This is a genomic window from Micromonospora sp. NPDC049107 (assembly GCF_040648595.1).
Lineage (GTDB): Bacteria > Actinomycetota > Actinomycetes > Mycobacteriales > Micromonosporaceae > Micromonospora.
Map to the genome: position 1 here is coordinate 285,531 of NZ_JBEZEC010000008.1, position 115,343 is coordinate 400,873.

The window sequence follows — 115,343 nt, forward strand, 5'->3', positions numbered from 1 at the left end:
CCGTGTATAACCAGCTCGGGGATGGCGAGCGGGCGTTGGCCTACTTGGGGCAGGCTCTTCCTATTCAACGGGAGGTGGGTGATCGTGCTGGCGAGGCGATCACCTTGAGCAACATCGGTGCCGCGTACGAGAGGCTCGGCGATGCTGAGCGGGCGTTGGCCTACTACGGGCAGGCCCTTCCCATTCGACGGGAGGTGGACGATCGCGTAGGCGAAGCAGTAATCCGATTCAATGTCGCGAGGATCCACCGGGCGGCGGGGCACCTGGACCAGGCGATCCGCGAGCTTGAACTCGTCGTCGAACTCGACCAGCAGCTGGGCCACCCGGATCTGGCATCCGACACCGCCATGCTCGACTTGCTCCGCGAAGAACGCAGAAGAGCGCAGGACGCGACCTGACGCTCCCGCGCCCCACCGCGCATCTGAGCAACGGCCACACCGCTTGGGTTCGCGTCGGCGGCCGGTCCGGTCAATGGGCGTCATCCCTCAAGATCCGCGCAACTTCTCTGTTATTGCTGCTTCCCGCAGGCCGCAAGCAGCAACAACAGAGAAGTTGCTGAGATCTTGGTGCCGGGGTGCTCGCCCGCGGGGCCCGACCTACGTGGCCTGCGGCGGCCGTGCGGTGTGTCCGCGGCCTTGATCGACACGAGATCGCCGATGTCGCGGCATCCCGTCGACAGGGATACCGCGACATCGGCGAAGTCGAGTTGATCAAGCAGCCGAGCCGCCGAGCCGCCGCGCGGCTTACTCGGGGACGCGGCGGTAGGCGCCGTCGCTGGCCGAGGTGGCCATCGAGGCGTACGCGCGCAGCGCCGCCGACACCGGACGCTGGCGATCGGTCGGGGTGTACGGCCGGTCGCGCTTCTCCTCGGCCACCCGTCGTGCCTCCAGCTCGTCCTCCGGCACGTTCAGCTCGATCGACCGGGCCGGGATGTCGATGACGATCTCGTCGCCCTCGCGGACCAGGGCGATCAGGCCGCCGGAGGCGGCCTCGGGGGAGGCGTGCCCGATGGAGAGGCCGGACGTGCCGCCGGAGAAGCGGCCGTCGGTGAGCAGCGCGCAGGACCGGCCCAGCCCGCGACCCTTGAGGAACGAGGTGGGGTAGAGCATCTCCTGCATGCCCGGGCCGCCCTTGGGGCCCTCGTAGCGGATCACCACGACGTCCCCGGCGACGACCTCCTTGGCGAGGATCGCGGTGACGGCGTCGTCCTGCGACTCGTACACCTTCGCCGGGCCGCGGAACGTCAGGCAGTCGTCCGGCACGCCGGCGGTCTTCACGACGCAGCCCTCCGGGGCCAGGTTGCCGTGCAGGATGGCCAGGCCGCCGTCGGCGGAGTACGCGTGCTCGCGGTCGCGGATGCAGCCCTCGGCGGCGTCGGTGTCGAGTGACGACCAGCGGTTGGTGGTGGAGAAGGGCTCCACGGTACGCACCCCGCCCGGCGCGGCGTGGAACAGCTCGACCGCCTCCGGCGTCGGCGAGCCACCGCGCACGTCCCAGTCGGTCAGCCACTGGGCCAGCGAGGGGGAGTGCACGGCGTGCACGTCCCGGTTGAGCTGCCCGCCCCGGTCCAGCTCACCGAGGATCGCCGGGATGCCACCGGCGCGGTGCACGTCCTCCATGTGGTACTTCGGGGAGTTCGGAGCCACCTTCGCCAGGCAGGGCACCCGCCGGGAGATGGCGTCGATGTCGGCGACGCCGAAGTCGAGTTCCGCCTCGCGGGCGGCGGCGAGCAGGTGCAGCACCGTGTTGGTGGAGCCGCCCATGGCCACGTCGAGGGCGACGGCGTTCTCGAAGGCGGCCTTGGACGCGACGGTGCGGGGGAGCACCGACTCGTCGTCGCCGTCGTACCACCGCTTGGCGATGTCGACGACGGTCCGGCCGGCCTCGACGAACAGCGACCGGCGCGCGGCGTGGGTGGCGAGGGTCGAACCGTTGCCGGGGAGCGCGAGCCCGATGGCCTCGGTGAGGCAGTTCATCGAGTTGGCGGTGAACATGCCGGAGCAGGAGCCGCAGGTCGGGCAGGCGGAGCGCTCGATCTCGCCGAGCTGCGCGTCGGTGACCGCCTCGTTCGAGGACGCGACCATCGCGTCGATCAGGTCGATCTTGCTGTGCACGATGCCCTCGATCGCCGCCGTCTTGCCGGCCTCCATCGGGCCGCCGGAGACGAAGACGGTCGGGATGTTGAGGCGCAGCGCGGCCAGCAGCATGCCTGGAGTGATCTTGTCGCAGTTCGAGATGCAGACCAGGGCGTCCGCGCAGTGCGCGTTGACCATGTACTCCACCGCGTCGGCGATCAACTCGCGGCTGGGCAGGGAGTAGAGCATGCCGCCGTGGCCCATCGCGATGCCGTCGTCGACCGCGATCGTGTTGAACTCCCGGCCGACGCCGCCGGCCTCGGCCACCGCGTCGGCGACCAGGCCGCCCATGTCCTTGAGGTGTACGTGACCCGGCACGAACTGGGTGAAACTGTTGGCGATGGCGACGATCGGCTTGCCGAAATCGTCGTCGGTCATCCCGGTGGCCCGCCAGAGGGCCCGGGCGCCGGCCATCGTCCGACCGTGTGTGGACGTCCTCGATCGCAGCTCAGGCATGCGTACCAGCATGACACCGCCGCCGCGCGGGACCCCGCGGTAGAGGGCCCGTGTCCCAACAGATGCACATCCGGTCTCCCGCGACGTGCGCTCATCCGGCACTCTTGTTGTCGTGCATCTCCCCCCGGGCATGGTCGCCGTCGCGGCGCTGAGCGGGCTGGTCGCGGCCGTGGCCACCGCGCTGCTCACCATGGTCGTCGGGCAGCGGACCGGGCCGCGCCGACCGGCGCACGTGCTGCTCGCGGGCGCCGCCGGGGTTACCCTGGTCAGCCTGCTGGCCGGGGTGGTGGCGGTGCTCTCGGCGAGCGACCACTGGGCACACGAGCAGGGCCAGCGGACCGGATGGGCCACCGCCACGGCGATCGGTACGGCGCTGGCCGGGCTGGCCTTCGCGGCCGGTCTGCTCCGGCTGCCGGGCGTCGCGGCCACCGCCGCGGGGACCGCCCGGCTCGCGCTGGACGGCGTCACCGTGGCGGCGGCGCTGTGGTTCGTCGGCTGGGTGCTCTTCTCCGAGCCGACCCGGCTGCTCGGCGCCGCCACTCCGATGGCCTGCCCGGCGATCCTGGTGACGACGGTGAGCGCCGCGCTCGGGGCCGGCCTCGCCGTGATCGTCGTCTTTCGGGCCGCCGCGCCGCGTCGCCGGCTGGCCGTGCTCGCGACCGGCATCACCGCGGTGAGCTGCGGCGGGCTGGGCCTCAGCGCGGGGCTCTGCCAGTCCGGGCCGACCATGGCGCTCGCCGGCGCGGCGCTGCTGTCGGCCGGCCTGCTGGCCGTCGCGCTCGAGGTGCGCCGGGCCGATCAGCCGGGGGAGGTCGCGCTGGACCTCATCGGTCGGGACGGTGAGTACGCCCTCGCCCCGATGCTGGCGATGGCGGCCTCGGCGATGTACCACCTGCTCCAGGACGGCCGCTTCACCGCGCCGGGCATCCTCGCCGGCAGCGTGGAGGGCTTCGCCCTGGTGGCGCGGCAGTACCTCACCCTCAAGGACGTCCGGGACTACGCCGGCCGCCTGGTCGAGCGGGAGGCGCACTTCCGTGAGCTGGCGCACACCGACCCGTTGACGTCGCTGGCCAACCGGCGCGGGCTGCTGCGGGCGCTGCACGACGGCGCGGCGGCGGGCACGCCGTGCGTCCTGCTCGGTCTGGACCTGGACGGCTTCAAGAACGTCAACGACATGCGCGGCCACGACGTGGGTGACGCGGTGCTGGCCGAGGTGGGCCGTCGGCTGCGCGGCAACCTGCGTCCGGGCGACGTGGCGGCCCGGCTCGGCGGCGACGAGTTCGCCGTGCTCATGCCGGCCCGCCCCGCCGAGGCGGACCGGGTGGCCGAGCGGCTGCTCGGGGTGCTGAACCGCCCGTACGACCAGCCGGAGGGCCCGGTCTTCCTATCCGTGAGCATCGGCGTGGCCGGGTGGGCCGCCGAGCCGGACGTGGAGTTGCTGCTGCGCCACGCCGACCTGGCGCTGCGCTACGCCAAGCAACGCGGCAAGAACCGGATCGAGCGCTACGACGCGGCGTACGACCAGTTGTTGCGCCGCCGTACCACCGTGGAGCACGAGTTGCGGGGCGCTATCGACCGCGACGAGCTGCGGCTCGCCTTCCAGCCGGTGGCGTCGCTGCCGTCGGTCCGGCCGGTCGGCGCCGAGGCGTTGCTCCGCTGGCACCACCCCGAGCTGGGCAACGTCCGCCCGGACGAGTTCATCCCCCTCGCCGAGGAGTGCGGGATGATCTCCACACTCGGCGCCTGGGTGCTGCACCAGGCCTGCTACCAGCTCTCCCGCTGGCTGGCCGACGGGCACGACGTGTGGGTCTCGGTGAACGTCTCGCCGCGCGAGCTGCACGCCCCGGAGTACGTGGTCCAGGTCGCCGAGGCCCTGCGCGCCCACCACGTACCGCCGCAGCGGTTGGTGCTGGAGGTCACCGAGCACGCGGTCGCCACCGATCTGGACGAGCTGATCCGGCGGTTGACCGCGCTGCGGCTGACCGGCGTACGGATCGCGCTGGACGACTTCGGCGCCGGGTACTCGTCGCTGGGGCAGCTACGCCGGCTCCCCATCGACATCCTGAAGATCGACCACAGCCTGGTGGCCGAGCACGAGCCGGTCCGCCCGGTGGGCAAGGACGGTCCGGCGTTCGCGCCCATGGTCGACATCGTCATGCGGCTGGGCCACCAGCTGGGCATGGAGGTCATCGCCGAGGGCGTCACCACGCCGACGGAGCTGGCCGCGGTGGTCGCCGCGGGCTGCCGGTTCGGTCAGGGAGCGCTGTTCGGCTGGGGGGTGCCCGCGGAGCACCTGGAGGCGATGCTGGAGGCGGCCACCTCGCCGGGCGCGCGGCCCGGTCCGGTGCCCGTCCAGCGCCGCGCACCCGGCGGGTCCGGGCAGGTCATGCCCCCTGGCGGCGGCGCGGCGTCGGCCGACGCGCCGCCGTCCGTTAACCAACAGGTGGGATCAGTTGACTCATCGCGTGAGATGCGTCAGGCTTAGCCGCATGTCGTCGTACCGGTCGCTGCGAGTACTTATCTGAGCGCACTCTCCTCCGTCGAGAGTGCGCTGGCCCCGTGCATCTGCACGAGGGCCGTTTTTATTGCCGTCGGAACCTGTCGCGACGGGCCCCACGCCCACGTCGCATCGCTGAACAAGCCCCAGCCACTCCAGCCGAAGGCCAGAACCACCATGACGAGACCAACGCCCGAGACCCTCGCCCACACCGCCCGGCGGGCCCGCGCGACCGCCGACCCGGCCGGCGCCGCCGACCCCGCCACCCGCGCCGCGGCCACGCCGGCAGTCCCGGCCGTACGGACATCCGCCCCGGCAGAGGTCTCCGGTGCCGGCTCGCTGGTGCGGTCCCTTGAGGCGCTCGACGTCGACGTCGTCTTCGGCATCCCGGGCGGCGCGATCCTGCCGGCGTACGACCCGCTCTACGACTCCACCGTCCGGCACATCCTGGTCCGCCACGAGCAGGGCGCCGGTCACGCGGCGACCGGGTACGCGCAGGCCACCGGCAAGGTCGGCGTCTGCATCGCCACCTCCGGCCCGGGCGCGACCAACCTGGTGACGCCGATCGCCGACGCGTACATGGACTCGGTCGCGATGGTGGCGATCACCGGGCAGGTGGCTCGCCCGTCGATCGGCACCGACGCCTTCCAGGAGGCGGACATCCAGGGCATCACGCTGCCGATCACCAAGCACAACTTCCTCGTGCAGACCGCCGAGGAGATCCCGCAGGTGCTGGCCGAAGCGTTCCACCTGGCCAGCACCGGCCGGCCCGGCCCGGTGCTGGTCGACATCCCCAAGGACGTGCTCCAGGCGTCGACCACCTTCACCTGGCCGCCCACGCTGGACCTGCCCGGCTACCGGCCCACCCTGCACCCGCACGGCAAGCAGATCCGCGAGGCGGCCCGGTTGCTGGCCGGTGCCCGGCGGCCGGTGCTCTACGTGGGCGGCGGGGTGCTCAAGGCCGGCGCCACCGAGGGGCTGCGTCGGCTCGCCGACCTGACCGGCATCCCGGTCATCACCACGCTGATGGCGCTCGGCGCGTTCCCCGACTCGCACCCGCAGCACCTGGGCATGCCCGGCATGCACGGCACCGTCGCCGCCGTGTACGGCCTCCAGAAGGCCGATCTGATCGTCGCGCTGGGCGCGCGGTTCGACGACCGGGTCACCGGCAAGCTCGACTCGTTCGCGCCGGACGCGGCGGTGGTGCACGCCGACATCGACCCCGCCGAGATCGGCAAGAACCGGCACGCGGACGTCCCGATCGTCGGTGACGCCAAGCACGTCATCGACGAGCTGATCGCGGCGGTCACCGTCGAGCGTGCGGCGGGGCGGGTCACCGACCTGAAGGATTGGTGGACCCAGCTCGACGACCTGCGTAACCGTTATCCGCTGGGCTACGACGAGCCGTCCGACGGCACGCTCTCCCCGCAGTACGTGATCAAGCGGTTGGGAGAGATCGTCGGCCCCGACACGATCTTCGTGGCCGGGGTGGGGCAGCACCAGATGTGGGCGTCCCAGTTCATCTCCTACGAGAAGCCGTACACCTGGTTGAACTCCGGCGGCCTCGGCACCATGGGCTACGCGGTGCCGGCGGCCATGGGCGCGAAGGTCGGCAAGCCGGACGCGGTGGTGTGGGCGATCGACGGTGACGGTTGCTTCCAGATGACCAACCAGGAGTTGGCGACCTGCGCGCTGGAGGGCATCCCGGTCAAGATCGCCGTCATCAACAACGGCAACCTCGGCATGGTCCGGCAGTGGCAGACGCTCTTCTACAACGAGCGCTACTCCAACACCGAGCTGGGCACGCACAAGCACCGGATCCCCGACTTCGTCAAGCTCGCCGAGGCGCTGGGCTGCGTCGGGCTGCGCTGCGAGACCGCCGAGGACGTGGACAAGACCATCGCCGCCGCCATGGAGATCAACGACGTCCCGGTGGTGATCGACTTCGTGGTCGGCAAGGACGCCATGGTCTGGCCGATGGTCGCTGCCGGCACCAGTAACGACGAGATCATGTTCGCCCGCGGCGTCCGCCCGGTCTTCGACGAGGATGACATCTGACCATGAGTGAGCGAAGCGCACGAATCATCAAGGCCGATGCCCCGACCGAGCGAAGCGAGGTCGTGGCATGACCATGCACACTCTGTCCGTGCTCGTGGAGAACAAGCCGGGCGTCCTCGCCCGGGTGTCCGGCCTGTTCTCCCGCCGCGGTTTCAACATCGACAGCCTCGCCGTCGGCGAGACCGAGAACCCGGACGTCTCCCGGATCACCATCGTGGTGAACGCGGACTCGTCCCCGCTGGAGCAGGTCACCAAGCAGCTCAACAAGCTGGTCAACGTACTCAAGATCGTTGAGTTGGATCCGCAGGTCTCGGTCGCCCGGGAGTTGCTGCTGGTGAAGGTCCGCGCCGACCGGGCCGCCCGGTCCCAGGTGCTGGAGACCGTCAACCTGTTCCGGGCCCGGGTCGTGGACGTCGCACCGGACACGCTGACCATCGAGGCCACCGGCACGCCGGACAAGCTCGACGCGCTGCTGCGCGACCTCGAGCCCTTCGGCATCAAGGAAATGGTCCAGTCCGGGCTGGTGGCCATCGGGCGCGGCTCGCGTTCGATCACCGCCGGTCCCGCGCTGCGGGCCGCCTGACCCATCCGCAAAGACCACGACGGGCACTCAGGCCGTCGTACGAAAGGGAAGTTCTCATGAGCGTTGAGGTGTACTACGACGACGATGCCGACCTCGGCCTGATCCAGGCCAAGAAGGTCGCGGTGATCGGCTACGGCAGCCAGGGGCACGCCCACGCGCTGTCGCTGCGTGACTCCGGCGTCGACGTGGTGATCGGTCTGCCGGAGGGCTCGAAGAGCCGTCCCAAGGCCGAGGAGCAGGGCCTTCGGGTGCTCACGCCGGCAGCGGCCTCGGCCGAGGCGGACGTGATCATGGTGCTTGCGCCGGACACCGCCCAGCGCAAGATCTATGCCGAGTCGATCGAGCCGCACCTGGCCCCCGGCAAGGCGATCTTCTTCGGCCACGGTTTCAACATCCGGTACGGCCTGATCAAGCCGCCGGCCGAGGTGGACGTGGCCATGGTCGCCCCCAAGGGCCCCGGCCACCTGGTGCGTCGCCAGTACGTCGACGGCAAGGGTGTGCCCTGTCTGGTCGCCGTCGAGCAGGACGCCACCGGCACCGCGTTCGCCCTCGCCCTCGCGTACGCCAAGGGGATCGGCGGCACCCGGGCCGGCGCGATCAAGACCACCTTCACCGAGGAGACCGAGACCGACCTCTTCGGCGAGCAGGCGGTGCTCTGCGGCGGTGCCTCGGCGCTGGTGCAGACCGGTTTCGAGGTGCTCACCGAGGCGGGTTACGCCCCGGAGGTCGCCTACTTCGAGTGCCTGCACGAGCTGAAGCTGATCGTCGACCTGATGTACGAGGGCGGCATCGCGAAGATGCGGTACAGCATCTCCGACACCGCCGAGTACGGCGACCTCTCCCGGGGCTCGCGCATCATCGACTCCCGCGTCAAGGATGAGATGCGCAAGATCCTGGGCGAGATCCAGTCCGGCGAGTTCGCCCGTGAGTGGGTCGCCGAGGACGAGGCCGGCCGCCCCAACTTCACCAAGTGGCAGGCCGAGGGCGCGGCGCACCCGATCGAGGAGACCGGTAGGAAGCTGCGCGGAATGATGAGCTGGGTCGACCGCCCGATCACCGAAACCGCCTGACGCCACCCCGAAAAACGGATCACCCAGCCCCGGGCCGCGCTCTCCCCAGCGCGCGCCCGGGGCTCGCTCCGAGCCCTCGTCGATCTTGCACTTTCGGATGGCGATTTGTGGGGGTTGGCCCCGTAGGTCGCCGCAGAAAGTGCAAGATCGCGGGGACGGAGGGGTGTAGGGGGGCGGGGTGGGTGGGGTTTCGGGGTGGTGAACGGTTGATGTCGGTCGCTTGTCCGGGCGTGTGAGGGCACTCACCCCGCAGACCGGAACACGCCGGCCAGCGCGGCCCCTACGATCGCGGGTAGGTGCGCTGAGCCGGCACCTGACGGCCACGGCACGGATCAGCACGGGGTGCAGTGCGGCGCCCCGCCACCCGCGCCGATCGCAAACACGACCTCTACGAGGACCGATGAATCCTGTCGTACTGATCGCCGAAGAACTCGCCCCCGCCGCCATCGAGGTGCTCGCCCACGACTTCGACGTCCGTCACGTCGACGGCACCGACCGTCCGGCCCTGCTCTCGGCGCTCTCCGAGGCCGACGCCGTCATCGTGCGCAGCGCGACCCAGATCGACGCCGAGGCGGTCGCCGCCGCACCGCGGCTCAAGGTGGTCGCCCGCGCGGGCGTCGGGCTCGACAACGTCGAGGTGCCGGCGGCCACCGCGCGGGGCGTGATGGTCGTCAACGCACCCACCTCGAACATCGTCTCCGCCGCCGAGCAGGCCGTCGCACTGCTGCTCGCCGTCGCCCGCAACACCGCCAGCGCCAGCGCGGCGCTCAAGGCGGGCGAGTGGAAGCGGTCCAAGTACACGGGCGTCGAGGTGCAGGGCAAGACCGTCGGTGTGGTCGGGCTCGGCCGCATCGGGGTGCTCTTCGCGCAGCGCATCGCCGCGTTCGGCACCCGACTGATCGCGTACGACCCGTACATCCAGCCGGCTCGGGCGGCGCAGCTCGGCGTACGGCTGGTCGGGCTGGAGGAGCTGCTGCGCGAGAGCGACTTCATCTCGATCCACCTGCCGAAGACCCCGGAGACGGTCGGCCTGATCGGCGAGAAGGAGCTGGCGCTCGTCAAGCCCAGCGTCCGCATCGTGAACGCCGCCCGCGGTGGCCTGGTCGACGAGCAGGCGCTCGCCGACGCCATCGCCGAGGGGCGGGTCGCCGGCGCCGGCGTCGACGTGTACTCCAAGGAGCCCTGCACCTCCTCGCCGCTGTTCGCCTTCGACAACGTGGTGGCCACCCCGCACCTGGGCGCCTCGACCCACGAGGCGCAGGACAAGGCCGGTCTGGCGGTTGCCAAGAGCGTGAAGCTGGCGCTGCAGGGCGAGTTCGTGCCGGACGCCGTCAACGTCCAGGCCGGCGGCGTGGTCGCCGAGGACGTCCGCCCGCTGCTGCCGCTGGCCGAGAAGCTGGGCCGGGCCTTCACCGCCGTCGCCGGTGGGGTCGCGGCCAACGTCACCGTCGAGGTTCGCGGTGAGGTCGTCGGCCACGACGTGTCGGTGCTCAAGCTGGCCGCGACGAAGGGCCTGTTCAGCTCGGTGGTCGAGGACCAGGTCACCTACGTCAACGCCCCGCACCTGGCCGCCGAGCGCGGCGTCGAGGTCACTCTGGACAGTCAGGCCGAGACCGCCGACCAGCCTCTCCTGGTCACGGTGCGCGGTGCCCTGCCGGATGGCCGGGCGGTGAGCGTCTCCGGGACGGTCACCCACGCGGGCAGCCGCGACGTCCCGCGGCTGACCGAAGTGGACGGCTTCGACGTGGAGATCGCCGCGGAGGGCATCCTGCTGTTCCTGCGGTACGCGGACCGCCCGGGCGTCGTCGGCACCGTCGGTACGCTGCTCGGCGAGTCGGGCATCAACATCGCCGCGATGCAGGTGGCCCGGCGCGAGGCGGGCGGCGAGACGCTGATGACCCTCACCGTCGACCAGGCGCTCGGCGCCGATCTGCTGACCTCGGCGGCCGACTCGATCGGCGCGACCGCCGCCAGCGCGGCCGACCTGCGCGACGAGTAGTTAGCGGCCGCCACGCGACAGGTGGCGGCGCGGACGACAGCACCACGGGGGGCCCGGCGACAGCGCCGGGCCCCTTCGTCGTACGCCGGGAGGTGTTCCGCCCCGGGAGCGGTCAGTTCGGCAACCGGACCGGGGGCGGGTAGACCGAACCGTCCTGGGCGTCGAAGAGCATCAGCCCGTGCTCGCCGGCCAGCCGCTCGATGTCGAGCAGCACCTGGTCCGGGCAGGTCGGGTGCAGGTTCAGCTCGACGTGATCGTGGGCGGCGTGCAGCGGCGCGACCGCCCACGGGCTGTCCGGGCCGGGGTGACGGTCCGGATAGGACGCGGTGATCGCCCGGTAGAAGCCGACGACGCGCGGGTCCGGGTATCGGTCCACGTGCCGCCCCTGCCGGCAACCCTCGACCGCTGCCCGCACGTCCTCGGGCGTCGCCCCGTCCTCCAGGGCCCACACACTCAGATCGAAACTCACGGCGGACAGCGTGCCATCCGTCGTTCACCATGTCGAAACTGCCTCACCGCCGGCCAATCGCCGAACCCGTGCGGGCGGCGTCCGAAGGCGTCCGCTGTGGAGACTCTTGCGTCGAGTTGCGTCGATTCGCTAGCGTACGACTGCGGTTACTGGCCGCCAGGCCGTGGCGCCGGCCCGTCTTCGGGTGGCGCGGTCGACGTCCGGCCCGACCGGTCCGCACCCCTCGATTGTGCGAGCCACGCGCACTCGTCGCTGATCGGCCCCCACAGCCGTTGCCGAGGCCGTGGGGGCCGATCGCAATTCAGGCGCTCTGCGGGTCACCCCGTCTGACGTGCGACGCGGCTATGATCGGCCGCCGTGACAAGCGCCCAGTTGTTCAATGGCGGTGGCCGCCGGGTCGCCCGGCCGCGGCGACCTGCGCCGCCACGACGAGCCCTGCGGTCGACGCGGCTCCTCGCGGCCCTGGTGGCGGTGCTCGTGCTGGCCGGCTGTTCGCCCGATCCGACCGGCTCGCCCGCTTCGCGCGACCCGTCGTCGGCTCCGGGGACCGCCGAGCCGCGGTCGACGAGTGGGCTCGGCCCGGCCGGGGGCCGGCAACCCGGCACGGGCAGCGCGGACGAGGCCCAACGCCGCCGTTTCGCGGCGGCGGCCACCCTCCTGAAGAGCAAGCCGGGGGTGCTCGGAATCCTGGTACGGGACCGGCGCACCGGCACTTCCTGGCGGGCGGGGACCACCGATCATCCGATCTGGACGGCCTCCACCATCAAACTCGCGATGGTCGTCGGGCTGCTGGAGCGCTCACGGGCGGGCGAGATCAAACTCGACAGCGCCGCCCGTCGACAGATCGCCGACATGCTGAACTTCTCCTCCGACGACGCGGCCACCGCTCTGTGGAACCGCTACGGCCGGGACGGACAGCTCAAACGCTTCCAGCAGCGCTACGGCATGACCGGGCTGACCACCGTCGCCGGCTACGCGCGCTTCTGGGGTCACCTCAAGTGCACGGCTGAGGATCTGCAGCGGTTGATGTCGTACGTGCTGGACGACCTCGACCCGACCGACCGGGCCTACATCGTCGGCGCGATGCGTTCGGTCGGCTCGATCCAGCGTTGGGGTGTCTGGGCGGCCGGCAGCGACAAGCACCCCGGCACCAAGGACGGCTGGTCGATCGAGCCGGACCCGGGCGGGGAGCACTGGGTCACCAACACCGTGGGGTTCGCCGGCGACGACCAGCGCTACGTCGTCGCCGTCATGTACCAACTGCCACCCGGCAAGGGGATCGATGTGGGGGTGCACGCGGTGAGCGACCTGGTCGCCACCGTCTTCGGGGCACGGACCCCGGCGCGGGTGACCGTGCCGGACCCCAGCACGGGACGCTAGGGCCTGTTTCATAAGAACTGGCCGGCCTGCGGCGGGCCCGGACGACGACCGGCGGCGTTGCGGTTTCGTCCGGATACAACACCGGTATCCGGACGAAACCGCGCCTTGCCGGATCGCCGCCCGGACTCCGCCTCGGCTCGACCGCCTTTATGAAACAGGCCCTCGGGCCCTCAGCGCCGGTGGGCGAAGAGCGCCCGGTACTCGGAGCCACCCCGGAACCAGGCCAGGCCGGTGGGGCCGGCGGCGTAGAGCGCGGTGGCGTACGCGTCGGCGACCGTCAGGTCCGGGCCGACGACGGTCGCGGCGATGAGGTGGTTGGCCGGCTCGCCGGTGTGCGGGTCGACGACGTGTCCCCGCCGTCCGGACACCCCGGAGGTGCCGACTGCTCCCGAGGTCATCTCCAGCATCAGTGGCGCGCGGTCCGGCGCCGTCGGGTGGTGTACCGCGACCCGCCACGGTCCGCCGTGCGGCGCGCGGCCCCGGACCACGAGGTCGGCGCCGGCGAGTACGGCGTAGTCGTGCACGCCCGCCGCGCGCAGCCGGGCGGCGGCGCGGTCCACGGCCCAGCCGCCCAGTAGGCCGCCCGGGTCGAAGCCGCCGGGGACCGCCCAGGCGTCGAACCAGCCGTCGGTGGCGGCGCGCATCGCCGTGCAGCGGTCCACCAGGTCGGCCAGCGGGGCGTACGACGCGGGGCTGATCTCGCCCCGGCGCAGCCTGGAGACCAGGCTCTCCGGACGGTTCGGGCCGTAGGTCAGGTCGATCGCGCGCAGTTCGGCGACGCTGTCCCGCAACGCCTCGCCGACGCCCCGGCGGCCGAGCCCTTCGGGGGCGTTGAGCAGCAGGGTGTACTCCGCCGTGGCGGTGCGGACGGTGTGCTGCACGGCGATGCGGCCCTGGGTGGCGGCGGCCGGGTCGAACCGGCGACGGCGGCTGCCGAGGCGGAGGTCGGGCCGGCGGTGCCGGAACGCCGACAGGTCCGGCCAGCGGGTCCGCGGCTGCTCGTCGATGCGCATGGCGCCTGCCCCCTCGCAGTTGACGTCGCGTCGTCACGACCACCGTTCGCGGGCCCCCTGACCCGCTGTCCCTTACCGTAGGCAGCGCAGATGATCGCTACATGAATCCCAGCTGAGAGGGTGCTGTGCATCCTCCTGTCTCAGATGCTGGAAGCTTCGTACCGGGAGTCGGGACGGCGACGTACCGTTGCCGGACAGGGCAGTCGAGCGTGGGGAGAGCGGGCGTGACGCGGATCGCGGTGGTGGCCGGGGACGGCATCGGGCCCGAGGTGGTCGCGCAGGCCCGCAAGGTCCTCGACGCGGTGCTTCCCGGTGTGCAGGCCACCGAGTACGACCTCGGCGCCGCCCGCTGGCACCGTACCGGAGAGGTCCTGCCCGACTCGGTGCTGACCGAGCTGGCCGGGCACGACGCGATCCTGCTCGGCGCGGTGGGTGACCCCACGGTGCCGCCGGGTGTCCTGGAGCGCGGCCTGCTGCTCAAGCTCCGGTTCGCCTTCGACCAGTACGTCAACCTGCGCCCCTCGCGGCTCTGGCCCGGGGTCGCCGGGCCGCTGGGCAACGTGAAGCCGGGCGAGGTCGACCTGGTGGTGGTCCGCGAGGGCACCGAGGGGCTGTACGCCGGCGCGGGCGGGACGTTGCACCGCGACACGCCCGCCGAGGTCGCCACGGAGGAGAGCCTCAACACCCGGCACGGCGTGGAGCGGGTGATCCGTGACGCGTTCGCGCGGGCCGGTCGTCGGGAGCGGCGCAAGGTCACGCTGGTGCACAAGACCAACGTACTGACCCACGCCGGGTCGCTGTGGTCGCGCGCCTTCGCGGCGGTCGCGGCCGAACACCCGGACGTGGCGACGGAGTACCAGCACGTCGACGCGGCCGCGATGTTCCTGGTGACCCAGCCGCAGCGCTACGACGTGGTGGTCACCGACAACCTCTTCGGCGACATCCTCACCGACATCGCCGCCGCCGTCACCGGCGGAATCGGGCTGGCCGCCAGTGGCTGCATCAACCCTGAGGGCGCGTACCCCTCGATGTTCGAGCCGGTGCACGGCTCGGCGCCGGACATCGCCGGGCAGGGCGTCGCGGACCCGGTGGCCGCGGTGCTCTCCGTGGCGCTGCTGCTGGAGCAGCTCGGGCACACCGAGGCGGCGGCCCGGGTCGACGCGGCGGTCGCCGCCGAGTTGGCCGGCCGTACCCCGGGCGCGACGCTGCGCACCGCCGAGGTCGGCGACCGGCTCGCCGCCCACGCCGTAGCCTGACCGCCCCGGGCCGCATCGCGGCCGGGGCGGTCTTCGCCTGTCCGGGCAGTCCACCCGGTCCCGAGCGGCGCTACCTTCTGAACGGTCGTTCGGGGTAAGTTTCTGGCACAGCCATGTCGGTGTGCGATCCCGCATGCCGTTGTCCCGCAGGGAGGTCAGCGCGATGAGCGGTGGTGACAAGCTCGACTTCGAGATCCGTCCGAATCCCACGCCGGTATCCGCCGCCGACCGGGCTGCCCTGCTGGCCAACCCCGGATTCGGCCGCGTCTTCACCGACCACATGATCACGATCCGCTACGCGGAGGGCAAGGGCTGGTACGACGCCCGGGTGGAGGCGCGGGCGCCGATCCCGATGGACCCGGCCAGCGCGGTGCTGCACTACGCGCAGGAGATCTTCGAAGGGCTGAAGGCCTACCGGACGGCCGACGGTGGCGTGACGATGTTCCGGCCGGACGCCAACGCCGCCCGCTTCGTCGACTCGGCCAAGCGGATGGCGATGCCGGCGTTGCCGCCCGAGGTGTTCGTCGACTCACTGCACAAGCTCATCGAGATCGACCGGGAGTGGATCCCGACCGGCGAGGACGGCAGTCTCTACCTGCGGCCGTTCATGTTCGCCAGCGAGGTCTTCCTCGGCGTCCGTCCGGCCAACGAATACCTGTACATGGTGATCGCCTCGCCGGCCGGCGCGTACTTCACCGGTGGCGTCAAGCCGGTCACGATCTGGGTCTCCCCGGATTACACCCGGGCGGCGCCCGGCGGCACCGGCGCGGCCAAGTGTGGCGGCAACTACGCCACGTCGCTGGCGGCCCAGGCGGAGGCCATCGAGGCCGGCTGCGACCAGGTGGTCTTCCTCGACGCCGTGGAGCGCCGCTTCGTCGACGAGTTGGGCGGCATGAACGTCTTCTTCGTCTACGACGACGACACGGTGGTCACCCCGCCGCTGACCGGCACGATCCTGCCGGGCATCACCCGCGACGCGATCATCACGCTGGCCGGCAAGGCGGGGCACCAGGTGCAGGAGCGGCCGGTCTCGTTCGCCGACTGGCAGGCCGACGCGGCCAGCGGCCGGCTGCGCGAGGTCTTCGCCTGCGGCACCGCCGCGGTGATCACCCCGATCGGCGGGGTGCGCTTCCCCGACGGCGAGTTCCTGATCGGTGGCGGCGAGCCCGGCCGGGTCACCATGTCGCTGCGTCAGCAGTTGGTCGACATCCAGCGCGGCAAGGCCGCCGACCCGCACGGTTGGGTGCACCAGGTCTTCTGACGTCCGTCGGCCGACCGACCCGTCGAACGGGCCGGTCGGCCGCGGCGCTGGGACACGCGCCCTAACCCTCGTCGAGCAGGTGGTCGCGTAGGGCGGCGAGCTGCTTGTCGGTCACCCCGGCATGCCGCAGGTACGCCTCGATCGAGCCGTGCCCCTCACGCAGCTCGTCAAGGAACATCTGCATGGCCTCGGCGGGCGACGCCAGGAACGGCGCCGGCACCTCCGCGGCGTCCGGCATGGTGGCGGCCAGCCAGGCGCTGAACCGGGCCGACGCCTCGGTGCTCAGCGCGTAGTCGGCGGTGATGTCCGCGTCGTCGACGCCCAGCACGGCGAGGGTCAGGGCGCACACGATGCCGGTGCGGTCCTTGCCGGCCACACAGTGCACGACGACCGGGGCGTTCGCCGAGTCGGCGATCAGCCCGATCGCCTCGCCCAGGCCCGCGGTGCCGGTCTGGGCCAGGTCGGCGTAGCGGTCGGCGAGGTAGCGCGCCAGGTCGGTGCCCTTCTCGTGCGGCGTCAGCGCCCAGTCCTCGTGCTCCGGGTGGATGTGCCGGTACGTCAGCCCCTGGTAGGCCGGCACCCGACCGTCGCGCTCCACCTCGGTGGGGCGGCGCAGGTCGACGACGGTGCGGATGCCGATGGCGGCGAACGCGTCGCGGTCCTGCTCGTGGAGCCGGTGCAGGGAGTCGGAGCGGTAGAGGCGACCACGGCGCACGGTACGGCCGTCGTGGCCGAGGTAGCCGCCGACGTCGCGGAAGTTGAAGGTCGCGGGCAGCGTGATGTGACGTTCGTCGTCGATGGCGTCCACGTGCACACGGTAACGGCCGGCGGGCTCATGTCCCACCGGCCGTCGGGTCGGATCGGTCAGCGCGCGGTGCCCGGGGGAAGCGCGCCGTACGTCTCGTCGTAGTAACCGCCGAGCTGATCCCGGTACGCCGGGTCGCTGTGGCTGGCCTCGTCGTACTCGGGGGCGGCCTTGATCTGGTCGCGGGTGCGGTCGACGGAGACGGTGCGCTGGTCGTGGTCGACCAGGTTGACCGTGCCGGCGGGCAGCATCACCTTCTTGCCGAAGACCCACGGCCCGGTGTCCACGACCAGGTAGCTGCCGCCGACCTCGTGGCTGGCGCTGTCGATCTTGCCGACACCGCCGTCGCTGGCCTCGACCTTGTAGCCGACCAGGTCGGCGTCGGCCACGCCGGCGGTGTCGCGGTAGCGCCACGGGTCGAACGTGCCGGCCGGCGCCCCGCCGGCCACGGCGCCCTGGTCGCCGCCGCGCAGCGGGTCCGGCCCGGCGTGGGCGGCGTGTGGGTCGATCCTGTCCATGCCGTTCGCTCCTGACTGTCGCCGACGTCCCGGGCTGTCGTGCCCGCCCCTGAGGAGCTACCCGGCTGCGGGGGCCCGGAAACGGCGACCGGACCGGAGCGCCGGCCGGTCCGGGCCGCACGAGGGGCCTCAGGCCAGGGCGGCCTCGGCGTCCAGCGTGACCGCCGCCGCGTGGACGACGGCGGAGATCCGCAACGCCTCGTGCACCTGCTCCCGGGGGACGCCACGACGGCGCAGCGCCTTCTCCTGCGTCTGGAGGCAGATCTCGCAGCCGATGATCGCGGAGACGCCGAGGCACCACAGCTTGAAGTCGCTCTTGTCCACGCCGGGTCGGGCGACGAGCTGCATGCGGAGGCGGGCCGGCATCGAGGCGTACTCCTCGTCGCCGATGAGATGCGTGGCGCGGTAGTAGATGTTGGTCATCGCCATGACGGCCGCCGCGCCCTTGGCCGCCTCGACGCCGTCCGGCCCGAGGTGGTCGAGCGCCTCGGCGGCGATCTCGCGCAGTACCAGCGGGTTGCGCGCGGCCACCGCGCAGGCCAGCGCCGTGCCCCACGTCCGCGCCGGGGTCAGCGTCGCCGCGCCGATCGTCGAGTCGAGGTTGTGGGCGATGTCCGTGGCGTACGCGGGCAGGGCCGCCCGGATCGTGTCCAGTCCCACGGGTCAGTCCTCGGCGGGTGGGGTGTCGGTGTCGAGCGACACGGTGCGCACGGGGCCTCCTTGTGGGCGGGATGTCCCACCATATGGATTGTCTCTCCCAAAAGCGGGAGCGGGTGGCAGAGTGGCGATCGTGACCTGCACCGCCCTGATTATTGCGACCTAGCGCGCCGGCTCTCCCCTCCGCCGAGCGCGCAGACCTCCCGCATCCCGCGGGGGGTCTTTTTGTTGCTCCGAGAAAGGATCCTGATGACGTTCCAGGTCTTCGACACGACGTTGCGAGACGGCGCCCAGCGCGAGGGGCTCACCTACTCGGTGGTCGACAAGCTGGCGGTGGCCCGGCTGCTCGACGAGTTCGGCGTCGGGTTCATCGAGGGCGGTTGGCCGGGCGCGGTGCCCAAGGACACCGAGTTCTTCCGCCGCGCCCGCACCGAGCTGACCCTGCGTCACGCCGTGCTGGTGGCGTTCGGCGCCACCCGCAAGGTCGGTGTCGCGGTCGCCGACGACCCTCAGGTGCGCGGCCTGCTGGACGCGCAGACCCCGGCGGTCGCCCTGGTCGCCAAGGCCGACATCCGCCATGTCGAGCGCGCGTTGCGCACCACCGGCGCGGAGAACCTGGCGATGATCCACGACACCGTCACCCACCTGGTCGCCGAGGGACGCCGGGTCTTCGTCGACGGCGAGCACTTCTTCGACGGCTACCGCCACGACCCCGCGTACGGCGCCGCCGTGGCGCAGACCGCGCTCGCCGCGGGCGCCGAGCGGATGGTCCTCTGCGACACCAACGGCGGGATGCTGCCGTCCCAGGTGACCGCCGCGATCCACGACCTGACCGGCCGGCTCGGGGTCGACGCCGCGCTGTTCGGCATGCACGCCCAGAACGACACGGCCTGCGCGGTCGCCAACACGATCGCCGCCGTCGAGGCGGGGGTCCGGCACGTGCAGGGCACCGCCAACGGGTACGGCGAACGCCCCGGCAACGCCGACATCTTCGCCGTCGTCGCCAATCTCCAGCTCAAGCTGGGTATGCCCGTCCTACCGGAGGGATGCCTGGCCCAGATGGTGCGGGTCTCGCACGCCATCGCCGAGATCGCCAACATCGCCCCCGACACCCACCAGGCGTACGCCGGGGCCGCCGCCTTCGCCCACAAGGCGGGGCTGCACGCGAGCGCGATCAAGGTCGACCCGTTGCTCTACAACCACGTGGACCCGTCGGTGGTGGGCAACGACATGCGGATCCTGATAACCGAGATGGCCGGCCGGGCCAGTGTCGAGCTCAAGAGCCGCGAACTCGGCCTGGACCTGGCCGGCCGTCCGGAGGCGCTGACCCGGGTCACCAAGCGGGTCAAGGAGTTGGAGGCGGGCGGGTGGTCCTTCGAGGCCGCCGACGCCTCGTTCGAGCTGCTCGTCCGCTCCGAACTGCCCGAGGGCGGCCCGGCGCGGCCGTTCACCCTGGAGTCGTACCGGGTGCTGGTCGAGCACCGCGAGGACGGCGCGGTCGTCTCCGAGGCGACCGTGAAGATCCGGGTACGCGGCGAGCGGGTCATCGCCACGGCGGAGGGCAACGGCCCGGTCAACGCGCTGGACGAGGCGCTGCGGGTCGGGCTGGCGCGGCACTACCCGCAGTTGCGTGACTTCGAGCTGGCCGACTACAAGGTGCGCATCCTGGAGGGCAGCCACGGCACGGGCGCGGTGACGCGGGTGTTGCTGGAGACCGCCAACGGCACCGGCCGGGACTGGACGACGGTGGGCGTACACCCCAACGTCGTCGAGGCGAGCTGGCACGCCCTGGTAGACGCCCTCACCTACGGCCTGGCTCCCGCCCCGGTCTGACCGCAGACCACCGCGGCGCACATCGCCGTCGGTCCGGCGCGTCGGCGGTGCCGTACCTCGCCGGACGGGAAGCGGGGAGTCGGTTGAGGGTGATGCCGGTGAGTCATCTAGATGACTCACCGGCATCACCCGCACCGGGGTGCGTGCCCCCGCACCGGTGGGTTACCGGGTTGGGAGGGTGACGGTGGCCAGGACGGGGCGGTGGTCGCTGCCTGGCAGGGCCAGGACCTTCACTGTGTCGACGGCTATCCGGCGGTCGACCAGCACGTGGTCGATGGTGACCGGGGGGATGAGGTCGCCGTCGTACGGGCCCCACGTGCCGGTCAGCCCCTTGCCGGTCGCGTCGGCGGCGTCGACGTAACCGGTGCGCAGCAGCGCTCGCAGCGGCCCGTGGTCCAGGGTGGAGTTGAAGTCCCCGGCGAGGATCCGCAGCTCACCGTCGGGCGTGGCGGGTGGTTGGGCGGTCAGGTCGGTACGCCACGCGTCGACCTGGTCCAGCGCGGACGGCGCCGACGGGTGGGCCGACTCGACGCGGACCGGTGGCGCCCCGGGGACGGCCACGGTGCCGTACGCCTGGGTGAACCCCCAGCCGCCCTGGCCCCGGTTGTTACGGATGCCGACGTCGCTGATCGGCCAGCGCGAGTAGAGCCCCGAGCCGGGCGTCCCGACGTGCGCGTTGAGCTGCCGGTGGGGGAGCAGTCGGTCGAGCCCGAGCCGGTCCAGCGCGGCCTGCGCGTCGGGTGTGAACTCCTGCACGGTGAGCACGTCGACCCGGTGCCGCCGGACCAGCTCCACGAGCGCCGACGCGTCGGCGGCCCCGGCGAGCAGGTTCGCGGTGAGCAGCCGGATCGTCGGGCCGGTAGCCGTCGGCTGCGGCGCGGCCAGGGCCCGGGGCGCGACCACGCCGAGTAGCGCCACGGCGGCCAGGGCCGCGACCGCCGCCGGCCACCAGCGCCGCAGGGCGACGCTGAGCCCGAGCGCCAGAACGCTCACTCCGGCGACGTACGGGGTGAAGGCGAGCGCCTGCACCAGCGGTCCCCGGTCCAGCCCGGCCAGACGTACGGCGGCCCAGGTGGCCGTAGGCCCGACGACCACCCAGCAGAGGGCGGTGCGGATCAGATTTCGGCGGCGGGTCGGCGCGGGCGGGTCGTCGGTGACGATCATGGCGCTCAGCCTAACCGGGGTCGCGGCCGAGCAATTTCGTGAATGGTTCTCCGTTCACCTTTCACAATTATCTGACGGCTGGATGACAGGTCGATAATGCGAGATCAACTATTGACCTGCGGCTTTTGGCGGTGCTACGTTCCATCTGGTTGAAACGACGCAACTCTGAGTAGTAATCCCAGCTCAGGGCGGGTGAATCTCACCGAGTAATCAACCGTCCAATTCATTGTTGGCAGTCATCCGTCCCGCCCCGCGGGTCGGCCGAATTCGCACGGTCACACAAGGGGGACCTGTCATGAGTACATCCTTCCGACGTAAGGCGGCAGCGATCGGGTTCGCGGTCGCGGCACTCACCCTGGCGGGTGGGGGCATCGCCGTCGCCCAGCCGTCGGCGAAGGCGCCGCAGGCGGCCGTCCAGCCGGCGGCGAAGCGGATAGGCGACCAGCCGCCGGTCACGGCCGAGTCGGCACGGTCGGCCAAGACCGCGCTGAAGGCCAACGGCGCCAGCACCCTGGCCACGGCCACCTACTACACCGTCGTCAACGCCAACGGCACCAAGGTCCGCGGCACCGGCACCCTCATCAAGTACGGCCCAGGCCAGTATGAGGTGCAGTTCGGCGTGAACGTCTCGACCGGTGCCTACCTGGCGACCATCTCGAGCGCCAACTCCTGCTGCGTCCCACCCGCCGGCGAGGTCTCGGTCGCCCCGCGCCTGAGCACCCCGAACGCGGTCTTCGTCCAGACGTACAACTCGTCCGGCGTGCCGGCCGACCTGGGCTTCACGCTGCTCACGCACACCTTCTGAGCGAGGTGACACGGCCCGGCCCCCGCGCACCCGCGCGGGGGCCGGATCGCGTGTCGGGCCCTCGGCCGGCGTGCCCTCCTGGTCGCCCCCCCGTGGGTGATTCGACCCCGCGCGGCCGGCTCGCGTGGCTCGTCACTCTTTCGCGCGGCCCGTGCCCGTTGCGGGTGCTCCCGGCCGGTCCGGCCCGCACAATCCCACGTTTGCCGGGGGTCCCGGCCGGGAAGCAAGCACCGTGACGGACATCTCGGACACCCTGGCCAGCATGCCCACCTCGGTCGATCCCGAGCCGACCGGCGCCGACCTGGAACAGACCCTCTTCGAGGTCAAACGCGTGATCGTCGGGCAGGATCGGCTCGTCGAGCGTCTGCTCACCGCACTGCTCGCCAACGGGCACTGCCTCCTGGAGGGCGTGCCCGGCGTCGCCAAGACCCTCGCCGCGCAGACCCTCGCCACCGTGGTCGGCGGCACCTTCTCCCGCATCCAGTTCACCCCGGACCTGGTCCCCTCCGACATCGTCGGCACGCGGATCTACCGGGCCTCGAAGGAGACCTTCGACATCGAGCTGGGTCCGATCATGGCCAACCTGGTGCTGGCCGACGAGATCAACCGGGCGCCCGCCAAGGTCCAGTCGGCGTTGCTGGAGGCGATGGCCGAACGGCAGGTCTCCATCGGCGGGCGCAGTTGGCCCGTACCGGTGCCGTTCCTGGTGCTGGCCACCCAGAACCCGATCGAGTCCGAGGGGGTCTACCAGCTCCCCGAGGCGCAGCGCGACCGGTTCCTCATGAAGGTGGTCGTCGACTACCCCGGCGACGCCGACGAACTGGCGATCCTCTACCGGATGAGCAGCGACCGGCCCACCGCGCGCCAGGTGCTCGACCCGCAACGGCTGCGACACCTCCAGGGGCTCGCCGAGCGGATCTTCGTCCACCACGCCCTGGCCGAGTACGTGGTCCGGCTGATCCTCGCCACCCGAGACCCGGGCCGGTTCGGCCTGGCGGAGATCGCGCCGCTGCTCGCGTACGGCGCCAGCCCCCGAGCCACGCTGGGCCTGGTCGCCGCCGCCCGAGCGCAGGCGCTGCTGCGCGGGCGGGAGTACGTGTTGCCCGAGGACGTCCGGGAGTTGGCGGTGGACGTCCTGTCCCACCGACTGGTGCTCTCCTTCGACGCCGTGGCCGACGGGGTCTCGGCGGAGAGTATCGTCCGGCGACTCGTGGAGGCGGTGCCCCCGCCCCGGGTCGCCACCGGGCACCCCCAGCAGACGCCCGACCTGGCGGCGGCATGAGACGCGCCGCCCGTGAGTCGGTGCGCACGGCACCCGATCCCGGCCTGGCCGAGCTGACCCCCGACCAGCGTCTGCGCCGACTCGAACTGACCGTCACCCGGCGACTCGACGGTCTGCTGCACGGTCAGTACCGTGGCCTGCTGCCCGGGCCGGGTAGCGAACCCGCCGGCAGCAGGGAGTACCGGCCGGGGGAGGACGAGGTCCGCCGGATGGACTGGGCGGTGACGGCCAGGACCGCGGTGCCGCACGTCCGCCAGGTCGACGCCGACCGGGAACTGACCACCTGGCTGCTCGTCGACTCCAGCGCCAGCATGGAGTTCGGCACCGCCGAGCTGGACAAACGGGAGCTGGCGGTGACCGCGGTGGCGGCTGTCGGCTTCCTGACCGCAGGCGTCGGCAACCGGTTGGGCGCCCAGGTGTTGAGCGCCGACGGGATGCGACGCTTCCCGGCCCGCTGCGGGCGTACCCATCTGCTCGGTCTGCTGCGGGCGTTGCTCGCGGCCCCGCGTGCCAGCGCGCCCACCCATGGGCCGGGGCAACGGTCGACCGCGCCGGCTCCGGAGCTGGCCGACGGGCTCGACGCGTTGCAACGGGTGGCCAACCAGCGTGGACTCGTGGTGGTGGTCTCCGACTTCCTCGACGGCCTTCCGGACGACCCCGCCGACCCGCCGCCCTGGGAGCGGACCCTGCGCCGGCTGTCCGCGCGCCACCAGGTGCTGGCGATCGAGGTGACCGACCCCCGTGAGCTGGAACTGCCCGACGTCGGCCTGATCACGCTCGTCGACCCGGAGACCGGCCGTCGCCGCGAAGTGTGCACATCGGACCGTCGCCTGCGGGAGCGCTACGCCGCGGCAGCCGCCGCCCAGCGGGATCAGGTCCGAGCGGCGTTGCGCCGCAGTGGTGCGACACACCTGGGGCTGCGTACCGACCGCGACGTCAGCGCGGACATCGTCCGCCACGTGCACGCCCAGCGACGGATGGCCGCCGCGCCGGCCGGGGCCGCCCGGGGAGGTGCCGCGTGAGCTGGGAGTCCCCGCTGCGGCTCTGGCTGCTGGTGGGCGTGCTCGCGCTTGTCGTCGCGTACCTGGTGGTGCAGCGCGGACGCGCCCGCTACGCCGTCCGCTTCACCAACCTGCGGCTGCTGGACCGGGTGGCGCCCGAACGGCCGGCCTGGCGTCGGCACGTACCCGCCGGGCTGTTCCTGGCCATGCTGGCGTTGCTGGTGGTCGGCTTCGCCCGGCCCACCGCCGAGGTCCGGGTACCCCGCGAGCGGGCCACCGTGATGGTGGCCGTCGACGTGTCCACCTCGATGCTCGCCACCGACGTCGAGCCGGACCGGCTGGCGGCGGCCAAGCAGGCGGCCCGACGGTTCGTCGAGGGCCTACCCGACGAGTTCAACGTGGGGCTCGTCGCGTTCGCCGGCAGCGCCGCCGTCCTGGTACCACCGGGCACCGACCGGGACGCCCTCGACGAGGGCATCGGCCGGCTGGCCGAGGGGGTGACCGGGGTCCAGGGCACCGCGATCGGCGAGGCCATCAACACCTCGCTCGGAGCGGTCAAGAGCCTGGACAGCGAGGCCGCGAAGGAACCACCGCCGGCCCGGATCATCCTGCTGTCCGACGGGGCCAACACCTCGGGAATGGACCCGATGGAGGCGGCGGCGGAGGCCGTCGCGGCGAAGGTGCCGGTGCACGCGATCTCCTTCGGCACCCCGTCGGGGTTCGTGGACCGGGGCGGACGGCCGATCCAGGTGCCGGTCGACGGGCAGACGCTCAGGGCCGTCGCCGACGAGACCGGCGGGATGTTCCACGAGGCCAGCACCGTCGACGAACTGCGCGCCGTCTACGACGACATCGGCAGCTCGGTCGGCTACCGCAGCGAACGCCAGGACGTCTCGGCGCGGTTCATCGGCCTCGGACTGGTGTTCGCGATGGGGGCCGCCGCCGGATCGATGCGCTGGTTCTCCCGACTGCCCTGACCCGTAGCGCCGACGTCGACCGTGAGGAGTACGCATGGCAGTGCAGACCGGACTGGGCGAACCGCGCGGTCCCTGGTTCATCTCGCCGGACCTCGACCCGGACGGGCGAGGGTGGTGGGACGCTCCCGGCTCGGGCCGTGACCCCGGGGGGCGGCGATCCGGTCGGTTGCTCGCCGCGCTGGCGATCGTGGCGGTCTCGGCCGTGTCGGGCGCGCTCGCCGGGGGCGTGGTGGCCAGCCGGGACGGTGCCGGCGGGCCGGCCGCCGCGTCCGCCGCGCCGGTGCCGGCGGAGCTGGTCACCGCCGCCGAGCGGACGGTGCCCGGTGTGGTGTCGGTGCTCGCCGGCGGCGCGAACGGCGCGTCCGCGACGGGCTCGGGATTCGCCATCGACGACCAGCAGCACCTGGTCACCAACGACCACATCCTGGCCAAGGGCGGCGGCGGACCGGTGACGGTGGAGCTGCCCGACGGCCGCCGGTACGAAGCCGAGGTGGTCGGCCGGGAGGCCGGCAGCGACCTGGCGGTGCTGAAGGTGCCACCGTCGGCCGGACTCGCCCCGCTGCCGCTGGCGAAGCCGGGCGCGACCCGGGTCGGTGAGCCGGTGCTGGCGGTGGGCTCACCGCTGGGCCTGTCCGGGACGGTCACCGCCGGCATCGTCAGCGCGCTGGACCGTCAGGTGCGGTTGGGCAACAACCGGCACCGCGCGGTGCAGACCGACGCGTCCATCAACCCGGGCAACTCCGGCGGGCCGCTGGTCAACGCCCGGGGCGAGGTGGTCGGAGTGAACACCGCCATCGCCACCATCGACGGCAACGGCTCGATCGGAATCGGCTTCGCCATCCCCATCGAGCAGGTCCAGCAGACCGCCGACACGATCATCGGCAAGGGTGGCTGACCTGCCCGAACGGCCCTGCCGGCCGCCTCCAGTGTCGGATATCCGGCCCGAGGCCATCGGAGGATGGAAATATGACGCTCGGTCTGGATACTGGCTCAGGTGGAGCGTCCTCTTCTTACGGTCCTCCTGCTGGTGGGCCTGGTCATCGGATGGGCGGTGGGGTCGGCGTACGCCCGAGCACGGCGCGGGTGGACCGACTACCAGGCCGCGAAGAAAGCGGTGCCCGGCGCTCGCCGTGGCGCGTGGTCGCTGGTCCGCGGGATCGCCGTGAAGGCCGCGGTCGTGGGGTTGCTGCTGTTCGGCGCGGTGGCGTACGCCGCGGTCGGTTCGGACGACGAGACCGCCGGCCCGGCGCCCACCTCGTCCACGACGCAGGGTGAGCCTGCACACCGGTGACCCGGTGCGACTCCCGGCGGGTTAGCCTCGGGGCGTGGACGACGGACTGCGGGTGACCGACCGGTGGGTCGTCCCCGCCGGGGAGCTGCGGGAGCGCTTCTCCCGTTCGTCGGGCCCCGGTGGGCAGGGCGTGAACACCGCCGATTCCCGGGTCGAGCTGAGCTACGACCTGGCGAACTCGCCGGCCGTGCCCGAGTCGCTGCGGGCGCGGGCGTTGGCGCGCCTCGCCAACCGCCTCGTCGACGGCGTGCTGACGATCGCGGCCAGCGAGCACCGGGCGCAGCTCGCCAACCGGGAGGCGGCCCGCGAGCGAATGGCCGCGCTGCTGCGCGAGGCGGCCGCCCCGCCCCCGCCGCCGCGCCGGGCGACCAGGCCGTCGCGGGGCGCGAAGGAGCGCCGGTTGGCCGAGAAGAAGCGCCAGTCGCAGCGCAAGCGCGACCGCCGCGTGGACGGCGAGTAGCGGATCCCGACGTCATCTCGATGGGCCTCGTGCCGCCCTGGGTGACAGAATCTGGAATCTGTCAGTCGATCGGTGTACTGTCATTTGGGTACCCCACGTGAGAGGAAGACCGATGGACACCCGCACCCTCGGCAGCAACGGCCCCACCGTCTCCGCCCTCGGGCTCGGCCTGATGGGCATGTCCGACCTCTACGGCCCCGCCGACGAGGCGGAGAGCATCGCCACCATCCACGCCGCCCTGGACGCCGGCGTCACCCTGCTCGACACCGGCGACTTCTACGGCATGGGCCACAACGAGATGCTGCTGCGCGACGCCCTGCGCGGCCGCAACCGCGACAACGCCGTGATCAGCGTCAAGTTCGGCGCCCTGCGCGACGTCGACGGCAACTGGATCGGCCACGACCTCCGACCCGTCGCGATCAAGAACTTCCTGGCGTACACGCTGCGCCGACTCGGCACCGACCACGTCGACATCTACCGTCCGGCGCGGCTCCCGTCGGACGTGCCGGTCGAGGACGTGATGGGCACCCTGGCCGACCTGTTACGGCCGGCCACATCCGGCACATCGGCCTGTCCGAGGTGAGCGCCGAAACGCTGCGACGGGCACACGCCGTGCACCCCGTCGCCGACCTTCAGATCGAATATTCGTTGATCTCCCGTGACCCCGAGGCCGCGATCCTGCCCACGGCCCGCGAGCTGGGCATCGGCATCACCGCGTACGGGGTGTTGTCCCGGGGCCTGATCAGCGGTCACTGGACGCCGCAGCGCCAGACGACCGCCCGCGACTTCCGCACCGACCTGCCCCGGTTCACCGGCGCGAACCTGGACCGCAACCTCGCCCTGGTGGACGCCCTGCGTGCCGTCGCCGAGGCGCGGGGCGTCACCGTGGCGCAGATCGCCATCGCCTGGGTGCTGTCCCGGGGCGAGACCATCGTGCCCCTGATCGGCGCGCGTCGCCGGGAGCGGCTGACCGAGGCGCTCGGCGCGGCCACGGTCACCCTGACCGAGATGGACCTGGCCGCGATCGAGGCCGCCGTGCCCTCCGACGCGGTGGCCGGCAGCCGTTACGGCGACGCGCAGATGGCGATGCTGGACAGCGAGCGGGCATGACCGCTCCGTCGTGGCGCGACAGCCGGGCCGGGGGTCGCGCCACGACCGGCGACGTCGTCAGGGAGGCTGGGACGATGAGCGACGCCACCGCCCTGACGGCCGACCGCATCCTCGACACCGCCGAGGAGGTGCTGCGCCGGTACGGCCCGGCGAAGGCCACCGTGCTCGACGTGGCCCGCGCGCTGGGCGTCAGCCACGGCAGCGTCTACCGGCACTTCGCCAGCAAGGCCGCGCTGCGCGAGGCGGTCGCCGAACGCTGGCTGGCCCGGGTGTCGACCCCCCTGATCGACGTCGCCAGCGCAACCGATCCGGCCTCTGAACGGCTGCGCCGGTGGCTGGCCGAACTGAGCGGCACCAAGCGGCGGATGGCCCGCGAGGACCCGGAGCTGTTCGACAACTTCCACCAGCTCGCCACGCTCTCCGAGGGAGCGGTCGCCAATCACCTGGAGGTCCTCGCCGGTCAGCTCAGTCTGATCGTCGCCGACGGGGTGGCTGCCGGCGAGTTCACCGTGCCCGACGCGGCGGTCGCCGGCCGTGCGCTGCTCCAGGCCACCGCACGCTTCCACCACCCGTCGCACCGGACGGAGTGGGACGAGCCGGGCCTCGACGACGACCTGAACGCGGTGGTCGCGCTGCTCCTCAACGGACTGCGGGCCCGCCCGCGCTGACAAGGCGGCTAGGGGACCGCCGCGAGCAGCCGGTCGCGGAGCACCGCCGCGCGGTCGGCGAACCCGCGCTGCGCCGTCGCGTACTCGGCCCGACCTTCCGGCGTCTCCACCCGCACCGGCGGATGACCGAGCGCCGCCAGGTCGTACGGGCTGGCCCGCATATCCAGCGTGCGGATCTCGCGGGCCAACTCGAAACAGTCCGCCACCAGCTCGGACGGGACGAGCGGCGACAGCTTGTACGCCCACTTGTAGAGGTCCATGTTGGCGTGCAGGCAGCCCGGCTGCTCGTTCGCGTGCTGCGTCTCGCGCGTCGGGTTGAGCAGGTTCAACGGCCGGGCGGGCGGGGTGAAGAACCGGTACGCGTCGAAGTGGCTGCACCGCACGCCGCGCTCCTCGACGACCTCGGCGGTCCGCTCCGGGGCCAGCCGCAGCGGCCAGGCGTTGTGACGCAGCTCCTCGCGGGTCTGTCGGTACACCATCGCCCACTCGTGCATCCCGAAGCAGCCGAAGTGCGGCGTCCGGCCCGCCGTGGCGGCCAGCAGCGAACGGATCCACGCGATCGAATCGCCGCGTCTGAGGCGTACCCCCTCGGTGTCGAGGGTGACCCCGGCGGACGTGGCACGGTAGTCCCGGCCGAACTCGGCCGGGTCGGCGTCGCGTAGCTCGACGCCCGCGCCGGGATGCCAGCGGCGGAGCTGGGCCGGCCGGTGCGAGTAGTAGGTGAAGAGGAAGTCCTCCACCGGATGCCGCTCGCCACGATGACGCCGCGCCAGGTGCGGCGTCAGCCAGGCGTCCGCCCGCTCCTCGTGGGCCCGGCGACGGGCCTGCCAGGTCGCCACGTCGAGCACGGCGGGGGCGAGGGCGGCGGTCACGGAACCCAGGGTACGACCGCCGCCCGCGCGCCGGTCAGGGCATCTGCACCCGGACGCCCGCCGAGAACACCCCGCTGCGCAGCTCCAGCTGCCGGGGCGGGTCCCGCCCGTCGACGGTGAAGACCAGCGGAAGCACCACCCGACTGCCGGCGGCCACCGGGTTGGCGAAGACGTCCCGCCCCAGGTTGGCCGCCCGGGTGGCCGACTCGTCCGTGCTCACCCAGCGGTTGCCGGGCAGGTAGGCGCGTTGCAACTGGCCGTGCCAGGGCTGCTGGGACCCGGTGAGGTTGCGCACACCCACGGTGGCCTGACAGCTCCGCGCGCCCGGCGGTGGCGCGCTGGCCCCCGGGGCGGTGGCCGCGCTACCCGCCGCGCCGCATGTCATCCGGTAGACGGTGAACTCGAACGCGGACTCCCGCAGCGGCACGCCCATCGGGCCGGAGACCCCGCTACCCCGCCACGCGCCACTGGTCGGCTGCTTCTGGGTGTCGATCGACGAGACCTGCCGGGTCGCCGTCCAACCGGCCGTGCCGATCACCCCGGCCAGGACCACCGCCGCGGCGCCGACCAGCAGCCAGACCGGCGGCGTACGCCGGCGTCGGCTCGGGCTGGGCGTCGCCGGGCGGGGGTAGATCGTTCCACGTCCACCGTCCGCCAGGGCGGCCGCGGTTATCCGTCGTCCGCGGCGGCCCCGCCGTCGACGCCACACCCACGCCACGGCGGCGCTGATCAGCAGCAGGATCCCCAACCCGGCCAGCAGCACCGGGTACCGCCGCCACGGCGGCGCCTCGGTGGCCTCCGCCGCCGGGGCTGCGGCGGCCGCCTGCCAGGTGGCGGTGGCGCAGTCGTACGGCCGGCTGCCGTCACTGGTGAACGCGCAGGCCGGCGCGGTCAGCGGCTGACCCGGCGCGGTCGCGGTCAGGGCCGTGCCCAGCGTCGTGCTGCTGTGGGCCGGCAACCGCAACCGCCACGTCACCTCGGCCGTCGACCCGCCGGAACGGCTGGACCGGCCGCCCGCGCTGATCGCGGTCGCCGACGACCCGGACGGCAGCTCCTGACGCACCGTGGTGTCGACCGGCGAGTTGCCCACGTTGCGGACGTGGATCCGGTAACGCGGCGCCGGACTGCTCTCGGGCGCTACCGCCACCGTGACCGGAGGCGGGGGCGCCGGCACGACGGCCCGCGTGGGCGTCGCCACCGCCGGTGGCGCCGAGGGCGGCGTGGGCTCCGCGCTGGTCGCCCGCGCGGCCACCGGCACCGGCGGCCCGATCGCCGTCGGACCGGTCGTGGGCGTCGGCGCGGCCGGTCGTGGCGTGCCTGCCGCCGGTCGTGGCGCGGCCGGTTGTGGTGTGCCGGCCGCCGGTCGTGGCGCGGCCGGTTGTGGTGTGCCGGCCGCCGGTCGTGGCAGGGCTGGCGGTGGCGTGACGGCCGCCGGTCGTGGCGCGGCCGCCGCCTCCGGGGCCGCCGCGGGCAGGGCCGGCACGGCGGCGAGGATGCCGAGGCAGTGTACGAACACCGCGAGGGCTCTGTGGTGTCGTGTCGATGCAGGCATACGAACGAACCTCCGGAGCCGACGCTAGGGCCGCCCGGCCTCCGTGCGGGTACGAAGTGCGGAATCCCGCCTCGGCCGTCCCGACCTGCGCTAAAGTGCCGCGCCACTGACGGGTTGCGCACACCCGCCGGGCGTTGTGGCCGGTGGACGCGTCGGCGGGGCTAGATTGGCCGGGTGCGTATCGCTCGTTTCGCTCATGCCAAGGGAATGTCGTTCGGAGCCGTCGAGGGCGAGCCGGAGGCCGGGCCGCAGGGCCTGACCATCGCCGAGATCGAGGGTCACCCGTTCGGCCAACTCTCCTTCAGTGGGGCCCGCTGGGCCCTCTCCGACGTCCGGCTGCTCTCGCCGATCCTGCCCAGCAAGGTGGTCTGCGTGGGCCGCAACTACGCCGACCACGCCGCCGAACTCGGCAACGACGTGCCCAAGGAACCGTTGCTCTTCCTCAAGCCGTCCACCTCGGTGATCGGGCCGCGCGACGCGATCCGGCTGCCGATCTTCTCCAAGCAGGTCGAGCACGAGGCGGAGTTGGCCGTCGTGATCGGCGCTCCGGGAGCCCGCCGGGCCGACCGTGCTGCCGCCGAACGCGCCATCTTCGGCTACACCTGCGCCAACGACGTGACCGCCCGGGACCTTCAGCGCTCCGACGGGCAGTGGACCCGGGCCAAGGGCTTCGACTCGTTCTGCCCGATCGGGCCGTGGATCACCACCGGGCTGGACGTCTCCGACCTGGAGATCCGGTGTGAGGTCGGTCGCAACCCCGACGAGATGGAGGTACGCCAGCTCGGCCGGACGAAGGACATGGTCTTCGACGTGCCCGGCCTGGTGTCGTACATCTCGCACGTGATGACGCTGCTGCCCGGCGACGTGGTGCTCACCGGCACCCCGGCGGGGGTTAGTCCGCTCGTCGAGGGGGATACGGTCTCCGTGCGGATCGAGGGCATCGGCGAGCTCAGCAACCCGGTGGTCCCCGTCGCCTGATCGGTCTGATGCCCCTGTTTCCGCAGCTCAAGGGTGTTTCGGGGGGATCGGATTTGGCCTGCCGGCACCGGGAGGGTAATGTTCACTCCCGGCGCCGCAAGGGGCCGATGGGGTATGGGGTAATTGGCAGCCCGACTGATTCTGGTTCAGTTAGTCTAGGTTCGAGTCCTGGTACCCCAGCGCAGCTGGGATTCGCGAGAATCCCGGACGCTGGATTCTGACGGAGATCGACTCCGTCCCTACGGGGGCGGAGAGTGGTCTCCGGTGGAGTGCAGCTCCTCCGCCCGACGAGGGTGGGGGAGCGAAAGTTGTTCTGGCCCCGTCGTCTAGCGGCCCAGGACGCCGCCCTCTCAAGGCGGTAGCGCCGGTTCGAATCCGGTCGGGGCTACATCGTGCACAGCCCGTCTCACTGCGGTGAGGCGGGCTGTTTCGTGTCCGCCGCCTGCCCGCCGGTCGCGGCCTGCCGGTCGCGGCCTGCCGGTCGCGGCCTGCCGGTCGCGGCCTGCGGGTCGCGGCCTGCGGGTCGTGGCCTGCGGGTCGTGGCCTGCGGGTCGTGGCCTGGCTTGATCGACTCGGCTTGCATGAAATCGTGGTGTCCTGAGCCGGCTGACAGCCCGACTTCACGAAACCCGAGTCGATCTGGGCCGCCGGACGTGCGGCCGTTGCCCGTACCCGGTTCTCGTCCTCGAGGGCGGTGCCGCTAGACTACAAGCCGTACCGCCCGCGAGGGCGGTGAACAGGAAAGTTCTGGCCCCGTCGTCTAGCGGCCCAGGACGCCGCCCTCTCAAGGCGGTAGCGCCGGTTCGAATCCGGTCGGGGCTACAACCAAAGGCTCATCTCGCTCCGCGAGGTGAGCCTTCTCCATGTCCCCCCGCCCCACCCGCATCCACCCCACCCACCCCACCCGGCCCACCCGGTCCGTCCCGTTGATCAAGAGGTTTGCGTCATCGGGATCGGCGTGTCGTGACGCAAACCTCTTGATCACCCGGGAGTGGGCGGGCGGGTCGGCGGGCGGGGTTGGCTGGACTCGGTCTGGGGGTCTCACACCCGCCCCCGGCTGCGCTCCGGCCCGGCTCCGTCCCGTCCCGTCCCGGCTCCGTCCCGTCCCGTCCCGGCTCCGGCCCGGCCCGGCCCGGCCCGGCCCGGCCCGTTGATCATGAAGTTATTGCCACGCGCGGCGGCGTGTCGGGACAACAACTTCATGATGAACGGGCGACGGGCGACGGGCGACGGGCGACGGGCGACGGGGGCGCGGGCGCGGGCGCGGGTGCGGGGGTTGGGTTAGAGGCCGGAGAGGCGTTGGCCGGCTCGCACCACGGCCATGGCGTGGCGTTCGCCGGGGCGGCGGCCGAGGCGTTCGATCGGGCCGGAGATGCTGATCGAGGCGATCACGCGGCCGGTGCGGTCGCGGATCGGTGCGGAGACGCTCGCCACACCGGCCTCCCGCTCGGCGACGCTCTGTGCCCAGCCGCGGCGGCGTACCTCGGCCAGGGTGCGGCCGGTGAACTTGCTGCGTGGCAGCAGCGGCATCACCGCCTCCGGCGGCTCCCAGGCGAGCAGGATCTGCGCCGCCGAACCGGCCGTCATGGGCAGCACCGAGCCCACCGGGACGGTGTCCCGCAGGCCGCTGGCGCGCTCCGCGGCGGCCACGCAGATGCGCTCATCGGCGCGGCGCAGGTAGAGCTGGGCGCTCTCACCGGTGGCGTCGCGCAGCGCGGCGAGCAGGGGCTCGGCGGCGGTCAGCAGGACGTCCGGTGCGGCGTTGGCCAGCTCGCCGAGCCGAGGCCCGGGGCGCCAACGGCCCTGGGTGTCCCGGACCAGCATCCGGTGGATCTCCAGGGCCTGCGCCAGCCGGTGTGCGGTGGCTCGGGGCAGCTTGGTGCGTTCAACGAGTTCGGCAAGGCTGGCGCCGTCGACACAGGCGGCCAGGATGACCACCGCCTTGTCGAGAACGCCGACACCGCTCATACTGTGTCCCACAAGCCGAAACTTACCTCCCAGAATTTAGGATGTCCAGATGGTGGGAGTCACTCCTGAGCCGAGGACCCTGGCCGAGAAGGTCTGGGACGCGCACGTCGTACGGTCCGCCGCTGGTGAGCCGGACCTGCTCTTCATCGACCTGCACCTGCTGCACGAGGTGACCAGCCCGCAGGCGTTCGACGGGCTCCGGCTCGCCGGGCGTCGGGTGCGTCGTACCGACCTGACCCTCGCGACCGAGGACCACAACACCCCGACCGGGTACGCCGATCCGGCGTTCCGCCTCCGCCGTGGTGACCTGCTCACCATCGCGGACCCGACGTCGCGTACGCAGATCGAGACGCTGCGCCGCAACTGCGCCGAGTTCGGGGTGCGCCTGCACCCGCTCGGCGACGACAACCAGGGCATCGTGCACGTCATCGGCCCGCAGCTCGGGCTCACCCAGCCGGGTCTGACGATCGTCTGCGGCGACTCGCACACCGCCACCCACGGCGCGTTCGGGGCGCTCGCCTTCGGCATCGGCACCAGCGAGGTGGAGCACGTGCTGGCCACCCAGACGCTGCCGCAGAGCCGGCCGAAGACGATGGCCGTGAACGTCACCGGCCAGCTCGCGCCGGGCGTCACCGCCAAGGACCTGGTGCTCGCGCTGATCACCCAGGTCGGCACCGGCGGTGGCCGTGGGCACATCGTGGAGTACCGCGGCGAGGCGATCCGCAACCTCTCCATGGAGGGGCGGATGACCATCGCCAACATGTCCATCGAGTGGGGCGCCAAGGCCGGCATGATCGCGCCGGACGAGACGACCTTCGCGTACCTCAAGGGTCGGCCGAACGCGCCCCAGGGCGCCGACTGGGACGCGGCGCTCGCCTGGTGGCGGACGCTGCCCACCGACGAGGGCGCGCGCTTCGACGCCGAGGTGACGCTGGACGCCAGCCGGATCACGCCGTTCGTCACCTGGGGCACCAACCCCGGCCAGGGCGCACCGTTGAGCGCGCCGGTGCCCGACCCGGAGGAGTTCACCACCGACGCGGAGCGCGCCGCCGCACGCCGGGCCCTGGAGTACATGGATCTGCGCCCCGGCACCCCGCTGCGGGAACTGCCCATCGACGTGGTCTTCGTGGGCTCCTGCACCAACGGCCGCCTGGAGGACCTGCGGGCCGCCGCCGACGTGCTGCGCGGGCACCGGGTCGCCGACGGGGTACGGATGCTCGTGGTGCCCGGCTCCGCCTCCGTACGCGAGGCTGCCGAGGCCGAGGGGCTGGACAAGGTCTTCGCCGACGCGGGCGCCGAATGGCGGTTCGCCGGCTGTTCCATGTGCCTGGGCATGAACCCGGACACGCTCAAGCCGGGCGAGCGCTCCGCCTCCACCTCCAACCGCAACTTCGAGGGCCGGCAGGGCCGGGGCGGACGTACCCATCTGGTGTCCCCGCCGGTCGCCGCCGCCACCGCCGTGGTCGGCCGGCTGGCCGCCCCCGCCGACCTGTAGAAGGGACCGACGAGATGGACAAGTTCACCACCCACACCGGTACGGCCGTGCCACTGCGGCGGTCCAACGTGGACACGGATCAGATCATCCCGGCCGTGTACCTCAAGAGGGTGACCCGTACCGGCTTCGCCGACGGGCTGTTCAACGCCTGGCGGGAAGACCCGGCATTCGTGCTCAACGATGAAACCTATTCTGGGGCGTCGATCCTCGTCGCCGGACCGGAGTTCGGCACCGGATCCTCGCGTGAGCACGCGGTCTGGGCGCTGCGGGACTGGGGCTTCCGGGCGGTCGTGTCGCCGCGCTTCGGTGACATCTTCCGCGGCAACGCACTCAAGGAGGGCTTGCTGCCGGTCGAGTTGGAATTGAAAGCCGTCGAGGAGTTGTGGGATCTCGTCGAGGCCGATCCGACCACGCCGGTGACCGTCGACCTGACCGCCCGACAGCTCCGGGCCGGGGACGCGACCTGGTCGTTCCCGCTGGACGACTTCAGCCGCTGGCGGCTGATCGAGGGCCTGGACGACATTGGACTCACCCTCCGACACGCCGCCGACATCGACTCCTACGAGGCCGGCCGACCGCCGTTCCTGCCCTCCGTGGCATAGCCGTAGGCGCACCCCACATCGGATTTCGCCCTCACCGGTCCAACCGGTGGGGGCGAATCCGTTACGACACAAGGGCTTTTTTCCGCCGAATGTTTGTGTCCAGGCACTACAGGGCATACGGTGCGCGCAGAATGGCTCGCGTCGAGTCAGTTGCACAATCGGGAGGAAGTCGTGAACAAGGCCGAGCTCATCGAGGCGCTCGCCGTTCGCCTGGGGGACCGGAAAACGGCGACGGCCGCGCTCGACGCGGTCCTCACTGAGGTCCAGGCGGCGGTCACCAAGGGCGAGAAGGTGGCGATCACCGGATTCGGAGCATTCGAAAAGCGTGTCCGTGGCGCACGAACAGCGCGCAACCCGCGTACCGGCGAGGCGGTGAAGGTCAAGAAGACGTCCGTCCCGACCTTCCGTCCCGGCGCCGGGTTCAAGGAGATGGTGGCCAGCGGCAAGGTGCCGAAGGCCACGGTGGCGGCGAAGAAGACGGCGACCACCACGGCGAAGGCGGCCGGCGCCAAGGCGACGGGCACCAAGGCCACCGCCACCAAGGCCACCGCCACGAAGGCCACCGCCACGAAGGCCGCCAGCAAGAAGACGGCCCCGGCCAAGGCGAGCAAGACCACCACGGCCACGAAGGCGGCCAGCAAGAAGACCGCCCCGGCCAAGGCGAGCAAGACCACCGCGACCAAGACGGTCGCCAGCAAGAAGACCGCCCCGGCGAAGAAGAGCGCCGCGGCGACCAAGTCCGCCACGGCGAAGAAGACCACTGCGGCGGCGAGCAAGAGCACGGCGGCCAAGAAGGCTCCGGCCAAGAAGGCTCCGGCCAAGAAGGCGGCCAGCAAGCGCTGACCGACCGAGCTGCGAGGGGCGTCCACCGCGTGGTGGACGCCCCTCGTGCGTGTCGGAACCGTTGACCCGACCCGGCGGTACGCGCAGAATCGCCGTGCCGGCTCCCCCCTTTCGAGCCGGTCCGTCGACGGGAAGTGGGGCGCCGGTGCGCTACCGCCAGCTCACCACCTCATCGCTCGCGCTGGGCGTCATCCTGCTCATCGACGTGCTGCGCGTCTGGTTACCCGGCATCATCACCATCTTCGGGCAGGCCGCTTCCACTCCGGCCGAGCTGATGGGCGCGTTCGCGCTCGGCTGGTTCGTCCTGGCGTTGGCCGCGCCGGCACTGGTCCGTCGGCTCGGTACCCGCCCGGTGACCGTCGCCGCGGCCGTCGTGCTGGCCGTGGCCCGGCTCGCGCTCACCGCGACCCCTGGTGGCCGCCCGCAGCTCTGGTTGGCCACCGTGGGCCTGATGGCCGGGCTGGTGTGGCTGGTCGGCGTCGCCGCCGGCACCGACCGCCCGGTGCCGGGGCTGGCGCTCGGGCTGGCGGTCAACGCCGTTGGTCACGCGCTGCTGGACACCTACGACCTCGTCTGGCGCGGCGGCTGGGCGGCCTGGCTGCTCAGCGTCGTCGCGGTGGCGCTGTTCCTGCTCGACGCCGCCCTGCCCGCCGCGCCGCCCGGCCCCGGCGGGGCCCGAGCGTGGCTGCTGTTCGGGCCGACGCTGCTGCTGTCCGGCATGGTGGCCCTCGCGCCGGCCCTGGCACAGGCCGGGATGTCGTACCTGCAAGCGGATGGGGCCGTCGCCCGTTCGCCGCTGTTCGGCCTGGCGCCGGTGCCGGTCGCGGTCGCCGGTTTCCTGCTGGCCGCGCTGGCCGGCTCGACCCGGCCGTGGACCCGCCCGCTGGGTCCGGTGGCCCTGCTGGCGGGCGCGGTGCTGTTCGCTCTCGACCGTGGCGATCTGCTGGTCGCGGCCATGCTGCTCAGCGCCGTCGGCCTCGGCGCCTGCCTGGCCCTCACCGACAGCGCGGGCCGGATCGACAGCGCGGGCCGGATCGACAGCGCGGGCCGGATCGACAGCGCGGGCCGGACCGACAGCGCGGGCCGGAACGACAACGCGGGCCGGGCCGACAGCGCGGGCCGGGCCGACAACGCCGGCCCCGACCGGGTACGGGCGGACGAGGCGGGCGATGGACCGCGGGCGGCGGCCCGCCGGGGGTACGCGCTGGCCGCCGGCATGCTCGTCTTCGTGGTCGGTTCGATCGGCTACTACTCCGCCTACGACCTCGGCTACCCCAACGCCGCCGTGCCGGTGGTGGTGGCCGCGGTGGTCGCCGTGGTGGCGGTGACGGCCCGTCCCCTCCGCCGCCGGCTCCCCGGACCGTTGTCGCCCCTGCCGACCACGGCCGTGGTGACCGTGCTGGCCCTGCTCGCGCCGCTGGTCAACGAGGAGCTTCCGGTTGCCAGCAACCGGGAGGGCCCGCCGGAGCGGTTGCGGGTGGTGGCGTACAACATCCGGATGGGCTTCGGCCTGGACGGCCGGTTCGACCTGGCCGGACTGGCCACCGCGATCAACCGGCAGCGACCGGACGTCGTGCTGCTCAGCGAGGTGGACCGGGGCTGGCTGCTCAACGGCGGCCACGACACGCTGGACCTGCTGTCCGATCGGCTCGGCATGCCGTACGTCTTCGGGCCGGCCGCCGACCCGGTGTGGGGTGACGCGGTGCTCAGCCGCTGGCCGGTCACCGCGCCGGAGTCCCTGCCGTTGTCGGCCGTCGGGGCGCCGACCGGCGCGCAGGCGCTCGCCGTGACCCTCGACCTCGGCGACGAGGTGCGTACCGCCGTGGTGAGCACCCACCTCCAGCCGCCGCCCGGCCGGGGACCGGTGGTCCAGGCCCGTGCGGTCGCCGACTTCGCCATCCGGTACGCGGCGGGCCGCCCGCTCGTCGTGGCCGGCGACCTGAACACCGAGCCGGGTGACGAGGCGTTCGGCCAGTTCACGGGGGCGGGTCTGGTGGACGCGTTGGCGGCCGCCCGGCCGCTGGCGACCAGCCCCGCCGACGACCCCCGGCAGCAGATCGACCATGTCTTCGTCTCACCCGGTTTGACGGCGGCGGACCCGGTCGCGCCGCGTGGCGAGGCCAGCGACCACCTGCCGGTGGCGGTGACCGTCACGCTGCCGCCGCGCTGAGCCGGTGCGCCGGGCCGACGATGCCGTCCTGACCCGGTGCGCCGTGCCGGCGAGGCCGCGCTGACCCGGTGCGTCGGGCCGACGATGCCGCGGTGTCCGGTGCGTCGACGAATCGGTACGGATCAGCGCCCAGGCGTCAGAGGCGATCGGTGGCGAGCAGTCGATCGCCGACGAAGGCGAGCAGCCAACCGCCGCCCTTCGGGGTGGTGAAGTCCTCCTCGGCGCGGCCGGTCAGCCGCTCCAACGCGCCGGGTAGCACCTTGCCCTGGCTGCACACCGTCACCTGCCCGCCGGCGCAGGCCAACTCCAGCACCCGCGCGGCGGTCGCCAGCACCCGCTCGTCCTGCTGCTGGCCGGGATGCGGCTCGTCCAGGTCGCCGCAGACCTCGATGGGCAGGTCGAGCAGCGCGGCGGCCGGGTCCAGGGTCTGCACGCAGCGGCGTGCCGACGCCGACAGCAGCCGGGCCGGCCGGACCACGGCGATCAGCGGCGCCAGCGCGTACGCCTGGGCCCACCCCTCGTCGTCGAGCGGCCGGGCGGTGTCCGGGCCGGTCCACGTGGCCCGCTTGCCCGCGTGCCCGTGCCGGACCAGCGCGATCGTCGCGGTCACCGACGGCAGCTCCGCGAACGCGGCCAGCACTTCGGCGTCGTGCGGGTAGCTGACCAGCCGGATCGCGTCGTCGACGGTCAACCACCGGATGTCGTCGACCTCGGTGCCCGGCTGGAAACCCCCCTCGGCGACGGCGAGCATCGACCAGTAGTCGACCAGTTTGGCCTGTCCTTCGCTGCGGTAGCGCACCGACGGCAGCCGCACCTGCGGTACGCCCCGCACGTCGGCCTCCTCGGCCACCTCGCGGACCGCCGCGACGAGCGGGTGTTCGCCCGGTTCCAGCTTGCCCTTGGGCAGCGTCCAGTCCCCGTAGCGCGGGCGGTGCACCACGCAGACCCGTACGCCGTCGTCGGTCGGTCGCCAGCAGACCCCGCCGGCGGCCCGGATGCCCGTCACGGCAGCCATCTGGTCCGCCGTCGCCGGGTCGCCCGGTGCCACGCGTCGGGGAACCGGGCCCGCATCCGACGGACCGTGTCGCGTTCCCGCTCGGCCAGCCGCCCGGCGGTGACCGCGATCTCGTGGTCGCCGGGACGCTGGGCGGCGAGGGCGAGCCAGGTCTCGGCGGCCACCGCGGCGTCCTGGTGCTCACCGAGCACGTCCTGGACGCGAGCCAGCGCGCGGGCCAGCCGCCGTGCGTCCCGGCCGACCGCCGGGAGGACGGCGGTGACCGCGTACCGGGCCTGTTTGCCCTGCTTGCGGACGGCGTGCCAGCGGTCGTCGGGCGCGAGCGGGTCGAGCCCGTCGACGCCGTCCGGGCCGGTGAGCTGCCGCCATGGTCGGGCCACCAGCTTCGGTAGCGTCCGGGCCGCCGGGGTGGCCGCCCGCCGGGTGAGCCGGGGCGCGCGGGCGGCCAGCACGAGGGCGTCCAACAGGGCCAGGTAGCGCGGGGAGCGCAGCGCCTCGTCGATGGCGGCGAGCGCCTGCCGCTGCCGTTGCGCGAGCGCGTCGTCGAGCCGGTCGACCGCGTCCGCGTCGAGTGGGCTGAGCGGGTCGGCGGTCGAGGTGCGCCGCAGCCGCTCGCGCAGCACCTCGGCGTCGCGCGCCCCGCCGAGCACCCCGGCCAGCCAGCGCAGTTCGTCGCGCAGTGGACGGGCCCAGCTCCGACGTACGAGTGGACGGAAGGTCCGCAGGTCGCTGCGCAGCCGTCGGCAGGCCACCCGCATCTGGTGGACGGCGCTGTCGCCGTCGCCGGTGGAGTGGTGCAGCCGGACGAGGGGATCGTGCGCCAGCAGCCGGCGTACCTCCTTGCGGACCGCCTCGGTGACCACCTCCCCGGCGCTCGGGTCGTCGGCCAGCTCGCCGGGTGCGACCAGGTCCGGTTCGGCCTGTGCCACGGCCCCCAGCGCCCGTACGTGCTTCGGGGTGAACGAGCCGGCTCGCGCCCCGGCGTCGCGCAGCACCGCCCCGATGCGGCCCAGCAGCTTGCGGTCGCCGGCCTTGCGCTCGACCTCCACCTCGCGGAACTCACCCGTGGTGGCGCCGGCGTCGTCGAGGACGCGCACCCGGTCGTCCACCACCTCGGCGAGCACCGTGCCGTCCTCGGCGCGCACCTCGTGGGCGTGCCGGACGGTACGCACCACCGTGACCGGTGCCAGGGGCGTACCCCGGTGCAGGGCGGTGACCAGCTCGACCAGCTCCGGCGGCGGCTGCCCGGCCGGCCCGGGACGGGAGATCTCGTGCCGGACGCCGGGCGTGCCGGTGGGCAGCTTCACCGTCCACGGCGGCTCGTCCCCGTCACGGTGGCGAAGGGACGCCCCGGCGCGGGCCAGCCGCAGGTCGACCGTGTCGAGGTAGCGGGCGACGAGCGTCACCGGCGGCAGCGCCCGGACCCGGCCGCCGACCGGTGCGATGGCGGACAGGTCGGGTATCACGAAGGTGTCGTCCACCTCGTACTTCTGCTCCTCCTCGACCATCAGCTCAGCCTAGGCGGTGATCGCTCAGCCGGCCGTGCCACCGACGCGGCGCAGCAACAGTTCCTGGAGATGGACGCGGGACGTCTCGTCGCCGCCGGCGCGCCGGGTCCAGGTGCCGTCGCCGGCCAGCTCGAACGCGTCGACGTCCGGGCTCATCGCGGCGGTCAGCACGTGGTCCAACTCGGCTCGGGCGATCGGGTCGCTCACCTGCACCAGCGCCTCCACCCGCCGGTCCAGGTTGCGGTGCATCAGGTCCGCCGAGCCCATCCAGAACTCGGCCTCGCCGTTGTTGCCGAAGCGGAAGATGCGGGAGTGCTCCAGGAACCGGCCCAGGATCGAGCGGACCCGGATGTTCTCCGACAGCCCCGGCACCCCCGGACGCAGCGTGCACATACCCCGGATGAGCAGGTCGACGTGGACGCCGGCCTGGGAGGCCCGGTACAGCGCGTCGGTCACGCCCTCGTCGACCAGTGAGTTGACCTTGAACTGGACCAGGCCGGGCATGCCGAGGCGGACGTGCGCGATCTCCCGCTCGATCCGTTCGATCAGTCCGCTGCGGATGCCCTGGGGGGCGACCAGCAGCCGCCGGTACGCGGTCTGCCGGCTGTAGCCGGTCAGCACGTTGAACAGGTCGGTGAGGTCCGCTCCGATCTCCGGATCGGCGGTGAGCATGCCGAAGTCCTCGTACAGCCGCGCGGTCTTCGGGTGGTAGTTGCCGGTGCCGATGTGGCAGTACCGGCGGATCTGGTTGCCCTCCTGCCGGACCACCAACGCGGTCTTGCAGTGCGTCTTGAGCCCCACCAGCCCGTACACCACGTGACAGCCGGCGCGTTCCAGGGTCCGGGCCCAGCCGATGTTGGCCACCTCGTCGAAGCGGGCCTTCACCTCGACCAGCACCACCACCTGCTTGCCGGCGGCGGCCGCGTCCACGAGCGCGTCCACGATCGGCGAGTCACCGCTGGTCCGGTAGAGCGTCTGCTTGATGGCGAGCACGTTCGGGTCGGCGGCGGCCTGCTCGATGAATCGCTGCACGCTCGTCGCGAACGAGTGGTAGGGGTGGTGCACCAGGATGTCCCCGTCGCGCAGGGTGGAGAAGACGCTGCGCGGCACCTCGCCCTCGGTGAGCCGGGGGTGCGTGGCCGGTACGAACGGCGGGTCCTTCAGGTCCGGGCGATCGGCCTCGCCGTACACCTGCCAGAGCGCGGACAGGTCCAGCAGGCCGGGCACCCGAAGTACGTCCTGGTCGTCCATGTCCAACTCGCGGACGAGCAGTTCCAGCATGTGGTCGGAGATGGACGCGGCGACCTCCAGCCGCACCGGCGGACCAAACCGGCGGCGGGCCAACTCCCGTTCCAGCGCCTGGAGCAGGTCCTCGTCGCGGTCCTCGTCGACCTCCACCTCGGCGTTACGGGTCACCCGGAACAGGTGACACTCGACCACCTGCATGCCGCTGAAGAGCTGACCCAGGTGCACCGAAATGAGGTCCTCGACCGGCAGCATCCGTACGCCCGGCTGGTCCCGGTCGACGCGTACGAACCGCGGGACGTTGTTGGGCACCTTCACCCGCGCGAACAGCTCGGAGCCGCCGTCCGGGTCGCGGACGGCCACCGCCAGGTTCAGCGACCGTCCCGAGATGTACGGGAACGGGTGCGCCGGGTCCACCGCGAGCGGGGTCAGCACCGGAAAGATGTGCTCCCGGAAGTAGGTGCGCAGCCGCTCCCGTTCGCCGTCGCCCAGATCGCCCCAGCGCAGGATGCGGATGCCCTCGTCGGCCAGCTTGGGCAGCACGTCGTCGACGAAGCAGGCCGCGTGCCGGGCGCCCAGCTCGGCGGTCCGTTCGGCGATCAGTTCGAGCTGCGTGCGCAGCGGGAGGCGGTCGCCGCCGCGTACCGGCAGGCCAGCGGAGAGCCGCCGCTTCAGACCGGCGATCCGCACCATGTAGAACTCGTCCAGGTTGCTCGCGAAGATCGCCAGGAACTTGGCCCGCTCCAGCAGGGGAGTGCGCTGGTCCTCGGCGAGGGCGAGCACCCGCGCGTTGAAGTCGAGCCAGGACAGCTCGCGGTTGAGGAAGCGGTCCTCCGGCAGCGGGGGAGGGGTCGGTGCCTGCTCGTCGTCCCCGGCGGATGGCGACCCCGGCTGGACCCCACCGGCCGCCGGGCCGTCCGTCTCGGTGGTCGTGACGGCGGGGTCGAGGACCTCGTCCAGCCCGGAGGAGGCGCCCCCCGGGTCGTCGGCGAGCGTGTCGGCGCGGGCGGCGCCGGCCCGTTCGGCCCGGGACGGGCGGAAACGGCCGTCGGTGCCGCGGATGCGGGCGCCGTTGCGGGGGTCGGTGGCGGGCGGGGTGACCGGGTGCTCGCGAGGGGTGCTCACCCGCTCATAATCACCCGATTCGAGTTAACGCAAAATGAACTTGGCCCTGCCAGCTCAGTTCATCGTCGGCAATGTCACCCGGACGACCTCGCCGTCGGGATCGGTGTCGATGCGGACCCGCTGGCCGAGCCGGAGCAGCCGCAGGCCGGAGGCGTCGAACGCCCGGGCGGGAAAGCGCAGCTCGGTGCCGTCGTCGAGCAGCAGGACGCCGCTGCGCGTCGCCGCGTCGTAGCTGGCCACCGTGCCCTGCATGCTGGCACCGTACACCGGCGGGGTCACCCCGGTGCTGCGCGGCCGGCACCCTCAGCTCGTGGCGCGCGCCGGGCGGACCGTGGCGAGCAGCGCGGCCGTGCGCGGTCCCAGACCCAGGCGGGCGGCCTCGGCCAGGTCGTCCGCGGTGTCCACGTCACGTCGCAGACTCGGCCAGTCGCCGGTCAGCGGCAGCGCTCCGCTCGCCTCGTGCGCCGCCGCCGAGTCGATCCCGAACCGCGGATCGAGGTCGACGCCCGGCGGGGCGGTGAGCAGCACGGTCCCCGTACCGGGCGCGTCCGCGACGAACCGGCGTACCCCCTCGGCCCCGCGCAGCGCCGCGAGCAACGCGGCGGCCAGGTCCTGCGGGCGCAGCGCCGGCAGGTCGGCGGTGAGTCCGGTCACCCACCGCGCCTCGGTCTGTGCCGCGCCGTGCCGGAACGCCGCGTTCAGGCCGGCGTCCGGCAGGTCGGCGAGGGTGCGCGCGCCGAGGGCCCGCGCCGCCCGCGCCACCCGGTGGTCGTCGGTCACCACCAGGGCCTCGGCGACCGCCGGGCAGGCCAGCACCGCGCGCAGGGTGTCGGCCGCCAGCGCCAGCGCCAGCTCCTCATGGGGTACGCCGGGCAGCGCGCCCCGCAGCCGGCTCTTGGCTTCGGTCAGACGCTTCACCGGCACCACGACGGCCCACCTCGGCTGACTCACGTCCGCAATCCTGCCAGCCGGACGACGGGACCCTCGCTGGCCGTACCGGGGGCGAGCAGGCATGATTTCCGCTGCGGGTGTCGCGGGTGGGGCGCGCGCGTGTGGTCGGGGCGCGACGAGGAGGCACAGTGGCACGGCGGAGGCTGGGGTTCTGGCAACGGTTCGCCGTGGGGCTGGTCAAGCCGGTGATGACCGTCTGGACCCGGCGGACCTGGCGCGGCCAGGAACACCTCGCCGGTGACGGCGGTGTGATCATCGTGCCGAACCACATCTCGCACGCCGACCCGCTGGTCTCCGCGCACTTCGTCTACGACTCCGGCCGGTGGCCGCAGTTCCTGGGCAAGGCCAGCGTGTTCCGGGTGCCGGTGGTCGGCTGGATCCTGCACCGCTGCCGGCAGATCCCGGTCGAGCGGGGCAGCGTCGAGGCGGTCCGCTCGCTGGACGCGCTGGTCGCCGCGCTCGACGAGGGCGGTGCGGTCGTGATCTACCCGGAGGGCACCACCACCCGGCAGCCGGAGCTGTGGCCGATGAAGGCCAAGACCGGTGCCGCCCGGCTGGCGCTGGCCACCGGCGCGCCCGTGGTGCCGGTGGTGATGTGGGGGCCGGAGCGGATCTTCGACCCGCGTACCAGCCGGCTCAACCCGCGCCCCCGGATCCCGGTGACCGTGGTCGCCGGCGCCCCGGTCGACCTCAGCCGCTGGGCGGACGCGCCGCCGACCCGGGAAACCCTCGAAGAGATGACGGACGCCATCATGCTGCGGCTGCGGGACATGCTCGCCGAGATCCGGGGCGGGACCCCGCCACCCCTGTGGGAACGGCCGGTCCGACGGTCCGTCGAGCGGCCTGAGGGCGAAGCGGCATGAGCGGCCACGTCGCGGTGCTCGGTGCCGGCTCCTGGGGCACCGCCTTCGCCAAGATCCTGGCCGACGCGGGCCGGGACGTGACGGTGTGGGCCCGCCGGGCCCCCGTCGCCGAGAGCATCCGTACCGAGCGTCGCAACCCCGAGTACCTGCCGGACCTGCTGCTGCCGGCCCGGGTCACCGCCACCACCGACGCCGCCGAGGCGATCACCGGCGCCGAGGTGGTGGTGCTCTCCGTGCCGTCGCAGACCCTGCGCGGCAACCTCGCCGAGTGGGCCCGGCACCTGCACCCGGACTCGACGCTCGTGTCGCTGATGAAGGGCATCGAACTCGGCACCACCAGGCGGATGAGTGAGGTCATCGTGGAGACCGCCGGGGTGGCCGCGGACCGGGTGGTGGTCGTCTCCGGCCCGAACCTGGCCCCGGAGATCGCCGCCGAGCAGCCGGCCGCGACGGTGGTGGCCGGCACGAACGCCGACCGGGCCACGCTCGTGCAGTCGTCGATCCGGACGCCGTACCTGCGCCCGTACACCAACGACGACGTGATCGGCTGCGAGCTGGGCGGCGCGGTCAAGAACGTGATCGCGCTGTCCTACGGCATCGCCACGGCGATGGGCTTCGGCGACAACACCCGGGCCATGCTGATGACCCGGGGGCTGGCCGAGACGGCCCGCCTGGGCGTGGCGCTCGGCGCGGACCCGATCACCTTCGCCGGCCTGGCGGGCATGGGCGACCTCGTCGCCTCCTGCTCGTCGCCGCTGGCCCGGAACCGCACCTTCGGCGAGCACCTGGGTCGGGGCGAGACCCTGGAACAGGCCCAGGCGGCCACGCGACAGACCGCCGAGGGCGTCAAGAGCTGCCTCGCGATCCGCGACCTGGCGCGGGCGCACGGCGTCGAGATGCCGATCACCGAGCACGTCGAACGGATCTGCCATGAGGGGATGGACCCGCGCCTCGCCGTCCAGGCGCTGATGAGCCGCACCGCCAAGCCCGAGTCGTACGAGTGAGGACCTGATGAGCGAGTGGGGAGACGGTACCCGCTGTGTCCGCGCCGGCCTGCCGGAGCCGGCACCGGGTGACCCGTTCCTGCCGGGGCCGGTGTTCGCCGCGCCGTACCACCTCGACCCGCGGCAGGGGCCGGACGCGTCGCCGAACGGCTACGGCCGCCCGGACAACCCGACCCGGCGGCTGCTGGAAGCCGCGGTGGGCGAGTTGGAGGGCGGGGACTGCCGCGTCTTCGCCAGCGGTCAGGCCGCCATCACCGGTGCGCTGTTCACCCTGCTGCGCCCGGGGGACACGGTGGTGCTGCCCTCCGACGGGTACTTCCCGGTGCGGGCGTTCGCCACCGCCGTGCTGGAGACGATCGGCGTACGGGTGCTCTTTGTGCCGACCGTCGGCCCGTACCCGTCGTTCGAGGGCGTCCGGCTGGTGTTGGTGGAGACCCCCGCCAACCCGGGCCTGGACGTGGTCGACGTGGCCGCCCTGGCGGAGCGGGCGCACGCCGCCGGCGCCCTGCTCGCGGTCGACAACACCACGGCCACCCCGCTCGGGCAGCGTCCACTGGACCTCGGCGCCGACCTGGTGGTGGCCTCCGGCACGAAGGCGCTCACCGGCCACTCCGACCTGCTGCTCGGCTACCTGGCCAGCCGGTCCGCCGAGGTGGTGGAGGCGGTGACGCTCTGGCGTACCAGCACCGGTTCGGTGCCGGGCGCGTTCGACGCCTGGCTGGCCCACCGGTCGCTGGCGACCCTCGACCTGCGGCTGGCCCGGCAGAGCGCGAACGCCGCCGCCGTCGCCGACCTGCTGGCGGCCCGTCCGGACGTGACCGGGCTGCGCTGGCCGGGGCTGCCGGCCGACCCCGCCTATGCGGTGGCCTCGACGCAGATGCGCCGGATGCCCGGGGTGCTGTCGTTCGACCTGGGCGACGCCGATCGGGTAGCCCGCTTCGTCGAGGCCGCCCGGCTGGTGGCGGCTGCCACCTCCTTCGGCGGATTGCACACCACGGCGGACCGGCGGGCCCAGTGGGGCGACGACACGGACCCCGGTTTCGTCCGGCTCTCCTGCGGCGCCGAGGACACGGCCGATCTGGTGGCCGACATCGCCGCCGCGCTGGACGCCAGCGCGGGGGCCTGAGTGAAGTCACCGCCGATCGACCGGTCGGCCCTGGTGGGTCGGCTGCGCGCCGCCGGCTGTGTGTACGCCGAGGACGAGGCCGAGCTGCTGCTCGCCGCCACCGACGATCCGGTGGCACTGGCCGAGCTGACCGACCGCCGGGTGGCCGGTGAGCCGCTGGAGTACGTGCTCGGCTGGGCGGAGTTCTGCGGCCTCCGGATCGGCGTCGACCCGGGCGTCTTCGTGCCGCGCGGCCGGACGGCCCTGCTGGTCGAGGTGGCGGTCGAGCTGACCGGTCCCGCCCCGGCCGTGGTCGACCTCTGCTGCGGCTCCGGGGCTGCCGCCGTCGCGCTGGCGCACCGGCTCGCGCCGCGCTGGCTGGCCGCCGCCGACATCGACCCGGTGGCGGTGGCCTGCGCCCGGCGCAACCTCGCCGGGCTGGCCGCCGAGGTGTACGAGGGTGACCTGTTCGCCCCGCTGCCCCAGCGCTGGCGGGGGCGACTCGATCTGGTGGTCGCCAACGCGCCGTACGTGCCGACCGACGCGGTGGCCCTGATGCCGCCGGAGGCGCGGCTGCACGAGGCCCCGGTGGCGCTCGACGGCGGGCCGGACGGGCTGGCCGTGCTGCGCCGGGTGGGCGTCGAGGCGGCTACCTGGCTGGCCCCGGGCGGTCACCTGGTGGTCGAGGCCGGCGAGACGCAGGTGGACGCGCTGTGCGCGGCCCTCCAGGCAGCCGGCCTGACCCCCGCCGTCCACCACGACGAAGACCGCGACGCGACAGCCATAACAGCCCGCCGCCCCCGCTGACCCCGCTCTCCCGCGCGCCTGCTCGCCGCGATCTTGCACTTTCGGTGGTCTAGATGTGGCTATACGTGCCCTTTGTCGCCACAGAAAGTGCAAGATCGCGGGGATCCGGGGTCGGGAGGGGGAGTGACGTGGCGGGGGAGCGGGGTTGGCACTAGCCTCGGCTCACACTCATGAGGGCGGGAGGCGGTTGCGGTGGGCAGCGCAGGGGTGCCGGTGGTCGTCGGCCTGGACAACGGCGGCACCAGCAACAACGCCACCGTGCTGACGGTGGACGGCCGCTTCCTGGTCGACGGCCTGCTGGAGATCCCCAGCGAGGTGCAGGCCGGCCCGGAGGCGGCGATCGAGGCGCTGGCGCGGGCGCTGGACGGGGCGCTGGCGCAGACCGCTGTTCCGCGCGAGCTGGTCCGGGCGGTCGGGCTCGACACCCCCGGACCCGCGAGCGCGACCGGCGTCATCTCGTCGCGCGGCTCGACCAACTTCTCGCAGCCGGCCTGGCGTGGCTTCGACGTCCGAGGCGCGTTGGAGCGTCGGCTGGGCCTGCCGGTGATCTACCACAACGACGGCAACGCGGCCGCGCTCTACGCCCACCACGTGTACTTCGGTGACGAGGCGATGACCCGGTCGTCGGTCTCGGCGATCGTCGGCACGGGCCTCGGCGGCGGGGTGGTCGAGAGCGGCCGGGTGATCGCCGGCGCAGCCGGCATGGCCGGCGAGTTGGGTCACGTGCACATCCCGCTGGGCGGCCTGCTCGGCGCGGAGCAGTCGGAGCCGACCTGCGCCTGCGGCTTCACCGGCGATGTCGAGAGCATCGCGTCGCTGACCGGCATCGAGCGCAACCTGCTGCCGTACTGGCTGGCCCGGTATCCCGACCACCCCCTCGCGGCCGAGCCGGTGGCACGGGCGGCGAAGCTCGTGCGGGGCTACGGCGAGCGGGGTGACGCGCTGGCCCGGGACCTCTTCACCCAGCAGGCGATGGCGCTGGGCCGCCTGTTCACCCTGGCGGCCAACTTCACCGACCCGCACGCGTACTTCGTCGGTGGCGGTGTGGTGGAGGCCGCGCCGGCATTCCGGGACTGGTTCCTGGCGACGGTCCGCGAGCACACCGTGCTCCGCGCGGAGCAGGCCGCCGTCGCCACCTTCGCGCTCGTGCCGGACCGCGACATGGCCGGCGCCCGTGGCGTGGCGATCGCCGCCCTGGAGGCCGTACGTGCCGCGCCGGAGCCCCGCCCGCTGGTCGCCTGACCCCCACCTGGCCGCGCCCCGCGTTCCGGGCTGTGTCCAGCCCGGTCGGCGGGGCGCGGGTCCTACTGAGTGGTCAGCGGCGCGGTGGGGCCTGGGCGAAGGTGGCCCAGGCCGCCGGGGGGAACAGCAGGGCCGGGCCGGCCGGGTCCTTGGAGTCGCGGACGGCCACCAGTCGGGGGATCGCGGCCACCTCCACGCAGGCTCCCTCGTCGCCGCTACGGCTGCTCTTGCGCCACGCCGCCGTGGCCAACGCCGCTGAGATCGTCGGTGTCATCGGTCTCCTACCGTCCCTTCAGGACTGACAGGAGCATCGCCCGGCTGTCCGCCGGACTGAGCGCCACGCTGCGCAGATGCTCCATGATCTTGGTGCAGGTACGCGTCTCGCCCGCCCGGTCGAGGATCATCTGACCGGCGACGGTCTCCACCGACGCGATGATCGGGTCCTCCGGATCGGCGAACTCCAGGATGTGCAGCGAGCCACGGGTGCCCCGGTGGTAGCCGGCGGAGAGGGGAATCACCTGGACGGTGATGTTCGGCAGCTCGGCCATCTTGACGAGGTGCCGCAGCTGGCCCTCCATCACCGACTCGTCGCCGACGGGGCGCAGCAGCGCGCCCTCGTCGATGATCGCGTCGAGGATGGGTGGGGTGTCGGCGGTGAGCCGCTGCTGGCGGTCGAGCCGGATCTTGACCCGTTGCTCGACCAGCTCGTCGCCCAGGGTGTGCGGGCCGCCGCGCATCACTCCGCGGATGTAGTCGGCGGTCTGCAGCAGGCCGGGCACCACCGACGGCTCGAAGTTGGAGATCGCGGTGGCCTCCGCCTCCAGGGCGATGAAGTCGATGGTGCGCGGGTCGAGCAGGTACGAGTACGACACCCACCAGCCCGGTTTGCGGGCGTCCTTGGCGAGTTGCACCGCGGCGGCCACCTCCTCGGACGTCACCCCGTACGAGGTGAGCAGGGCGCGCACGGTGGCCGGGCTGATCAGCGTCTGGGCGTTCTCGTAGCGCGAGAGGGTGCTGCGGGTGCTGTTGATCTCGTCTGCGGCGGACTCCAGCGTCAGCCCGGCGGCTTCCCGGAACTGGCGTAGGGCGATGCCGAGTCGGCGGGCACGGGCGGTCTTGGGGGCCATGCATCGATGGTCGCACACATTTATGGGAACGGGTACATGAGAGATGGCCGATGAGAGTTGCATTCATGGCTGTAGACGTGTCAATCTGTTATCGCGTCCTCACCGCCGGTTGTCGTGGCGACGGTGGTGGTGAGCGACCGGAGGGGATAGGGCGCGCGGCGATCGGGTTTCTCCCCCGTACCCGATCGCCGCGTGCCGCCCGTGCCCGACCGCCGGAAGGGGACGACGTGCGTACCGGTCCGAAGTCTCCGCCCCCGCGCCCCGGGGTTCGGGGATGACCCGCTTCCTGGTCGTGCTCACCGACGTGCGTCCCGTCGAGGGCATCGACCGCAACGAGCGGGTCGCCCCCGAGCGTCGCCGCCAGGTCGTGGGCGCGAGCAGCAGGGAGGCCGCCGACCGGATCGCCGGCGCCTTCATGGCGCTGGGCATGGTCCGGGCCGGCCGGCAGCGGGTCAAGGTGATCGCGGTCGGTCGCCGGCACTCCCGGGACTGATCGACCCCACCATTCCGTCACACACCGTATATGCTCTGTTGACCGAATGCCGTGTCGCGTCGTGGCTCGCCGGGTATCGCCGCGCCTGATCGCCACGCACAGTAAGGTCAACCGGGTGAGCGCCACCGGCGAGCACGACCAGCCGCAGCCGCGTACGAAGAGGTGACCGGAGTGACCACCCCAGGCAAGACCCGCGTGGCGATCGTCTTCGGCGGCCGCAGCCCGGAGCACGGCATCTCCTGCGTCAGCGCCGGCAGCGTGTTCGGCGCCCTCGACCCCGACGAGTACGAGGTGGTGCCGGTCGGCATCACCCGCGCCGGCCAGTGGGTGCTGACCAGTGGCGATCCCGCCCAACTCGCCATCGACGCCCGCCAGCTCCCGGAGATCACCGCCGAGTCGGGCGCGGACATCGTGCTACGGGCCGACCCCACCGGCAACGGGCTGATGGTGCTCGACCCGACCGAAGGGCCCCGGGCGCTGGCCGACGTGGACGTGGTCTTCCCCGTGCTGCACGGCACGTACGGCGAGGACGGCACCATCCAGGGCATGCTCGAGATGGCCGGCATCCCCTACGTGGGGGCGAACGTCTTCGCCTCCGCCGCCGCGATGGACAAGGAGTTCACCAAGAAGCTCTGCGCCATCGAGGGCATCCCGGTCGGCGCGTACGCGGTGCTGCGCAACGGGATGACGCTGAGCGAGCAGGACAAGAAGCGGCTCGGCCTGCCGGTCTTCGTGAAGCCGTCGCGCGCCGGCTCCTCGTTCGGCATCACACGGGTGACCGACTGGGCGCAGCTCGACGAGGCGGTCGCCACCGCCCGGCAGTTCGACCCCAAGGTCATTATCGAGGCCGCGATCGTCGGCCGCGAGATCGAGTGCGGTGTGCTGGAGGGCGAGGCCGGTGGCACCCCCGAGGCGTCCGTGTTGGCCGAGGTGCGTGTCGTCGCCGACCACGACTTCTACGACTTCGAGGCCAAGTACCTCGACGACTCCTGCGAGTACGACATCCCGGCCGGCCTGCCCGACAAGGTGACCCGCCAGGTGCAGGAGTACGCGGTCCGCGCGTTCACCGCGCTGGACTGCGCCGGCCTGGCTCGGGCCGACTTCTTCGTCACCCCGGACCTGGACGTCTACCTCAACGAGATCAACACGATGCCCGGGTTCACCCCGACGTCGATGTTCCCCCGGATGTGGGCGGCCTCCGGCCTGGAGTACCCCAAGCTGGTCAGCCGGCTGATCCGTACCGCCCAGCGGCGCGGCGTCGGCCTGCACTGAGCCGAGGACGTCCTCGACGCGTGGCCCGTCGTACGGGCCATGCGTCGGCGCGTCAGCCCTGGCAGCCGGCGGGGACGGCGCCGCCCGAGGGCACCGACGCCACGATGGCGCTGGAGATCGGGGCGGCCCACTGCAGCGGCTGCGGGTAGGAGCGCGGGATCCGGACCGTCACCGGCGTCTCCCGGTCGACGGTGGTGAGCACCGTCATGTCGGTCCCCTCGACGGGGTGCCAGCAGACCCGGTTGACCACCCAGACCTCGTCGGTGGCCGGAATGGTCGGCTCGGCGCCGCCGCAGGCCACGGTGAGCGCGGGGTCGCCGTAGGCGGCGTTCTGCTCGGGGCCCGCCGTGACCGGACGCTGGGTCAGGTCGCGGATGGTCTGCGGGAGCTGGGAGAGCAGCGCCCGGCAGACCGTGGCCGGGCGCTCGGCCAGCGCCGGCGCGGCCATCTCGACCGGCGCGCTGGACTGTGCCCGGGTGGTGCTCGCCGACGGGCTCGGCGCGGCGGTCGGCGTCTCCGGGGCGAGTTTGGCAAAGGCCAGCACGGCCACCAGCAGCGTGACCGGTAGTGCGATCACCGTGGCGAGCAGGGCCGCTCCCCGGACGGTCCGGTCCCGGCCGGCCGGCGCGTCGACGGCCGGATCGGCGTCCGCGTGGGTACCTTCAGCCGGCTCGGGCGCGGTGTCCGCCGGCTCCCGCTCGCCGTCGTCCCGAACCGCCGAGGGGGTCGTCATCTCGTCCACTTACAGCCGCACCACCGAACACGTGAGGGTGCGGGTGATGCCGGGCACCATCTGCACCTTGCTGACGATGAGTTTGCCGAGCTCGTCGACGGTGTTCGCCTCGGTGAGGACGACCACGTCGTACGGCCCGGTGACGGCGTCGACGCGTACCACGCCGGCGATGTCCGCGATGAGACCCGCCACGTCCCGTGCGCGGCCGACCTCGGTCTGGATGAGGATGTACGCCTGTACCACGACTCGACCTCCGTCCGTCGCCGCCCGAAGGCGGCCCGAAGGGTGAAACTACCTTACGGACCAGGTCTGATCCCTATCGGTGGTCAAGGAGCAGCGGTGAGCGAGCGCGGCGGTGCCGGGCAGAACGGGTCGAACGCCGGCAGTGCCGCCAGCGTGGCCGGGATCGGCGAGTTCGGGCTGATCGGGCGGGTCACCGCCCGCCTGGCGATGGGCCCGACGACGGTGCTCGGTCCGGGTGACGACGCGGCGGTGGTGGCCGCGCCGGACGGCCGGGTGGTCGCCTGCACGGACGTGCTCGTCGAGGGGCGGCACTTCCGGCGGGACTGGGGGTCGGCGCGCGACGTCGGTCACCGGGCCGCCGCCGCCAACCTGGCCGACGTCGCGGCGATGGGCGCCGTCCCGACCGCACTGCTGGTCGCCCTCTGCATGCCCGCCGACCTCGAGGCGAGCTGGGCGGAGGAGCTGGCCGACGGGTTGGCCGCGGAGGCCGCCACGGTCGGCGCGAGCGTGGTGGGCGGGGACATGTCGTCGAGCCCCACCCTGACCATCGCGGTGACCGCGCTGGGCGACCTCGGTGGCCGGGCGCCGGTGGTGCGCTCCGGCGCCCGTCCCGGCGACGTGCTGGCCCTGGCGGGCCGCATCGGGTACGCGGCGGCCGGGCTGACCGTGCTCAGCCGCGGCTTCCGCACTCCCCGGCTGCTGGTCGAGGCGTACCGGCGACCGAACGTCCCCTACCCGGCCGGGCCGCAGGCCGCCCAGCTCGGCGCGACCTCGATGATCGACGTCTCGGACGGGCTCCTCGCCGACCTGGGGCACGTGGCGCGGGCCAGCGGTGTGGCGATCGACGTGCGCCGCGACGCCTTCGAGGTGCCCCGGCAGATGGCGGATGCCGCGCAGGCGCTCGGTGTCGACGCGTACACCTGGATCCTGGCGGGTGGCGAGGACCACGCGCTGGCCGCGACCTTCCCTGCGACGGTGGCGTTGCCGCCGCAGTGGCGGCCCATCGGCACGGTGACGGACGGTGTCGGGGTGACGGTCGACGGCGGTGCCTACGACGGGCCCCGGGGCTGGGACCACTTCCGCTGAGGCCACGCGGCGGCCGTACCCTGGATACCGTGAGTGAGATCGAGATTCGGCTGGTGCGGTTCGACGCGCCGGTGGCGCAACAATTGATCAAGGCCGCGTTGGCTGACCTGGCCACCCGGTACGGGGGCACCGGCGACGACACCCCGGTGGCGGCGAGCGAGTTCGAGCCGCCGGACGGCGCGTTCCTCGTCGCCTACCTGGCCGGTGAGCCGGTCGGCTGCGGCGGCTGGCGCAGCCACGGCACGGACACCGCCGAGCTGAAGCGGATGTACACCGCCCCGACCGCGCGTGGACGCGGCGTGGCGCGGACGGTCCTCGCGGCCGTCGAGCGCTCGGCCCGGGAGCACGGCCGCAAGCGGATGGTCCTGGAGTGCGGGGACAAGCAGCCCGAGGCGATCGCCATGTACGCGTCCGCCGGTTATGACCGGATTCCCAACTTCGGGTTCTACCAGGACGCGGAGGGCTGCGTCTCCTTCGGCCGCACGCTCTGAGCGGCCGGCGTCAAGCCGGGTGCGGACACGACAGAGCCGGCGGGCCGCAGGGCCCGCCGGCTGAGCCGAACGAGAAGAGTCGGTGCTGCCGCGTCAGGCGCGGGTGACCTTGCCGGCCTTGATGCACGAGGTGCAGACCTGCAGCTTCTTGGTGTTGCCACCACCGGCCGGGGTGCGCACCGACTGGATGTTCGGGTTCCAGCGGCGGTTGGTCTTCTTCTTGGACCAGGGCACGTTGTGGCCGAAGCCCGGTCCCTTGCCACAGACGTCGCACACGCTAGCCACGGGATACTCCTGGGATTGAAACGTTCATGAGGTCGCCGGCAGGTGCTGCCCGGGCAACCGCGTCAGCCTACCCGATGCCCCGCCGAGGTGACCAACCGCCCTGACCCGCGGAGCAGCCGCCCCACCGCTCAGTGGCTGGTGGCCGGCCCGCCGGGTGACGGGGGTGGTTCCGGCGGCAACTGTACCTGGCGGGCGGATCCCGCTCGTGCGGGCCGGGAGGGTGGGGGCCCGTCGGGCGTCGGCGCAACCGGACACGCCGGACGAGTCCGACGTGTGTCGGCGCGCGCCAGTAGGCTTCTGCCCGTGCTGGACACCCTCGACGCCGCCACGGTCCGCCGTTGGTGCGCGAGCGGGGTGGTCGCGCTCAAGCGCCACCAGGGCGAGATCGACCAGCTCAACGTCTACCCGGTGCCCGACGGCGACACCGGCACCAATCTGGTGCTCACCCTCACCTCGGCGCAGCAGGCGCTCTCGATGGACCTGGACACCCTCCCCGACAGCGGCCCGACCGCCCACGGGCACGCGCTGCGGCTGATGGCGCAGGGCGCGCTGCTGGGCGCGCGGGGCAACTCGGGCGTCATCCTCTCGCAGATCCTGCGCGGGTTCGCCGACGCGGTCGTCGGCGTGCCGGCGGTGCGTGGGCGGGCCCTGGCCGCCGCGCTGCGGGCGGCGACCACCGCCGCGTACACCGCGGTCGGCCGTCCCGTCGAAGGCACCCTGCTCACCGTCGTCGCCGCCGCGGCCACCGGGGCCGAGCAGGCGGGCAGCGACGACCTGGCGGTGGCGGCCCGTGCCGCGGCGCGGGCGGCGGCCGAGGCCCTGGCCCGTACCCCCGAGCAACTGCCGGCCCTGGCCCGCGCGGGCGTCGTCGACGCCGGCGGGCGCGGGCTCTGTGTCCTGCTCGACGCCCTGGTCGAGGTCCTCACCGGGGAGAGCGCCACCCCGCCCGCGCCGCCGCCGCGCACCGCCCGTCCGGCGGCCACCGTCGCGCGCGAGACCGGTTCCGAGGAGTACGCCTACGAGGTGCAGTACCTGCTCGACGCACCCGCCGACGCGGTGGCCGCGCTGCGCCGCACCCTGGACGCGCTGGGCGACTCGCTGGTCGTCGTTGGTGACGGCCGCGAGCCGGACGGCACCTGGACCGTCCACGTCCACGTCAACGACGTCGGCGCGGCGGTCGAGGCGGGGATCGCCGCCGGCCGCCCGTACCGGATCTCGGTGACCCGCTTCGCCGATCAGCCGGAGCCGTCCGGCGGTCCGACCGAGGACGGCCGGGCCGCCGTGGTGGTGGCCACCGGCGTCGGGATCGCCGAGCTGTTCGCCGCCGAGGGCGCGACGGTGGTGCGCGGCAACCCGTCCATCGGTGACCTGCTGGCCGCGGTGCGCGGCACCGGGGCGACCCGGGTGGTCGTCCTGCCGAACGATCCGAACACGGGGGCGGTCGCCAGCGCGGCGGCCCGCGAGGCGCACCGGCACGGCGTCAAGGTGAGCGTGGTGCCGACCCGTTCACCGGTGCAGGCGCTCGCGGCCCTCGCGGTCCGCGACGGCACCCGCCGGTTCGAGGACGACGTGATCGCGATGGCCGAGGCGGCCGGCGCGTGCCGCTACGCCGAGGTCTGCCACGCCAGCCGCGAGGCGCTCACGGTCGCCGGCCCCTGCCGCCCCGGTGACGTGCTGGCGCTGGTCGAGGGCGAGGTGCACCTGATCGGCACCGACCTCACCGACACCTGCGCCGCCGTCGTCGACCGGATGCTCGGCGGTGGCGGGGAGCTGGTCACCCTGCTCGCCGGGGTGGACGCCCCCGCCGGGCTCACCGATGCCGTCCGCGCGCACGTCGCGCGACGCTGGCCGTTCGTCGAGGTGCAGGCGTACCCGGGCGGTCAGCCGTTCTATCCGCTCCTGGTGGGGGTCGAATGAGTGAGCCGGCCACGGTGGACACGCCGCTGAAGAAGCTCGTCGGCGACAAGACGGCGAAGGCGCTGGCCTCCCAGCTCGACCTGCACACGGCGGGCGACCTCATCTACCACTTCCCGCGCCGCTACGACGAGCGGGGCGAGCACACCGACATCCGGTCGCTGGACGTCGGCGAGCAGGTCACCGTGCTGGCCCAGGTGCAACGCACCGCCGTACGGCCGATGCGGCAACGTCGGGGCAACCTGCTCGAGGTGACCGTCGGCGACGGCTCCGGCGGTGTTCTGACGCTGACGTTCTTCGGCAACCAGGCGTGGCGCGAACGGGAGCTGCGGCCCGGCCGGTGGGGGCTGTTCGCCGGCAAGGTCACCGAGTTCCGGGGCAAACGGCAGCTCAACGGCCCGGAGTACGTCCTGCTCGGCGAGGGCGGCGAGGGTGAGGCGGCGGTCAACGACGAGATCGAGGAGTTCGCGGGCGCGCTGATCCCCGTGTACCCGGCCGCCGCTGCCGTACCGACCTGGGTCATCGCCCGCTGTGTACGGGTCGTCCTGGACACGTTCACCCCGCCGGACGACCCGCTGCCGGCCGCCGTCCGGGCCAGCCGCAACCTCGTCGACCTGGGCGCGGCGCTGCGCGAGATCCACCGACCGTCCACGAAGGAGGCCCTGCACCGGGCGCGACGGCGGCTCAAGTGGGACGAGGCGTTCGCCGTCCAGTTGACGCTGGTGCAGCGCAAGCACCGGGCCGCCGACTGGCCGGCCCGGCCCCGGCCGCCGCGCGTCGATGGGCTGCTGGACGCGTTCGACGCCCGGCTGCCGTACGAGCTGACCGCCGGCCAGCGCGAGGTGGGCGCGGAGATCGCCGAGGACCTGACCGCCGCGCACCCGATGCACCGCCTCCTGCAGGGCGAGGTGGGCTCGGGCAAGACGGTGGTGGCCCTGCGGGCCATGCTCCAGGTGGTCGACGCGGGCGGGCAGGCCGCGCTGCTGGCCCCCACCGAGGTCCTGGCCGCGCAGCACTACCGCGGCATGCTCGACCTGCTCGGGCCGCTGGGCCGGGCCGGTGAGCTGGACTCCGCCGACCACGCCACCCGGGTCGAGCTGGTCACCGGCTCGCTGGGCGCGGCGGCCCGTCGCCGGGCGCTCGGTGAGGTGGCCAGCGGCGCCGCCGGCATCGTGCTGGGCACCCACGCGCTGCTCTACGAGGGCGTCGACTTCGCCGACCTGGGTCTCGTGGTGGTCGACGAACAGCACCGCTTCGGCGTGGAGCAGCGCGACGCGCTGCGCGCCAAGGCCGACCAGCCGCCGCACACGCTGGTGATGACGGCGACGCCGATCCCGCGAACGGTGGCGATGACCGTCTACGGCGACCTGGAGGTGTCCACCCTCTCCCAGCTGCCCCGGGGCCGGTCGCCGATCGCCTCGCACGTGGTCCCGGCCGCCGAGAAGCCGGCCTTCCTCGACCGGGCCTGGCGTCGGCTGCGCGAGGAGGTGGCCGCCGGCCACCAGGCGTACGTGGTGTGCCCGCGCATCGGGGACGGCCCGGTGTCCGACGAGGAGCCGCCGCCCGAGGACGACAACGGCCGCCGGCCTCCGCTGGCGGTGACCGAGGTGGCGCCGCTGCTGGCCGAGGGGCCGCTGCACGGGCTGCGGATCGGGGTCCTGCACGGCCGGTTGCCGGCCGACGAGAAGGACGCGGTGATGCGCTCCTTCGCGGCCGGCGACCTGGACGTGCTGGTGGCGACCACGGTGATCGAGGTCGGCGTGGACGTGCCGAACGCCACCGTGATGATCGTGCTGGACGCCGACCGCTTCGGCGTCTCGCAACTGCACCAGCTCCGGGGCCGCGTCGGCCGGGGCGCGGCCGCCGGGCTCTGCCTGCTGGTCAGCGAGGCGGCCGAGGGCTCGTCGGCGCGGGAGCGGCTGGACGCGGTGGCCTCCACCAGCGACGGTTTCAAGCTCGCCGAACTGGACCTCGAACAGCGTCGCGAGGGCGACGTGCTCGGGGCCACCCAGTCCGGGCACCGCTCGCACCTGCGGCTGCTGTCCCTGCGACGCGACGCCGACCTGATCCGCGACGCCCGCGCCGAGGCCATCACCCTGATCGGGGACGACCCGGAGCTGACAGGCAATCCGGCGCTGGCCGCGTCGGTGGCCGCGCTGGTGGACGAGGACCGCGCGGAGTACCTGGAGAAGGGCTGACGTCACTGCGGCGGCTCGTCGCGCAGGGGGGCTGAGCGCGGCCAGGCGAGAAACCGCGAGTGCAACAGCCCAGACGGCGTAAGCGGCAGGTCGGCACACGCCTGTACCAGGTACGCGGACAGATACAGCAGCAGCGATATCCGCGCGCCCCTGAACTCCTCGATGAGCTGCCGTTTCCTGGTTCTGCACGGCCACGGTGCTCCGCACGCCGTGCAGGTCCACTGCGGCCGTACCGGCTGATGCGCAGACAACAGTCCCACCACCCTCCTGGATAGTTTGGAGAGGGGAAGAGGCCCTCCGGGGGAGTCGAGGACCCCTTCCCCCTGGCGCTCGCCAGCCCGGCGAATCTGCCGCAAGCGGACCGGCGAGGCCCTGCCGCTGAACTTAAGAGCCGGCCCACGGCACCCCAACGTCCCGATAGACACCATGCCGGACACTTCCACGCCCCTGATGCGTCCCGACGTGTCCACTACCGTGGGGCGGTATGAGTCACCGCCTCCGCGCGGCCATGCTCCGCGCCCACCTCGACTCGGCCGCTCTTGCCACGGCTGTCGGTGTCGATGTCAAGACCGTCACCCGGTGGCTCGCCGGCCGCGTCCCGCACCAGCGCACCCGGCTCGCCGTCGCCGACGCCCTCGGCGAGACCGAAGCAGACCTCTGGCCCCAGACCCGTCCCGACCAGGCGCCCGGCGCGGAGGCCACCGCCGAGGTCGTCGCCGCCTACGCCCACCGCGCCGACATCCCGCACCATGTCTGGGCCGCGCTGCTCACCGGCGCGACCACTCGGATCGACCTGCTCGGCTACGCCTACCCGTTTCTGCTTGAGTTGCTGCCCAACACGATGCAGCTCATCTCCGACAAGGCTGCGGACGGCGCTCAGGTCCGGCTCGCGTTCGCCGATCCCGACTGCCCGCACGTCGCCGAACGCGACGCCCTCGAACAGATCGGGGGCACACTACCTGGCCGGATCCGCAACGCCCTCAACTTCTGCGCACCCCTCCACGACGTGCCCGGTGTGGAGATCGGCCTGCACGCCGTGCATCTGTACAACTCGGTGTTCCGGTTCGACCACCAGATGATCGTCACCCCGCACCTGTACCGCGCACGCGGTTACCAACACCCCGCCCTGCACCTGCGCGAACTCTCGCCGCACGGCATCTTCGCCGCCCACGCCGACCAGTTCGAGCAGGTATGGCAGACCACCACCGCCTACCCGAGGGAAGCCCGGTGACCGGCCGGCGCGACTATTACCACGACCCGCAAGCACCGGTCGCCAACAGTCTCGTCCCCGCCGCCGCCGCCGTCGTCACCGACCAGTACGGCCGCGTGCTGCTCCAGCGGCGTAGCGACTCCGGCAACTGGTCCCTACCCGGCGGCGCAATGAACATCGGCGAAACCCTGCAACAGTGCGTCGTCCGCGAGGTACGGGAGGAGACCGGCCTGGACGTCGAGGTCACCGGTCTGCTGGGCATCTACAGCGACCCTGCGCACGTCATCGCCTACCCCGACGGCGAAGTCCGCCAGGAATTCACGGTCACCTACCGCGCCCACGTCATCGGCGGCACGATCAGCATCAGCGACGAGTCGACGGACGTCCGCTTCATCGACCCTGCCGAATTCCCTCACATCCCCATCCATGACACCGTTCGACTCCGCCTCAAGCATCACCTCGAAGGCCGTGACACTCCCTATCTCGGATAGCGTCGATTCCTTGGCGCGCTGACGACCCTCTCCTGCTTGCGGAGGGCGGGACCGCTGACTGCACCGCAGATGCTGTCAACGCACAACGACCGAGGGCGCGTCGACCAGGTGGTCGACGCGCCCTCGGGCTTCAGCTCAGGTCAGGTCAGGCGGTGAAGGTCACCCGACGCCGACGGGCGATGACGAAGAGCACCGCGCCCGCGATCAGCAGGGCGACCGCGCCGGCGGCGATGCCGCCCGCCGCCGCACCGGTGACCGGGAGACCCGGCTCGTCGTCGCCGCCACCGCCGCCGCTACCGCCGCAGTTGCCCTCCGGCGTGTAGACAGCTTCCAGCTCCAGGTCCAGGTCCGGCAGGGCGACGAGCGCCGACTCGGCCTTGCCGGCCTTGAAGGTCACCGTCTCCGAAGCGCCGGCCGCGACCGTACGGGTCTCGGTCTTGTCGCCGTAGGTGAAGGTGGTCTTCACCGGCATGCCGCCCTCGGGGTTGGTGACGGTGAGGGCGAACTCCTTGCAGTCGGCCTTGGTGGTGACGGCCGGCAGCGGGCAGTCCTCGGGGCGCGCCCACGAGTAGGTGCCGTTCTCGATAACCTTGCCGTCGACCAGGACCTCGATCTTGCCGGCGTCGGCGGCGGGCACCACGATGCTGGTGTCGGCCTTGCCGGGCGCGACGGAGACCTTCTTGGTGAAGCCGTTCTCGCCCTTGACCTCGAACTCGACGGCGTACTTGCTGATCTTGCCGTCGTTGCTCAGCGACACGGCGACCGAACCGTCGCAGTTGGACGCGAAGGTCGAGGCCGGGGTGACGCAGCTCTTGCTACCGCCGTTGTACCAGCCCTGCGGGCCCTTGGAGCGGTTGCCCGGGGTGCCCGGCGAGCCGAGCTTCTTGTTGTCGTAGCGCTTGCCGCCGTCGACGATCTCGTCGATGACCTGGTCCTTGTCGCCCCAGATGAGGTCGACCTGGGTGTGGCAGTCCGGGATCTCGACGTTCAGCGTGATCTCGGTCTGGGTGGCGCTGACGAAGTCGCTGTCCGGCGTGCCGTACACGTACTGCGGGGTGGCGAACTGCGGCCGCGGCGCGAAGTACGACACCAGCGTGAAGTACTGCTTGCCCTCGCCGCAGAGCGGCAGGTCACCGTCGAGCTTGACGGTGGCGGTGCCCTTCGGGCCGTCGAAGGTGTGGCTGTACTTGGCCTTGTCGAGCTCGACGCACTTCGGGGCCGGAGCGCAGGACTGGTCGGCGGGGATGGTGATGCTGCCGTCGTTGGTGGCTTCCTGGCCGTTCTTCTTCCACTTGCCGAACACCACGAGCTTGGCGCTGGCGGTGTTGCCCGGCACCCGCTGGACGGCCTGCACGGAGCCGGCCTTCTTGATGACGTAGCCCTGCAGCGGCACCGCCTTGGCGCCCTCGACGGGCACGGTCACCGGCGTCGCCGGCTCCGCGGTCACCCGCTGGAGCGTCACGGCCTTGTCGCGCTCGCTGTTCTCCACGTTCCACGTGATCACGCGCTCGCCGGTCTGCTGGTCGCAGTCGACGGTGGCCTTGATCGTGGTGTGGTGCGCGCTGGCTGGGGCGGCCACCGCGACGACCCCGGTGAGGCCGACGATGGCGGCTCCCAGGATGGCCAGCGGTCGCCGGAGCGACAGCTTGGGACGGATCACGGGTACTCCTGGAGTGCTGAAGCGTCAGGGGTGTGGCACGGGAGAGACGGTGGACGGTCACCGCACGTCCGATTCGGAGAGGCGCCCTCCCGAGCCGTGGGCCGGCGGGTTGTCGCCGGCACCCGGCAGACCCTAGCGATATCGCCTCGCGTGAGACAGTGCTCAGGATTTGCTAAGACTGATGTTATGAACTTGAGATCATTGATATACGAGAAGTGATCACATGGTCCGCTTGGTGGTACCGACCGTGTCGGCCGTCGGGTCCGGCTGATCGCGTAGCGTCCTGGTCATGAGCAGGAGGAGACGGTGACCCGGATCGTGGCCGGGACGCTCGGGGGCCGGCGGATCGCCGCACCGCCCGGCGCCGGCACCCGGCCCACGTCCGACCGGGTTCGGGAGGCGCTGTTCAGCGCCGTCGAGTCCGAGGTCGACCTCGACGGCGCGCGCTTCGCCGACCTGTACGCCGGCTCCGGCGCGGTCGGGCTGGAGGCCCTGTCCCGGGGCGCCGGGCACGTCCTGCTGGTGGAGTCCGACCCGCGCGCCGCCCGGGTGATCCGGGAGAACGTGGCGACCCTGCGGGCCGGCTCGGCCGTACGCCTGGTGGCCGGCAAGGTGGCGACGGTGCTGGCCGCCGGTCCGGACGGCGGCGGGTACGACGTGGTGTTCGCCGACCCGCCCTACGCCGTGCCGGACGCGGAGATCACCGCGCTGTTGACGACGCTTGTCGACGGCGGCTGGCTGACGCCCGACGCCCTGGTGGTGGTGGAGCGGTCGCGCCGGACCAGGGACTTCGAGTGGGTGCAGGGGATCACCCCGCAGCGCAGTCGCCGGTACGGCGAGACCACCCTTTGGTACGGTCGCCGATCATGAGACGTGCGGTCTGTCCCGGCTCGTTCGACCCGGTCACCAACGGACACCTCGACATCATCGGCCGCGCCAGTCGGCTGTTCGATGAGGTGATCGTCGGCGTACTGGTGAACCAGTCCAAGAGCGGCCTGTTCACCGTCGACGAGCGGATCGACATGCTCCGCGAGGTGACCGCGTCGTACGAGAACGTGCGGGTCGAGTCGTTCCGCGGACTGCTCGTCGACTTCTGCCGGGCGCAGCAGGCGAGCGTCCTGATCAAGGGGCTGCGGGCGGTCAGCGACTTCGACTACGAGCTGCAGATGGCGCAGATGAACATCGGGCTGGCCGGCGTCGAGACGCTCTTCATGCCGACCAACCCGCTCTACTCGTTCCTCTCCTCCAGCCTCGTCAAGGACGTGGCCAAGTGGGGCGGCGACATCTCCGCGCACGTCCCTGACCCGGTCCGCGAGGCCCTCCAGTCCCGCCTGGGCCCCCCACCCCGGACCTGACCCCAGTACCTGACCCTCGCGCCGATCTTGCACTTACTGTTCCCGGATCGCCCCGTTTCGGGACGCTTTGCCGCGACCGAAAGTGCAAGATCGCCGCAGCAGGGGCGGGGAGTGACCATGTCGCGACGCGCCGGGTTGGGGTGGTGGGGGCTCGGGTGGGGCGGGCAGGCCATGATGGGCGCAGCGGGAAACCGGCCGTAGCCCGCATCATGGAGGTCGGCCGACGAACGACAGGGGTGAGGTACCGGTGGACCCGCTCGATCGCATCGACGAACTGATCGCCATGGTGGAGCAGGCGCGCTCCGTCCCGATGTCGCGGAACAACTGCATGGTCGACCGGGGCGAGATGATCGCCGCTCTGGACGAGATGCGCGCTGACCTCCCCGCCGACCTGCGTCGCGCCGCCGCGCTCCTGGAGGAACGCGACAAGATCATGGACGCGGGCAAGCGCGAGGCGGACCGGATCATCAGCGAGGGTGAGGCAGAACACGCCCGCCTCGTGTCGGTGAACGAGATCACCGTGTCGGCCGAGCACGAGGGCGCCCGGATCATCGCCGAGGCCCGTGCCGAGGCGCAGCGCCTGCGTGAGGAGGTCGACGACTACGTCGACACGGCGCTGGCCAACTTCGAGCAGTTCCTCACCCGGGCCCTCGCCTCGATAGAGCGTGGCCGCGACAAGATGCACGCGCTGCGGGAGATCGGCACCTTCGGTGGGGATGAGGCGGAACGCCCGCTACCCTTCTGAGCGGCACCTCACCAGCCGACATTCGCGCCTCAGGCGTCGCCCCCGGTTCGACGGCCGGGCGGTCGCCCAGGTAACCTTTTTTGTCGGCCTCTCACCGGCCGGAGTCTTACTATGCCCAAGCACTCGCCATCGACACTCGACCCCAGGTCGCCGCTGGTCCTCGACACGAGAGACCTGCCGCGCCGCCCTGGTGCGTTGCGTGAGGTCCAGCGGGTCGTGCCGGCACCGGTGGACCTCGGTGTGGAGTTGATCGCCGTACCGGAGGGCGCGGACCTCGACCTCGATCTGAGGTTGCAGTCGGTGTCCGAGGGTGTGCTCGTCTCGGGGACCATCACCGGTCCCGTCCGGGGCGAGTGCGGGCGCTGCCTACGCGAGATCAACGAATCGATGGCCGTGACGATCCAGGAGCTGTACGCGTACGAGAACAGCACCACGGACGCCACGACCGACGAGGACGAGGTGGGCCGGATGCAGGGCGATCTGATCGACCTGGAGCCGGCGCTGCGGGACGCGTTGGTGCTCACGCTGCCGACCAACCCGCTCTGCCGGGAGGACTGCCCAGGACTGTGCCCCGACTGTGGGGCGCACTGGGACGATCTGCCGGCCGACCACAGTCACCAGCAGATCGACCCGCGTTGGGCGGGCCTGTCGCAAATGACCGTTACAGAGGAGTAAGAACCGTGGCCGTCCCGAAGCGCAAGATGTCGCGCAGCAACACCCGGTCCCGCCGGGCGAACTGGAAGGCGACCGTGGTCGCGACCGTCGCGTGCCCGCAGTGCAAGTCCCCGAAGCTGCCGCACGCCGCCTGCTCCGTCTGCGGCACCTACAACGGCCGCCAGGTTCTCGAGGTCTGACCTGGACGCCGAGTGACGCCCCCGACCCCAGGTCGGGCGGCGCGCGCATCCTGGCATTCGCCCGGTGCCCCGGCTCCCTCCGACGCCCGGCCTACTCCGGCCGGCGTCCCGGTGGAGCCGGGCACCGCGCGGATCGCCGTTGACCTCCTCGGCGGGGACGACGCTCCCGCCGTCGTGGTTGACGGCGCTCTGCGGGCCATGCGCGCCGACCCTGACCTGCACCTGCTGCTCGTCGGTCCGACCGAGGTCGCCGACGGGCTGATCGCTGCCCTCGCCCCGGCCGAACGGGCCCGGATCACGGTCCGGCCGGTCCGCGCCGCCGTCGGTATGGCCGACCATCCCAGCGCCGCCCGCTCGGAGAGCACCGTCCGGGCCGCCGTCACGGCCGTCCGCGACGGCACCGCCGACGCCCTCGTCTCCGCCGGCGCCACCGGCGCCACGGTCACGGCTGCCGTGCTCGGCCTCGGGCGCTGGTCGGAGATCCGCCAACCCGCCCTGGTCGCCACCCTGCCCGCGGTCGCCGGGCCGGTGGTCCTGCTCGACGTGGGCGGCTCACTGGAGCCCCGCCCCGCCACCCTCGCCCGGCACGCCGTGCTCGGCGCCGCGTACGCCGCGGTGGCCCACTCGATCGCCGCGCCGCGGGTCGGCCTGCTCTCGGTGGGCACCGAGGCCGGCAAGGGCGACCGGGTACGCCGGGCCACCGACCCCCTGCTCGCCGTCGAACCGCTGCCCGGCGGGGCGCGCTACGTCGGGCTCGTCGAGGGGTACGACGTGGCCGTCGGCGCGCGCGCCGATGTGGTGGTCACCGACGGCTTCACCGGTAACGTGCTGCTCAAGGCGATCGAGGGCGCGTACGCCATGGCCGGCGGCCCACCCGCCGAGGGTGGCGCTCCCCGCGCGGCGGCCCTGCTGGGCGTCGCGGGGACCGTCGTCGTCTGTCACGGCTCCGCCCGGGCCGCTGACGTCGCCTCCGGCATCGCCCTCGCCGCTCACCTGTGGCGGCGGCGTGCCACCGATCTGGTCTCCGCGTTGCTCGACGGCGACGCCGCGACGGACCGCACCGACCGCCCCACCGACACCGAGGTACGCACATCATGAGCAACGACAAGCGGCGGCGGGCGTCCGTCGGTCACCTGGAAGCCGCGTTCGGCGTCAGCCTGGAGCCGGACCTGCTGCAACGCGCGCTGACCCACCGCTCGTACGCGTACGAGAACGGCGGCCTGCCGACGAACGAGCGACTGGAGTTCCTCGGCGACTCGGTGCTCGGCGTCGTGATCACCACCGCCCTGTTCCACAACCATCCGGACCTGCCCGAGGGGCAGTTGGCGAAGCTCCGGGCGAGCGTGGTCAACATGCGGGCGCTCGCCGACGTGGCCCGTGGCCTCGGCCCGGACGGTCTCGGCGCGTACCTGCTGCTGGGCAAGGGCGAGGAGACCACCGGTGGCCGGGACAAGGCGAGCATCCTCGCCGACACCCTGGAGGCGCTGCTCGGCGCGATCTACCTGCAGTACGGGTTGGACACCGCCGGGATCGTGATCCACCGCCTCTTCGACCCGCTGATGGCCGAGTCGGCCGGCCGGGGCGCCGCCCTGGACTGGAAGACCAGCCTGCAGGAGTTGACCGCCGCGCTCGGCCTGGGCGTGCCCGAGTACCGGATCGAGGGCACCGGACCGGATCACCTCAAGACGTTCACGGCCTGGGTCGTGGTGGCCGGCAACCGGTACGGCGGCGCGGAGGGGCGCAGCAAGAAGGAGGCCGAGCAGCGCGCCGCCGAGGCGGCCTGGCGGATGCTCTCGAACGAGCACGAGCAGGCCGACCAGGACAACGCGGCCGACCGGGACGCCTCGGCCCAGCACGAGCAGGCCGACCACGGCACGGCCGACCAGGGCGACGCGGCCGGGCCGTTGGAGCGCGCCGATCAGGCGACCCTGGCCGAGGAGGCCGACCACCTGGCGCAGGTCATGCCGGCCGACGTGGCGCAGGAACAGGGGTCCGGTCGTGCCTGAGCTGCCCGAGGTGGAGACCGTCCGGCAGGGGCTGGCCCAGTGGGTCACCGGCCGACGGATCGCCTCGGTCGAGGTCCGGCACCCGCGTGCCGTCCGGCGGCACGTACCCGGCGGCGCGCACTTCGCCGACGTGCTCGCCGGCCGGACGATCCTGGACGTCCGGCGGCGCGGCAAGTACCTGTGGCTCCCGCTGGACAGCGGTGACGCGGTGGTGGGGCACCTCGGCATGTCGGGCCAGTTGCTGCTCCAGCCGCCCGGCACCCCCGACGAGACCCACCTGCGGGTCCGGTTCCGGTTCGCCGACGACGGACCCGAGCTGCGCTTCGTCGACCAGCGCACGTTCGGCGGGCTCGCGGTGAGCGAGGGCGGCGCCGACCTGCCGGCCGAGATCGCGCACATCGCGCGTGACCCGATGGACCCGGAGTTCTCCGACGCGGCGTTCGTGGCCGCGCTGCGACGCCGGCGGACCGAGGTGAAGCGGGCCCTGCTCGACCAGACGCTGATCTCCGGGGTGGGCAACATCTACGCCGACGAGGCGCTCTGGCGTGCGCGGTTGCACGGCGCCCGACCGACCGACGCGCTCACCGGTCCGGCCGCCCAGCGCCTGCTCGGCCACGTCCGTGACGTGCTCGCCGAGGCCATCAAGGAGGGCGGCACCAGCTTCGACGCCCTCTACGTCAACGTCAACGGCGAGAGCGGCTACTTCGACCGCGCGCTGAACGCGTACGGCCGCGAGGGCGAGCCGTGCCGGCGCTGCGGCACGCCGATCCGGCGGGAGTCGTTCATGAACCGCTCCTCGTACAGCTGCCCGCGTTGCCAGCCCCGGCCTCGGGGTGCCCTTCGGGGATGACCCGGAGCCGGCTCCGGGTCGGTGCCGGCGGGTCGCGGCCGGACGCTCCGGGTAGTTCCCCGGCGTACGTCCGAATCGCGGGTTGATGCCCGCCCGGCGGACCCGCCGCCCCCGGTCGGACGATTCCGGGGCGGGCCGGGGCCGTTCCCCGATGTGACCGCCTCGTCACCCCCCTAACGTCAGCACGGTCGGCAGGGGGTCGACGTGACAGGGGGGCACTGATGGGCAGCAGACCGGTGACGGTGCGGATGGCGCGGTGGAGCGCCGAGCATCCGTGGCGGGCGATCGCGATGTGGATCGTGTTCGTGGCGGTGTGCTTCGTTGGGGGCAACGCCGCCGGCCTCAGCGAGGCCACCAGCGGTGACCAGGCGATCGGCGAGGCCGGGCGGGCGAGCCTCATCATCGACGGCGGGGCCTTCGACGACCCGGCCGTGGAGAACGTCCTCATCACCTCCCGGGGCGGCGCCCTGGACCCGGCCGTGGCGAAGGCGGCCGCCGACGATGCCGCCGCCCGGCTGCGTACGGTCACCGGGGTTGCCGAGATCGGCGCACCCGTCACCGCGCGGGACGGGTCGGCGCTGCTGCTGCCGATCACGATGTCCGGTGACCCGGAGACGGCGTCCGACCGGGTGCAGCCGTTGCGGGACGCCACCGCCGGGGTGCAGAGCGCGCACCCCCAGGTACGCGTCGAACAGGTCGGCGGGCCGTCGATCGGTCAGGCGCTCGACGACACCCTCGGCAAGGACTTCGAGCGGGCCGAACTGCTGAGCCTGCCGGTGACCCTGGCCATTCTGATCATCGCGTTCGGCGCGTTGATCGCGGCCAGCGTGCCGGTGCTGCTGGCGCTCTCGTCGGTCGCCGCGGCGATGGGTCTGTCCACGCTGGCCTCGCACCTGGTGCCGGCCACCGACACCACGTCACCGGTGATCCTGCTGATCGGCATGGCGGTGGGGGTCGACTACTCGCTGTTCTACATTCGCCGGGAGCGGGAGGAACGCGCCAAGGGCCGCTCCGGCCTGGACGCCGTGGAGATCGCCGCGGAGACCTCCGGGCATGCCGTGGTGGTCTCCGGGGTTGCGGTGATCATCGCGATGGCCGGGCTGTTCCTCGCCGGCGACGTCGTCTTCTCGTCGCTGGCCGTGGGTTCGATCCTGGTGGTGGCCGTCGCGGTGACCGGTTCGCTGACCGTGCTGCCCGCCCTGCTGGCCCGGCTGGGCCGCTGGGTCGACCGTCCCCGGGTGCCGCTGCTGTGGCGCCTCACCGCGCCGCGCACGGGACGGCACGGCGAGGCGCGTACGCCCCGGCTCTGGCCGACGGTGCTGCGTCCCGCGCTGCGGGCGCCGGTGGCGACGCTCGTCATCTCGGTCGGTCTGCTGCTCGCGTTGGCCGCGCCGGCGCTCGGCATGAAGCTGAAGTTCCCCGGCATGGAGGACCTGCCGCGCACCACACCGGCCATGCAGGCGTACGACCGGCTCACCGCAGCCTTCCCGAGCACCGGCACCAATCACGTGGTGGCCGTGCGCGCGCCGGCCGACCAGGCCGACCGGGTGGGCGCGGCCCTCACCGACCTGGCCGCCCGCGCCTCCGCCGATCCGCTGTTCGCCCCCACGGAGGCGGACGGCCCGAAGATCAAGGTGTCGGCCGACCGGCGGGTGTCGGTGCTGGACGTCGCCACCCCGTACGCCAGCCGCGACGACCGGTCGGTGCAGTCGCTGGAGAAGCTGCGCGCCGACCTGGTCCCGGCCGAGCTGCGGGGCATCCCCGGCATCGAGTACGCGGTGGGCGGCAGCGTGGCCGACAGCGAGGACTACGCGGCGCACGTCCGCGACAAGCTGCCGCTGGTGATGGGCTTCGTGCTGGCGCTCACGTTCCTCGTTATGACGCTCACCTTCCGCTCGGTCGTGGTGGCGGCCAGCTCGATCGTGCTGAACCTGCTCTCGGCCGGCGCCGCGTACGGGCTGCTGGTGCTGGTCTTCCAGGGTGACTGGGCCGAGGGACTGCTCGGCTTCACGTCGATGGGGGCGATCGTCTCCTGGCTGCCGCTGTTCCTGTTCGTGGTGCTGTTCGGCCTCTCGATGGACTACCACGTGTTCGTGGTGAGCCGGATCCGCGAGGGGGTACGGGCCGGGATGTCCAACCGGGACGCGGTCTCGTACGGCATCACGTCGTCGGCCGGGGTGGTGACCAGCGCGGCGATCGTGATGGTCGGGGTGTTCTCGATCTTCGCCACGTTGAGCACGATCGACATGAAGCAGCTCGGCATCGGTCTGGCGGCGGCGATCCTGCTGGATGCCACGATCATCCGGGGTGTGGTGCTGCCGGCTCTGATGACCATGCTCGGTGACGCGAACTGGTGGGCGCCGCGGTTCCTGCGCCGGCGTTCGGAGCCTGCGCCCACCGACCCGCCGACCTCCGCCCCGGAGCTGGTGCCCGTCTCCTGAGCAGCAGATCGTTCCCCGTGCCGGGCCGCGACTCGCGGCCCGGCACGTGCCTTACCGGCGTGCACGGGGGCGCCGGGCGGTCACGGCAGCGGGCAGGGCTCCCGCCAGGCGTCCAACTCCCGGTCCTTGCGGATCGACGCGAAGCCGTAGCCGACCGTGGTGACGCAGAAGTCGTCGGTCGTGCCGACGTACTCGACGTGGAAGACCGGTTTGCCGGCGTCCGCGAACGGCAGCAGCTTGGCGCACTGGTCGAGCCGGACGCACTCCTCGTTGACCACGAAGTCGAAGTCGGGTGCCAGGGCCGCGAGCTGCGGCACGTCGTTGACCAGCCCGGGGGAGAGGTCCAGCGAGCGGGCCAGGCGGGCCAGCCGGCGGTTGAACAGCAGTTGATCGTCGAACGCCAGGGGGAAACCACTGCGGTGCGCGTACCCGTCGGCGTCGGCCAGCGCCACCGCGCCGAAGCCCTTGCCCCGGCACAGCCGGAACCGGTCGGTCAGCACCGGCTCCAGCGCGTCCCAGGCCCGTACGTCCAGCCACCGACTGCCGGACTGTCGACCGGGAGCGCCGAGCGCGACGGCGGGCAGTCGGCTGGCGTCCGGGTCGGTCGGGCGCACCGTGCCGACCGCCACCTGGCAGATCAGCCGTCGGTCCCGGGCGCGCAGCTCGGCCGTCTGCGCCGCCGTGGTCGCCACCGGGTCGAGCAGGAAGACGTCCGCGTCCACCGTCTCGTCGAGCGGGCCGTCGAGTTGCCACTGCCACTGCCAGTGACGGGACTGGGCGGCCGGCCAGGGGGTGGGCGCGCCGGGCGGGGTCAGCTCGCGCCGGCAGCCGTACGCCGGCAGCACCAGGACGAGCGCGACGGCGGCCGACGCGATCCGGCGTAGCGGGCGTGCGGCGCGACGTCGCCGCGGCCGGATCCGCATCGGCAGCTCCCGGGTCCCGGGCGGCCCGTCGCCGCCCCCACCGGCACGCCGCCGTGTACCCCGGCGTACCCAACCGGGTCAACGAGCGCGGGGGCGCGGACGACGCGCGGTCAGCGCGGCGCCGCGAAGACCTGCGTCCAGTACGGCCCGTCGCTGCTGGCGATGCCGACGCCGATCTCGGTGAACGCGCAGTTCAGGATGTTGGCGCGGTGCCCGGAGCTGTTCATCCAGGCATCCATCACGGCGGCCGGCGTCTTCTGGTTCCACGCCACGTTCTCGCCGTAGGTGCGCCAGGCGTAGCCGACGCGGTCCAGCCGGACGCCCGTGTCGCTGCCGTCGCTGCCGGTGTGCGTCATCTTGCTGTGGTCGGCCTGGTCCTGGCTGTGCCGCTGCGCGGCGGTCATCAACTTGTCGTCGATGCTGAGCGCCTTGCAGCCGGCCTTGGCCCGCTCGGCGTTGACCAGGTCCACCACCTCGCGGGCCTGGTCGCTGACGGTGCCGCTGGCGGTGCTCGGGGCGGTGCTGCGATCGACGCTGCGGCGGGACGTGGCGGTGGTCCGCGACGAGGCGGGGGTGGGCTTGACGACCTTGCTCGGCGACGGGCTCGGCCGTGCCGGGCTGGGCGAACTGGTCGCCGACGGTGGGGCCGGGGTGTCGCTGGTCGCCTGCTCGGTGGGGACCGCGGGCGCGGCGGCGACGGTGTCGTCGACGGCGGTCGGCTCGTCGGCCGTGCCGTTGCCGCCGGGCATCGCGAGCGCGCCGACGCCGATGCTCACCACGAGGGTGGCCGTCGCGGCCGCGCCGCCGATCATGAGCGGGCGACGCCAGTTCCGCGGCGAGCGGTGCCGTCCGGTGCCGGTCCGTCCGTCGCCGGCGGCCGCCGTGTTCCGGCCTCCGGTGGGGTACGCGTCGGTCCCGGCGCGCCACCCGTCCGTGACCTCAGTCGCCCGGGTGTCCCCGGTCGGTTCGTCGCCTCGCGGGTGTCCCGGCCAGATCGTGGTCGGCGCGTCCACGGGGGCGGCTTCCCAGCGGGGGGAGGGCTCGGCGGCGTGCCACTCGTCAGCGGGCTGGTCGGGGTCGTCCCCGAACAGGTACGCCGAGCGGGGCTCCGGGCGGTCTGTCAGCCAGTCCGGCTCGTCGGTCGGCCGCTCGGCGCGCCGGGCGGCGCCGTTCGGGTCCATCGGGTCGGTCCAGCCGTACACGCCTCTGCCTCCACGGGGTCGGTTGTGGGCCCGGGTGACGCTACGACTCGCCCGCGACCTGCGGCAACGTGGCTAAGGAAGAGTTAAGAGGAAGTCGGACGCCAAGGCGGTGACTTCCGGGAATACGGGCGTACAGTAAAGGCGTCCGGACAGAGCGTGTCCGTGCCTTGCGGCAGCCCCCCCGACAAGTGGACAGGTCGACGTGGAGATGATCTACGGCCTGCGAGAACTTGACGAAGGAGGGGTTTGCGGCTCAATATATAGGTGTCGCCAGTCGCGCCCGGTCATGCCCAGATACACCTGGAATGACAGCCGCGTACTTAATGGGCGCGCGCTTGGCCGGCCTTTCCGGCAGCGCATATCAAGGAGTCAGCATGGCGAAGGCCCTCTACGGCCACGTAGGTGCAGCGCCCGACCGGCGTCTGCTCGACGAGGTCACCCGACTGCGTGCCAGGGTTCAGGCACTGGAGTTCGAGATCACGCGTCTGCGTGCCGACAATGATCGGCTCGCGGCGGCTGCGGCGGAAGCGGACGACCTGCTCCGTCTCGCCGAGCCGGCGCTGACCTGATCTTCGGGGTTGGAAAACTGAATCGCAGCACCACCGCAAAAATGCGCGCCGACACTCGTGTGCCGGCGCGCAACGCTGTCCGGCCCCTTTCACGGCCGACGATTTATGATCTTGTAACTGGCTCGCTCTCAAGCGCTCCCGCAGTTTCGACAGAACGCCGGCAGGCACCTTTCGATCATGAGCGGTGTTTGTCTTTCCGTCACCGCCGCGACGAGAGCAGGGCCACCTCCCGCCTGACGGGGAGCGCGGGTCGTCGCCCCGGCCGGGGCGGGTCGCGTGCCGGGCGGGTGCCGTCACCGGGTTAGTCTGCGGGTTCACCCAGGTCCCCGCAGCCGGCGACGGTACGGCGGCCACCGGACGAGGATCGAGAAGGTGTATCTCAAGAGCCTGACGGTGAAGGGCTTCAAGTCCTTCGCCTCCGCCACGACGTTGAAGCTGGAGCCCGGGATCACCTGCGTGGTGGGCCCGAACGGCTCCGGCAAGTCGAACGTCGTCGACGCCATCGCCTGGGTGCTCGGCGAACAGGGCGCCAAGGCGCTGCGCGGCGGCAAGATGGAGGACGTCATCTTCGCCGGCACCGCCGGCCGTGCCCCGCTGGGCCGCGCCGAGGTCACCCTCACCATCGACAACACCGACGGCGCGCTGCCGATCGAGTACACCGAGGTCTCCATCACCCGCCGGATGTTCCGCTCGGGCGAGAGCGAGTACGAGATCAACGGCAACACCTGCCGACTTCTCGACATCCAGGAGCTGCTGTCCGACTCCGGCATCGGCCGGGAGATGCACATCATCGTCGGGCAGGGCCGCCTGGACGGCATGCTGCACGCCAAGCCGGAAGACCGCCGCTCGTTCATCGAGGAGGCGGCTGGCGTCCTCAAGCACCGCAAGCGCAAGGAAAAGGCGCTGCGCAAGCTCGACGCGATGCAAACCAACCTGAACCGGCTCACCGACCTCACCGCCGAGCTGCGCCGTCAGCTCAAGCCGCTCGGCCGGCAGGCCGAGGTCGCCCGCCGGGCGGCCGCCATCCAGGCCAACCTGCGCGACGCCCGGCTGCGGCTGCTCGCCGACGACCTGGCCACCCTGCGGACCACGCTCGACCGGGAGATCGCCGACGAGACCGCGCTGCGGGAGCGTCGCGAGCAGATCGAGGGCGAACACGCCGAGGTGCAGGGCCGGCTCGGCGAGTTGGAGGCCGCCCTCGCCGAGGACGCGCCGCTGCTCGCGGCGGCGCAGGACACCTGGTACAAGCTGTCCGCGCTGCAGGAGCGGTTCCGCTCGATCGAACAGCTCGCCCGGGAGCGGCTGCGGCACCTCAGCGCCAGCGGCGACGACGAACGGCCCGGCCGCGACCCCGACCAGTTGGAGGCCGAGGCCGAGCGCGTCCGCGAGCAGGAGGAGGAGCTGCGCGCGGCGCTCACCGACGACCAGATCCGGCTGGCCGAGGCGGTCGAGCACCGCCAGGAGCTGGAACGGCAGCTCGCCGCCGCCGAGCGCGAGCTGGTCGCCGCCGCCAAGGCCATCGCCGACCGACGCGAGGGCCTGGCCCGCCTCACCGGCCAGGTCAACTCGGCCCGCGCCCGGACCACCAGCGCCGGTGAGGAGATCGAACGCCTCGCCGTCGCGCACGCCGACGCGCTGGGTCGCGCCGAACAGGCGCAGGCCGACCTGGACGAGGTCGCCGCCCAGTCCACCGAGGCGGACCGGGACAACGCGGACCTGGACGCCCGGCACGCCGAGGCGCTCGCCGTCCAGGAGCGCGCCCAGGCGGCCGTCCGGTCGCTGGCCGACGCCGAGCGGGCCGCGGAGAAGGACGCCGCCACCTGGAAGGCCCGCGAGGAGGCCCTGGCGCTGGGCCTGCGGCGCAAGGACGGCGCCGGGGCGCTGCTGGCCCGCGCCGGGGACGTACCCGGCCTGCTCGGCAGCCTGGCCGGGCTGCTCACCGTCGCGCCCGGACACGAGGCCGCGTTGGCCGCCGCGCTCGGCGGTCTCGCCGACGCGGTCGCCGTCAGCGGGGTGGACGAGGCCGTCGAGGCGATGCGGCTGCTCAAGATCTCCGACGCCGGGCGGGCCGGTCTGCTGGTCGGCAGCCCCGCCGGGCCCGGCATGACCGGATCGGCCGACGCGCTGCGCCCGAAGCTCCCCGACGGCGCCCGCTGGGCTCCCGACCTGGTGGAGTGCGCGCCCGACATCCGGCCGGCGGTGCACCGGGCGCTGCGGGACGTGGCGCTCGTCGACGATCTCGCGGCGGCGGCCGAGCTGGTCGCCGGCAACCCCGAGCTGCGGGCCGTCACGCCGGACGGTGACGTGGTCGGGGCGTACGCGGCGGCCGGCGGGTCGGCCAAGGCGCCCAGCTACATCGAGGTGCAGGCGGCCGTCGAGGAGGCCCGCGCCAACCGGCTCACCGCCGAGCGGACCGGCGCGGAGCTGCGCGACCAGCTCGTCGAGGCGCGCGCCGAGGTGACGACCGCGAAGGAGGCCGTGCAGCACGCCGCCGCCGAGAAGCGGGAGGCGGAGAGCCACCGCAACGCCGCCGCCCGCCGGCTCGCCGAGCTGGGCGCGGCCGCCCGTTCCGCCAAGGCGGAGACCGACCGGCTCGGGGAGTCCCACGCGCGCGCCGAGGCCGCCCGGCAGCGGGATCTCGCCACGCTCGACGAGCTCCAGGAGCGGCTGCGGCTGGCCGAGGAGACCCCGGTCGATGCCGAGCCCTCCACCGAGGAGCGGGACCAGCTCGCCGCCATGGTGCCGCAGGCCCGGCAGAACGAGATGGAGGTCCGGCTCGCGGTGCGTACCGCCGAGGAGCGCGTCTCCTCGATCGCCGGCCGGGCCGACTCGCTCGCCCGGCAGGCCACCGCGGAACGTGCCGCGCGCGAACGCGCCGCCGCCCGGCGGGCCGCGCGCGCCCGGGGCGCGGGCATCGCCCGGGCCGTGGCGGGCGGAGCGCGCGCGGCGCTCACCCGGCTCACCACGTCGATCGCGACGGCCGAGCAGCACCGCGACGCCGTCGCGCGCGAACGCGCCGCCCGCGAGGCGGAGCTTCAGGAGGTACGCGGAGCGGCCAAGCGCCTCGGTGCCGAGCTGGAGCGGCTGACCAGCCAGGTGCACCGCGACGAGGTGGCCCGCGCGGAGCAGCGGCTGCGGATCGAGCAACTGGAGGCGAAGGCCGCCGAGGACTTCGGGCTGGACGTGGAGACCCTCGTCGCCGAGTACGGCCCGAGCCAGCTCGTCCCACCGACCCAGGTCGACGTGGCCGCCGCCGAACGCGACGGTCTGCCGGTGCCCGAGCCGGTGCGCTACGAGCGGCCGGTGCAGGAGAAACGGGCCGCCAAGGCGGAACGCGAACTCGCCCTGCTCGGCAAGGTCAACCCCCTCGCGTTGGAGGAGTTCGCGGCGCTGGAGGAGCGCTTCAAGTTCCTCTCCGAGCAGTTGGAGGACCTCAAGGCCACCCGACGGGACCTGCTCACCGTCGTCAAGGACGTGGACGAGCGGATCCTGGAGGTCTTCGCCAGCGCCTTCGAGGACACCGCGCGCGAGTTCCAGCAGGTGTTCACGGTGCTCTTCCCCGGCGGCGAGGGCCGGCTCATCCTCACCGACCCCGAGGACCTGCTCACCACCGGCGTCGAGGTCGAGGCCCGCCCGCCGGGCAAGAAGATCAAGCGCCTGTCGCTGCTCTCCGGTGGCGAGCGGTCGCTGACCGCCGTGGCCATGCTCGTGGCGATCTTCCGCGCCCGGCCCAGCCCGTTCTACATCATGGACGAGGTGGAGGCGGCCCTGGACGACGTGAACCTGGGCCGGCTCATCACGCTGCTGGCACAGTTGCGGGAGAAGAGTCAGCTGATCGTCATCACGCACCAGAAGCGGACGATGGAGATCGCCGACGCGCTCTATGGGGTGACCATGCGCAGCGGGGTCACCCAGGTGATCAGTCAACGGCTCAACCGAACCGACGAGGACGACCAGCGGCCCGGCCGCGGCGAGGAGAACGGGTAGTGGCTCGGGAACGCGCGAAGGCGCTCCTGCTGGACTTCGACGGCGTACTGCGCCGGTGGGACCCGGCGGTGGCCGCCGACGTCGAGCGGGAGTACGGCCTCTCCGAAGGGGTGCTCACCGAGATCGCCATGCAGTGGGGGAGGCTCCAGCCGGTGCTCACCGGCCAGGTCAGCCACGCCGACTGGGTGAGCAGCGTGGCCGACGCGCTCGCCGAGCCGGCCGGCGGGCCGGACCGGGCCCGCGCGGCCGTCGAGCAGTGGCAGCGCTACCGGGGTGAGGTTGACGAAAAGGTGCTCGACTTCGTCCGGGAGGTGCGCGCCGCCGGCATTCCCGTCGGCCTGGGCACCAACGCCACCGACCTGCTCGACGCCGACCTCGCCGTGCTCGGCCTGGTCGGCGAGTTCGACGTGGTGGTCAACTCGTCCACCCTCGGCGTGCACAAGCCCGCTCCGGAGTACTTCCAGGCCGCCTGCCAGGCGCTGGCCACCCCACCGGCCCGGGTGCTCTTCGTCGACGACGAGGACTGGGCGGTACGGGGCGCCCGCGCCGCCGGGCTGTCGGCGCACCGCTGGGGCGGCCACGCCGACCTGCGCTACCTGCGGGCCGCGCTGGCGGCGTGAGGAACGATCAGCGCAGACCGGGGACCTGGGTGACCGTGAACGGCCAGGCTGGACTGGGCGCGTTGAGCTGACTGTTCCCAGTGCAGACGGCCGACGGTGGTCGGTGACTGCGACCGGCCCCCTCCAGCGGTCAGCCCGGGTACGTGTCCGGGCACGCCGGCAGGAACGGCTGTAGCTCCCGGCCCCGCATTGATTCGACTTGACCCGGTGACGCGGTGAACCTTCGTGATGGGCGCACCGTAGGGGAGTTGGACCCGGCCACCCGTACGAGAGGAGCAGAAACATGCCCCGACGCCCCAGAGCTTATGATCCGATGGCCTACGACGAGGTCATCGCCGACCCTGGCGTCGCCGATGCCCGCCTCGTGATGGCCTGGGCACACGCGTCCGGCAGATTGAATCCCAAAACCAGGAAATACACTGACCTGAACCAGAAAGTGTTGGACGACTTTGCCGATTCTCACGGGCTCCCCTCCGGCTACTACACACTGAAGCGGAAGGGTTCCGAACACCTCCTGCAGGACCATCCTGAGCGTGCCCCTGGCGGCGTCAACCCGGGAGCTGTGGCAGCTCAGCGAATTCGACCGCCCGCCGGATGGGGGCGTGTTTTCACAGCGGCGGCGTATCAGGAGGTCATTGATTTACCTGGGCTCGCCGATCCCCTGCTAGTAGCGGCCTGGGCGCATGAAACGGGTCGTCTGTCCCGCTTGGACATAGCCAGGGTGACTCCGGGGGTGGTGAACGATTTTGCCACCGCACACGGGCTACCTGCAGGCTCGTACACCCTCATCTACAGCGGCGAAGGCTCGGTCTACTCGCCGAAGTCTTACCGGCTGCAATCGAACCCGGATCTTTTTCCCGGCGGCGCGGACCCAAATTCTGCGGCACCCATCAGGATTCGCCCACCCGACGGCTGGGGGCGGAATTATGAAAGGCTGGCTTACGATGAGGTCATCGACAACCCAGAAGTCGCCGATGTCAAACTCCTCGTAAGATGGGCGCGGGCGACCGGCCGACTCCCCGCTTCGGGAACAATCGACAAAGTCGGCCGGGACATGTTGGTGGACTTCGCCGCCGACCACGGGCTCCCCCCGGCCTCATACACCCTCACCTACGACGGTCGCGGCAGCGCCGTATCGACGAAGTCATATCGGCTGCGGGCACACCGCGAGAATTTCCCCAACGGTGCCGATCGAGCGTGGGCAGCGGCGAAGAGGATGCAGTTTTCCCTCGCGGGGGAAAAACCCTATGCGCCGGCCGCCTACCTGGACGTCATATTCAGCCCCGGCATCGTCGACGGCCGGCTCGCCTTGGCCTGGGCGCGGGAGACCGGCCGACTCGCTGACCCGAAATCTGGACTGGCGAACTTGAGACAGGGGGTGTTGAACGACTTCGCCACTGCCCACGGATTGCCCAACGGGTATTACACTCTCGCCAAAGTGGGTCGTGAATATTTCGTGGAGTCACACCCGGACCGCGCGCCCTATGGTGCCGACATGACCCAGGCGGCAGCTCAAAAAATTCCCCTGCCCGCCGGCTGGGTGAGAACCTTTACGCCCGCCGCCTACCAGGAAGTCATCGACAATCCATGCATCGTCGATGACCGACTCCTGCAAGCCTGGGCTCGCGACACCGGCCGGCTCGCCCACGCCACCAGTTCAAACATGACCGTGGCTGTGTTGAACGATTTCACCGATGCCCATGGACTCCCCAGAGGTTCGTACACCCTGCCCAGAGAGGGCGGGAACTGCTTCCTACAGTCACACCCCGACCGCTTCCCCTATGGTGCCAACCCGGAACAGGCGGCGGCGGCCAGGATCAGTCTGCCGGCGGGCTGGCGACCGGGCGTTCCCGCCGAGGCCCGCCAGCACGACCAGGTTCTCGACCCGCTTGGCAACCGGCTGCCCGCACCAGGAGCACCCGCCCTTGCCTATTCGGCGCCCTCCGGGCAGTACGCCGCCGACCCTGCGCCGCAGGGCGACTATGCGCAAAATCCGTACGAGTTTGCGTCCTCGGCGCAATTCCAGTATGCCGGTCCAGGACCGGCAGGACCGGATCTGAGGTACCCGAGCGTAAATCCCTATGCGGTCGAGGCCCAGCCGCCGCTTGCGCTCCAACGATCCCATCCCTCCCACGACGTCAGTAGGTACACATCTGACTACGGGACGAGCGCGTCCTACGGCTTCAACCAGCCCACCACCGATGCCTCCCGATACACCGGATACTCCGACAGCGGAGGTCCCAACCCTTCCTCCGCCGGCCCGAGCCTTTCCAATTACCACGACTACGCCCGAGTCGTCAGCGCGCCGAACTATCAGTACGGCAGCAGCAGCGTCAACCAGGAAGCCATCAGCTACACGACACAACAGATGGACTCCATGAGCATCACGACCAACAGTTGGCAGCATGACGTGGCAGGCGTCCAGTCATCAGCGCGCCCGGCGAACCAACAGGCCGACTACAGCTTCGACGAAGTGCAGCCACCGACTCCCGAACAGGGGCGCAGAAAACACCGCCGACGCCGTTAGCTGTCGAAGACCGTCGCAGGCGCACCCTGGCGCGGTCAGACGCGCGGCGGCGAGGTCGGGGCTACCCGGCCCCGACCTGGGCTGTCCCGCCGCCCGGACTCCGCCTCGGCTCGACCGCCCTTATGAAACAGGCCCTGGAAGCGGGTGGCTGGGCCCGCCTGGTGCCGACCTACCCGACCCCGCCGGTTCGTCGGTGCTGCCTACGCCGCTGGGCGCGCACACGCTGGCGGCCGGGCGGATGGGGTCACTCGCCGGTGACGCCGTCGATGCGTTCCCGGATCAGGTCGGCGTGGCCGTTGTGCCGGGCGTACTCCTCGATCATGTGCACGTACACCCAGCGCAGGTTGAAGGTGCGCTTCTTGCTGCCGACCTCGATGAACGTCTCGTCGAGGGAGTGCCCGGCGGCGGCCGCGCGGGCCAGTGCCACCTCCCGGTGGAAGGTGGCGAAGTCCGCCTCGGCGTCGGCGGCGCTCACGTCGTGGTCGGCGTCCGGGTTCTCGGGCGTGAAGTACGGGTAGTCGACCCGCTCGCCGGCGAAGCACTCCCGGAACCACCACGCCTCCACCTCGGCGAGGTGCCGGACGAGGCCGAGCAGGGTCAGCCCGGACGGCTCGACGCTCGGCGTGCGCAACTGCTCCTCGGTGAGGCCCGCGCACTTGAGCAGCAGTGTCTGCCGGTGGTAGTCGAGCCAGCCGTCGAGCATCGTGCGCTCGTCGCCGACGTACGGTTCGGGGGTCCGGGTGAGCTCCGGTGCGGTCCACGTCATGGCGCGCATCCTGCCCGGGACGTGGGACAACACGCGACGGGTTATTCAGGGCACCACGACGACGGGCCAGTGCCCCTTGCGAACCAGCCGGGTGGCGACCGAGCCGACCAGCCGGTGCCCGGCCTGTTCGGACGCGCCCACCACGACCATGTCGGCCCGGAACTCGTCGGCCGCCGCACACAGCTCGGCGTACGCGTCGCCGCGTCGGCACAGCAGCGTCACCGGAATGCCCAGCTGCTCGGCCCCGCGTCGGCACTCCCGGCGCAGCTCGTCGGCCAGCTCGTCGTGGGTGCGCTGGACCGCGCCGGCGTCCATCCCGGGCACCAGGGAGGTGAGGCCGCTCGCCGAGCTGACGAAGACCACCACGAGCGCGGCGCCCTGGCGGCGGGCCAGCCCTGCGGCGTAGGAGCCGGCCCGCCCGGAGGTGCGGGTGCCGTCGACGCCCACCATGATCACCCTCGGGCCGTCGGTGCCGCGCTCGAAGGGAAGCGAGCTGACCCGGGGGCCGTACTCCTCGCGGTCCGGTGCTCCCACGCCCATGGCTCTACCTCACCTCTGCTCACCGGCGGGCACCGCGCCAGCGCCTACGACAGGATTCGATTCCCGCTCGCCCCCGCCGGAAACCGGGCTGCCGTTGTGCTGCCGCAGCGGCACTTCCTTGATGAAGAGCACGGCGATCAACGCGATCAGCGCGAACGGGGCGGCGGCCAGGAAGATGTCACCGGCGCCGTGGCCGTACGCGGCCTCCACCACCACCCGCAGCGGGCCGGGCAGGGCGTGCACGTCGGGCAGGGTGCCGCCGCTGCCGGAGCTGGACGCGGGGATGCCGAGCTGGGACAGTCCGTCGGCGGTGTAGTCCTTGACCTTGTGGGCGAGGACCGCGCCGAGGGCGGAGACGCCGATCGCGCCGCCCAGGCTGCGGAAGAACGCCACCACCGAGCTGGCCGCGCCGAGCTCGTGCGTGCCGACGGTGTTCTGCACGGCGAGGACGAGGTTCTGCATGGTGAGGCCCAGGCCGACGCCGACCAGCAGCATGTAGACGCTGAGCAGGGCGTAGCTGGTGTCCGCGCGCAGCGTGCCCATGAGCGCGAAGCCGACGGTGAGCAGCGCCGAACCGGCTACCAGGAACCGCTTCCAGCGGCCGGTCTTCGTGATGATCCGTCCGCCCACGGTCGAGGCGACCAGCAGGCCGAGGATCATCGGCAGGGTCATCAGGCCGGCCATCGTCGGGGACTCGCCCCGGCTGATCTGGAAGTACTGGCCCAGGAAGATCGACGCGCCGAACAGGCCCACGCCCACCGCGACGCTGGCGACGACGGCGAGGGTGATCGTCCGGTTGCGGAACAGCCGCGGCGGGATCATCGGCTCGGCGGCGCGGGTCTCCACCCGGATGGCGAGCGCGCCGAGGAGCAGGGCGCCGAGCACCATGGCGACGGTCTGCCAGGACGCCCAGGCGAACTGGTCGCCGGCCAGGGAGACCCAGATCAGCAGCACCGAGACCGCCGCCGTGATCAGGGTGGCGCCCCACCAGTCGATCTGTGCCCGGCGCTTGACCACCGGCAGGTGCAGGGTCTTCTGGAGCACGACGAGCGCGGCGATGGCGAACGGCACGCCGACGTAGAAGCACCAGCGCCAGCCGAGCCACGAGGTGTCGACGATCACGCCGCCGATCAGCGGGCCGCCGATGGTGCCGACGGCCATCACGGCGCCCAGGTAGCCGCTGTAGCGGCCCCGCTCGCGCGGCGCGATGATCGTCGCCAGGATCACCTGGGCCAGCGCGGTGAGGCCACCGGCGCCGACGCCCTGGAGCACCCGGCAGGCGATCAGCTCGCTGGTGCCCTGCGCCAGGCCGGCCAGCACCGAGCCCAGGACGTAGATGCCCAGGGCGAGCTGGACCAGTGTCTTCTTACTGGTCAAATCGGCTAGTTTGCCCCAAATTGGGGTGGTCGCGGTGGTTGCGAGCAGCGCCGAGGTGACCACCCAGGTGTAGGCGGACTGACCGCCGTGCAGCTCCGTGATGATCCGCGGCAGCGCGTTCGAGACGACCGTGGAGGAGAGGATCGCGACGAACATGCCCAGCAGCAGCCCGGAGAGGGCCTCCAGGATCTGCCGGTGGGTCATGTCGACGGCGGGCGCTCGGGACGCTGTCGCCTGGGTCATCGTGTGGTGCCTCCAGCCTTGACGCTTTGGTTGCCTCAAGCAACAACTGGGGAGAAGGTGACAACATTCCCCACGTCGCGGGTCATCTCCAGGAATCGTTGAACCGGCCGAGGAGCCGAGCGAACTCCTCCACGTCCCGGGCCGGCCAGTCGTCCAGCGCCCGCAGGAACTCGCCCAAACGGGCGGACCGGGCCACGTCGAACCGTCGCTGGCCCTCCTCGGTGAGGCTGATCTGCGCCGCCCGCCGGTCACTCGGGTCGGGCTCGCGGTGCACCAGGCCGAGTGCCTCCAACCCGTTGATCTGCCGGCTGAGCGTTCCCTTGCCCACGCCGAGCCGCGCCGCCAGCTCGGTCAGCCGGATCGACCCGCTGCGCCGCAGCCAGAGCAGCAGCCCGTAGGTGTTCGGTTCGAGGGTCGGGTGCACCTCGCGGGCGATCTCCCAGGAGACCGCCCGCCCGCGACGCAGCAGCGCGGTCAGCTCGTGCTCGACGGCCCGGATCGGTTCCGGCTGATGCTCGCTCACGGCCTAGAGAGTACGGCGAGGCCCGGTCACCCGTCGCCGGAGAGGCGGCGGCTCATCACCGGGCGTAGGTGCCCGTCGCTGGTCGTACCCTCGATGATCACCTCAGCCTGCCGGCCCCGGTGGGTCAGAGTGGCGACCGCGTTGCCGAAGTAGGGCCCGGCCAGCTTGCGCCAGCGCACCCCCGGCCGCCGGACACCCGCCGAGCGGGCCAGCGCCCGGGTGGCCCCCGCCGGGCCCGACGACCAGCCCATCTTCATCAGCGGTCGGATGCCGGCCGGCACCTGGTTGTGGATCGGCGAGCAGGTGAGCTGGTGCACCGGCGTGACCACCGCGGGGTCGGCGAACCGGGCCCGGGCCACGTACGAGTGGTGCACGTCCCCGGAGAGCACGCTGATCGACGCCGGTGGGGCGTACGCCGGGCCGGCGCCGACCCGTGCGCCGGACTCCCTCGGCGTGCCGGTGCCGATCCGGGCGAACGTCTCACCGAGCGCCTCGAAGGACCGCCGGAACGCGGCCCAGTGCTCCAGATCGAGAGCCCGGCGCAGCTTCTCGGCCGTGCGGGCCACCCAAGGCCGGCGCGAGTCGGCCAGCTTCTCGTTCCACGCCTCGATGTGGTGGATGCCCTGGGGCAGCAGCCAGGGCAGCGAGGCGCCCACCACGAGGTGGTCGTAGACGCCGTGGGCCTGGTCCAGGAACCACGACCACTCACCCGGCGGCAGCATCGCCCGGCTGCCCGGCTCAAGCACCCGGCTGCACCTGTTGTCGAGCATGACCAGCCGGGTACGCCCCAGGTCGAGCGCGTAGCTCCACTGGTACTGCACGGCCCGCCAGCGCTCGGTGTCGTGCGCCAGGTCGGCCTCCTGGTCGACCCGGTGCCCGAACTCGCGCAGCACGCCGGTGGCGTCCTCGGCGGCGACGACCTTGGCGTAGACCGGGTCGGCGGCGATCTCGTCCGGCGCGAGGTTGCCCAGGTGCTGGTAGACCCAGTACGAGGCCAGCCCGCTGCCGATCCGTTCGGCCCACCACGGCTGCTCGCGCATCTCGGCACGCCACGACGCCGAGGTGTTCCAGTCGTCGATGATCTCGTGATCGTCGAAGATCATCACGCTGGGCACGGTGGAGAGCAGCCAGCGGATCTCCGGATCACGCCACGACTCCAGGTAGAGCTTCGTGTACTCGTCGAAGCTCACCACCTGGTCGGCCGGAGCGCCCTTCGGCCGCCGACGGCGTCGGCGCAGCAGCCGACGCACGGTCGGTGAGGTGACATCGGCGTACACCTGGTCACCGAGGAGCACCAGCAGGTCCGGCAGCGGGTTCGACTCCGGGTCCGCCATCGACCGCCGGGCGTACGCGTCCAGGGCGTCCGGCGGGAGCTTGCGGGTGGTGGCGTGCTGGGTGGTCTCGCGACACGAACCGAAGATCAGGTTGACCGGCTGGTCCAGGTCGTCGACCGCCCGGGTACGGATGACGCTGGGCGGGAAGCCGCTGCTCTCCACGGGCCACACCAACTCGTCGTCGACCAGCACCTCGTACGTGGTGGTGCTGTCCGGGGTGAGGCCCTCCACCACGACGAGGGCGTAGTGGTGGTCGTACGCCGAGAAGGTGGGCGCGGTGCCGGTGGCGCCGTCGGCGGTGCGGACGGTGACCACGGCGGGCGCGGCGGTCTCCACCCAGATCGTCGCCCGAGTGTCGACCACTCGCCGCAGAAGTGGGCCGATCAGGAGGTGTGCGGCGGGCATGACGCGAGCCTACCGCCGGTTTCCGGACACCGGCCGGGTGCGGTGGCTGGGACGGCGTCGCCGGCATCTGACAGGATTCCGGCATGGCCGAATATCTCGTCCTCGCTCTGGTCCTGCTCGGTGTGCTGATCGTCGGCACAGTCGGGCTGGTCGTGCCCCGTCTGCGGCGGCGGCCCGAGCCTCCGCTGCCGCGCACCGAGGTCGACACCCGGGCCGAAGAGGATCTCGCCGGTCCGCCGGTCGAGGCACCAGAGTCCGATCTGTCCACCGGTGTCCTGGTCGAGCCGCCGCCGGTGCTCGAACCGCAGGTCGAGGTCCCCGAGCCGACCGCCGGGCGGCTGGTCCGGCTCCGCTCCCGCCTGTCGCGCTCGCAGAACGTGTTCGGCAAGGGCCTGCTCGGCCTGCTCGCCCGCGACCACCTCGACGAGGACGTCTGGGAGGAGATGGAGGACAGCCTGATCACCGCCGACGTCGGCGTCGACGCGACCCGCGACATCGTCGACCGGCTGCGCGAGCAGACCCGCGTGCTGGGCACCCGCTCGGCCGGTGAGCTGCGCGCGCTGCTCGCCGCCGAGCTGGTCAACGCCCTCGACCCGAGCATGGACCGTTCGCTGCGCACCGCCCCCAAGGACGGCGTGCCGGCGGTCGTGCTGGTCGTCGGCGTCAACGGCGCCGGCAAGACCACCACGTGCGGCAAGGTCGCCCGGGTGCTGGTCGCCGACGGCCGTACCGTGCTGCTCGGCGCCGCCGACACCTTCCGGGCCGCCGCCGCCGACCAGTTGCAGACCTGGGGCGAACGGGTCGGCGCGGAGACCGTGCGGGGCCCCGAGGCGGCCGACCCGGCCAGCGTGGCCTTCGACGCCGTCAAGCGGGGCATCGACACCGGCGTGGACACGGTGCTCATCGACACCGCCGGTCGCCTGCAGAACAAGGTCGGCCTGATGGACGAGCTGGGCAAGGTCAAACGCGTCGTGGAGAAGCAGGGACCGATCGACGAGACGCTGCTCATCCTCGACGCCACGACCGGCCAGAACGGTCTGGAGCAGGCCCGGGTCTTCACCGAGGTGGTCAACGTGACCGGCGTGGTGCTGACCAAGCTCGACGGCACCGCCAAGGGCGGCATCGTGATCGCCGTACAGCGCAAGCTCGGCATCCCGGTCAAGCTCGTCGGTCTCGGCGAGGGCAAGGACGACCTCGCGCCGTTCGACCCGGCGCAGTTCGTCGACGCGCTGCTGGGCACCGAGCCCGCTGGACGGGACGCGTAGTCTCGGGTGACCAGTGACGATCGCGCGTACGCGGGCTGGCGTGATCCCGGCCATTCCTCGCAGCGCCTCGGGAGACCGTACGTGACTTCGCAGGAGATCCCGCTGCACGGCGGGAACGTGAGCACCGTGGTCCGGGTCGGCGACACGGTCCGTCGCAACGCCGGGCCGTGGACCCCGTCTGTGCACGCCCTGCTCCGGCACCTGGAGTACGTCGGCTTCACCGGCGCTCCGCGGGCGCTCGGGATGGACGAGCGCAACCGTGAGGTGCTGTCGTACCTGGAGGGGGAGTGCGGGGAGTACCCGCTCGCCCCGCACTGGGTGACCGACGAGGCGCTGGTCACCGTCGCCACCATGCTGCGGATGTTCCACGACGCGCAGTACGGCTTCGCCCCGCCGACGGGGGCCGTCTGGCGCTCGTTCGGCCCTCCGCCGCCGGACACCGAGGTGATCTGCCACCACGACGCCGCCCCGCACAACGTGATCTGGCGTCCGGACGGCACCCTCGGGCTGATCGACTTCGACCTCGCCTCGCCCGGCGCGCGGATCTACGACGTGGCGTACGCGGCGTGGACGTGGGTGCCGATCTTCGCCGACCGGGACTCGATCACCCTGGGCTGGAAGCACCCGGACCGCCCGCGCCGGCTGCGTCTGTTCGCCGACGCGTACGGGTTGATCCCGCGGGACCGGCACCGACTGATCCGCACCATCCGCAAGCGGATCGTGGATCACGTCGAGGGCATCCGCCGGATGGCCGCCGCCGGTGAGCCGGCGTTCGTCCGGATCGTGCACAAGGGGCACCTGCGGCGTCCGATGCGCGACCTGCGGCTGCTCGACTACGAGCGGCACGCTCTGGAGAACGCCCTCCGCTGAGCGCGGACCGGTCGATGCTCGGCCGGGCCCGTCAAGCGGACCGGTCGATGGGCCTGGCCGGTCAGCCATCGACGTGCGCCGTCCGAACGATCCACCATTGTCCATGCCGCCGACTGTGCGGACTCCGTGACACGTACGAAACAAGCCGTCACGAATTGGAAACCCGCACGGGACCCTGGGTGAAACAGCCGGCAACAAAGCTTCCGCGCAACCGGCCTACGGGCGACGCTGCCCCGGAAAGCCGCGAAGGAGGACTTCACCTTTAGGAGGCCAGCGTGCCTGAAGCACCGACGATCGACGGCGCCAATACTACGTGGCTGCTGGTTTCGACCGCGCTCGTGCTGCTCATGACCCCGGGACTGGCGCTGTTCTACGGCGGCCTCAACCGGGCCAAGGGCGTACTCAACATGATGATGATGAGCTTCTCCGCCATCGGGCTCATCTCTATTCTGTGGTGGTTTTACGGCTTCAGCGTCGCCTTCGGGACCGACGTGAACGGCTTCTGGGGCGACCCGGGCGCGTACCTCGGCACCAAGACCTTCCTCGCCGAGACCGACCTGTGGGGCGCGACGACGGAGAACCCCAGCGGCATCGGCATTCCGCTCTACGTGTTCATGGCCTTCCAGATGGTCTTCGCCGTGATCACCGTCGCGCTGATCAGCGGTGCCATCGCCGACCGGGCCAAGTTCGCCGGCTGGCTGCTGTTCGCGTTCGGCTGGGCCACCCTGGTCTACTTCCCGGTCGCCCACTGGGTGTGGGGCGGCGGCATCATCGGCGGTGACATCCACGCGCTGGACTTCGCCGGCGGTACCGCGGTGCACATCAACGCCGGTGCGGCGGCCCTGGCCGTGGCACTGGTGCTCGGCAAGCGTCTCGGCTGGCCCCGCGAGGGCATGAAGCCGCACAACATCCCGCTCGTCGCGCTCGGCGCCGGTCTGCTGTGGTTCGGCTGGTTCGGCTTCAACGCCGGCTCGGAGCTGACCGTCGACGGGGTCGCCGGTCTCGCCTTCATCAACACCCAGCTCGCCACCGCCGCCGCGGTGCTCGGCTGGATCGCGGTCGAGTGGGTCAAGGACCGCAAGCCGACCATGGTCGGTGCCTCGTCCGGCGCGGTCGCCGGCCTGGTCGCCATCACCCCGGCCTGTGGCTTCATCGCCCCGTGGGCGTCCGTCCTGCTCGGCATCGTCGCCGGCATCGTGTGCGCGCTCGCCGTCAGCCTGAAGTACAAGCTGGGCTACGACGACTCCCTCGACGTGGTCGGCGTGCACTTCGTCGGTGGCTGGATCGGCTCGCTCTGGCTCGGCCTGTTCGCCACCAACTCGGTCAACGCCGCGATCAGCGACGTGGTCGGCGCCTCCGACGGCCTGTTCTACGGTGGCGGCGTGACCCAGCTCGGTCGGCAGGCCCTGGCCGGCCTGATCGTCACCGCCTGGTCGTTCGGCATCGCCTGGGTGCTCGCCTTCGTCATCGAGAAGACGATCGGCTTCCGCGTCAAGAACGAGGCCGAGGTCGAGGGCATCGACATCGCCGAGCACGCCGAGAGCAGCTACGACCTGTCCCCGTCCGGCGGCGGCACGGGTGGCGCGTTCGCGATGGCCGGCATCGGCACCCCCGGTGGCGCGCCGAGCACCGCCGCTCCCGAGACCGACTCCACCGAGCCGGTCAGCGCCAAGGTCGCCGGTTAACGTTCCTTAGATGGAGGGGTTGGACATGAAGCTGGTGACCGCGGTCATCAAGCCGTACCAGCTGGACGCGGTGAAGGAGGCTCTGCACGCCCTGGGCGTGGCCGGGCTGACCGTCAGCGAGGTCCAGGGGTACGGACGGCAGAAGGGGCACACCGAGGTCTACCGGGGTGCCGAGTACACGGTCGAGTTCCTGCCCAAGATCCGGGTCGAGGTGCTCACCGACGAGATCGACGTGGAAAAGATCGTGGACGCCATTGTCGGCGCCGCCCGTACGGGCAAGATCGGCGACGGCAAGGTCTGGGTCACCGGTGTCGAAGAGGTCGTCCGGGTACGTACCGGCGAACGCGGCCTCGACGCCCTCTGATCCGGACCACGACTGACATGACCTCGTTGATCAAGAAGAACGCGTCAGGAAACGCCGAGAACGGTGACGCGAACCTCTTGATCAACGAGGTCGTCGGCGTACCCGGGGGGATCGGGGAGGCCGCCCGAGTGGGGCGGGCGGCCGCGTACGACGAGTTCCTGCGTGGGCTGCTGCCCGTGCGCGACGGTGTCGCGCTGATGGCCGTCGGGGGCCTGGGGCGGCGGCAGTGCGCCCCCTACGGCGACCTCGACCTGGTGCTGCTGCACGCCGGAGTGCCCGGCACGGACGAGTTGGCCGCCTCGGTCTGGTATCCGATCTGGGACGCCGGACTGCGCCTCGACCACTCCGTGCGGACCGTCTCCGAGGCCCTGTCGGTGGCCCAGGACGACGTCAAGGTCGCCCTCGGGCTGCTCGACGCCCGCCTGGTGGCCGGCGACCAGGCCCTGGCCGACGCCCTGACCCGCACCGCCGCCGACCACTGGCGACGGACCGCCGTGCGGCAGCTCCCGGGGCTGCGTGAGATCACCGTCGCCCGCTGGCAGGCGCACGGCGAGCTGGCCTTCCTCCTCGAAGGCGACCTCAAGGAGGCCGCCGGCGGGCTGCGCGACGTGGGGTTGCTGCGCGCGATCTCCGCCGCCGGGATCACCGACGCGCTACGTCCCGCCGTCCGCGCCGCCCACCTGCGGCTGCTGGACACCCGTGACGCCCTGCACCAGCAGGTCGGCCGCCGGGTCGACCGACTGGTCGCCCAGGAACGCGACGGCGTCGCCGCGCTGCTCGGTCTGGAAGACGGCGACGCCCTCCTGCGGCGGGTGGCCGGGGACGCCCGCACGGTCAGCCACGCCCTCGACGACGCCTTCCGCGCCGCCGACCGGCTGCGCTCGGGCCGCTCCCGGGGTGGGAACGGCAGCCCGGTACGTCGGCCCGTGGCCCGGGACGTGGTCGAGCACGACGGCGAGCTGGTGCTGGCCCGGACGGCGATCGGCGCGCGCCCCGACCCGAGCCTGTCCCTGCGGGTGGCCGCCGCGGCGGCCACCACCCGACTGCCGATCGCGCGGGCCACCTGCGAGTGGCTGGCCGCGTACTGCCCTCCGCTGCCCGCGCCCTGGCCGGCCGAGGCCCGGGCCGCGCTCACCACGCTGCTGGGCGCCGGTCCCGGCCTGGTGCCGGCCTGGGAAACCTGCGACAGGTACGGGCTGGTGGACGGCTGGCTGCCCGAGTGGACCCGGCTGCGCAGCCTGCCCCAGCACAACCCGGTGCACCGATACACCCTCGACCGGCACCTCGTGCAGGCCGCCCACGAGGCCAGCCGGCACGCCCGCGAGGTGGACCGTCCCGACCTGCTGCTGCTCGGCGCCCTGCTGCACGACATCGGCAAGGGCCTGCCCGGCGACCACAGCACCGTCGGGGTGCCGCTCGCCGAGACGGTGGCGACCCGCGTCGGGCTGCCCGCCCCGGAGGTGGCGCTGATCGGCACGCTCGTCCGGCTGCACCTGCTCCTGCCGGACGTGGCCACCCGGCGGGACCTCGCCGATCCGGTGACCATCGCGTCGGTCGCCGAGGCGGTGGGCGACACCGGCACGCTCGACCTGCTGCACGCCCTCGTCCGCGCCGACGCCGCCGCCACCGGCCCGGCCGCCTGGTCGGACTGGAAGGGCCGACTCGTCGCCGAACTGGTCGCCCGCGTCCGTACCGCCCTGGACACCGGTGTGCTGCCCGAGCCCCCGGCCCCGGACCCGGCGCTGCTGGCCGGGCCGCTGCCGGTCGTCCACCTCACCGGAGACCGGGTGGCGGTGGCCGCCGCCGACCGGCGGGGACTGCTCGCCACGGTGGCCGGCTGCCTCGCCCTGCACCGACTGGAGGTGCTCTCCGCCGACGCCTCGGTGGTCGACGGCCGAGCGCTCGTCGAGTGCCGGGTGCAACCCCGCTACGGCCTACCGGCCGACCCGGTCCCGCTCCGTGCCGACCTGCGCCGCGCGGTCGCCGGCGACGTGTCCGTCACCCAACGGCTGCGGGGTCGTGCGCTCGCCGCCCGGGGCAGCGGCGCCGCACCCCGGGTCGTCTGGCACCGCGAGGCGGCCACCGACGCCGTCCTGCTCGAACTTCGCGCGGCCGACGCCGCCGGGCTGCTCTACCGGGTGGCCGGCGCGCTCGACGAGGCGGGTGCCCTGGTCCGGGCCGCACGGATCTCGACCCTCGGCGCGGACGTCGTCGACGCCTTCTACCTCGTGGGCGGCTGGCCGGACGACGCCACCCGGGCCCGCCTGGAGGCCGCGGTCCTGGCCGCCGTCTGACCAGCGATGCGCGCCGTGCGACGGCCCGCGCTGGCCGTGTTGGGCCCGCGCTGGCCGTGTTGGGCCCGCGCTGGCCGTGTTGGGCCCGCGCTGGCCGTGTTGGGCCCGCGCTGGCCGTCGTGGGTCGGCGCTCGTCGTGGGCCCTGCGAAGCCTTGGGATGCCCGCGGCCCGCATGCGCCACTTCGCGGCTGATGACTCAGTGGCATCAAGATGCCACCGAGTCATCACGCTTGTTGCAGCGCCCGCTCCCCACACTCCGGCCGCCATACGCCGCGCCCGCTCAGACGCTGCCGGCCCCTCGGGCGCCTGCGGCGTCGCCGCGCTACCGCCACCGGCGGCATCCGTGCGTCGTCGGCTGTCGGCATCTGTGCGTCGCCGGCTCGCGGGCCCACTCGGCGGCTGGGGCCGGGATTACCTGGGCGAGGTGAGGTCGTGGCTACGTTCGGGGACGTAGCGGCGGTGCCGCTCGTGGACGCACGTCAGGAGACGTCTGCGCGGGCAGAATGACGGCCATGCGAGGGAACGGGTGGCGTGGGCGGGACGCGGTGTCGGACGCCGTGCTTGCCCTCGTGCTGTTCGGGTTCGGACAACTCGCCACCGGGCTGGCCGGGGACAACCAGCCGGGCTCGATGCCGGTTGACGCCCTCTGCCGGGCACTGATCGCACTCGCCGCGCTCGCCCTGCTGCTCCGACGGCGTGCTCCCGTGGCGACTCTCGTCGTGGTTACGCTTGCCACCTCGACGTACCTGGTGCTCGGCTACCCGTACGGGCCGATTCTGCTCGCGTTCCTGCTCGCGGTGTACACCGTGGCGGTGCGACTGCCGGTGCGTCCGGCGGCGCTCGCCGGCAGCGGCGCGTTCGTGGTGCTGCTGGCGCATGTCTTCGCCTCGCGCGGCCCCGCGCCGGGCTGGACCGGAGTGCTGCCCGCGTCGGCCTGGGTGGTCGTACCGTTCGCGGTGGGTGTGGTGGTGCGGGTCAGCCGGGAGGCGGCCGCCCGTACCCGAGCCGAGGAGGCCCGTGAGCGTGCCGAGCAGGGTCGGCGGCAGGCCGACGAGGAGCGGCTGCGCATCGCCCAGGAGGTGCACGACGTGGTGGGGCACGGGTTGGCCGCGATCAGCATGCAGGCGGACATCGCCCTGCACCTGCTGCCGAAACGGCCGGAGCAGGCGGAGATCGCGCTGACCGCCATCAGCCGCACCAGCCGGGAGGCGCTGGACGAGCTGCGGGTCACGTTGGGCGCGGTGCGGCGGGGCGCGGAGCGTGAGCCCGTGCCCGGTCTGGCGCGGCTCCCCGCACTGCGCGACCGCCTGGCGGGCGCCGGTCTCGCCGTCGACCTGCGCCTGGCCGGTGACCCACGGGAGTTGCCGGCGGCGGTCGACCTGGCCGCGTACCGGGTGGTGCAGGAGGCGTTGACGAACGTGCTGCGGCACGCCGAGGTGGCGCGTGCCGAGGTGACCGTGACCTACCGGGCCGACGAGGTGACGGTCGAGGTCACCGATCGGGGCGTCGGCGTCCCGGGCCGGCTCGACGCGGCCGGCGACCTCGAACCGGCCGACGGCCGGTCCGGCGGGCACGGGCTGGCCGGCATGCGGGAGCGGGTGACGGCGTTGGGCGGGCGGCTGAGCGTCGGACCGCGCTCGGCCGGCGGGTTCCGCGTGTGGGCCCGGCTGCCGGTGGAGCCGTCCCCGTGATCCGGGTACTGATCGCCGACGACCAGGACCTGGTCCGCCTCGGGCTGCGGGCGCTGGTGGAGAGCGAGGACGACCTGGCGCTCGCCGGTGAGGCCGCCGACGGGTTGCGGGCGGTCGAGCTGGCCCGGCGGGAGCGGCCGGACGTCGTCCTGATGGACATCCGGATGCCGGGCATCGACGGGATCGAGGCGACCCGGCGGATCGTCGCCGATCCCGACCTGACCGGTACGCGGGTGGTGGTGCTCACGACCTTCGAGCTGGACGAGTACGTCTTCGACGCGCTGCGCCACGGCGCGAGTGGGTTCCTCACCAAGGACACCCGGCCGCCGGAGCTGCTGCGGGCGATCCGGCTGGTCGCCGAGGGGGAGGCGCTGCTGTCGCCGTCGGTGACCCGCCGGGTGGTGCGGGAGTTCGCCACCCGGCCGTCGCGGGCACCCCGTCCGCACCCCCGACTGGACACGCTCACCGACCGGGAACGCCAGGTGGTGGGCCTGGTCGGTGAGGGGCTGAACAACGAGGAGATAGCCGCCCGGTTGGTGGTCAGCCCGGCGACCGCCCGGACACACGTCAGCCGGGCGATGGGCAAGCTGGCAGCCCGGGACCGGGCCCAGCTCGTCGTCTTCGCGTACCAATCGGGCTTGGTTCCGGGGTGAGGCCGGGCCGCCAGCGGCCGTGCGGCCGGGCGGCTACCCTAGCGGTGGCCGGACTCCGCAGTGCCGGCCGCGTTGTGCCCGCCGGAACACTGACAAACGGGATGTTCGCGTGTTTGACACCTTGAGTGACCGCCTGTCCGGGATCTTCACCAAGCTCCGCGGCAAGGGACGGCTCACCGACGCCGACATCGACGCCACCGCGCGTGAGATCCGCCTCGCGCTGCTGGAGGCGGACGTCGCGCTGCCGGTGGTCAAGGGCTTCATCGCGGCCGTCAAGGAGCGCGCCCGCAGCGCCGAGGTCTCCCAGGCGCTCAACCCGGCCCAGCAGATCATCAAGATCGTCAACGAAGAGCTGATCAACGTGCTCGGCGGCGAGGGGCGACGACTCCAGTTCGCCAAGCAGCCGCCGACCGTGATCATGTTGGCCGGCCTCCAGGGCTCGGGTAAGACCACCCTCGCCGGCAAGCTGGCCCGCTGGCTCAAGGGTCAGGGCCACCAGCCGCTGCTGGTCGCCGCCGACCTCCAGCGCCCCAACGCCGTCGGGCAGCTCCAGGTGCTCGGTGGTCGCGCCGGGGTCGAGGTGTACGCGCCGGAGCCCGGCAACGGCACCGGCGACCCGGTGCAGGTGGCCCGCGCGTCGATCGAGCACGCCAAGCGCGCCGCCCGGGACATCGTCATCGTCGACACCGCCGGCCGGCTCGGTATCGACGCCGAGATGATGCAGCAGGCCGCCGACATCCGCGACGCCGTCTCCCCGGACGAGGTCATCTTCGTCATCGATGCGATGGTCGGTCAGGACGCCGTCCGCACCGCCGAGGCGTTCCGCGACGGCGTCGGCATCACCGGCGTGGTGCTCTCCAAGCTCGACGGTGACGCCCGTGGTGGTGCCGCGCTGTCGGTTCGCGAGGTCACCGGGCAGCCGATCCTGTTCGCGTCCACCGGTGAGAAGCTGGAGGACTTCGACGTCTTCCACCCCGACCGGATGGCCAGCCGGATCCTCGGCATGGGCGACGTCCTCACTCTGATCGAGCAGGCCGAGCAGGCCTTCGACTCCGATCAGAAGGAGAAGATGACCGCCAAGCTGATGGGCGGCGAGCAGTTCACGCTTGACGACTTCCTCGACCAGCTCATCGCGGTACGGCGGATGGGTCCGATCGCCAACGTGCTGGCCATGATGCCGGGCATGGGTCAGATGAAGGACCAGCTCGCCGAGTTGGACGACAGCCACTTCGACCGGGTCACCGCGATCATCCGGTCGATGACCCCGGGCGAGCGCAACAACCCGAAGATCATCAACGGCTCCCGCCGGGCGCGTATCGCCAACGGTTCCGGAGTCACCGTCATGGACGTCAACCAGCTGCTCAACCGCTTCGCCGACGCGCAGAAGATGATGAAGCAGATGGGCGGCATGATGGGCCTGCCCGGTGCTGGCCGCCGCAAGGCGACCAAGTCGCCGAAGAACAAGCGCAAGGGCACCAAGGGCGGCGGTCGTCCGCGTACCGGCGCCGGGATGCCGGCCGGCTTCCCGGGTGGCATGCCGCAGCTCCCGCCGGGGATGGACCCGAACGACCTGGCGGCTGGCCAGGGCCTCCCGCCCGGCTTCAAGCTCCCGAAGATCGACTTCAACAAGCTCGGCAAGGGCGGCGACAAGGGTCCGCGCTGACGCGGACCTGCCCGCGCTGACCTCCCGGAAGAACGACCTGCTCGCCCCCGACGGGGAGTGATCGGGTAGGACTGTGCGCATGGCCCTTCATGTGCGCGGCGTGCTGCTCCCCGACGACGAGGTCCGGGACCTCTGGCTGGTCGGCGAACGGGTGACCTTCACCCCGGTCCCCGACGCGGAGACCGTCGTCGACGGCGGGTTCGTGCTGCCGGGGCTGGTCGACGCGCACTGCCACCTCGGCATCGCCCGAGGTGGGGCCCCGATCACCTCGCTCGACCAGGCCCGCGAACTGGCCCACATCGACCGGGACGCCGGGGTGCTGGCGATCCGGGACGCCGGCTCGCCGTACCCGTACCCCGAGTTGGACGACGAACCCGACCTGCCGCGACTGGCCCGCGCGGGCCGGCATGTCGCCCCGCCGAAGCGCTACCTGCGGGACATCGGCGTCGAGGTCGACGCCGCCGATGTGGCCGCGACGGTGGCCGCCCAGGCCAAGGCCGGCAACGGCTGGGTCAAGCTGGTCGGCGACTGGATCGACCGTGGCGTGGGCGACCTCGCGCCGGCCTGGGACGCCGACACCCTGACCGCCGCCGTGCGGGCCGCGCACGACGCCGGGGTACGCGCCGCCGTGCACACCTTCTCCGAGGCCGCCGTCGAGATCATGGTGCGCGCCGGGGTGGACTCGGTCGAGCACGGCACCGGCCTGAGCCTCGACCTGATCGACGAGATGGCCCGCCGGGGCACCGCGCTCGTCCCCACAATGATCAACATCGCGACCTTCGGCGGGATCGCCGAACAGGCGCAAGCCAAGTTCCCCGGGTACGCCGAACACATGCTCGCGCTGCGCGACCGCTTCCCCGAGGTGGTGCGGGCCGCCCACGAGGCGGGTGTGCCGATCTACGTGGGCACCGACGCCGGCGGCGGCATCGACCACGGGCTGGCCGCCGAAGAAATGCTGCTGCTGCACGAGCGGGCCGGCATGCCCGCCGAGGACGTACTCGCCGCCGCCTCCTGGGGCGCCCGGGAATGGCTCGGCTTTCCCGGGCTGGTCGAGGGCGGTCTCGCCGACCTGACGGTCTACCCCGAGGATCCCCGCCGCGACCTGCGGGTCGTCCGTGCCCCGTCCCGCACGATCCTGCGCGGCCGAGTGGTGCGCTGACCCGTCTGCGCTGGGCCGCGCTGGGCCGCGCTGGGCCGCGCTGGGCCGCGCTGGGCCGCGCTGGGCCGCGCTGGGCCGCGCTGGGCCGCGCTGGGCCGCGCTGGGCCGCGCAAGGCCGTGCTGGGCCGTGCTGGGCCGCGCAAGATCCTCACAGCATCAGGGATATTGCTGCTTCCGGCGTGGCTGAGGCAGCAACATCGGTGATGTTGTGAGGATCTTGGCGTGGGCTCACCACGAGTCGGACGATCGTCGGCGGCGAAGGCCAGCGCGGTCGGATCCGCGCCCGGCAGGCGGTCGCCGGCCCAGCCGAGCAGCGCTTGCAAGGGGCGCCATGCCGCCACGCGGAGGGCGTGACGCCTCCCGGGCGCGGTGACGCCTCGCCCGGCGCATAGGATGTGCGGTCATGGCACGCGTGCTCACTCCCCGTGCGGAGGACTTTCCCCGCTGGTACCAGGACCTGATCGCCAAGGCGAAGCTGGCCGACAACGGCCCGGTCCGGGGGACCATGGTCATCCGACCGGCCGGCTACGCCATCTGGGAGCGGATGCAGGCCGAGATGGATGACCGGATCAAGGCGGCGGGCGCGGAGAACGCGTACTTCCCGCTGTTCATCCCGGAGAGCTACCTCAAGCGCGAGGCCGAGCACGTCGAGGGCTTCTCGCCGGAGCTGGCGGTTGTCACCCACGGTGGTGGCAAGCAGCTCGCCGAGCCGGTGGTGGTGCGTCCCACCAGCGAGACGGTGATCGGCGAGTTCATGGCCAAGTGGATCGACTCGTACCGGGACCTGCCGCTGCTGCTCAACCAGTGGGCGAACGTGGTCCGGTGGGAGCTGCGTCCGCGGATCTTCCTGCGGACCAGCGAGTTCCTCTGGCAGGAGGGGCACACCGCGCACGCGACCCGCGAGGACGCCCGCGCCTACGCGCGGCGGATCCTGCACGAGGCGTACGAGGACCTGATGGTCAACGTGCTGGGCATCCCGGTGGTGGTGGGCCTGAAGACGGCCCGTGAGCGGTTCGCCGGGGCGACCGCCACGTACACCTGCGAAGGCATGATGGGCGACGGCAAGGCGCTCCAGCTGGGCACCAGCCACGAGTTGGGGCAGAACTTCGCCAAGGCGTTCGACATCAGCTACTCGGCCAAGGAAGGCGGCCGGGAGCACGCCTGGACGACCTCCTGGGGCACGTCGACCCGGATGCTCGGCGGCCTGATCATGGCGCACGGCGACGACAACGGCCTGCGCGTGCCGCCGCGGCTGGCGCCCATCCAGGCGTACATCATGGTTGTCAAGGACGGCGAGGGCGTCGCGGAGGCGGCGGCCAAGCTGCGCGACGGCCTGCGCGACGCCGGTGTCCGGGTCGCGCTCGACGACCGGACCGACACCGCGTTCGGCCGCCGGGCCGTCGACGCCGAGCTGCGCGGTTATCCGGTACGCGTCGAGGTCGGTCCTCGCGATCTGGCCGTCGGTAACGCGACGGTGGTTCGTCGTACCGACGGATCGAAGTCTCCGACGCCGGTGGCCGACGTGGTCGGCGCGGTGCTGGCGGCGCTGGAGGCCGACCAGCAGGTGCTGCACGACCAGGCGCTGGCCCACCGCACGTCGCGCACGGTGGAGGTGTCGACCCTGGCCGAGGCGATCGAGGCGGCCGCCACCGGGTGGGCCATGGTGCCGTGGTCGGCGGTCGGCGTGGCCGGCGAGGCCGAGGCGAACGGCCAGGGCGTGACGGTGCGCTGCCTGCTGCGGGCCGACGGCTTGGTGCCGGACTCGGAGGACGAGCCCGACCTGGTGGCCATCCTCGCCCGCGCCTACTGAGACGTTAGGAAGGGCCCCTTCCTACCGTCTGCGGTAGAGGAAGGGCCCCCTGCTTACAGTCCGGAGGTGTTGCCGTGCGGTTTGCACCGGGTCGGCTGATCATGCACCGCAACGTGCGGCACGGCCGGATCGGCTGGGTGCGCCCGGGGCGGGTGGTCAGCGACGACGAGCGGGGCCTGCTGGTGTGGATCGCCCGGGACTCGCCGGTGGCCCACGAGGTCACCGAGGCGGGGCTGAACATGCGGGCGATGCCGTTCGCCCAGTGGGTCTCGTCGTCGTACCGGTTGGCGCACGGCCACTGGAACGGTCCGCCGCTGTTGAAGTTCCTGCCCACGGGCGCGGCGCATTCGGTGTGGTGGTTCCGGGACGCGCAGGGTCGGTTCGCCCACTGGTACGTCAACCTGGAGGAGCCCGGCGTCCGCTGGGACGACGGCTCGGTGGCCGGCGTCGACGTGGTGGACCAGGACCTCGACGTGGTGGTGCGTCCGGACCTGAGCTGGCAGTGGAAGGACGAGGACGAGTTCGTCGAGCGGCTCGCCTTCGGCGACGACTACTGGGTGACCGACGAGAAGGCGGTCCGGGCCGAGGGGGAGCGGGTGATCGCGCTCGCCGAGGCCGGCGCGTTCCCGTTCGACGGCACCTGGGGTGACTTCACCCCGCCCGCAGATTGGGACGTGCCGGACAAACTGCCCCTAGGGTGGGATCGGCCGCCGGTGCGCTGAGAGGTGTTCCGGATCACCGGTGACGTGGTGTCCGGGTCCGATGCGAACGATCGGCGTCGGATCTGGCAGAATGGGTCGCTGGTATCCGGCGCGCGTCCGGCGCCCTCTAACCCGGGCACGTCGCCAGTCCACCGAGTAGTCTCCGGCCCAACCCCACTGTGCCGGTCGGCGCTCACCCATGCACACCGCCCGTAGTGGGCCGGTGAGATCGCAACAGGAGCGAAACAACTGTGGCCGTAAAGATCCGGCTCCTGCGGATGGGCAAGATCCGCAACCCGCAGTACCGCATCGTCATCGCCGACTCGCGCACCAAGCGTGACGGCCGGGCGATCGAGTTCGTCGGGGTGTACCAGCCGAAGGAGGACCCTTCGGTCATCGAGGTCAAGTCGGAGCGGGTCCAGTACTGGCTGTCCGTCGGCGCCCAGCCGAGCGAGGCGGTGCAGCGGCTGCTGGAGCTGACCGGTGACTGGCAGAAGTTCAAGGGCCTGCCGGCCCCGCCGCCGCTGAAGGTCGCCCCCGAGCGGGCCGACCGCAAGGCGGCGTACGAGGCCGAGGCGAAGGCCGCTGCCGGGCTGGCCCCGGAGACCCCGGCCAAGCCGGCCAAGAAGGCCGCCAAGGCCGCCGAGGCGCCGGCCGCTGAGGCCCCGGCGACCGAGGCTCCGGCCGAGACCCCCGCCGCCGACGCCGGTGAGCAGGCCTGACATGCCGCTGCGTCCCGCCTTGGAGCACCTGGTCAAGGGCATCGTCGACCACCCGGACGACGTCCGGGTCCGGATGGTCGATTCCCGTCGGGGCAAGCGGCTGGAAGTCCGCGTGCACCCCGAGGACCTCGGCACGGTGATTGGGCGGTCCGGTCGGACCGCCAAGGCGCTGCGTCAGGTGATCGGCTCCATCGGTGGGCGCGGAGTACGCGTCGACATCGTCGACTCGTACTGATGCAGCTCGTCGTCGGAAGGATCGGCAAGCCGCACGGTGTCCGCGGTGAGGTCACCGTGGAAGTGCGGACGGACGAGCCCGAAGCGCGGTTCGCCCCCGGTACAGTGCTGCGCACTGAGCCGGGGGCGGTTCCGCCGCCCGCGCCGGCGGACGGGCCGGGCGTGGTGTTCCGGGTTCCGGCCGAGCTGACCATCGAGGAGTCCCGGTTCCACCAGGGCCGGATGCTCGTCGCGTTCGACGGGATCCTGGACCGCAACACCGCCGAGGCGCTGCGCGGCACCCTGCTCGTGGTGGACAGCGCCGACGTCGAGCCTCCGGAGGACCCGGAGGAGTTCCACGACCACCAGTTGGTCGGTCTGGCGGTGGTCACCCCGTCCGGCGAACGTCTGGGCGAGGTCGCCCGGATCGACCACGCGCCCTCGTCCGACCTGCTGGTGCTGCGGCGGCCCGAGGGGCGTACCGCGCTGATCCCGTTCGTCCGGGCGATCGTCCCGGAGGTCGACCTGGCCGGTGGACGCGTGATCGTCGACCCGCCGGCCGGACTGCTCGATCTTTAGGACCACCGCGCATGCGCGTCGACGTCGTGTCGATCTTCCCGGAGTACTTCGCCCCGCTGGACCTGTCGTTGATCGGCCGTGCCCGGGCCAACGGCGTACTCCAGCTCGCCGTGCACGACCTGCGGACCTGGACCCACGACGTGCACCGCACGGTCGACGACACCCCGTACGGCGGCGGCCCGGGGATGGTGATGAAGCCGGAGCCGTGGGGTGCGGCGCTCGACGCGCTCGCCCCGGCCGGGGCCGCGCCGCCCCGGCTGCTGGTGCCGTCGCCGGCCGGCGTGCCGTTCACCCAGGCCCTGGCCCACGAGCTGGCCGCCGAGCCGCACCTGCTCTTCGCCTGCGGACGGTACGAGGGGATCGACCAGCGGGTCCTGACGCACGCCGCCACCCGCATGCCGGTCACCGAGGTGTCGCTCGGTGACTACGTGCTCTTCGGCGGCGAGGTCGCCGTGCTGGTCGTCCTGGAGGCGGTCACCCGACTGCTGCCCGGGGTGCTGGGCAACGCCGGCTCGCTGGACGAGGAGTCGCACGCGCACGGGCTGCTCGAGGCGCCGATCTACACGAAGCCGCCGAGCTGGCGCGGCCACGACGTGCCGGACGTGCTCCGCTCCGGCGACCACGGCAAGATCGCCCGTTGGCGGCGCGAGGAAGGGCTGCTGCGCACGGCGGCCCGACGTCCGGACCTGCTGGCCGCGCTGCCCCCCGAGCGGCTCGACAAACGGGACATCGCGGCGCTGGAACAGGCCGGATTTCAACCACCGCCGGGGGATGTGGCAAAGTAGAGGGGTTGCCGCATCCGTCCGCGCCCGCGGGCGGCTGCGAGGATCCCCGACCGGGGTTGGCCCGCCGACCACCACCCGGGAATCAGAATCACCCATCCGCGCATCGAGTGACGGTGCGCCGTGAGCCTTACGAGGACGCAGCGATGAACATCCTGGACGCCCTTGACGCCCAGTCGAAGCGGACCGACCTCCCCGACTTCCGTGCCGGTGACACCGTCAAGGTGCACGCGCGGGTCGTCGAGGGCAACCGGTCCCGTGTCCAGATCTTCCAGGGCGTCGTGATCCGCCGCCAGGGTGACGGTCTGCGCGAGACCTTCTCGGTCCGCAAGGTCAGCTTCGGTGTCGGTGTCGAGCGGACCTACCCGCTCAACGGCCCGGGCATCGACCGCATCGAGGTCGTGACCCGCGGTGACGTGCGTCGCGCCAAGCTCTACTACCTGCGCGAGCTGCGCGGCAAGAAGGCCAAGATCAAGGAGAAGCGGGAGAAGCAGCCCAGCTGACTTCCCGCTCGCCACGCCGCCTGAGCTGCGCGTATGCCGTACCGACCGGACCGCACTACCCTGGTCGTACGGGCGCAGCCAGGCGGTGGCCCCGCCCACGAGGCGGGCAGCCGTCCACAACCGCCCGTGGAGCCTCGACGAGGCTCCCGGGCGGTGGTGTTTCTGCGGACCGGGGAGTGGCGTGGTGCAGACGCTTGACGAGGACGGCACTGTCGATCCGTGGCGGCGGCGGGTTCGCCGCACCCGGCGTCAGATGCCCCTCTGGCAGGAACTTCCACTGCTGCTGGTGGTGGCCTTCTGCCTCGCGGTGTTGATCCGCACGTTCCTGCTCCAGGCGTTCTTCATCCCGTCCGGCTCGATGGAGGACACTCTCCTGATCGGCGACCGGGTGCTGGTCAACAAGGTCGTCTATGACGTCCGTGACCCGGTGCGCGGCGAGGTGGTGGTGTTCCGGGGCACCGACCGGTGGGCGCCGCAGGTCGACCAGCAGCCCGAGCCCGGGTTCGCCGGCAAGCTCGCCCGGACCGTCGGGGACCTGGTCGGGGTGAGCCGCCCCGGCGAGAAGGACTTCATCAAGCGGGTGATCGGCGTGCCCGGCGACCGCGTCAAGTGCTGCGACTCGCAGGGCCGGGTCACCGTGAACGGGACCCCGCTCGACGAGTCGTACGTGCTGCGCGACTCGCCACTGGACCTGCCGCCCAACCCGCAGGAGTGCCGCTCGCGGCGCTTCGACGAGGTGGTCGTACCCCCGGGTCAGATCTTCGTCATGGGCGACCACCGTGAGGTTTCCCAGGACGCGCGCTGTCAGGGGCCGGTGCCCATCGACAACGTCGTCGGCCGGGCGTTCATGGTGGTCTGGCCCTCGTCGCGCTGGGCGGCGCTGTCGGTGCCGGCGACGTTCGACGACGTGGCCGCGCCGGCCACGGCCTCGTCCGGTGTGCCGCCGACCCGCCCGTCCCCGCAGGGCGGTGTGCTGCTGATACTCCCGCTGACGGTCGCGCTGAGGGGTTCCCGCGCGTTCCGGACGGTGACGTCCGGTCCGGCAACGTAGGCTCCTTGGCGTGATTGACGAGCAGACCGACAAGCCGCGTAGCTCCTTCTGGAAGGAGCTGCCGATCCTGCTGGGTGTGGCGATCCTGGTCGCGGTGCTGGTCCGCGCCTTCGTGCTGCAGACCTTCTTCATCCCGTCCCCGTCCATGGAGAACACTCTCAAGATCGATGACCGGGTGTTGGTCAACAAGCTGGTCTACGACTTCCGGTCACCGCACCGCGGCGAGGTGATCGTGTTCAAGGCCCCCACCGAGTGGAGTGGCAACCCCGACGGCGAGGACTTCATCAAGCGGGTGATCGGCGTCGGCGGCGACCACGTGGTCTGCTGCGACCCGCAGGAGCGCCTGATGATCAACGGCAAGTCGCTCGACGAGCCGTACATCTTCTCCATCGACGGGGTCCAGGACAAGGCGGCCGACCAGGAGTTCGACATCACCGTGCCGAAGGGTCGGCTGTGGGTGATGGGCGACCACCGGTCCGCCTCGGGTGACTCGCTGGAGCACTGGCAGCAGTCCAACCAGAACATCACCGAGGCCACGATCCCCGAGAGCGAGGTCGTCGGGCGGGCGTTCACCGTCTTCTGGCCCGTCAACCGGGCCACCTGGCTGACGGTGCCCGACCAGTTCGACGGCATTCCCAAGCCGTAGAACTGGTGGGGGCGTGGGCGATCGGCCGCCCGTCTGGCAGGCTGGTGCGGTGACCGTGAGGAGTGGGCTGACGAGCCCCACAGACGCGAACGGTGCCGACCGCGTCTACATCCCTCGACGCGCGGCGCGGGTGCTGCTGGTCGACGCGGCCGGTCGGATCCTGCTGTTCCACGGCTTCGACCCGGCCCGCCCGGAGCACCGCTACTGGTTCACCCCGGGCGGCGGGCTCGACAGGGGTGAGTCTCCGGCGTCCGGCGCGGTGCGGGAGTTGGCCGAGGAGACCGGGCTGCGGGTCGATCCGGCCGAGCTGGGTGAGCCGGTCTGGTCCGACGCCACCGAGTTCCCGTTCGACGGCGACTGGTACCGCCAGGAGCAGGACTTCTTCCTGCTCCGCGTCCCGTCGTGCGAGGTCGACACCGTCGGCTTCAACGACGTCGAGCAGCGCAGCATCGCCGGTCACCGCTGGTGGCTGCCCACCGAGTTGGCCGCCAGCGGCGAGCGGTACTACCCACCGGAGCTGCCCGACCTGCTGGCCCGGCTGCTGCCGCCGGCTGCCGAGGCGTCGTGCTGACCCCGCCGCGTACCGTCGTTCGTCGGGAGGCCGGGCTCTACGCGCTGGAGCGGGCGTTGCAGCGGCGCGGCTTCCGGCACGTGGCCGGCGCCGACGAGGCCGGCCGGGGCGCGTGCGCCGGGCCGTTGGTCGCCGCCGCGGCCGTGCTCCCGGAGGGGCGGCGCGGCGAGATCGACGGGCTCGCCGACTCCAAGCTGCTCACCCCGGCCAGCCGGGAACGGGTGTACGCCGAGGTCGTGGACCGTGCCCTGGCGTACGCCGTGGTGATCATCCCCGCCGACGAGGTCGATGCCCGAGGGCTGCACGTGTGCAACCTGGCCGCGATGCGCCGGGCGCTCGCCTCGCTCACCACCCGACCGGAGTACGTGCTGACCGACGGCTTCGGTGTGGACGGCCTGGGGGTGCCGGGGCTGGCGGTGTGGAAGGGCGACCGGGTGGCCGCCTGCGTGGCGGCGGCCAGCGTGCTCGCCAAGGTCACCCGGGACCGGATCATGGTGGAGTTGGACGGGGTGTACCCGGCGTACGGCTTTGCCGAGCACAAGGGCTACATCACCCCGGAGCACAGCGCGGCGCTGCGCGAGCACGGGCCGTGCCGGGAACACCGCTTCTCGTACGTCAATGTCGCGACGGTCTCCGGCCGCGACGGCCGGCCACCGCGCGCTCGGCGACCGGCCGACCCGGGCTCGGACGAGCCGATGGGGCACTCCGGGGCGTCAGGGGGTACCGTCGGCGTGGCGTTGGGCGAGCAGCCTCGGCCTTCGACGCCCGTGGGGGAAGATGTGGTCATGGAAGGCGGAGTGCGATGAGCGCGGAAGATCTCGAGAAGTACGAGACCGAGATGGAGCTGCAGCTCTACCGGGAGTACCGCGACATTGTCCGCCAGTTCTCCTACGTGGTGGAGACCGAGCGTCGGTTCTACCTGGCCAATCAGGTCGACCTGCACGTGCGCAACTCCGACGGCGAGGTCTACTTCGAGGTCGAGATGCACGACGCCTGGGTATGGGACATGTACCGCCCTGCCCGCTTCGTGAAGAACGTCCGAGTGATGACCTTCAAGGACGTCAACGTCGAAGAGCTGGAGAAGCCCGACATCTCGCTGCCCGCCGACTCCGGCTTCGGCAACTGACCGGACCGTCGCGCCCCGGGCCCCCACCCGTGGCGGTCACTCGGCGGGCACCACGACCTCGACGCGCTGCACCAGGTTGTTGGCGAAGCCACCACGATTCCACGGCTGCTCGACCGGCTGGGTCCGCCCGGACGCGTCGGTCGCCCGTGCGCTGAGCACGTACCGGCCCGGCGTCGCCGTCCACTCGTACCGCCACCGTCGCCAGGCGAACTCCCCGCCCGTCGCCGGGTCCAGCTCGGCCTGCGCCCAGCTCGCCCCACCGTCGACGCTCACCTCCACCGCCACCACCGGCGCGTGCCCCGACCAGGCCCGACCGTCCACCGTGCACGGTCCCGCCGGCAGCACCCGGCGGCGCGTCATGAAGTCGGGAAAGCCCGGTGGGCGCACCAGGGCACGCGGCTCGATCCGGGTCACCGGCTCGCCCGGATCGTCCGCGTCACGGCGCAGCCGGTAGGCCACCGCGTTCTGGTAGCCGTCGAACGGCGTGGTCCGCACCTCGATCGAGTGCAGCCACTTGACGTGTGCCATGCCGTACCAGCCCGGCACGATCAGCCGTAGCGGAGCGCCGTGCTGCGGCAGCAGGGGAGCGCCGTTCATCTCGTACGCCAGCAGCACCTCCTCGCGCAGCGCGTCGGCCACCGGCAGCGCCCGCTGGTAGTCCTGCTCGACCCCCCGCTCGACGCCGTGATCGGCGCCGGTGAAGACGACGTCCACGGCGTCCGGGCCGAGGCCCGCCTCGCGCAGCAGGGGCGCCAGCGGCGTACCCGTCCACTCGGCGTTGCCGACCGCCTCGACCAGCCACGGCTGGCTCACCGGCCGGGGGTGCAGCAGGGCCCGTCCGTTGCCGGCGCACTCCAGGGTGACCCGGTGGGTGACCCGGGGCCGCTCGCGCAGCTCGGACAGACCGACGGTCAACGGCCGCTCGACCGCCCCGCCGACGGTGAGCGAGTGCGTCGCCGGGTCCACCTCCGGGATGTCGTAGTGGACCAGCAGGTAGTGCAGCCCGGCGGGGGTGACGTCGTAGCGCAGCGCCTCCAGCGGCAGACCGTGGTTGCGGGCCGCCAACTGCAACTCGTCGGCGCTGATCGCCTCGTCCGGCTCGGCGAGCCGGGACGGGCCGCTCACGTCCGCCACCGTCGGGCCGGAACCTTCGGCGCCGCCCGCGCGGGACGTCGTCCGATCGTCAAGAGTGGTCATGCCGGCCTCCCCGGTACAGACGGCGGCACCCGCCGTACGCGGCCCAGCCTAGGCCTTCCGCCTGCGCCGGAGGACGGATCACCCCTCCGGGGAGCGGGTGGCTCAGCGGCGGATTCGCCGGGCCAGTGACAAACATCATCGACGGTGGGGCTTGCCGATCGACGGCTGTCGTGCATGCGCCGATCTCAAGCGCCGGGTTCGGTCCGCCCGGCCGCCGTCGACCTGCGCAACATCCTTCTTGCGTGTTGCGTTGCCTGGGATTCCCAGACTGCGGCTTAACGTCCTTTTAGGAGCGTTATCGGCGAGCGAATATCCATGATCCGACCTGGCGTCAAGACATTGAAAGCTGTTAACCGCCTTCGTACGCTCCGCTCGCTCACAGAGAGCCAGGAGCGGGGGAGGGTGTCGTGCCGATGCACCGACAGTCACGCGTGTTCATCACGTTGGCCGGGGAGGGCTGCGCGGCGTGGGTTCGTCGCCTGTCGATCTTCTTGATCCTGGCCCTGGTGGCCACGATGGCGGACGTGCCCACCCGCCCGGCGCCGCCGGCCGCCGCCGCGGCGGCACCGACACCCGCACCGAAGCCGAAGTGTCCCGACGACCGTGCCGACGAGGTGTCGGCGGCGATCGCGGCCAAGCTCTGCGCTTCCCGGGTCGAGGTGAAGAACCGCCGGACCGAGACGACCCAGGTCTTCGCCAACCCGGACGGCACCCTGACCGAGGAGCAGGCACTCGCCCCGGTGCGGGTGCGCCGGGGCGACCAGTGGGTGCCGGTCGACCTCACCCTGCAGCGCCGGTCGGACGGCTCGGTGGCGCCGATCGCGCATCCCCTCGCGCTGACGTTCGCGGGCGCCACACCGGGTACCGGCGAGCACGAGGTGGTGAAGATCGGTGAGGGCGCGGACCAGGCAGGGCTGGCCTGGTCCGGCGCGCTGCCCGAGCCGGTGCTCGACGGACGCACGATCACCTACCCCGACGTACGACCGGGTGTCGACCTGGTGTTCCACGCGCACGCCACGGGCTACGAGCAGCACTTCGTGGTCAAGGACCGGGCCGCGCTCGCGCAGGTGCGCAAGCTGTCGGTGCCGCTGCGTACCGGCCAGCTCACCGCCGCCACCGACGGCATGGGGGGACTGCTGCTGAAGGACCGGCGCGGTCGGCAGGTGGGCCGGGCCCAGACGCCGTTGATGTGGGACGCCGAGGTGGCCCCGCAGTCCGGCGAGCGCCTCAACCACGCCCGGGTCGCGTTGCGCGCCGTCGCGGCCGGCAAGGGTCGTACCGTCATGGAGCTGACGCCGGACGCGACGTTCCTGGCACGGCCGGACCTGACCTTCCCGGTGACGATCGACCCACCGACCTCGCTGTCGCCGTCGTTCGACGCCTTCGTGCAGAACACCTACTCCAGCGACCAGTCCGGCTCGGCGGACCTGAAGCTGGGCTACTCGAACGACGGTGGCTCGTTCACCGCCCGCTCCTACCTCCGCTTCAACACCAGCGGTTTCGCCGGCAGCCGGGTGATCTCGGCGAAGCTGCGACTGTGGAACTACCACTCCTGGTCGTGCACGGCGGCGTCCTGGGAGGCCTGGCGCACCGACCTGGTCGACTCGTCGGTGCGGTGGACGGCCCAGCCGACCGCGCGGGCGAAGGTGGGCACCTCCACCGAGACCCGCGGTTACAGTTCGTCCTGCGGCGACGGCTACGTCTACGTCGAGGTCGGCGGGGCGCTGCAGTACGCGGCGGACACCAGCGCGTCCAGCGCGAGCGTGATGCTGCGGGCCACATCCGAGACCTCGACCTCCGGCTGGAAGCGCTTCGACTCGGCCGAGGGCACCCACCCGCCGCTGGTCTCCATCACCTACAACAGCGCGCCGTCGGTGCCGTCGGCACTGGCCGCCGCGCCCTGCTACACCGCCTGCGGATCCGGCGCCCAGACTTCCTCGCTGCGGCCCACCCTGTCGGCGAAGCTGACCGACGCCAACGCCGGGCAGACCCTGCAGGCCGAGTTCGTGGTGCGGAACAAGACCACCCAGGCCGTCGTCTCGTCGTCCGGCCTGCGATCGGGCAGTCCCGCCTGGACCAACGGCTCCACCGCCTCCTGGCAGGTGCCGGTCGACCTGGTCAACGGCGTCCAGTACGAGTGGCAGGTCCGGGCCAAGGATCCGTACGCCTACGGCACGGCGACGGCGTGGACCCCGCTGACCGTGGACACCACGAAGCCCGGTGTTCCCTTCGTGGCGGCGACGATCTACCTCAACGACGCCCAGCCGCACGGCGGCGCGGGCCAGGCGGACACCTTCACCTTCACCCCCGCCTCGGGCAGCACCGACCTCGCCGCCTTCGTCTACAAGTTCGACTACGACACGGCCGCGACCACGGTGGCCGCGACCGGGGCGAAGTCGGTCACGCTCAGCCCACGCGACGGGCACCGCACCCTGTCCGTGCAGGCCAAGGACTCGGCCGGCAACCTCTCCGACCTCAACCAATACGTCTTCGACGCGGGTAACGCCGCGCTGGCCGAACCGCTGCCGGGCGCGACGATCGTCAAGCGAACCAAGTTGCGGATCACCACCCCGGTCTCCGGCTACACCCGGACGTACTTCGAATATCGCCGGGGTCCGGGCGGTGCGATCCTGCCGGTGCCCTCGGCGAACCTGACCTCCGCCACCGGGGCGCCGATCACCGCGACCTCCGCCAGCCCTGTCGGCCTGTCGGCGCTCGGCGGATACGCGATCTGGAACGCCACCGACACTCTCGGCCTGACCGGTGGTGTCGTCGAGGTGCGAGCCCACCTCTACACCGCGACCGGCACGACGCCGGCGTACACCATCCCCTGGGTGCGGGTCTCCGTCGACTCGAGCGGCGACGGCGCCGCCGACGACGAGATCGGCGCCGGTTCAGTCAACCTCCTCACCGGCGACTACTCCATCTCCTCGACGGACGCTGACGAACTGGGACTCTCGGTCGCCCGGGCCACGTCGTCGCGGGACGGGGCCGCCGGCTACCAGCCGATGGCGCAGCGGTTGACCGCCAACCAGCAGCAGATCTCCACCGACCTGACCGGCTTCACCGTGCCGTCCACCTCGTCGGCGGCGCGTTCCACCGCACGTGGCCAGGGCGAGACCAGCCCGGCCGACTCGTTGGAGATCACCCCGGTCACCACCACGAGTAACGACACCTACGTGGCGGTCGGTGGCGACGGTGGGGCGATGCGGCTGAACATGGCCGCCGGCCGGACGTACCGGATGACCGGGTGGATCTTCGTGCCGGGCGCGACCGGGCTGGTGCCGGCCTACGCCCAGCGTGGCCTGCGGATCGTCGGCCTCACCAAGACCGGCAGCACCTACACCGAGACCTCCTCGGCGATGGCCGCCTACACCGACGGCTGGCAGGAGCTGTCGCTCGACATGACCGTCCCGGCCGGCGCGTCCGAGGCGTTCTTCCGGCTCTACAACGGCATGCAGGGCGGCTCCGGCCGCAAGGTCTACTGGGACAACCTGTCGTTCACCGAGATCATCGCCCCATTCGGCCCGGCCTGGACCGGCGGCGCGACCGGCGGCGCAGCGGACATCGAGTACAGCACCGTGACGCTGCCCGAACCGTCATTGGCCAGGGTCAACGGCATCGGTGGCGGCTGGATCACCTTCGCCAAGAACACCGACGGCGTGACCTTCACCCCGGAGCCGGGCTCCGAGGGGATGGTGCTGACCAAGGTCGGTACCACCGCCTACCGGCTGTCGGAGTTGGACGGCACCGTCACCGAGTTCACCTCGCAGGGTGGGGTCTGGGCGGCCACGTCGTCCTGGACGCCGGAGTCCGACACCACCTCCCGCTACATCTATGACACGACCGGCAGCCGATTGCTGCTCAAGAAGGTGATCAACCCGGCCGAGCCGGGCGTCGACGACACCAACCACTGCACCACCGCCGTACCGGCGCGGGGCTGCGAGGTCCTGGAGTACGAGTACGCCACCACCACCTCATCCGGACTGAGCCAGACGGTGTTCGGCGACTACACCGACCGGGTCTCCGGAGTGAAGCTCTGGGCCTGGGACCCGGACACCTCGGCGACGACCGCCACCCAGGTCACCCGATACGCGTACGACGACCTCGGCCAACTCCGTGAGGTGTGGGACCCCCGGGCCACCCCGGCGCTGAAAACCACCTACGAGTACGGCGGCGGCCGGGTCACCAAGGTCACCCCGTCCGGCGAGCTGCCGTGGAACTTCGACTACGGCAACCCGGACGTCGACTCCGCGGCACTGCGCTGGGACCTCGACGCCGGCTCGGGCACCGCCGTCGCCGACTCCTCCGGCAGCGGCCGCAACGGCACCATGGCCAGCGGTGTCTCCTGGGGGCAGGGCAACGACCCGGACAACCCGGCCGACCGGGCCTCGGTGTTCACCGGCGGCACCGGCCAGCAGATCAACGTCGCCGGCACGGCCCTGTCCAACACCGCCTCCTACACCGTCTCCGCCTGGGTGCGGATCAAGGACAAGTCGGTCAACCGCACCGCGGTGTCCAAGGACGGCTCCCGGACCAGCGGCCTGTTCCTGAACTACGTCGCCGCCGAGGACAAGTTCGCGTTCTCGCGGGTGACCTCGGACAGCGACAGCGCGACCCCGGTTCGGGCCATCGCGAACAGCACCGCCGTGGCGGGCAAGTGGACCCACCTGACCGGCGTCTACGACACCGCCAGCGCCAAGATGAAGCTCTACGTCAACGGCGTGTTGCAGAGCACCACCGCGGCCACCGGCGGCTGGAACGCCGGCGGCGCCTACGTGATCGGCCGGGCCAAGTGGGCCGGTGCCGCCTCGAACATCTGGGACGGCGAAGTCGACGACGTCCGCGTCTACGGGAAGGCGCTCACCGACCAGCAGGTCACCCGCCTCTCCGGCGACGAGAACACCGGACGGCTGCTGAAGGTCCGCCGGGCCGCGCTCCAGCAGGGCTCCAAGACCGCCACCGACGGTGAGGTCGCCACGAACGTCGTCTACAACGTGCCGTTGGCCAGGTCCCTCGGCGGTCCGTACGACCTGAACTCGGCGGCCATCTCCACGTGGGGCCAGGTCGACCTGCCCACCGACGCGACCGCCGTGTTCGGCCCCGAGGACAACCCCGGCCGCAACGCCGCCACCCCGGCCAGCCCGGGTAGCAACGGCTACCCGTACGCCACCGTGCACTACCTCAACGCCGGGGGACAGGAGGTCAACACGGCCAGTCCGGGTGGCCACCTCGACACCGCCGAGTACGACAGGTTCGGCAACGTGGTCCGGAGCCTGGAGGCCACCGACCGGGAACTGGCCCTCGGCACGTTCCAGGGCTCCGCTCGCTACCTCGACGAGTTGGGCCTGGCCGGCTCGGACACCGCCAGCAGAGCGCTGGCGCTCTCCACCATCAACACGTACAGCACCGACGGTGTCGACCTCCTCGAATCCGTCGGGCCCACCTCGACGGTGGTACTGGAGAACCCCCTCGCCGATCCGGACGGCACCGGCCCGCTGGAGGCGATCCCGGCCGGCGCGACGGTGATCGGACGGTCGCACGCCGTCAACAAGTACGACGAGGGCAAGCCCGACGGGGCCACCTATCACCTGGTGACCACGGAGAGTGAAGGCGCGCAGATCGTCGGCTATCCGGACGCCGACGTGCGGGTGTCGAAGAACGCTTACGACGCGGAGTACGGCGGCGTGTCCGGCTGGACGTTGAAGTCCCCGACGAAGGTGATCGCGGACGCCGGAGCGGGCGGGCAGAACCTGACCGCGTACGTGGTCCGCAACGCCAGCGGTCAGGTGCTCAAGTCCTGGGGCATCGGCTCCACCGGCTCGGACGCGATGGCTACCGAGGTCATCTACTACTCGACCGGGGCCAACGCTCAGGACGGCGCGTGCGGCAACCGGCCCGAGTGGGCCGGCGAGCCCTGCGTCACCCGGGCGGTCGGAGCCGTCACCGGGCACGATCCGGCTCGGATGACCACCAACCTGCCGGTGCGGAGGATCAACTCATACACCCGGTACGGCGACGAGGCCGTGGTGTCCGAGACGTCGAACGGCAAGACCCGCACGACCACCACCCAGTACGACGCGGCCACCCGCGTGACCAGCACGCAGGTCAGCTCCGACGAGGGCGCACCGGTGCCGGCGGTGACCACCGCCTACAGCCCGACGTCCGGCGACGTCACCGTCACCACGATGGGCACCTCGACGGTCACCCGCGAGTACGACCTGCTCGGCCGGCTGGCGTCCTACACCGACGCCGACGGCGGCACGACGACCAACGAGTTCGACAGGTTCGGCAAGTCGGTGAAGGTCTCCGACCCCACCGGGTACTCGACCTTCGCCTACGACCGTGCGGCGGAGCCCCGCGGCCTGCTGACCAGCGTCACCGACAGCGTCGCCGGCACGTTCTCGGCGAAGTACTCCCCGGACGGCCAACTCACCGAGCTGAAGTACCCGGGCGGGCTGACCCGGACCGACCGGCTCGACGCGAACCTCCAGCCGGTGGAGCGGACCTACACCCGCGACTCCGACAACGAGGTCATCTACTCCGAGTCGGTCCAGGAGAACACCGCCGGTCAGTGGGTGAACCACACCTACACCGGTGGCAGTAAGGCCTACCGCTACGACCGGCTGGGCCGACTGACACGTGCCCAGCACGACAGCGCCATCACCGACGGCTGCGTCACCCGCACCTACACCTACGACGACCGGACCAACCGGACCGGGAACTCGCGGTACGCGCCGGCAGCCGACGGTACGTGTGACGAGACCGGCACCCCGGTGTCCGGCACGCACAGCTACGACACCGCCGACCGGCTCACCGACGCCGGCTACGTCTACGACGCCTTCGGGCGGACCACCACCATGCCGGACGGCCTGACGAACGCGTACTTCGCGAACGATCTGGTGCAACGGCAGCAACTCGGGGACTCCCGCCAGAGCTGGACGTTGGACCCCGCGCACCGGTTCCGGGCGTTCACCACCGAGACCATGGTCGACGGCAACTGGGTCAACGCCACCTCCAAGCTGAACCACTACGGCGACGACTCCGACGAGCCCCGCTGGATCATCGAGGACACCACGCTGGGCAGCTACACCCGCAACGTGTCCGGCCCCGACGGTGACCTGGCTGCCACCACCTCCGACGCGGGAGACGTCCGGCTGCAGCTGTTGAACCTGCACGGCGACGTGGCCGCCACGATCGACACGGCGTTGCTGGAGCCCGAGTTCCTCGACTA

General features: G+C 72.2%; 103 protein-coding genes and 3 tRNA genes (1 of these 106 only partly in view). 76 read left to right on the plus strand and 30 right to left on the minus strand.

Annotated features, from left to right (window positions below; translation table 11 throughout):
* On the plus strand, positions 1-398 hold a 398-nt coding region (locus AB0B55_RS21330), incomplete at its 5' end, for a tetratricopeptide repeat protein (protein WP_357173215.1).
* Positions 399-743: 345 nt separating this feature from the next.
* Here the strand turns inward: AB0B55_RS21330 and ilvD are convergent.
* The gene (gene ilvD, locus AB0B55_RS21335) at positions 744-2,591 is read right to left on the minus strand and encodes a dihydroxy-acid dehydratase (RefSeq protein WP_357173218.1); all 1,848 of its coding nucleotides are present in this window, start codon (positions 2,589-2,591) and stop codon (positions 744-746) included.
* Positions 2,592-2,703: 112 nt separating this feature from the next.
* Between ilvD and AB0B55_RS21340 the strand changes: the two genes are divergently transcribed.
* From AB0B55_RS21340 to serA, 5 genes are all read left to right on the plus strand, one after another.
* Positions 2,704-5,076 carry an EAL domain-containing protein gene (locus tag AB0B55_RS21340; RefSeq protein ID WP_357173221.1) on the plus strand — a complete coding sequence of 791 codons (2,373 nt, stop codon included), beginning with the start codon at positions 2,704-2,706 and terminating at the stop codon, positions 5,074-5,076.
* A gap of 189 nt (positions 5,077-5,265) precedes the next feature.
* Complete coding sequence (locus AB0B55_RS21345; RefSeq protein WP_357127363.1) at positions 5,266-7,146, plus strand: acetolactate synthase large subunit; 1,881 nt, start codon at positions 5,266-5,268, stop codon at positions 7,144-7,146.
* Between the two features lie 67 nt (positions 7,147-7,213).
* Positions 7,214-7,729 carry an acetolactate synthase small subunit gene (gene ilvN, locus AB0B55_RS21350; RefSeq protein ID WP_355052170.1) on the plus strand — a complete coding sequence of 172 codons (516 nt, stop codon included), beginning with the start codon at positions 7,214-7,216 and terminating at the stop codon, positions 7,727-7,729.
* A 56-nt stretch (positions 7,730-7,785) separates the two neighbouring features.
* A complete protein-coding gene (gene ilvC / locus AB0B55_RS21355; RefSeq protein WP_357127359.1) occupies positions 7,786-8,799 on the plus strand; it encodes a ketol-acid reductoisomerase in 1,014 nt (337 codons plus the stop codon).
* A gap of 400 nt (positions 8,800-9,199) precedes the next feature.
* Entirely contained in the window at positions 9,200-10,798 is a 1,599-nt protein-coding gene (gene serA / locus AB0B55_RS21360) for a phosphoglycerate dehydrogenase (RefSeq protein ID WP_357127356.1), read from the plus strand.
* A gap of 112 nt (positions 10,799-10,910) precedes the next feature.
* On the opposite strand, the gene AB0B55_RS21365 is transcribed toward serA, so the two are convergent.
* Positions 10,911-11,267, minus strand: a complete 357-nt coding sequence (locus tag AB0B55_RS21365) for a hypothetical protein (protein WP_357127353.1) — start codon at positions 11,265-11,267, stop codon at positions 10,911-10,913.
* A 357-nt stretch (positions 11,268-11,624) separates the two neighbouring features.
* On the opposite strand from AB0B55_RS21365, the gene AB0B55_RS21370 reads away from it, so the two are divergent.
* On the plus strand, positions 11,625-12,647 hold the full coding sequence (locus tag AB0B55_RS21370; RefSeq protein ID WP_357173224.1) for a hypothetical protein: 1,023 nt from the start codon (positions 11,625-11,627) through the stop codon (positions 12,645-12,647).
* A 170-nt stretch (positions 12,648-12,817) separates the two neighbouring features.
* Here AB0B55_RS21370 and AB0B55_RS21375 read toward each other — a convergent pair whose 3' ends face one another.
* The gene (locus tag AB0B55_RS21375) at positions 12,818-13,660 is read right to left on the minus strand and encodes an FAD:protein FMN transferase (protein ID WP_357131255.1); all 843 of its coding nucleotides are present in this window, start codon (positions 13,658-13,660) and stop codon (positions 12,818-12,820) included.
* Between the two features lie 224 nt (positions 13,661-13,884).
* Between AB0B55_RS21375 and AB0B55_RS21380 the strand changes: the two genes are divergently transcribed.
* Both AB0B55_RS21380 and AB0B55_RS21385 read left to right on the plus strand, forming a co-directional pair.
* Positions 13,885-14,916 carry a 3-isopropylmalate dehydrogenase gene (locus AB0B55_RS21380; RefSeq protein ID WP_357131252.1) on the plus strand — a complete coding sequence of 344 codons (1,032 nt, stop codon included), beginning with the start codon at positions 13,885-13,887 and terminating at the stop codon, positions 14,914-14,916.
* Positions 14,917-15,079: 163 nt separating this feature from the next.
* Positions 15,080-16,177: a branched-chain amino acid aminotransferase gene (locus tag AB0B55_RS21385; protein WP_357131249.1), complete on the plus strand. Its 1,098-nt coding sequence runs from the start codon at positions 15,080-15,082 to the stop codon at positions 16,175-16,177.
* 61 nt (positions 16,178-16,238) lie between these two features.
* Here the strand turns inward: AB0B55_RS21385 and AB0B55_RS21390 are convergent, their stop codons facing one another.
* The 3 genes from AB0B55_RS21390 to AB0B55_RS21400 all read right to left on the minus strand — a co-directional run bounded on the left by AB0B55_RS21390 (position 16,239) and on the right by AB0B55_RS21400 (position 18,160).
* Positions 16,239-16,985 carry a tyrosine-protein phosphatase gene (locus tag AB0B55_RS21390; protein ID WP_357131246.1) on the minus strand — a complete coding sequence of 249 codons (747 nt, stop codon included), beginning with the start codon at positions 16,983-16,985 and terminating at the stop codon, positions 16,239-16,241.
* A 56-nt stretch (positions 16,986-17,041) separates the two neighbouring features.
* Positions 17,042-17,500: a PRC-barrel domain containing protein gene (locus tag AB0B55_RS21395; protein ID WP_357131243.1), complete on the minus strand. Its 459-nt coding sequence runs from the start codon at positions 17,498-17,500 to the stop codon at positions 17,042-17,044.
* Positions 17,501-17,629: 129 nt separating this feature from the next.
* Positions 17,630-18,160 carry a carboxymuconolactone decarboxylase family protein gene (locus tag AB0B55_RS21400; RefSeq protein ID WP_357131240.1) on the minus strand — a complete coding sequence of 177 codons (531 nt, stop codon included), beginning with the start codon at positions 18,158-18,160 and terminating at the stop codon, positions 17,630-17,632.
* 246 nt (positions 18,161-18,406) lie between these two features.
* Between AB0B55_RS21400 and cimA the strand changes: the two genes are divergently transcribed.
* A complete protein-coding gene (gene cimA / locus AB0B55_RS21405; protein WP_357131238.1) occupies positions 18,407-19,990 on the plus strand; it encodes a citramalate synthase in 1,584 nt (527 codons plus the stop codon).
* 162 nt (positions 19,991-20,152) lie between these two features.
* Here the strand turns inward: cimA and AB0B55_RS21410 are convergent, their stop codons facing one another.
* Positions 20,153-21,154, minus strand: a complete 1,002-nt coding sequence (locus AB0B55_RS21410) for an endonuclease/exonuclease/phosphatase family protein (protein ID WP_357131235.1) — start codon at positions 21,152-21,154, stop codon at positions 20,153-20,155.
* Positions 21,155-21,449: 295 nt separating this feature from the next.
* On the opposite strand from AB0B55_RS21410, the gene AB0B55_RS21415 reads away from it, so the two are divergent.
* The 10 genes from AB0B55_RS21415 (at position 21,450) to AB0B55_RS21460 (ending at position 28,748) form a co-directional block, all read left to right on the plus strand.
* A complete protein-coding gene (locus AB0B55_RS21415; protein WP_357173228.1) occupies positions 21,450-21,959 on the plus strand; it encodes a hypothetical protein in 510 nt (169 codons plus the stop codon).
* A 232-nt stretch (positions 21,960-22,191) separates the two neighbouring features.
* Positions 22,192-23,241: a MoxR family ATPase gene (locus AB0B55_RS21420; protein ID WP_357131229.1), complete on the plus strand. Its 1,050-nt coding sequence runs from the start codon at positions 22,192-22,194 to the stop codon at positions 23,239-23,241.
* On the plus strand, positions 23,238-24,263 hold the full coding sequence (locus AB0B55_RS21425) for a DUF58 domain-containing protein (RefSeq protein ID WP_357131226.1): 1,026 nt from the start codon (positions 23,238-23,240) through the stop codon (positions 24,261-24,263). Before AB0B55_RS21420 ends, AB0B55_RS21425 begins: the two co-directional genes overlap by 4 nt.
* A complete protein-coding gene (locus AB0B55_RS21430; RefSeq protein ID WP_357173231.1) occupies positions 24,260-25,219 on the plus strand; it encodes a VWA domain-containing protein in 960 nt (319 codons plus the stop codon). Before AB0B55_RS21425 ends, AB0B55_RS21430 begins: the two co-directional genes overlap by 4 nt.
* 34 nt (positions 25,220-25,253) lie before the next feature.
* Entirely contained in the window at positions 25,254-26,114 is an 861-nt protein-coding gene (locus AB0B55_RS21435) for a trypsin-like peptidase domain-containing protein (protein ID WP_357131220.1), read from the plus strand.
* A gap of 99 nt (positions 26,115-26,213) precedes the next feature.
* Positions 26,214-26,510: a hypothetical protein gene (locus AB0B55_RS21440; protein WP_357131218.1), complete on the plus strand. Its 297-nt coding sequence runs from the start codon at positions 26,214-26,216 to the stop codon at positions 26,508-26,510.
* Positions 26,511-26,544: 34 nt separating this feature from the next.
* On the plus strand, positions 26,545-26,970 hold the full coding sequence (gene arfB / locus AB0B55_RS21445) for an alternative ribosome rescue aminoacyl-tRNA hydrolase ArfB (RefSeq protein ID WP_357131213.1): 426 nt from the start codon (positions 26,545-26,547) through the stop codon (positions 26,968-26,970).
* 112 nt (positions 26,971-27,082) lie between these two features.
* Entirely contained in the window at positions 27,083-27,553 is a 471-nt protein-coding gene (locus AB0B55_RS21450; RefSeq protein ID WP_357173234.1) for an aldo/keto reductase, read from the plus strand.
* Positions 27,550-28,080 (plus strand): aldo/keto reductase, encoded by a 531-nt coding sequence (locus AB0B55_RS21455; protein WP_357173237.1) that lies wholly within the window; start codon positions 27,550-27,552, stop codon positions 28,078-28,080. Before AB0B55_RS21450 ends, AB0B55_RS21455 begins: the two co-directional genes overlap by 4 nt.
* A gap of 74 nt (positions 28,081-28,154) precedes the next feature.
* On the plus strand, positions 28,155-28,748 hold the full coding sequence (locus AB0B55_RS21460; RefSeq protein WP_357131207.1) for a TetR family transcriptional regulator: 594 nt from the start codon (positions 28,155-28,157) through the stop codon (positions 28,746-28,748).
* An 8-nt stretch (positions 28,749-28,756) separates the two neighbouring features.
* On the opposite strand, the gene AB0B55_RS21465 is transcribed toward AB0B55_RS21460, so the two are convergent.
* Entirely contained in the window at positions 28,757-29,620 is an 864-nt protein-coding gene (locus AB0B55_RS21465) for a 3-methyladenine DNA glycosylase (RefSeq protein WP_357173239.1), read from the minus strand.
* A 34-nt stretch (positions 29,621-29,654) separates the two neighbouring features.
* Positions 29,655-31,136: a hypothetical protein gene (locus AB0B55_RS21470; protein WP_357173242.1), complete on the minus strand. Its 1,482-nt coding sequence runs from the start codon at positions 31,134-31,136 to the stop codon at positions 29,655-29,657.
* 210 nt (positions 31,137-31,346) lie between these two features.
* Here AB0B55_RS21470 and AB0B55_RS21475 point away from each other — a divergent pair, with 210 nt between their 5' ends.
* From AB0B55_RS21475 to AB0B55_RS21490, 4 genes are all read left to right on the plus strand, one after another.
* Positions 31,347-32,150 carry a fumarylacetoacetate hydrolase family protein gene (locus AB0B55_RS21475; protein WP_357131201.1) on the plus strand — a complete coding sequence of 268 codons (804 nt, stop codon included), beginning with the start codon at positions 31,347-31,349 and terminating at the stop codon, positions 32,148-32,150.
* 108 nt (positions 32,151-32,258) lie between these two features.
* A tRNA-Gln gene (locus tag AB0B55_RS21480) sits at positions 32,259-32,330 on the plus strand.
* 135 nt (positions 32,331-32,465) lie between these two features.
* Positions 32,466-32,538: transfer RNA gene (locus tag AB0B55_RS21485), tRNA-Glu, on the plus strand.
* A gap of 361 nt (positions 32,539-32,899) precedes the next feature.
* Positions 32,900-32,972 (plus strand) — tRNA-Glu (locus AB0B55_RS21490).
* Positions 32,973-33,431: 459 nt separating this feature from the next.
* Here AB0B55_RS21490 and AB0B55_RS21495 read toward each other — a convergent pair.
* On the minus strand, positions 33,432-34,118 hold the full coding sequence (locus AB0B55_RS21495) for an IclR family transcriptional regulator (protein ID WP_091671614.1): 687 nt from the start codon (positions 34,116-34,118) through the stop codon (positions 33,432-33,434).
* A gap of 49 nt (positions 34,119-34,167) precedes the next feature.
* On the opposite strand from AB0B55_RS21495, the gene leuC reads away from it, so the two are divergent.
* From leuC to AB0B55_RS21515, 4 genes are all read left to right on the plus strand, one after another.
* On the plus strand, positions 34,168-35,613 hold the full coding sequence (gene leuC / locus AB0B55_RS21500) for a 3-isopropylmalate dehydratase large subunit (RefSeq protein ID WP_357131196.1): 1,446 nt from the start codon (positions 34,168-34,170) through the stop codon (positions 35,611-35,613).
* 14 nt (positions 35,614-35,627) lie between these two features.
* The gene (gene leuD / locus AB0B55_RS21505; RefSeq protein ID WP_357131193.1) at positions 35,628-36,215 is read left to right on the plus strand and encodes a 3-isopropylmalate dehydratase small subunit; all 588 of its coding nucleotides are present in this window, start codon (positions 35,628-35,630) and stop codon (positions 36,213-36,215) included.
* 171 nt (positions 36,216-36,386) lie between these two features.
* The gene (locus AB0B55_RS21510; RefSeq protein WP_357131190.1) at positions 36,387-37,058 is read left to right on the plus strand and encodes an HU family DNA-binding protein; all 672 of its coding nucleotides are present in this window, start codon (positions 36,387-36,389) and stop codon (positions 37,056-37,058) included.
* Between the two features lie 145 nt (positions 37,059-37,203).
* Positions 37,204-39,228 (plus strand): endonuclease/exonuclease/phosphatase family protein, encoded by a 2,025-nt coding sequence (locus tag AB0B55_RS21515; RefSeq protein WP_357173245.1) that lies wholly within the window; start codon positions 37,204-37,206, stop codon positions 39,226-39,228.
* A gap of 136 nt (positions 39,229-39,364) precedes the next feature.
* Here AB0B55_RS21515 and AB0B55_RS21520 read toward each other — a convergent pair whose 3' ends face one another.
* The 5 genes from AB0B55_RS21520 to cofC are packed head-to-tail and all read right to left on the minus strand — an operon-like array spanning position 39,365 to position 45,072.
* On the minus strand, positions 39,365-40,243 hold the full coding sequence (locus AB0B55_RS21520; RefSeq protein WP_357131184.1) for an NUDIX hydrolase: 879 nt from the start codon (positions 40,241-40,243) through the stop codon (positions 39,365-39,367).
* Entirely contained in the window at positions 40,231-41,751 is a 1,521-nt protein-coding gene (locus tag AB0B55_RS21525; RefSeq protein ID WP_357131181.1) for a CYTH and CHAD domain-containing protein, read from the minus strand. The genes AB0B55_RS21520 and AB0B55_RS21525 overlap by 13 nt, the downstream gene beginning before the upstream one ends.
* Before the next feature lie 24 nt (positions 41,752-41,775).
* On the minus strand, positions 41,776-44,121 hold the full coding sequence (locus tag AB0B55_RS21530; protein ID WP_357131178.1) for an RNA degradosome polyphosphate kinase: 2,346 nt from the start codon (positions 44,119-44,121) through the stop codon (positions 41,776-41,778).
* Positions 44,122-44,175: 54 nt separating this feature from the next.
* Positions 44,176-44,373, minus strand: coding sequence for a hypothetical protein (locus AB0B55_RS21535; protein ID WP_007456426.1), 198 nt, complete (start codon positions 44,371-44,373; stop codon positions 44,176-44,178).
* A gap of 51 nt (positions 44,374-44,424) precedes the next feature.
* Positions 44,425-45,072, minus strand: a complete 648-nt coding sequence (gene cofC, locus AB0B55_RS21540; protein ID WP_357131174.1) for a 2-phospho-L-lactate guanylyltransferase — start codon at positions 45,070-45,072, stop codon at positions 44,425-44,427.
* A 128-nt stretch (positions 45,073-45,200) separates the two neighbouring features.
* Here cofC and AB0B55_RS21545 point away from each other — a divergent pair, with 128 nt between their 5' ends.
* The 5 genes from AB0B55_RS21545 to AB0B55_RS21565 all read left to right on the plus strand — a co-directional run bounded on the left by AB0B55_RS21545 (position 45,201) and on the right by AB0B55_RS21565 (position 50,093).
* A complete protein-coding gene (locus AB0B55_RS21545) occupies positions 45,201-45,935 on the plus strand; it encodes a lysophospholipid acyltransferase family protein (RefSeq protein ID WP_357131171.1) in 735 nt (244 codons plus the stop codon).
* Positions 45,932-46,939 (plus strand): NAD(P)H-dependent glycerol-3-phosphate dehydrogenase, encoded by a 1,008-nt coding sequence (locus tag AB0B55_RS21550; protein WP_357131168.1) that lies wholly within the window; start codon positions 45,932-45,934, stop codon positions 46,937-46,939. The genes AB0B55_RS21545 and AB0B55_RS21550 overlap by 4 nt, the downstream gene beginning before the upstream one ends.
* Before the next feature lie 7 nt (positions 46,940-46,946).
* Positions 46,947-48,065, plus strand: coding sequence for a cystathionine gamma-lyase (locus AB0B55_RS21555; protein WP_357131165.1), 1,119 nt, complete (start codon positions 46,947-46,949; stop codon positions 48,063-48,065).
* Positions 48,066-48,851, plus strand: a complete 786-nt coding sequence (locus AB0B55_RS21560) for a putative protein N(5)-glutamine methyltransferase (protein ID WP_357131162.1) — start codon at positions 48,066-48,068, stop codon at positions 48,849-48,851. It abuts the gene before it with no gap.
* A 192-nt stretch (positions 48,852-49,043) separates the two neighbouring features.
* Positions 49,044-50,093 (plus strand): ROK family protein, encoded by a 1,050-nt coding sequence (locus AB0B55_RS21565; protein WP_357131159.1) that lies wholly within the window; start codon positions 49,044-49,046, stop codon positions 50,091-50,093.
* Positions 50,094-50,166: 73 nt separating this feature from the next.
* Here the strand turns inward: AB0B55_RS21565 and AB0B55_RS21570 are convergent, their stop codons facing one another.
* Both AB0B55_RS21570 and AB0B55_RS21575 read right to left on the minus strand, forming a co-directional pair.
* On the minus strand, positions 50,167-50,367 hold the full coding sequence (locus AB0B55_RS21570) for a DUF397 domain-containing protein (RefSeq protein ID WP_357131155.1): 201 nt from the start codon (positions 50,365-50,367) through the stop codon (positions 50,167-50,169).
* Positions 50,368-50,374: 7 nt separating this feature from the next.
* A complete protein-coding gene (locus tag AB0B55_RS21575) occupies positions 50,375-51,220 on the minus strand; it encodes a helix-turn-helix transcriptional regulator (RefSeq protein WP_357131152.1) in 846 nt (281 codons plus the stop codon).
* A 274-nt stretch (positions 51,221-51,494) separates the two neighbouring features.
* Between AB0B55_RS21575 and AB0B55_RS21580 the strand changes: the two genes are divergently transcribed.
* Positions 51,495-51,713: a hypothetical protein gene (locus tag AB0B55_RS21580; protein ID WP_088946586.1), complete on the plus strand. Its 219-nt coding sequence runs from the start codon at positions 51,495-51,497 to the stop codon at positions 51,711-51,713.
* Between the two features lie 171 nt (positions 51,714-51,884).
* Entirely contained in the window at positions 51,885-52,985 is a 1,101-nt protein-coding gene (locus AB0B55_RS21585) for a D-alanine--D-alanine ligase family protein (protein ID WP_357131149.1), read from the plus strand.
* 52 nt (positions 52,986-53,037) lie between these two features.
* On the opposite strand, the gene AB0B55_RS21590 is transcribed toward AB0B55_RS21585, so the two are convergent.
* Together AB0B55_RS21590 and AB0B55_RS21595 are read right to left on the minus strand one after the other, a co-directional pair.
* On the minus strand, positions 53,038-53,718 hold the full coding sequence (locus tag AB0B55_RS21590; protein WP_357131146.1) for a DUF3515 family protein: 681 nt from the start codon (positions 53,716-53,718) through the stop codon (positions 53,038-53,040).
* A gap of 9 nt (positions 53,719-53,727) precedes the next feature.
* Entirely contained in the window at positions 53,728-53,961 is a 234-nt protein-coding gene (locus tag AB0B55_RS21595) for an Lrp/AsnC ligand binding domain-containing protein (RefSeq protein WP_007456453.1), read from the minus strand.
* Between the two features lie 153 nt (positions 53,962-54,114).
* Between AB0B55_RS21595 and AB0B55_RS21600 the strand changes: the two genes are divergently transcribed.
* Complete coding sequence (locus tag AB0B55_RS21600) at positions 54,115-55,047, plus strand: thiamine-phosphate kinase (protein WP_357131270.1); 933 nt, start codon at positions 54,115-54,117, stop codon at positions 55,045-55,047.
* 29 nt (positions 55,048-55,076) lie between these two features.
* Positions 55,077-55,538: a GNAT family N-acetyltransferase gene (locus AB0B55_RS21605; protein ID WP_357173250.1), complete on the plus strand. Its 462-nt coding sequence runs from the start codon at positions 55,077-55,079 to the stop codon at positions 55,536-55,538.
* 93 nt (positions 55,539-55,631) lie between these two features.
* Here AB0B55_RS21605 and rpmB read toward each other — a convergent pair whose 3' ends face one another.
* Complete coding sequence (gene rpmB / locus AB0B55_RS21610; RefSeq protein WP_091671657.1) at positions 55,632-55,823, minus strand: 50S ribosomal protein L28; 192 nt, start codon at positions 55,821-55,823, stop codon at positions 55,632-55,634.
* 303 nt (positions 55,824-56,126) lie between these two features.
* Between rpmB and AB0B55_RS21615 the strand changes: the two genes are divergently transcribed.
* Positions 56,127-57,740, plus strand: coding sequence for a DAK2 domain-containing protein (locus AB0B55_RS21615; protein WP_357173253.1), 1,614 nt, complete (start codon positions 56,127-56,129; stop codon positions 57,738-57,740).
* A complete protein-coding gene (gene recG / locus AB0B55_RS21620) occupies positions 57,737-59,935 on the plus strand; it encodes an ATP-dependent DNA helicase RecG (RefSeq protein ID WP_357173255.1) in 2,199 nt (732 codons plus the stop codon). The genes AB0B55_RS21615 and recG overlap by 4 nt, the downstream gene beginning before the upstream one ends.
* Before the next feature lie 2 nt (positions 59,936-59,937).
* On the opposite strand, the gene AB0B55_RS21625 is transcribed toward recG, so the two are convergent.
* Complete coding sequence (locus AB0B55_RS21625; RefSeq protein WP_357131134.1) at positions 59,938-60,195, minus strand: flavin reductase; 258 nt, start codon at positions 60,193-60,195, stop codon at positions 59,938-59,940.
* Between the two features lie 248 nt (positions 60,196-60,443).
* Here AB0B55_RS21625 and AB0B55_RS21630 point away from each other — a divergent pair, with 248 nt between their 5' ends.
* Positions 60,444-61,166: an XRE family transcriptional regulator gene (locus tag AB0B55_RS21630; protein ID WP_357131267.1), complete on the plus strand. Its 723-nt coding sequence runs from the start codon at positions 60,444-60,446 to the stop codon at positions 61,164-61,166.
* Positions 61,163-61,636, plus strand: coding sequence for an NUDIX domain-containing protein (locus AB0B55_RS21635; RefSeq protein ID WP_357131132.1), 474 nt, complete (start codon positions 61,163-61,165; stop codon positions 61,634-61,636). The genes AB0B55_RS21630 and AB0B55_RS21635 overlap by 4 nt, the downstream gene beginning before the upstream one ends.
* Positions 61,637-61,781: 145 nt before the next feature.
* On the opposite strand, the gene AB0B55_RS21640 is transcribed toward AB0B55_RS21635, so the two are convergent.
* The gene (locus AB0B55_RS21640) at positions 61,782-63,296 is read right to left on the minus strand and encodes a cell wall anchor protein (RefSeq protein ID WP_357131129.1); all 1,515 of its coding nucleotides are present in this window, start codon (positions 63,294-63,296) and stop codon (positions 61,782-61,784) included.
* A 306-nt stretch (positions 63,297-63,602) separates the two neighbouring features.
* On the opposite strand from AB0B55_RS21640, the gene rsmD reads away from it, so the two are divergent.
* From rsmD to AB0B55_RS21685, 9 genes are all read left to right on the plus strand, one after another.
* Complete coding sequence (gene rsmD / locus AB0B55_RS21645; RefSeq protein ID WP_357131126.1) at positions 63,603-64,166, plus strand: 16S rRNA (guanine(966)-N(2))-methyltransferase RsmD; 564 nt, start codon at positions 63,603-63,605, stop codon at positions 64,164-64,166.
* Positions 64,163-64,651 carry a pantetheine-phosphate adenylyltransferase gene (gene coaD, locus AB0B55_RS21650; protein ID WP_357131123.1) on the plus strand — a complete coding sequence of 163 codons (489 nt, stop codon included), beginning with the start codon at positions 64,163-64,165 and terminating at the stop codon, positions 64,649-64,651. The genes rsmD and coaD overlap by 4 nt, the downstream gene beginning before the upstream one ends.
* A gap of 247 nt (positions 64,652-64,898) precedes the next feature.
* Positions 64,899-65,396, plus strand: coding sequence for a hypothetical protein (locus tag AB0B55_RS21655; RefSeq protein WP_234590503.1), 498 nt, complete (start codon positions 64,899-64,901; stop codon positions 65,394-65,396).
* A gap of 111 nt (positions 65,397-65,507) precedes the next feature.
* Positions 65,508-66,071, plus strand: a complete 564-nt coding sequence (locus tag AB0B55_RS21660; protein ID WP_355051548.1) for a YceD family protein — start codon at positions 65,508-65,510, stop codon at positions 66,069-66,071.
* Between the two features lie 5 nt (positions 66,072-66,076).
* Positions 66,077-66,250, plus strand: a complete 174-nt coding sequence (gene rpmF, locus AB0B55_RS21665) for a 50S ribosomal protein L32 (RefSeq protein WP_030335284.1) — start codon at positions 66,077-66,079, stop codon at positions 66,248-66,250.
* A 111-nt stretch (positions 66,251-66,361) separates the two neighbouring features.
* On the plus strand, positions 66,362-67,348 hold the full coding sequence (locus AB0B55_RS21670) for a phosphate acyltransferase PlsX (RefSeq protein ID WP_357131119.1): 987 nt from the start codon (positions 66,362-66,364) through the stop codon (positions 67,346-67,348).
* Positions 67,345-68,256, plus strand: coding sequence for a ribonuclease III (gene rnc / locus AB0B55_RS21675; protein ID WP_357131116.1), 912 nt, complete (start codon positions 67,345-67,347; stop codon positions 68,254-68,256). The genes AB0B55_RS21670 and rnc overlap by 4 nt, the downstream gene beginning before the upstream one ends.
* Complete coding sequence (gene mutM, locus AB0B55_RS21680) at positions 68,249-69,106, plus strand: bifunctional DNA-formamidopyrimidine glycosylase/DNA-(apurinic or apyrimidinic site) lyase (RefSeq protein WP_357131113.1); 858 nt, start codon at positions 68,249-68,251, stop codon at positions 69,104-69,106. Before rnc ends, mutM begins: the two co-directional genes overlap by 8 nt.
* Positions 69,107-69,327: 221 nt before the next feature.
* The gene (locus tag AB0B55_RS21685) at positions 69,328-71,547 is read left to right on the plus strand and encodes an MMPL family transporter (RefSeq protein WP_357173258.1); all 2,220 of its coding nucleotides are present in this window, start codon (positions 69,328-69,330) and stop codon (positions 71,545-71,547) included.
* A gap of 80 nt (positions 71,548-71,627) precedes the next feature.
* Here the strand turns inward: AB0B55_RS21685 and AB0B55_RS21690 are convergent, their stop codons facing one another.
* Together AB0B55_RS21690 and AB0B55_RS21695 are read right to left on the minus strand one after the other, a co-directional pair.
* Positions 71,628-72,470: an endo alpha-1,4 polygalactosaminidase gene (locus tag AB0B55_RS21690; protein WP_357131107.1), complete on the minus strand. Its 843-nt coding sequence runs from the start codon at positions 72,468-72,470 to the stop codon at positions 71,628-71,630.
* Between the two features lie 110 nt (positions 72,471-72,580).
* A complete protein-coding gene (locus AB0B55_RS21695; protein WP_357173261.1) occupies positions 72,581-73,672 on the minus strand; it encodes a CAP domain-containing protein in 1,092 nt (363 codons plus the stop codon).
* 374 nt (positions 73,673-74,046) lie between these two features.
* On the opposite strand from AB0B55_RS21695, the gene AB0B55_RS21700 reads away from it, so the two are divergent.
* The 4 genes from AB0B55_RS21700 to AB0B55_RS21715 all read left to right on the plus strand — a co-directional run bounded on the left by AB0B55_RS21700 (position 74,047) and on the right by AB0B55_RS21715 (position 81,375).
* Positions 74,047-74,241 carry a hypothetical protein gene (locus AB0B55_RS21700; protein ID WP_007456482.1) on the plus strand — a complete coding sequence of 65 codons (195 nt, stop codon included), beginning with the start codon at positions 74,047-74,049 and terminating at the stop codon, positions 74,239-74,241.
* Between the two features lie 372 nt (positions 74,242-74,613).
* Positions 74,614-78,228: a chromosome segregation protein SMC gene (smc, locus tag AB0B55_RS21705; protein ID WP_357173264.1), complete on the plus strand. Its 3,615-nt coding sequence runs from the start codon at positions 74,614-74,616 to the stop codon at positions 78,226-78,228.
* On the plus strand, positions 78,228-78,848 hold the full coding sequence (locus AB0B55_RS21710; RefSeq protein WP_357173267.1) for an HAD-IA family hydrolase: 621 nt from the start codon (positions 78,228-78,230) through the stop codon (positions 78,846-78,848). The genes smc and AB0B55_RS21710 overlap by 1 nt, the downstream gene beginning before the upstream one ends.
* Positions 78,849-79,161: 313 nt before the next feature.
* Positions 79,162-81,375, plus strand: a complete 2,214-nt coding sequence (locus tag AB0B55_RS21715; RefSeq protein WP_357173270.1) for a hypothetical protein — start codon at positions 79,162-79,164, stop codon at positions 81,373-81,375.
* Positions 81,376-81,619: 244 nt separating this feature from the next.
* On the opposite strand, the gene AB0B55_RS21720 is transcribed toward AB0B55_RS21715, so the two are convergent.
* From AB0B55_RS21720 to AB0B55_RS21740, 5 genes are all read right to left on the minus strand, one after another.
* Positions 81,620-82,141 carry a DinB family protein gene (locus AB0B55_RS21720; RefSeq protein ID WP_357173272.1) on the minus strand — a complete coding sequence of 174 codons (522 nt, stop codon included), beginning with the start codon at positions 82,139-82,141 and terminating at the stop codon, positions 81,620-81,622.
* A 45-nt stretch (positions 82,142-82,186) separates the two neighbouring features.
* Entirely contained in the window at positions 82,187-82,681 is a 495-nt protein-coding gene (locus AB0B55_RS21725; protein WP_355051558.1) for a universal stress protein, read from the minus strand.
* Positions 82,682-82,690: 9 nt separating this feature from the next.
* Positions 82,691-84,301 (minus strand): MDR family MFS transporter, encoded by a 1,611-nt coding sequence (locus tag AB0B55_RS21730; protein WP_357131089.1) that lies wholly within the window; start codon positions 84,299-84,301, stop codon positions 82,691-82,693.
* 82 nt (positions 84,302-84,383) lie between these two features.
* Positions 84,384-84,824, minus strand: a complete 441-nt coding sequence (locus AB0B55_RS21735; RefSeq protein ID WP_357131086.1) for a MarR family transcriptional regulator — start codon at positions 84,822-84,824, stop codon at positions 84,384-84,386.
* A 26-nt stretch (positions 84,825-84,850) separates the two neighbouring features.
* Positions 84,851-86,563: an alkaline phosphatase D family protein gene (locus tag AB0B55_RS21740; RefSeq protein ID WP_357173275.1), complete on the minus strand. Its 1,713-nt coding sequence runs from the start codon at positions 86,561-86,563 to the stop codon at positions 84,851-84,853.
* 83 nt (positions 86,564-86,646) lie between these two features.
* Here AB0B55_RS21740 and ftsY point away from each other — a divergent pair, with 83 nt between their 5' ends.
* The 21 genes from ftsY to AB0B55_RS21845 all read left to right on the plus strand — a co-directional run bounded on the left by ftsY (position 86,647) and on the right by AB0B55_RS21845 (position 106,912).
* Positions 86,647-87,828, plus strand: a complete 1,182-nt coding sequence (gene ftsY, locus AB0B55_RS21745; protein WP_357173278.1) for a signal recognition particle-docking protein FtsY — start codon at positions 86,647-86,649, stop codon at positions 87,826-87,828.
* Positions 87,829-87,834: 6 nt separating this feature from the next.
* Positions 87,835-88,698 carry an aminoglycoside phosphotransferase family protein gene (locus tag AB0B55_RS21750; protein ID WP_357131078.1) on the plus strand — a complete coding sequence of 288 codons (864 nt, stop codon included), beginning with the start codon at positions 87,835-87,837 and terminating at the stop codon, positions 88,696-88,698.
* Positions 88,699-88,973: 275 nt separating this feature from the next.
* Positions 88,974-90,383 (plus strand): ammonium transporter, encoded by a 1,410-nt coding sequence (locus AB0B55_RS21755; RefSeq protein ID WP_357131075.1) that lies wholly within the window; start codon positions 88,974-88,976, stop codon positions 90,381-90,383.
* A gap of 25 nt (positions 90,384-90,408) precedes the next feature.
* Positions 90,409-90,747: a P-II family nitrogen regulator gene (locus tag AB0B55_RS21760; protein WP_007456507.1), complete on the plus strand. Its 339-nt coding sequence runs from the start codon at positions 90,409-90,411 to the stop codon at positions 90,745-90,747.
* 17 nt (positions 90,748-90,764) lie between these two features.
* Positions 90,765-93,041 (plus strand): [protein-PII] uridylyltransferase, encoded by a 2,277-nt coding sequence (locus AB0B55_RS21765; RefSeq protein WP_357173280.1) that lies wholly within the window; start codon positions 90,765-90,767, stop codon positions 93,039-93,041.
* Positions 93,042-93,554: 513 nt separating this feature from the next.
* Complete coding sequence (locus AB0B55_RS21770; RefSeq protein WP_357131069.1) at positions 93,555-94,733, plus strand: sensor histidine kinase; 1,179 nt, start codon at positions 93,555-93,557, stop codon at positions 94,731-94,733.
* Positions 94,730-95,386, plus strand: coding sequence for a response regulator transcription factor (locus tag AB0B55_RS21775; protein WP_357131066.1), 657 nt, complete (start codon positions 94,730-94,732; stop codon positions 95,384-95,386). Before AB0B55_RS21770 ends, AB0B55_RS21775 begins: the two co-directional genes overlap by 4 nt.
* Before the next feature lie 109 nt (positions 95,387-95,495).
* Entirely contained in the window at positions 95,496-97,049 is a 1,554-nt protein-coding gene (gene ffh, locus AB0B55_RS21780; protein WP_357131063.1) for a signal recognition particle protein, read from the plus strand.
* A 79-nt stretch (positions 97,050-97,128) separates the two neighbouring features.
* Positions 97,129-98,208, plus strand: coding sequence for an amidohydrolase family protein (locus AB0B55_RS21785; RefSeq protein ID WP_357131060.1), 1,080 nt, complete (start codon positions 97,129-97,131; stop codon positions 98,206-98,208).
* A 403-nt stretch (positions 98,209-98,611) separates the two neighbouring features.
* Positions 98,612-100,018, plus strand: coding sequence for a proline--tRNA ligase (gene proS / locus AB0B55_RS21790; RefSeq protein ID WP_357173282.1), 1,407 nt, complete (start codon positions 98,612-98,614; stop codon positions 100,016-100,018).
* Positions 100,019-100,092: 74 nt separating this feature from the next.
* The gene (locus AB0B55_RS21795; RefSeq protein WP_357131054.1) at positions 100,093-100,740 is read left to right on the plus strand and encodes a DUF402 domain-containing protein; all 648 of its coding nucleotides are present in this window, start codon (positions 100,093-100,095) and stop codon (positions 100,738-100,740) included.
* A 230-nt stretch (positions 100,741-100,970) separates the two neighbouring features.
* Entirely contained in the window at positions 100,971-101,441 is a 471-nt protein-coding gene (gene rpsP, locus AB0B55_RS21800) for a 30S ribosomal protein S16 (RefSeq protein WP_355051573.1), read from the plus strand.
* Position 101,442: 1 nt separating this feature from the next.
* Positions 101,443-101,676 carry an RNA-binding protein gene (locus AB0B55_RS21805; protein WP_013284588.1) on the plus strand — a complete coding sequence of 78 codons (234 nt, stop codon included), beginning with the start codon at positions 101,443-101,445 and terminating at the stop codon, positions 101,674-101,676.
* Positions 101,676-102,233, plus strand: coding sequence for a ribosome maturation factor RimM (gene rimM / locus AB0B55_RS21810; RefSeq protein WP_357131050.1), 558 nt, complete (start codon positions 101,676-101,678; stop codon positions 102,231-102,233). The genes AB0B55_RS21805 and rimM overlap by 1 nt, the downstream gene beginning before the upstream one ends.
* Before the next feature lie 11 nt (positions 102,234-102,244).
* On the plus strand, positions 102,245-103,018 hold the full coding sequence (gene trmD, locus AB0B55_RS21815) for a tRNA (guanosine(37)-N1)-methyltransferase TrmD (RefSeq protein ID WP_357173285.1): 774 nt from the start codon (positions 102,245-102,247) through the stop codon (positions 103,016-103,018).
* A 143-nt stretch (positions 103,019-103,161) separates the two neighbouring features.
* Complete coding sequence (gene rplS / locus AB0B55_RS21820) at positions 103,162-103,518, plus strand: 50S ribosomal protein L19 (RefSeq protein WP_030335223.1); 357 nt, start codon at positions 103,162-103,164, stop codon at positions 103,516-103,518.
* A 181-nt stretch (positions 103,519-103,699) separates the two neighbouring features.
* Positions 103,700-104,569: a signal peptidase I gene (lepB, locus tag AB0B55_RS21825; RefSeq protein ID WP_355051576.1), complete on the plus strand. Its 870-nt coding sequence runs from the start codon at positions 103,700-103,702 to the stop codon at positions 104,567-104,569.
* Positions 104,570-104,579: 10 nt separating this feature from the next.
* Positions 104,580-105,215: a signal peptidase I gene (gene lepB, locus AB0B55_RS21830; protein WP_357131043.1), complete on the plus strand. Its 636-nt coding sequence runs from the start codon at positions 104,580-104,582 to the stop codon at positions 105,213-105,215.
* 55 nt (positions 105,216-105,270) lie between these two features.
* Positions 105,271-105,786, plus strand: a complete 516-nt coding sequence (locus AB0B55_RS21835) for an NUDIX domain-containing protein (RefSeq protein ID WP_357173335.1) — start codon at positions 105,271-105,273, stop codon at positions 105,784-105,786.
* Entirely contained in the window at positions 105,780-106,592 is an 813-nt protein-coding gene (locus AB0B55_RS21840) for a ribonuclease HII (RefSeq protein ID WP_357173288.1), read from the plus strand. Before AB0B55_RS21835 ends, AB0B55_RS21840 begins: the two co-directional genes overlap by 7 nt.
* Positions 106,589-106,912 carry a DUF2469 domain-containing protein gene (locus AB0B55_RS21845; RefSeq protein ID WP_018218957.1) on the plus strand — a complete coding sequence of 108 codons (324 nt, stop codon included), beginning with the start codon at positions 106,589-106,591 and terminating at the stop codon, positions 106,910-106,912. Before AB0B55_RS21840 ends, AB0B55_RS21845 begins: the two co-directional genes overlap by 4 nt.
* A gap of 36 nt (positions 106,913-106,948) precedes the next feature.
* Here AB0B55_RS21845 and AB0B55_RS21850 read toward each other — a convergent pair whose 3' ends face one another.
* Positions 106,949-108,109, minus strand: a complete 1,161-nt coding sequence (locus AB0B55_RS21850) for a sulfite oxidase (protein ID WP_357173291.1) — start codon at positions 108,107-108,109, stop codon at positions 106,949-106,951.
* 413 nt (positions 108,110-108,522) lie between these two features.
* Here AB0B55_RS21850 and AB0B55_RS21855 point away from each other — a divergent pair, with 413 nt between their 5' ends.
* A protein-coding gene (locus AB0B55_RS21855) for a LamG-like jellyroll fold domain-containing protein (RefSeq protein WP_357173294.1) crosses the window boundary here: on the plus strand, positions 108,523-115,343 show its 5' portion. It continues 1,249 nt past the right edge of the window; the window shows 6,821 of its 8,070 coding nt (coding positions 1-6,821); the start codon lies at positions 108,523-108,525; its stop codon lies beyond the right edge, outside the window.

Bases quoted from the DNA above. Each gene is read 5' to 3' on its own strand.
- AB0B55_RS21770 (WP_357131069.1), top strand. From the start codon at position 93,555: ATGCGAGGGAACGGGTGGCGTGGGCGGGACGCGGTGTCGGACGCCGTG.
- AB0B55_RS21535 (WP_007456426.1), bottom strand. From the start codon at position 44,373: ATGCAGGGCACGGTGGCCAGCTACGACGCGGCGACGCGCAGCGGCGTC.
- AB0B55_RS21760 (WP_007456507.1), top strand. From the start codon at position 90,409: ATGAAGCTGGTGACCGCGGTCATCAAGCCGTACCAGCTGGACGCGGTG.
- AB0B55_RS21805 (WP_013284588.1), top strand. From the start codon at position 101,443: ATGCCGCTGCGTCCCGCCTTGGAGCACCTGGTCAAGGGCATCGTCGAC.
- AB0B55_RS21520 (WP_357131184.1), bottom strand. From the start codon at position 40,243: ATGGCTGCCGTGACGGGCATCCGGGCCGCCGGCGGGGTCTGCTGGCGA.
- AB0B55_RS21740 (WP_357173275.1), bottom strand. From the start codon at position 86,563: ATGCCCGCCGCACACCTCCTGATCGGCCCACTTCTGCGGCGAGTGGTC.
- AB0B55_RS21700 (WP_007456482.1), top strand. From the start codon at position 74,047: ATGGCGAAGGCCCTCTACGGCCACGTAGGTGCAGCGCCCGACCGGCGT.
- AB0B55_RS21720 (WP_357173272.1), bottom strand. From the start codon at position 82,141: ATGACGTGGACCGCACCGGAGCTCACCCGGACCCCCGAACCGTACGTC.
- AB0B55_RS21730 (WP_357131089.1), bottom strand. From the start codon at position 84,301: ATGACCCAGGCGACAGCGTCCCGAGCGCCCGCCGTCGACATGACCCAC.
- AB0B55_RS21415 (WP_357173228.1), top strand. From the start codon at position 21,450: ATGAGTACATCCTTCCGACGTAAGGCGGCAGCGATCGGGTTCGCGGTC.
- AB0B55_RS21725 (WP_355051558.1), bottom strand. From the start codon at position 82,681: ATGGGCGTGGGAGCACCGGACCGCGAGGAGTACGGCCCCCGGGTCAGC.
- AB0B55_RS21765 (WP_357173280.1), top strand. From the start codon at position 90,765: ATGACCTCGTTGATCAAGAAGAACGCGTCAGGAAACGCCGAGAACGGT.
- ilvC (WP_357127359.1), top strand. From the start codon at position 7,786: ATGAGCGTTGAGGTGTACTACGACGACGATGCCGACCTCGGCCTGATC.
- leuD (WP_357131193.1), top strand. From the start codon at position 35,628: ATGGACAAGTTCACCACCCACACCGGTACGGCCGTGCCACTGCGGCGG.
- AB0B55_RS21575 (WP_357131152.1), bottom strand. From the start codon at position 51,220: ATGGCCCCCAAGACCGCCCGTGCCCGCCGACTCGGCATCGCCCTACGC.
- AB0B55_RS21525 (WP_357131181.1), bottom strand. From the start codon at position 41,751: ATGGTCGAGGAGGAGCAGAAGTACGAGGTGGACGACACCTTCGTGATA.
- AB0B55_RS21550 (WP_357131168.1), top strand. From the start codon at position 45,932: ATGAGCGGCCACGTCGCGGTGCTCGGTGCCGGCTCCTGGGGCACCGCC.
- trmD (WP_357173285.1), top strand. From the start codon at position 102,245: ATGCGCGTCGACGTCGTGTCGATCTTCCCGGAGTACTTCGCCCCGCTG.
- AB0B55_RS21555 (WP_357131165.1), top strand. From the start codon at position 46,947: ATGAGCGAGTGGGGAGACGGTACCCGCTGTGTCCGCGCCGGCCTGCCG.
- ilvD (WP_357173218.1), bottom strand. From the start codon at position 2,591: ATGCCTGAGCTGCGATCGAGGACGTCCACACACGGTCGGACGATGGCC.
- AB0B55_RS21450 (WP_357173234.1), top strand. From the start codon at position 27,083: ATGGACACCCGCACCCTCGGCAGCAACGGCCCCACCGTCTCCGCCCTC.
- leuC (WP_357131196.1), top strand. From the start codon at position 34,168: ATGGTGGGAGTCACTCCTGAGCCGAGGACCCTGGCCGAGAAGGTCTGG.
- serA (WP_357127356.1), top strand. From the start codon at position 9,200: ATGAATCCTGTCGTACTGATCGCCGAAGAACTCGCCCCCGCCGCCATC.
- AB0B55_RS21850 (WP_357173291.1), bottom strand. From the start codon at position 108,109: ATGACCACTCTTGACGATCGGACGACGTCCCGCGCGGGCGGCGCCGAA.
- AB0B55_RS21460 (WP_357131207.1), top strand. From the start codon at position 28,155: ATGAGCGACGCCACCGCCCTGACGGCCGACCGCATCCTCGACACCGCC.
- AB0B55_RS21845 (WP_018218957.1), top strand. From the start codon at position 106,589: ATGAGCGCGGAAGATCTCGAGAAGTACGAGACCGAGATGGAGCTGCAG.
- AB0B55_RS21660 (WP_355051548.1), top strand. From the start codon at position 65,508: ATGCCCAAGCACTCGCCATCGACACTCGACCCCAGGTCGCCGCTGGTC.
- rplS (WP_030335223.1), top strand. From the start codon at position 103,162: ATGAACATCCTGGACGCCCTTGACGCCCAGTCGAAGCGGACCGACCTC.
- AB0B55_RS21630 (WP_357131267.1), top strand. From the start codon at position 60,444: ATGCTCCGCGCCCACCTCGACTCGGCCGCTCTTGCCACGGCTGTCGGT.
- AB0B55_RS21385 (WP_357131249.1), top strand. From the start codon at position 15,080: ATGAGCGGTGGTGACAAGCTCGACTTCGAGATCCGTCCGAATCCCACG.
- cimA (WP_357131238.1), top strand. From the start codon at position 18,407: ATGACGTTCCAGGTCTTCGACACGACGTTGCGAGACGGCGCCCAGCGC.
- coaD (WP_357131123.1), top strand. From the start codon at position 64,163: ATGAGACGTGCGGTCTGTCCCGGCTCGTTCGACCCGGTCACCAACGGA.
- AB0B55_RS21580 (WP_088946586.1), top strand. From the start codon at position 51,495: ATGACCCGCTTCCTGGTCGTGCTCACCGACGTGCGTCCCGTCGAGGGC.
- AB0B55_RS21685 (WP_357173258.1), top strand. From the start codon at position 69,328: ATGGGCAGCAGACCGGTGACGGTGCGGATGGCGCGGTGGAGCGCCGAG.
- AB0B55_RS21410 (WP_357131235.1), bottom strand. From the start codon at position 21,154: ATGATCGTCACCGACGACCCGCCCGCGCCGACCCGCCGCCGAAATCTG.
- rimM (WP_357131050.1), top strand. From the start codon at position 101,676: ATGCAGCTCGTCGTCGGAAGGATCGGCAAGCCGCACGGTGTCCGCGGT.
- AB0B55_RS21345 (WP_357127363.1), top strand. From the start codon at position 5,266: ATGACGAGACCAACGCCCGAGACCCTCGCCCACACCGCCCGGCGGGCC.
- AB0B55_RS21690 (WP_357131107.1), bottom strand. From the start codon at position 72,470: ATGCGGATCCGGCCGCGGCGACGTCGCGCCGCACGCCCGCTACGCCGG.
- AB0B55_RS21590 (WP_357131146.1), bottom strand. From the start codon at position 53,718: ATGACGACCCCCTCGGCGGTTCGGGACGACGGCGAGCGGGAGCCGGCG.
- AB0B55_RS21435 (WP_357131220.1), top strand. From the start codon at position 25,254: ATGGCAGTGCAGACCGGACTGGGCGAACCGCGCGGTCCCTGGTTCATC.
- rnc (WP_357131116.1), top strand. From the start codon at position 67,345: ATGAGCAACGACAAGCGGCGGCGGGCGTCCGTCGGTCACCTGGAAGCC.
- AB0B55_RS21375 (WP_357131255.1), bottom strand. From the start codon at position 13,660: ATGCGCATCGACGAGCAGCCGCGGACCCGCTGGCCGGACCTGTCGGCG.
- AB0B55_RS21395 (WP_357131243.1), bottom strand. From the start codon at position 17,500: ATGGACAGGATCGACCCACACGCCGCCCACGCCGGGCCGGACCCGCTG.
- AB0B55_RS21495 (WP_091671614.1), bottom strand. From the start codon at position 34,118: ATGAGCGGTGTCGGCGTTCTCGACAAGGCGGTGGTCATCCTGGCCGCC.
- AB0B55_RS21785 (WP_357131060.1), top strand. From the start codon at position 97,129: ATGGCCCTTCATGTGCGCGGCGTGCTGCTCCCCGACGACGAGGTCCGG.
- recG (WP_357173255.1), top strand. From the start codon at position 57,737: ATGAGTGAGCCGGCCACGGTGGACACGCCGCTGAAGAAGCTCGTCGGC.
- AB0B55_RS21425 (WP_357131226.1), top strand. From the start codon at position 23,238: ATGAGACGCGCCGCCCGTGAGTCGGTGCGCACGGCACCCGATCCCGGC.
- AB0B55_RS21715 (WP_357173270.1), top strand. From the start codon at position 79,162: ATGGCCTACGACGAGGTCATCGCCGACCCTGGCGTCGCCGATGCCCGC.
- ilvN (WP_355052170.1), top strand. From the start codon at position 7,214: ATGACCATGCACACTCTGTCCGTGCTCGTGGAGAACAAGCCGGGCGTC.
- ftsY (WP_357173278.1), top strand. From the start codon at position 86,647: ATGGCCGAATATCTCGTCCTCGCTCTGGTCCTGCTCGGTGTGCTGATC.
- AB0B55_RS21570 (WP_357131155.1), bottom strand. From the start codon at position 50,367: ATGACACCGACGATCTCAGCGGCGTTGGCCACGGCGGCGTGGCGCAAG.
- proS (WP_357173282.1), top strand. From the start codon at position 98,612: ATGGCACGCGTGCTCACTCCCCGTGCGGAGGACTTTCCCCGCTGGTAC.